Genomic DNA, 114,807 nt, shown 5'->3' with positions numbered 1-114,807 from the left:
GCCGACGCCGACATTGACAGCGAGCGCCAGCAGCAGCGCCATCAGCGCCAGCGACAGGCCGGAGAGTTGCAGCCGGCTGTCGGCCCAGAACCATGCGACGAGCGGCCGTCGCGTGCTGCGTTCACCGCCAGCAAGGACGATGCCGAGGATAACCGGCAATGCGAGCGCTGCGCCGAGCAGCAATGCGGCAAGCACGAAGAAGCCGGCAATCAGGGAGTCGCCAAGCCAGAGCGCGAGTCCGGCAGCGATGAATACGAGCAATGCGCCCGTGCCTTGCAGCCGCAGCCAGCGATGCTGTGCCTGTTGCCAGGCATAGGGCTGTGCGGTGGCGAGCAAGGGGAGATGGACAGCTTTCAGCAGGCTCGATGTCGCTGCCAGCAGCGCGCCGACGATGGAAATCGCGAGACCAGCGAACCACCATTCGGGCTTCAGTGTCAGTTGCCCCGGGATTTGCGCGCCATAGAGCCCGCGCAGGCTGGCCGCAACATCGGGCAGCAGCGATGCGGCGATGAAATAGCCGCAGACGAGACCGATGGCGCCGGCGATCAGTGCGATGCTGACGAGTTCGAGGATCAGCACACTGTTGAGCTGCCGCGCCGAGACGCCGCAGGCACGCAAGGTGCGCAGCATCGGCAGGCGCTGTTCGAAGCCGAGGCCGATGGCCGAATTGACGATGAACAGCCCGACGAAGAAGGATAGCAGGCCGAAGGCGGTGAGGTTGAGATGGAAGCTGTCGGTGAGACGTTCGAGGTCGGTCTCCGCATCGGGCTGCACCAATCGCAACTGATCGCCGGCGACGCTTCCGAGCGAAGTGCGGGGACCCTTGGCGCTGCTGATCAGCAGGCGCGAGATCTGGTCCGGCATCTTCAGGAGTTTCTGCGCGATGCCGATATCGACCACCAGCACACCGGGCGCGAGCTGCGGCTGCAGTTTCAGCGGCGGGAGTTTTGTGGCGTCATTGAGCGCAGGCGTCGCCCCCTCAGTAAGGCCGAGGCTGGCCAGCGTTTCCGGCGCGATCAGCGCCTGACCGGGCGGCGTGAGAAACGCCTGCACGCCGTTCCTGCCGATCTCCGTCGCAGCGCTGGCTTCAATCGGCATGGTCACCGGCTCAATGCCGAGCAGGCGCACCGAGCGGCCGCCGACTTGCACGCGGCCTTCGACGACCGGCGAGACCGGCCAGCCCGCGCGGCGCAGATCGACAAAGAGCTGTTGCGAAAACGCGCCGCCATTGGTTGCGACCAGCATTGATGTACGTGTCCCGCCGAAGGCGGCGGCCGCACGGTCATAGCTGGTGCGCGCCTGCTGGTTGAGCGCCTGCACGCCGCTCCACAATGCGGTCGCGGCGATCAGGCCGATCAGGAGCGTGGCGAACTGCATCGGATGCCGGCGCCAGTGGCTGAGCAGTACCGCAAGGATCCAGAGCGCGCGTCTCACGCGATCAATCCTGCATGGAGATGGACGTGACGATCCAGCGTGGCGGCGAGACGCTCGCTATGGGTCACCATCAGGAAACCGCAGCCGGTGCGGGCGACGAGATCGCGCGCCAGCCTCAAGACTTCGTCGGCGGTATCCTCGTCGAGATTGCCGGTGGGTTCATCCGCGAGCAGCAGCAGCGGCTTCGAGGCCAGCGCGCGGCCGATGGCGACGCGCTGTTGCTGGCCGCCGGAGAGTTGTTCGGGATAGCGCCTGAGCAGCGCGCTGAGGCCGAGCCGTTCGGTGAGTTCGCTTTGCCAGGCTGCGTCGTGCTTGCCGGAGATGCGCGACTGAAACGCCAGATTGTCGGCGACCGACAGCGACGGGATCAGGTTGAACTGCTGGAACACGAGGCCGAGCCGGTCGCGGCGTAAGGCGGCGCGGGCGGAATCATGGAGGCCGGTGACGATGATGTCGCCGAGTCGGATCTCGCCGCCGTCGGCTTCATCGAGGCCGGCGATCAGATGTAACAGCGTGCTCTTGCCGCTGCCGGATTCGCCGGTCAGCGCCACGCTCTCGCCTGCGGCAACGCTGAGATCGACGCCGCGCAGAACGGCGATCTGTTCCTGGGCTGAGCGATAGGATTTGGTGAGATGGCGAACCGTGAGCATGCGGCGGAGACTATAACAGAACCGCTCCCCGCCGTCCCCACGCAGGCGGGGACGACAACCCGTTACCGCCTGCGTTCCGACACCAGCGCCAGCAGCACTGTCGCCGCCATGAAGCAGGCGGATGCGCCGAATACCCAGTGCGGCAATGCGTGGTCCATGAACCAGCCGAACAGGATTGGGCTGATGATGCCGCCGAAATTGAAGCCGGTGGAGACGATGCCGAAGGCGCGGCCGGCAGCGCCGGGAGGGGCGGCCTCGCGCACCAGCATGTCGCGCGACGGCGTGAGTACGCCGCCGAGGAAGCCCGCGGTGGTCATGGCGGCGACGATCACCGGCATCGGCAGCGTGAACACTGCGATGGCACAGATGATGGCGGCATTGATCGTGAAACACACGGCGGCGACGCGGCTGTGGTGTCTGGTCCGATCGGCCAGCCAGCCGCCGGCGAGCACGCCGACGGCGCTGGCCGCGAGGAAAGCGGTGAGGGCGATATTCGCCGATGACAGCGATGTGCCGTAGCCATTCATCAGCGCGACGATGCCGAAGCTGTTGATGCCATTCTGCGACAGCGACAGCAGTGTGAAGAACAGCGTCAGCATCAGGATCGCCGGGGTCATCATGCTGACCTTGGGCGACTCGGCGCCCTTGGCGTCATCGCCATCAGCCATCGCGCCGGCATCGGGAATGCCGACCACGATCAGCATCAGTGCGATGGCCACGCCGATGGCGCCCGCGACGATCAGCGCGCCCTGGCCACCGATACCGACCAGCAGTGCCGCCATCAGGGGAGGCGCGACTGCGCCGCCGACGAATCCTGCGAATGTGTGGATCGAGAATGCGCGGCCCATCTTCGACTCGTCCATATGTGCGGCGAGGATGGCGTAGTCGGCCGGATGATAGACGCTGTTGGCGAGGCCGAGCAGCGCGGCGCAGACGATCAGGGCGGGATAGCTCAGCAACAGGCCGAGCGCGATCAGCGCGCAGCCGCCGAGCGTGACGCCTAGGATCAGGATTTTGCGCGCGCCGATGCGGTCGACGAGATAGCCGATCGGCGCCTGGGTGAGGCCGGAGACGACAGCGAAAGTGGTGAGGGCGAAGCCGAGTTCGATATAGCCGACGCCGAGCCGGTCCTTCAGGAACGGGAACAGCATTGGCAGTACGAAGATGTGGAAGTGGCTGACCCAATGCGCGGTGGAAATCGCCGTCAGCGTCCGCGTAGCCGAAGGGACGTGGTCACGCGCGGCAAGATGCGAGGTCGAGGCCGGAATATCGACCATATGCGTTTCCACCCAAGGCGGCTGATGGCCGCTTTTTGCAGCCTCGAAAAGGTGCGCTATGCCTACGTTCTCAGCAGGTTAATGTCTATCAGCACTGCGACATGCAGGTGTTGCGGCCCGTGCAGGGCAGCAGCGGGAAACGCGACCACGGCCCGGGAATGCGACATGATTGAGCATGATGACGAGCAGCCCGATTTTAAGCCGCTGCGGATACTGCTGTCGGAAGGCACCAGCACCTCCGCGCGGGAGGCTGTCACCGTGCTCGGCCTCGCCGGCCATGTGGTGGATGTCTGCGATCCCGCCGCTGCCGGGCTGGCGCGGTTCTCGCGATTTGTCCGCATATATCACCGCTGCCCGGGAATGAGGGACGATCCCTCGGACTTCCTGCGGTTCATCGAAGGCCTGCTGGCGACAGGCGACTATGGCGTGCTGCTGCCGATCCACGAACAGGGCTTCCTGTTCGCGAAAGTGCAGGAGCGGCTGAGGCCGCTGGCCGGCCTGGCCTTGCCGTCCTTCGCGAGCTACCGGGCGGCGCATAGCAAGGCCGGTTTCAGCCGTATGCTGAGCGAGCTCGGATTGCCGCAACCCGAGACCCAGATCGTCGCCGGCGCTGACGTGCTCCGCAACGCTGTCCGCTTCCCCTGCGTTATCAAGACCGCCATCGGCACCGCCAGCCGCGGCGTCTGGATGGTGCGTGACGATGCCGACCTCGCGCTGGCAATGAGAGAGCTTGAGGCCGGCAACAGCTTTGCCGGCGAGCTGCTGGTGCAGGCCCACGTCACGGGCGCGACCGAGAAGGCGCAGGGCGTGTTCTGCCGCGGCGAGCTGGTCGGCTTTCACGCCACTCGTCAGATCATGGAGGGCGCCGGCGGCGGCGATGCCATCAAGCGCAGCGCGCGGCGCGACCGTGTGCGCGACGATCTCGCGGCTATCGGCAGGCATCTCGCCTGGCACGGCGCGCTGTCGATCGACTTCATCATGCCGGACGATGACGGCGGGCCATTCTATATCGACTGCAATCCGCGGCTGGTGGAGCCGATGGCGGCTTATCTGGCCGGCGTTGATCTGGTCGATCTGCTGCTGCGGATCTCGCTTGGCGAGATGCCGGAGGTCGCACCGGTGACGCGCGAGGGCGTCGTCACGCATCAGGCCATGCAGGTGCTGCTCGGCAGGGCGCAGCGCGGCGGCGACAGGCGCGATCTGCTATGCATTTGCCACGATATCCTGCGTCGCCGCGGCGACTATGCCGGCAGCACCGAAGAGCTCACGCCGGTGCGCATCGACTGGCTCAGCGTAGTGCCGCTGATGATGACTGTGCTGTTGCTGCTGGTGTCGCCGAAGCTGTCGCATGCGCTGGCGAAACGCGGTTGGGGTGCGCATCTGCTCGATGCCGGGACGGTTGCGGCCATCGAAAGCGAGATGTTTTAGTTTCATCCGGCCGCGTTAGGGTTGAATAGTTGCGGCAGACGCGGCCGGCTCCCTCTCCCCGCTCTGTGCGGGAGAGGGGTGGGGTGAGGGGCGTGGCACCTCAGCCACTGCCATCTCCGCTTCTTCGATTCGATAGGTCTTGTTAGGCGGCAACTGCAGTGCGCCGCCCCTCACCCGGATCACGCGCGATGCGCGCGACCCGACCTCCCCCGTGCAAGATGCGCGGAGAGGTAAGAGGCGATTGATGTGTATCAATGTGTGCCGCGCGGATCCGGTTATCCAAAAGTGCCCCGCACTTCCGCGAGGCCAACGAAACCCGGGAAGCGCATGACAAAGCTGATGGCTGCATCGTCGTTCGCTGCGCCTTGTGCGAATGCTGCTGCGCAGCCGGGCGGCTTCCTGTCTCATCTGGGCGCCGCCGATCTGCGTCAGTTGATGGCCTTGGGCGAGCGGGTGCCCTACACTTCGCAGGATGTCCTGTTCACGCAGGGAGCGCCGGCCGGCAAGTGCTTCAGCGTGGTCGAGGGTGTGGTCGGCATCTACAGGACTGAATGCGATAGTCGTCGCCAGATCACAAGTTTTGCGCTGCCGGGCGACATCCTAGAGATCGCAACGCAGGGGCATCATGAAGTGTCCGCCGCTGCAATCGGTCCTGCAGTGGTCTGGGAAATCCCGCGTGAGAAATTCGCGCAATTCGCCAGTCACCGGCCCTATGTGTTGAACGAGATCGTCGCGCTGATGGCGGCCGAGATCGCCGATGCACATGACAAGATGTTCTCGCTGGGCCGCCGCGTGGCTGAAGAGAAACTGATTGTGTTTCTGACATGCTGGCGTGACCGGCTGGTACGGCTCGGCCGCGATGTCGATCCGCTCCCGGTGCCGATGAGCCGGCGCGATATCGCCGATCATCTCGGCCTCACCGTCGAGACCGTGTGCCGGACGCTGGCCAAGCTCGAACGCCGCGGAACGATCGAGATTCTGCCGGGCCGCATCCGGCTGCTGGACACCGAAACCGCGGCTCCCGCTCTCGCCTGACGCCTCGCGCAGCCAGCAAGCTTCCCCCGACTTTGATTTCAATCAATTCACTGAGCGCGCCGCCGTGATTGATGGGTGTGTGCTCGGGAAAGAATCATCATGACGAACCAGACTGACAGCGTGAAGTGGATGACGATCGGTGAGGCCGGTCTGACCGTGATCCTCGCGGCCACCGTATTTCTCTCCATCATCGCAGCGGCCAACGCGGAAGATGCAGCCTATGCCTTTCACGTGACGCTGGCCGGCTTCGCCAGCCTGGCCTCCGTGTTCGTCATCCTCAATCGCTATTTCGAGCGCGGCGCATTGCCGCCGCAGGAGATCGACGGGCGGCCGAATTACAATTTCGGGCCGATCAAATTCGCCACTGTGGCCTCGGTGTTCTGGGGCATCGCCGGCTTCACGGTGGGGCTGCTGATCGCCTTGCAGCTCGCATGGCCCGATCTGAATTTCAATCTGCCCTGGACCTCGTTCGGCCGGCTGCGGCCACTGCATACGTCGGCGGTGGTGTTTGCCTTCGGCGGCAACGTGCTGATCGCGACCTCGTTCTTCGTGGTGCAGAAGACCTGCCGTACCCGTCTCGCTGGCGATCTTGCGCCGTGGTTCGTCGTGCTCGGCTATAATTTCTTCATCGTCATTGCCGGCACCGGCTATTTGCTCGGCGTCACGCAATCCAAGGAGTATGCCGAACCGGAATGGTACGCCGATCTCTGGCTGACCATCGTCTGGGTAACTTATCTGCTGGTGTTCCTGATGACGCTCGTGAAGCGCAAGGAACCGCATATCTTCGTCGCCAACTGGTTCTATCTCGCCTTCATCATCACCATCGCGGTGCTGCATCTCGGCAATAACCCGGCGCTGCCCGTCTCGGTCTTCGGCTCCAAGTCCTATGTCGCCTGGGCCGGCGTGCAGGATGCCATGTTCCAGTGGTGGTATGGCCACAACGCGGTAGGCTTCTTCCTCACCGCCGGCTTCCTCGCCATCATGTATTACTTCATTCCGAAGCGCGCCGAGCGGCCGGTCTATTCCTATCGGCTGTCGATCGTGCACTTCTGGGCGATCATCTTCCTCTATATCTGGGCCGGTCCGCATCACCTGCACTATTCGGCACTGCCCGACTGGACGCAGACGCTCGGCATGACCTTCTCGATCATGCTCTGGATGCCCTCCTGGGGGGGCATGATCAACGGCCTCATGACACTGTCCGGCGCATGGGACAAGCTGCGCACCGATCCAGTGCTGCGTATGCTGGTGGTGTCGGTGGCGTTCTACGGCATGGCGACCTTCGAGGGTCCGCTGATGTCCATCAAGGTGGTCAATTCGCTCAGCCACTATACCGACTGGACCATCGGTCACGTGCATTCCGGCGCGCTCGGCTGGGTCGGCTTCGTCTCCTTTGGCGCGCTGTACTGCCTGGTGCCGTGGCTGTGGAATCGCAAGCAGCTCTACAGCCTGAAGCTGGTCGAGTGGCACTTCTGGATCGCGACGCTCGGCATCGTTCTCTACATCTCGGCGATGTGGGTGTCGGGCATCCTGCAGGGGCTGATGTGGCGCGCTTACACGTCGCTGGGCTTCCTCGAATATTCCTTCATCGAAAGCGTCGAAGCGATGCACCCGTTCTACATCATCCGTGCAGCGGGCGGCGGGCTGTTCCTGATCGGTGCGCTGATCATGGCCTGGAATTTGTGGATGACCGTGCGCGTCGGCGAGGCGGAAGAGGGCGCGCTGTCGAGCCCTGGCGCCACGTTGCAGCCGGCTGAGTGAGGATCAATCATGTCGTTCTGGAGCCGGCACCAAATCTTCGAGAAGAACTCGATCGTCCTGATCGCGGGTATCATTCTCGTCATCGCCATCGGTGGCATCGTCGAGATTGCACCTTTGTTTTATCTCAAGAGCACCATCGAAGCCGTCGAGGGCATGCGGCCGTACACGCCGCTCGAACTGGCGGGACGCAACGTCTATGTCCGCGAGGGCTGCTATCTCTGTCATTCGCAGATGGTGCGGCCGCTGCGTGACGAGGTCGAACGCTACGGGCATTACTCGCTGGCGGCAGAGAGCATGTATGACCATCCGTTTCAGTGGGGCTCGAAGCGCACCGGTCCGGATCTCGCGCGTGTCGGCGCGAAATATTCCGATGAATGGCACGTCACGCATCTGAGCAATCCGCGCGCCATCGTGCCGCAATCGGTGATGCCGTCCTACAAGTTCCTGGCCGAGACGCCTGTCAGCACCGAGAACGTCGCCGATCATCTGCGCACCAACCGCGCGGTGGGTGTGCCCTATACGGACGATCAGATCACCAATGCGGTGGCGGACCTGAAGACCCAGGCCGATCCCGACAATGGCGATACCGACGCGCTGCTCAAGCGCTATCCGAAATCGGTGGCACGTAACTTCGATGGCAAGCCGGGTCTGCCCACCGAGATGGATGCACTGGTCGCCTATCTGCAGATGCTGGGCACGCTGGTCGATTTCAAACTTTATAACGAAAAAGCAAACCTCCGCTGAGGAGATGGAAGCATGCGCGCAATCCTGACCGTCGAGAACTTCGCGTCGAACCTCGTCCTCACATTCTGGACGCCGGTCTTTGTCGGAATCTTCATTGCAATTCTGACCTACGCATTGTGGCCCCGCAACAAGGCGATGTTTGACGCAGCCGCGCGTCAGCCGTTGCGAGAGGATTGATCAGATCATGAGCGATCACGAAGGCGAATTCGACAAGGCCACTGGCAAGACCACCACGGGTCACTCCTGGGACGGCATCAAAGAACTCAACACGCCGCTGCCGCGCTGGTGGGTGATGACTTTCTATCTCACCATCGTTTGGGCGATCGGCTATTGGGTCGTGTATCCGTCCTGGCCGCTGGTGCAGAGCTATGCGACGGGAGTCATGGGCTATTCGTCGCGTGCGGATGTCGCCGTCGATCTCGCCAATCTCGAGAAGATCCGCGGAGGCAAGATGGCGACGCTCGGCGCTGCGCCGCTCGCGGAAATTGAGAAGGATCCGGCGCTGCTGGCACTGGGGCGCGCCAGAGGCCGTGTGGTGTTCGGTGACAATTGCGCGCCGTGTCACGGCACTGGTGCGACCGGTGCCAAGGGCTTCCCCAATCTGAACGATGACGACTGGCTGTGGGGCGGCACACTGGAGCAGATCGAGAAGACCATCCAGTTCGGCGCGCGTTCCGCCCATGCGGAATCGCATGAAGGATCGATGCTGGCCTTTGGCCGCGACGGCATGTTGAAGAAGCCGGAGATCGAGACGGTTGCGAACTACGTGCGCTCACTGTCCGGATTGCCGACGGCCAAGGGTTACGACGCGAATGCCGGCCAGAAACTGTTCGCTGACAATTGCGCTTCGTGTCACGGCGACGCCGGCAAGGGCAATCCCGACATGGGGGCGCCGAACCTGACCGACAACATCTGGCTCTACGGTTCGGACGAGGCGACCATCGTCGAGACCATCACCAATGGCCGCAACGGCGTGATGCCAGCCTGGATTGGCCGTCTCGATCCGGCGACCATCAAGGCACTGACGATCTATGTCCATTCGCTGGGGGGTGGACAATGAGTCATAGCGCGCGCGGCCAATCCCGCGCGTGCCTTTGACGTACATCAATTGCATCGCACCGGCGAAGTCTAGGGTCATTCCAAGGACGAGAGTGACCTTCATGAACAAGCCTGTTACGCCCCAGGAATTCGACTACGGCCCGCTCTATGCGGCGCAGAAAAAAGTCTATCCGCAGAAGGTCTCCGGCAGGTATCGCAACGTCAAATGGGCGCTGATGGCGGTCTGCCTTGGCATCTATTATCTGCTGCCCTTCGTGCGTTGGAACCGCGGTCCCGGTGCCCCCGATCAGGCGGTGCTGGTCGATCTGCCGAACAGTCGCTTCTATTTCTTTTTCATCGAGCTGTGGCCGCAGGAAGTTTATTTCTTCACCGGCCTGCTGATCCTTGCCGCCCTCACGCTGTTTCTGATGAATGCCATCGGTGGTCGCGTCTGGTGCGGTTATCTCTGTCCGCAGACAGTCTGGACCGACTTGTTTTTCGCCGTCGAACGCCTGATCGAAGGCGACCGCCGCGAGCGGATGAAGAAGGAGGCCGAAGGGCTCACGCTGCAGCGTGTCGTCGAACTGACGATGAAGCATTCGATCTGGCTCCTGATCGCATGGTGGACCGGCGGCGCCTGGGTGCTCTATTTCAACGATGCGCCGACGCTGGTGAAGGAACTCGTCACCTTCCAGGCGCCGGCGCTGGCTTATATCTGGATCGCAATCCTGACGGCAACGACCTACACACTGGCCGGCTGGATGCGCGAGCAGGTCTGTCTCTATATGTGCCCGTGGCCGCGCATCCAGGCGGCCCTCACCGACGAATGGGCGCTCAACGTCACCTACAAGATCGATCGCGGCGAGCAACGGACCTCGCTAAAGAAGGCTGCGGAGTTGCGTGCGCTCGGCCAGCCTGCCGGCGACTGCATCGATTGCCATCAGTGCGTGAATGTCTGCCCGGTGGGCATCGATATCCGCAACGGACTACAGATGGATTGTATCCAGTGCGGGTTGTGCATCGACGCCTGCGACGGCGTGATGGCCAAGATCGGCCGGCCGACCCGGCTGATCGGCTATGACACCGACATCAACATTGCCAGGCGTAAGGCGGGCAAGTCCGAAATCTATCGCATCATCCGGCCGCGTACGGTGGCCTATGTCGGCATGATTGTCGCTGTCGGTGCGGTGATGCTCTACGCGCTGCTGAACCGTTCGCTGCTCGACATCAACGTGTTGCATGATCGCAATCCGGTTGCCGTGCGCCTCAGCGACGGTTCGATCCGCAATGCCTATACGGTGCGCCTCTTGAACAAGCGTGGCGCCGGCCGCGTGGTCACGCTCGATGTCAACGGGCCGGTTAACGCCACGGTGCATGTGGTGGGCATGGATGCGGTGTCATCGGGCCGGCCGGAGATCGTGCTTGGCCGCGACCAGACTACCGAGCTGCGCGTACTGGTGACGGCGCCCGCGGCAATCAATTCCGAAAAGTCGCTCCCGCTCGTGATGCGTGTCACCGATGCCGTCCATGGCGACATGGCGTCGGCGACCGATCATTTCGTTGCACCGTGAAGGAGAACAGTATGAGCGCCGCCGTTGCCGCACCTCGTCCGATCACTGGCCGGTTCGTCCTGATCTGCCTGATTTTGTTTTTCGGCATGATCATCGGTGTCAATGTCGTCATGATGAAATTCGCGCTGGAGACGCTGCCGGGTGTCGAGGTGGATAGTCCCTATACAGCGAGCCTCGCTTACGGCAACGAGATCGAGGCCGCGCGCGGCCAGAGCAGTCGCGGCTGGAAGGTCAGCGCGCATGTCGAGCGCGATGCTGCAGGTGATGCTGCCGTCCGCGTCGAAGCGCGCGATCGCAACGGCAACCCGATCGCGGGATTGACCTTCACCGGTCGGCTGGAGCGGCCGGCGGATCGTCGCGCGGACCGGCCGGTTGAGCTCGTCGGGGCTGGCGGAGTGCTGTATCGCGGCAAGGTCGCCGAACTTGCGCCGGGACTGTGGGATCTGGTGCTTGAAGGCGAGGCCGGCGGACAGCGCATGTTCCTGTCTAGGAACCGCCTCGTGCTGAAATAGGTCCAACCATGCAGTCCCTCGTCGTCCTCGTGCCGCTGGCGCTCGCGCTTGGGTTGCTCGGCCTGTGGGCCTTCATGTGGTCGCTGAAAAGCGGACAGTATGAGGATCTGGAAGGTGCGGGATGGCGCGCGATTCTCGATGAGGATCCGCCGGCGAAGAAGCCTGGCGATCCCCTCTGAGGCGGCTCTTTCCGTTCAATCCATCACCGCTACAACTTGTGGCCATATTTTTCCAACCGCCATGCCTTTGCCGCGCGTTGCCTCTGCAGCGCGCGTGCTGGCGTCTGCTGTGCACCGGGCGCATAATGGCGGGAACGGATTTTGCACGCGTTCGGCCGGACAAGATCGGCGTAGGGCGCCGCAGCAGAAAGAAATGAAGCACTATGTATGATGTGATCGTCGTCGGCGGTGGATCTGCCGGCGCTGCCGTGGCTGCCAGGCTCTCCGAAAATCCCGCCACGCGCGTGCTGCTGCTGGAAGCCGGGCTCGACTGGCGTGCGGCGGATGCGCCGTGGGAAGTCACCACGGCGAACCCGATCCCGATCATTCACCAGCGCGAATTCCAGGAAAAGTGGCAGTGGCCGCAGCTGCATTCGCGTCGCGTCGCCGGACAGGATCAGCGCTTCTACTGGCGCGGCAAGGGCCTCGGAGGCTCGTCGATGATGAACGGCCAGATCGCGATCCGCGGTGTCGCCAATGCATTCGACGAATGGGCATCGCTGGGGTGCACCGGCTGGTCAGCCAAGGAGATCATGCCGCTATTCTCGGTGATCGAGGACGATCTGGACTTCGGCGACAGGCCCGGCCATGGCCGTGGTGGTCCGCTGCCGGTCTATCGCGCGCCGCCCGAGACATGGGGGCCGATCGACAAGGGTCTGCGCGATGCAGCACTGGCCTCGGGTTATGCGTGGTGCGACGACGTCAACGGGCCGGATGGCGAGGGCGCTGCCTGCTACCCGATCAACAGCCGCGATCTGCGGCGTATCTCCACCAATGAAGGCTATCTGGAGCCGGCGCGCGGCCGCGCCAATCTCGAAATCCGCGGTCATGCGCTGGTCGATCGCGTTGTGATCAAGGACGGTCAGGCGACCGGTGTGATCGTGCACTTCGAGGGGCAGGGCACGCAGGAAGTCAGCGCGCGCGAGATCGTGCTGTGTGGCGGCTCGATCCACAGCCCGGCGATCCTGCTGCGCTCGGGCGTCGGACCGGCAGACGAGCTGAAGGACATGGGCATCGCCGTGGAATGCGATCTGCCCGTCGGCCGCAATTTCTTCGATCATCCGCTGTTTCGCACCACCATCAAGCTGCAGGACGATATAGCGCCCAAGGATAAGGACACCCGCCATACCAATTGCTGCGTCACCTATTCGTCGGGTTTGGCTGACGGCGGCAAGCGCGACATGATCCTGATCGCGTTCAATCACCGTGGCATCGGCAATCCCGGTGCCATCGGCGCCGGCCTGTTCAATGCGTTCTCACGCGGCACGCTGAAGCTCGCATCGACCGATGCGTCGATCGACCCGATCGTCGAGGAGAACATGCTGGCAGACCCCCGCGACATGCTGCGGATGGTCGATGCCGTGAAGCGGCTTGCCGTGATCACCACGCAGCCGGCGCTGGCCGGCATCGCGGACTGGATCCGCCTCACCGATACCGACATGACGCTGCCGCAGGCGGCGGCGCTGCCGACGCGCGAGCTCGAAGCCGTGCTGCGCCGTGACACCGGTGATATCCAGCACGCCGCCGGCACCTGTCGCATGACCGGCTTCAAGGACGCGGGTGGCGTGGTCAATCCGGATGGCACCGTGAAAGGCCTCAAAGGTCTGCGCGTTGCCGATGCGTCGATCATGCCGTCGGATTGCCGTGCCAACACGCACTTCACAACCGTGGTGATCGGCGAAGCCGTCGCGCGCATGATGATGCGCAAGTCGAATGTAGCGCTGCCCGCCGTGGCGATGGCGAAGTAAGAACGCGCAACGCAAGCGCTCAAGAGTGACCGAAGGACAATTCATGTCAAACACTACCGAAACCCGGATTATCGAATGGCTTGCCTCGCAAAAGCAGCCGATGATCGACCTGTTGCGCGACGTCGTGAACATCGATTCCGGCTCCTTCGACAAGGAAGGTGTCGATGCCGTCGGCGCGCGCTTCGAGCAGCATTTTGCCGACTACGGCATCGAGACCTGGCGCGAGCCCCATGATGTCTATGGCGATGCCGTGCATGGGCTGATCACCAAGCCCGGCAGCAACGAGAAGCCAATCCTGCTGATGGGCCATCGCGATACGGTGTTTCCCAAGGGCGAAGTTGCCAAGCGTCCCTTCACCATTAAAGGCAACCTGGCCCATGGCCCGGGCGTTGCGGACATGAAGGCCGGCGTCGTCATCAACGTGTTCGTGGCCGCAGCGCTGAAGAAATTCGATGCCGCTCCGTGCCCGATCAAGCTGCTGATCACCGGCGATGAAGAGATCGCGTCGCGCTCGTCGCGGCCAATCATCGAGCGCGAGGGTCGTGCGGCCCGTGCTGTCTATAATTCGGAACCGGGGCGTCCGACCGGCAATATCACCACCGGCCGCAAGGGCGGCGTGTTCATGCGCTTCGAGGTATTCGGCAAGGCCGCGCATTCCGGCAATAACTTCTCTGTCGGCATCAGCGCCATTGGCGAGCTCGCGCACAAGATCGTGCAGATTCATGCACTGACCGATATGGACAAGGGCATCACGCTGAATGTCGGCCTGGCGTCGGGCGGCCAATCGGTCAACACCACGGCGCCGCATGCCGAAGGCGAGATCGACTTCCGTTACATCGACCCCGCCGATCGCGCGACCATCATGGACGCGATTGAAAAGATCATCGCAACATCGACCGTGCCGGGCACGACGGCAAAGCTGCACATCAACGGCGAATTCCTGCCGCTGGTGCAGGACGCCGCCGCCAAGGCGATGTTCGAAGCCTATCAGGCGGCCGCAGTGGATTCCGGCCTGACCACGCTGACCGGCGAATTTGCCGGCGGCTGCGCAGATTCCGGTTTCACCGCCAGCGTCGGCACGCCGACATTGTGCGGGCTTGGCCCGGTCGGCGGCAATGTCCATACCGATCTGGAGTGGCTGGATATCGAGAGCATCGTTCCGCGTGCACAGACACTGGCGCGGGCGATCCTGCGCACTGAGATCTGACGACGGGAGATGCCGCATGGCATGGTTCTGGCACGGCGATGGTTGCTGACAACGCCTTTGTTTGAAGAGACACTCGCCTGACCATGACATCACCTTCTCCCAATACTTCGGTTCCCATCCATCTCGAAGCCGATGTTCTCGTGATCGGCGCCGGTGGTGCCGGCATGTATGCGGCGCTGGAAGCGGCGAAGGGTGGCGCGTCCGTCATTCTTGCCGATCGCAGCTTGATCGGGCGTGGCGGCGCCACGGTCATGGCGCAGATGACGGTCGCAGCCGCTTTGGGCGAGCAGACACCGGATCACTGGGAACATCATTTCGCCGACACGCTCGCCGCCGGCCGCGGGCTGTGCGACGAACGTCTTGCGGCGTTGCTCTGCGAAGATGGCCCGCAGCGGCTGCGCGAAATGGATGCCTGGAAGGTCGGCTGGGCGCGCGAGGACGGCCATATCAAACAGGCGCAGGCGCCGGGACATGATCGACCGCGCTGCGCCTATGTGGATTTTCTCTCCACTGGTCCTGCGGTGTCGAAGACGCTGCGTACGCAACTCAACAGCGCCAGCGGCATTCGCCGCATCGGCGATCTCACCATCGTCGATATCGCGCTGCGTGATGGCGAAGCCTGCGGCGCTACGGCGCTGCATCTGCCGACCGGGCAGGCGGTGACGCTGGCCGCGAAAGCGGTGGTGATTGCGACCGGTGGATTGACCGGGCTCTATCGGCGCAACAGCGCGTCGTCGAATATGGGCGGCGACGGTTATGCGCTTGCACTCCGCGCCGGCGCCGAACTCATCGATATGGAATTCGTGCAGTTCTTCCCGATCGGCCATCTCGCGCCGCGCCTCGTCGGCATGGATCCGATCATGTGGGACCCGTTCCGCTACAAGCTCGGCGGCAAGTTGCTCAATTCCGAGATGCGCGAATTCGAAGAGGACTATGCGACGCGCGACAAGCGCAGCGACGGCACCTATAAACTGACGCGCGATCTCGCGACCTATGCGATCACCAAGGAAGTCGAAGCCGGCCGCGGCAGCCCCGCGGGCGGCGCCTATCTGAGCTTCCAGCATGTGCCTGAAGCCGAGATACGCAAGGCGTTCGGGCCGGTGGTGGATCGGCTCGCCGAAAACGGCATCGATCTCGCGCAGCGCCCGGTCGAGGTGGCGCCGATCGCGCATTATCATATGGGCGGCATTCGTGTGGACGAGATGATGGCGACCGGCGTGCCTGGCCTCTATGCCTGCGGCGAAGCGGTCGGCGGTGCCAATGGTGCCAACCGGCTGTCGGGCAATGCGATCACCGAAGCCTTCGTGTTCGGCGCGCGTGCAGGCCGCAGTGCTGCAGAGCGCGTGAAGCAGAATGCGTCGATGTGGTCAGCCGATGCTGCCAAGCCGACAATCGATCTGCTGCGCAGCGCCAGCAAGCGCGAAGCGCCAAATCCCGCAGCGGTCATCGTGAAGCTGCAGGCCGTGATGGCCGACGATGTCGGTCCGTTCCGCACCGATGCGAAATTGCGTGCGGCGATATCAGCCATCGCGCAATTGAAGGCCGATATCGGCGATGCGCCATTTGCATCTGCAGACGCGTTTGATCCTGTACTGGCCGACTGGCTCGATCTGCGCAACATGCTCGCTGTCGCGCAATCTGTTGCCGCGCCGGCACTCGCGCGTACGGAAAGCCGCGGCGCCCATCAGCGCGACGATCATCTCGGTCTGGATGATGCGTGGAGCGTCAACCAGATCGTGTCGATGTCGGATGGCGACATGACCCTGCGCAAAGTGATGCCCACCACCGGAAAGGCTGCCGCATGAAGGCGACGCTCAGCATTCAGCGCGGCGCACTCGGCGAAGCGTTGCATCAGGACACGTTCGACATTCCCTTTGAACACGGCCAGTCCATTCTCGATGGCTTGCGCGCCATCAGGCGCAGCATGGATCCCTCGCTGGCGTTTCGCTTCTCCTGCATCAATGCGAATGCGTGCAAGGAATGCATGATGCTGATCAATGGCAAGGTCGATTACGCCTGCACGGTTCGGCTCAAAGAGGGAATGACGACGCTCGCGCCGCTGCCGAAAAAGGCGCTGATCCGCGATCTCGTCACCGAAATCGCACCGCCGGATGAACGGCTGATGCTGCGGTCCTGAATAATTGTCTGCCTGCGCCGCGATCAGGCTGATTAATTTATAGTCGTTCTAATCTGGGAAGAACCGCGTCGGCGACCTTCAATCCGATAGATCAGCGGCTCCGTCGCGGCTGCTGTTCGCTGCGACAATGCGCTGCATCATGGCAATAAACGCGGTCTGTTCCGTCTTGGTGAGGTTGCCGAGCGTGGCGCGGTGCGCCTCGCGTGCGGCGTTTTCGATCTTGTCGAGCAGGGCTGCACCGGTGGGTGTGAGCCGGCAGACGCGGGCGCGGCGGTCATCCTCGCTGACCGGACGCTCGACCAGCCTGCGTGCTTCGAGTCGCTTCAGCGCGCCGGTCGTGGTCGTGCGATCCAGAGCAATATCAGCAGCTAAGCTGGTCTGATCGGCAGTTCCGCGCGCCGCCAATGCAGACAGCAGGCTGTATTGGAGTGGCGTCATCTCGAAGGCACTGCAGGCTTCCTGGAACAGCGCGACATGGATCTGGTGTAGCCGTCTGATCAAAAATCCCGGTCGCTGGGCCAGCGGCCAGGGCTTGTGGACGGGCTTGTCACGGCGCGGCTTGGCCTGGGGCAACGCAGTCTCTCCTTGTGTCGGCTACGGCTCGTATGGTGCGAGCGCGTCGAAAAACTACCGCATCGCAATGTTTATGGCACGGACTTTGCTTTTGTAAAATACGAAGTATGCTTCGTATTTTGGTGAACCTCTAAAGAGGGTCCGCCAAAGCGTAAGGAGATCGCCATGTCTGTTACTGCCTCATTCGACCTGCTGCTGCGCGGTGGTCGCGTTATCGATCCCGCAGCCGGCATCGACGGCCTCAAGGATGTCGCCATTCGCAACGGCAAGATCGCAGCCGTGCAGTCGGACATTCTGCCGACCAGCGCGAAGGAAGTCGTCGATGTCACCGGCAAGCTGGTGCTGCCGGGCATGATCGATACCCATGCGCATGTCTATCAGTATGTCAGTGGTCGTTTCGGCATGCAGCCCGACATGGTCGGCGTGCAGTCCGGTGTCACCACGCTGATCGATCAGGGCGGTCCGTCCTGCATGACGCTGCCCGGCTTTCGTCACTTCATCGCCGAGCCCGCGAAATCGCGCGTCTACGCGTTTCTGTCGGCCTATCTTGTCGGCGGTCTCGAAGGACATTTCTATCCCAACCTCTACAGCCCCGATGGCGTCGATATCGACGCGACCGTGAAATCGGCGGTGGCCAATCGCGATCTCGTTCGCGGCATCAAAGCCCATGCGGAAATCGGCGGCTTCGCGCGCTGGGGGATTCGCGTGATGGAAATGGCGGCCGAAATCGGCAAGCGCGCGGAATTGCCGGTTTACGTGCATTTCGGCCAGCTCTGGGGTCTGCCGGAGTCAGGCAATAATGGCGAGGACGTCGATACGATTCTGGAGCGCGTGATTCCGCTGCTGAAGGAAGGTGACGTGCTCGCGCACCCGTTCACGCGGCATCCCGGCGGCTTCGTCAATCGCGAGGGCGAGGTGCATCCGGTGATCCAGGCGGCGATTGATCGTGGCCTCAAGATCGATGTCGGCCATGGCAGCCACTTCTCCTATCGTTTGGCCAAGAAGGCGATTGCTGCCGGCATCGTGCCGAATACGCTCGGCGCCGACATCCATGGTTACAACACCGAGGTGCCCGCTCCCGCCGGTACGCCGGACGAGCACGAGGATGACGAGAACCATCCGTTCAAGGGGCAAGCCAAGTTCAGCTTGGTGCAGGCGATGAGCTCGATGATTTCGCTCGGCCTCACGCTAGAACAAGTGGTGCCGATGGTAACGTCGAACCCAGCCAAGATGATCGGCCTGTCCGACAAGATCGGCTCGCTCAAGGTCGGCATGGATGCCGATGTCTCGGTGCTCGTAGAAAAGCCCGGTCGTTACATCCTGCGCGACAACGAGAACACCGACGTGATTGCGAACGGCCTGCTGCAGCCGGCCTTCTGCCTGCGCGCGGGCACCCGCTTCGATCCGATCGCTCCGATCCTTCCTCAGGCCGTTGCGGCCTGAGCTTTGCAAGCCAGTTCGCTAGTCAATCCGGAAGACGCCGGGAGTTCGTCGATGCGCAATGAGCGAGATATCTTGCCCGCCGCCCCTGCTTCAAAGCAGGGCGTCGGCGCGCGCGTACCGCGCAAGGAGGACGATCGCCTCATGCGCGGGCGCGGGCAATTCGTCGGCGATATCAGGCTGGCGGGATTGCAGGACGTCGCTTTCGTCCGCAGTCCGCTAGCGCATGCGCGAATCCGGGCGATCCATATTCCGGAACGCTATCGCGACGTGGTGTTCACGTCTGCCGATCTTGTCGGTATCAAGCCGATCCGCGCGATCACGGGATTGGCCGGCTTCAAGCCGTCCGACCAACCCATTCTGGCCACCGATAAAATTCGTCAGGTCGGCGAGCTCGTTGCCATGTGCGTCGCGCCGACGCGTGCCGAGGCTGAAGATATCGCGGCCTCCGTCACGCTCGATCTCGAAGAGCTGCCCGCCGTCTATGACATGCTCAAGGCTCGCGAGCCCGGCTCGCCGCTGGTGCATGAACACTGGGGCGACAACGTCTTTCTCGAAAGCTTCTTCGAACTCGATATTTCCAGCGCTCTCGACGCACCGATCAAGGTGACACGCGAAATCTCGACCGCGCGGCAATGCATGTCGCCGCTCGAAGGTCGGGGTGTCATCGCCACGTTCGATCATCGTCTCGATCAGCTCACGCTCTATACGGGTAGTCAGATGCCGCACATTGTGCGCAACGGGTTGTCCGATTGCCTTGAGATGGATCAAGGACAGATCAGAATCGTCTCGCCGGATGTCGGCGGCGGTTTTGGCCACAAGGGCATCTTGCTGCCGGAGGAAGTCTGCCTGTCATGGCTCACCATGAAGCGCGGCTTCCCGGTGCGCTGGATCGAGGATCGTCGCGAGCATCTCGTCGCGAGTTCGAACTGCCGCGAGCATCACTACAAGATCACCGTCTATGCCGATCGCGACGGCACGCTGCGCGGCATCGACTGCGAAGCCACGGTCGATTCCGGCGCCTATTCTTCTTACCCGTTCTCGGCCTGCCTCGAAGCCGCGCAGGTGGTCAGCATCTTGCCCGGCCCCTACCAGATGCCGGCCTATCGCTGCCGCACCTATTCGGTGGCCACCAACAAGTGTCCGATCCTGCCCTATCGCGGCGTCGCCCGCACCGGTGTGTGTTTCGCGCTGGAACTGATGCTCGATCTTGTCGCGGCGGAAGCAGGGCTTGAGCCCGGCGACGTCCGGCTGCGCAATCTGGTGCGGCCGGAGCAGATGCCGTTCGACAATATCACCAAGAAACATTTCGACAGTGGCGACTATCCCGAGGCGCTGCGCCGTGCCGTCGCGCAGATCGATATCGATGGCATCCGTGTGCGCCAGCGCAAGGGTGAGGATGACGGCCGGCTGATCGGCGTCGGTCTCTCGATCTATTGCGAGCAGGCTGCGCATGGCACCTCGGTCTATTCCGGCTGGGGCATTCCCATGGTGCCCGGCCATGAACAGGCCACCGCGCGACTGACGCCGGATGGCGGACTCGAACTGAAGGTTGGCGTGCATTCGCACGGTCAGGGTCTGGAGACGACGTTGTCGCAGGTCGCGTTCGAAATGCTCGGCGTCGATGTCGCTAAAATCCGCGTCGTGCATGGCGACACGGCGATGACGCCCTATTCGACCGGTACCTGGGGCTCGCGCTGCATGGTGATGGCCGGCGGCGCGGTGGCGACGGCGTGCCACGAACTCGGCGAGCGCGCCAAGAAGATCGGCGCCAAGCTGCTGCAGGTCGACGAAGCCAATGTCGTCCTGGTCGATGGCGAAATTCGCGGGCCGAACGGCAGCGTGACGCTGAAGGAAATCGCACACACCTGGTATCGCCGCCCTCAGGATCTGCCGGGCGATGTCGATCCCGGCGGGTTGGAAGCGACCTCCGGCTACAAGCCGCAGCGTGACAGTGGCACGTTCAGCTATGCCGCCCATGCGGTCACCGTCGCCGTCGATCCTGATTTGGGCGATGTGGAAATTCTCGATTACGTCATCGTCGAAGACGGCGGCGTGCTGGTCAATCCGATGATTGTCGACGGCCAGATCTATGGCGGTCTCGCGCAGGGCATCGGCACGGCGCTCTATGAGGAGATGCCGTTTGATCGCGCCGGTCAGCCGCTGAATACGACGCTGGCCGATTATCTGCTGCCCGGCCCGACCGAAGTGCCGGCGCCATGGCTGGATCACATGGAAACGCCGTCGCCTTACACCAAGTTCGGCGTCAAGGGCATCGGCGAAGGCGGGGCCATCGCGCCGCCGGCGGCGATCGGCAATGCGGTGAACGATGCGTTGCGCGGTCTCGGCGTCGAGATGCTGCAGTCGCCGATCACGCCGCGCCGCGTGCTGGAAGGCATTCTGGCCGCCCGCGATGCGAAGAGGACCGCCGCATGAAGCCGGCACCTTTCGCCTATGAACGCCCGCGCGACGTCGCCTCGGCCTTAGCCGCAATGGCTGGCGACGGCGTGGTCAAGGTCATGGCCGGAGGCCAGTCGCTCGGACCGATGCTGAACCTGCGTCTGGTGGCTCCTGATACCATCGTCGATATCACCGGCCTCGCCGAGCTGAAGCATGTGGAAGTCGCCGGGGAAGAGCTGGTGATCGGCGCCTGCGTCACCCATGCCGATATCGAGGATGGCCGCATTCCCGACGTGACGCGCGGTGCGATGCAGCGCGTGGCCAGCGCGATCGCCTATCGCGCGGTGCGTAATCGCGGCACGATCGGCGGTTCGCTCAGCCATGCCGATCCATCGGCCGATTGGGTCTCCACCTTCGCGGCGCTCGGCGCAACGCTCTCGCTGCGCAGCGCCAAAGGCGCGCGCCTGGTAGCGATGAAGGATTTCATGCTGGGTGCACTGGAAAGTGTGCTGCAGCCCGGCGAAATGCTGGAAGCCGTACGTGTGCCGGTCATGTCCCCTTCGGCGCGCTGGGGTTATGTGAAGAGCTGCCGCAAGACCGGCGAGTTTGCTCATGCCATCGGTGCGGTGCTGATCGACCCCGAGGCGGGCCGCGCGCGTGTCGTCATTGGCGCAGTCGAGGCCGCGCCTATCATTGTCGACAATGCCGAAGAACTGTTCGGCGGGCGTATCACCAACGATTTCAAATCGCGCTTCGACGCGCGCGTCGCCGACACCCTGCTGTCGAAGGCCGGCATGAGCGATGCCGCCGACCGGCATATTCACGTCACCATTCTGCGCCGCGCTGTTGCGGAGGCCGCGGCATGAACTCGGTCGAACTCACCGTCAACACTCGCGCCGTGAAGAGGGACGTCGAGCCGCGCACGAGTCTCGCCGACCTGATGCGCGATACGCTGGATCTCACGGGGACGCATCTCGGCTGCGAGCATGGCGTCTGCGGCGCCTGCACCATCCTGGTCGATGGCGTACCGACGCGCTCCTGCATCACCTATGCGGTGGCCTGCGACGGCGCTGACGTCACCACCATCGAAGGGCTCGATGACGACGAGATCGCCACGGAGTTGCGTGCGGCCTTCACGCGCGAACATGCCTTGCAATGCGGTTACTGCACCCCGGGTATGCTGGTCTCCGCTCGCGATCTGGTGAAGCGTCTGCCGGATGCTGACGAGAAGCAGATCCGCATCGGCATGTCAGGCAATCTCTGCCGCTGCACCGGCTATGTCGGCATCGTCCGCGCCGTGCAGTCGGTCATCACAGAGCGCCGCGCGCGCGATATCGCGCCGGAGCCGGATGGCGGGCGCAAGGTGCTGGGACCGGCAGGGTCAGGGCACAAAGCCTGTGTCAGCTCCCAGAAGCTGATGCCCGCGCAGCCTGCTGTATCCGAACCGGCTGCCGCCGTCGCACCGCTGGACATTCCAGACTTCACGCCATCGACCACGCTCGAGCAGAAATTCACTGTCGCGCATGCACCTGCAAAAGTCTTTGCACTGTTCGATGACATCGCGGCCGTCGCCTCGTGCCTGCCGGGCGCCACGCTGGTGGGCACGCCCAGACCCGAGCGGGTCGAAGGCGCGATCCGCGTCAAGATCGGGCCGATCTCCGCCAATTTTAACGGCGCCGCCCGCGTCGAGCGCGACGAGGCCAATCTCTCCGGCCGCATTCTCGGCATAGGCAGCGACCAGCGCAGCCGCTCCACCACGCAAGGCGAAATCCGTTACCGGCTGGTGCCGCAGGATGACGACGGCGCGGCGACGCGTGTGGAGCTTTCCATCGGCTACAGCCTCACCGGCATGCTGGCACAGGTCGGTCGCAGCGGGTTGGTGCGTGATCTCGCGGGCCGGCTGGTTGCGGAATTTGCCGGCAATCTCGATCGCCGCCTGTCGGGCGATGTGACATCGGCGCCGTCAGCGGCAGCCGATCTGAATGGTGTTTCGCTGATCCTTGGTCTCCTGCGTGAGCGCGCGACGAATGTCGTTCGCCGCCTCACCAGGCGCGGAGGATCGGCGTGAGAGATCGACGTTCGCGCGGACATGCGAGCGGCGGGGTTTGGACTGCGCAAGTTTCATCAGCGTAACACTGGAGGACCACATGATACGGACCGTCAAAGCCGCCTCGGCGACCGCCCTGGCCATTGCTTTCCTGAGCAGCGCCGCCACTGCGCAAACCATCAAGATCGGCGTCAACGAGCCTCTGACCGGCGCCTTCGCCGCGTCGGGTACCTATGTCGTCAACGGCGCCAAGATCGCCGCCGACGAAATCAACGCCAAGGGCGGCCTGCTCGGCAAGAAGATCGAACTCGTCATCGAGGACAACAAGAGCAACCCGACCGAAGCCGCTGCCGTCGCCGAAAAGCTGATCACCCGCGACAAGACGCCGGTGATGCTCGGCGCCTGGGGCTCGAGCCTCACGCTGGCGGTAATGCCGAAGCTGGTCGAGTACGAAACCGCGATGGTGGTCGAGACCTCGTCGGCGAGCAAGATCACCACCTCGGGCAATCCTTACGTATTCCGTATCTCGCCGCCGTCTTTCGTGGAAGCGGCCGCCTTCAAGAACATCGTCGACAAGCTGGCGCTGAAGAAAGTCGACTTCCTTGTGATCAACAATGACTGGGGCCGCGGCACTGCCGAGGACTTCAGCAAGATGATGAAGGAAAAAGGCATCACCATCGGTCTGGTCGAGACCATGGACCAATCGGCGCAGGACATGAGCGCCCAGTTAGCCAAGATCAAGGCGACCGACTCCGAGACGGTGATCATCACGGCTGCGGTTGACCAGTTGACGCTGATCTTCAAGCAGGCTGCAGCGCTCGGCCTGAAGAAGCGGATCATCACCACCGGCGGTTCGCAGAATCCCGATCAGATCATCGCACAGGCAGGTGCCGCCGCGAACGACACCATGCATCTGACGACGTTCTTGCCGTGGATGCCGGAAAAGACGCCCAACCCGGAAGCCACCACCTATTTCATCAACGAGTGGAAGAAGCGCGGCTTCGATTTCGCCGGCTGCACCGAGAGCTTCCGCGGCTATGATGGCATCCGCACCATCGCGGCAGCCATCGAGAAGGCCGGCAAGGCCGAGCCGGCCGCGATCAAGGATGCGCTCTGGAAGATCGACGTCAAAGGTTTGAATGGCGACATCATCTTCAAGAAGTCGGGCCCGGCCGGTTCGGAGAGCGGTCAGAGCTTCCCGAATGTCTATCTAGTCGAAATCTCCGGCGGCAAGATCGTGATGAAGGATCTGTGATCCTCTGCTCCCTCTCCCTGCTTGCGGGGAGAGGGTCGGGGTGAGGGGGACTCTCCGCAAGCTCGGAGCAAATGGATAGCCCCCTCACCCGAAGGCTCCGCTTCGCTCACCTTCGACCTCTCCCCGCAAGCGGGGCGAGGTTAGCCCTCCACCGAGATTAGGAACATTCGTGGACCAGCTCCTGCAACACCTCGTCAATATGCTTGTGCTCGGCGGCACCTATGCGCTGCTCGGCATCGGGTTGACGCTGATCTTCGGCATCATGAACGTGGTGAACTTCACCCACGGCATCCTCTACACATTCGGCGCCTATATGATGTTCATTGTCGTGCATCAGCTCGGGCTTAATTTCTTTGTCGCGCTGCCGGTAGCGATCGTCGCGGGCTGGCTGCTGGGCGCGGTCATCGAGATCACGCTGCTGCGGCCGCTACGCGGCGCCGATATCGATACCACCATGCTGGTGATGATCGGCGCCTGGATCGCGATGCAGTCCGGTGCACTGTGGATCTGGGGCGGCGTCGCCAAGTCCATCGACAATCCGTTTCCCGACGCGCCGCTGGTGATCGGACCTGTGTCCGTGTCCTGGCTTCGCCTGTTCGTGCTGTTCGCCGCCGCGCTGCTGATCGTGCTGGCTTACTCGCTGATCAATCTCACCAAACTCGGCAAGGCAATGCGCGCGACCTTCCAGGATTCCGACACCGCCGCGCTGATGGGGGTCAATGTCAGCCTGATCTACACCTCGACCTTTGCCATTGGCTCGAGCCTTGCGGCCGCTGCCGGCGCCTTGCTCGGTCCGGTCTATGTCGTGTTCCCGCAGATGGGCGATCTCGCCGCGGTGAAAGCCTTTGCCATCGTCATTCTCGGCGGTCTCGGCAACATTACCGGCGCGGTCATCGGCGGTTTCATTCTCGCTTTGGCGGAAGAGCTTGGCGCCGGCTACGTGTCGTCGGGCTATCGCGATGCCATGGGCTTCCTGATCATCATCATGGTGCTGATCTTCAAGCCGACAGGATTGTTTGCACGGGCGGAGCGCGTCGGATGAAGCAGATCGTCACGCTCCTCTGTCTCGCTTTCTTCTCCTCCGTACCGATGTGGCTGACGGATCCGTATCTGCTCAACGCGCTGATTACGACCGGCATCTTCATCATCGGCGCCATGAGCCTCAATCTGCTGCTCGGCTTCACTGGACAGCTCAGCCTCGGCCATATCGCCTTCTTCGGCATCGGCGCCTATGTCAGCGCGCTGACATCGCTGGGATTCGATGTGCCGATCTACGGTGATTTCCATATCGTCCACGTGCCGTGGCCGCCGATTGCGGGCTTCTTTCTGGCGATCCTCATTTCGGGCTTCTGCGGCTATCTGGTGGGACGCCTGTCCTTCAGCGTGCGCGGCGCTTACTTCGTCATCGTCACGATCTCGTTCGCCGAAGTTGTCAGGCTGGTGGCGCTGAACTGGGTCGAGCTGACGCAGGGCCCGCTGGCGCTGACCAATATTCCGTCGATCACCATAGGTCTGCCGGGGCTTGGCTATCTCGTGCTGAAGACGAAATTTCACAACTACTATCTGGTATTGGCCGTTGCTGCGATCTCCTACTTTCTGATCTCACGCCTCGTTCATTCGCATTACGGCCGCGCCATGCGCGGGCTGATGGAGAACGAGACGCTGGCTGTCGCCGTCGGCATCGACGTCACCAAGACGCTGACACTGGCCGCCGTGATCTCTGCCGGTATCGCCGGCGCTGCCGGCAGTCTCTACGCGCATTACATCCGCATCATCGATCCCGACGTCTTCGCCTTCATCTCGACGGTGACCATGGTGATCATGGTGGTGTCGGGCGGCAAGGGCTCGCTGGCCGGGCCCGTCGTCGGTGGCGTGATCTTCGGTCTGCTGCCTGTGTTCCTGCGGCCGATCATGCCGCCGGAGGCACAGTGGATCACCTATGGCGTGGTGCTGATCGTCATCCTGTTCGTCATGCCGCGCGGCATCGTGCCGTCGCTTGCCGCGAAACTCGGTTTGGCCCGGGCCGGCGGAACCAGACGGGCGTCCATCGCCGTCTCCGAACGGACTGCCGAGGAGCACGCGTGATGGCCGAGACAGTACTCAGCATTGAACATGTCGCGGTCCATTTCGGTGGCCTCGTCGCGATCTCGGACATGAATTTCCATGTCAACAAAGGTGAAATCGTCAGCCTGATCGGGCCGAACGGCGCCGGCAAGACCACGGCCTTCAACGTCATGACCGGCTTCCTCACGCCGACCAAGGGCGCGGTGAACTATTGCGGCGCGGACCTCAAGGGCAAGAAGCCGCATGAAATCGCGGATCTCGGGCTGATCCGCACCTTTCAGCGCACCAGCGTGTTTCCCAATGACACCGTCTACGACAACGTGCTGATGGGTCTACACCGTCAGGGCAAAGTTGGTCTCGCTGAAGCCATTCTTGGCCTGCCGCGTGCCCGCGCATCGGAGAAGGCGCAGCGTGCACGTGCCGCCGAGTTGGTGCGCTGGATCGGACTCGAGGCGCGCGCCAACGACCTCGCCGGTTCACTCTCCTACGGCGAACAGCGCCTCGTCGGTGTCGCACTGGCGCTCGCCGCGCAGCCGAAGATGCTGCTGCTGGACGAGCCTGTGTCCGGCATGAACGCGTCGGAGACGCATACTTTCGTGCAGCTGATCCGCAATATCCGGGATCGTGGCGTCACGATCCTCTTGGTCGAGCACGACATGCCGATGGTGATGAGCGTGTCGGATCGCATCGTCGTGCTGAATTACGGCCGCATCATCGCCGAAGGACCGCCCGACGAAATCCGCAAGAATCCTACAGTGATCGAAGCCTATCTCGGTCAGAGCGCGAAGGATGTGGTCAAGGAGGTTGCAGTCCATGCTTGAGATCCGTGACATGGTTTGCGCCTATGGCCAGATCTCGGCCCTCAAGGGCATTTCGCTCTCGGTCAAGGCCGGGCAACTTGTGGCGCTGATCGGTGCCAACGGCGCCGGCAAGAGCACAACGTTGCGGGCGATCTCGGGCCTCGTGCCGTCGCGCTCCGGCAGTCTTCATTTCGACGGTGAAGACATCACCGGTATCGGCGCGCAGCGGGTGCTCACCAAGGGTATCGCGCATTGCCCGGAAGGGCGTCGCGTGTTTCCGCATATGACGGTGGCCGAAAATCTCGACATGGGCGCCTATCTGCGCTCGGACACGAGCGAGGTCGCTATGGACCGCGACCGCATCTATGGCGAATTCCCACGCCTCGCCGAACGCCGCAAGCAGGCGGCAGGGACGTTGTCCGGCGGTGAGCAGCAGATGCTGGCGATTGGCCGTGCGCTGATGTCCCGGCCGCGCCTGGTGATGTTCGATGAACCGTCGCTTGGTCTCGCGCCCAACATCGTCGAGCGTACCTTTGCGATCATTCGCGCGATCCGCGACGCCGGCACGACTGTTTTATTAGTTGAGCAGAATGCCTTCGCCGCGCTCGAGATGTGCGATCATGCCTATCTGCTGGAGTCCGGCCGTGTCGTGCTGTCCGGTGCGGGAGCGGAGCTGATCGAGAACGAGCATGTCCGACGGGCCTATCTTGGCGGATGACGACAGTCCCGCCCGATGGGTCGCGGTCTGTTCGCGCGAGCGCCTGACCGAGCAGACAATCGTCTGCGTCAACGTGGCTGGCCTCGGTGTTCTCATCGTTCAGGATGGCGAGACAATCTACGCCTGCGAGCGCGCCTGTCCGCATGAGCAGGCCGATCTCAGCCTTGGCCGCGTCGCCGATCGCCGGCTGCACTGTCCGCGTCATCTGGCCTGGTTCGATCTGGCAGACGGCAGCATGTCGCCGGGTTGGCCGAGCAGGGGTTTGCGACGCTATCCGGTGCGTGAAAGCGATGCGCAAATCTGGGTCGATGCACAGGCCGTCGTCCCGAAGTAACAAGCCGTCGCGCGAGTTACGCGGCATCGGGCCTGGATGCAGAATTCGTTGGCGCTGCAGCATTCAATTGGTGCAGTTGCGGTATAATAATCATGCTTGCCCCCTCGTAAAGCGCGGATAATACTGCTGAAAAGTCGGACTCCAGAGTGTGTCTGGCAGTACACAAATGGGCGCAAGACCCATGCTTCTCGTCGATCTTTCAAGCGATCTCCGTCAAGGGCCAGGGATGTGACCATTATCGATTTCGGCAGGGCCATCCCATCGTCGCAGGGGCGCGGCTGGCAGCAATGGCCTGGCCATGAAGACTTTTCGCTGCAGTTCCTGCGCGTGCTGCGCGCGGCGCAGGAAGGCGGAAGTACCGTTTCGGAATGTTTCCTGGCGGCGGAGCGTATCAATCCGCGCGATGACGAGAGCTGGTATCGCGAATGGTATGGCGCGGCTGATATCAACCGTGAGCGCGCCGCGGAGGCGCTGGCCAGCGGCCACATCCCGACGGCGCTGAGCAACTGGCTGCGCGCGGCCAACTACTATCGCACCGCTCAGGTCATGCTCGCTTGCAGCGATCCGCGGCAGGGCGCCGCCATCGCCCTGATGCAGGATTGTGCCCGACTTTACGTGCAGCATGCAACGCCTGCCGGCGAGGTCGTCGAGATCCCGTGGCGGGACGGTGTGTTGCAGGGATACTTCGTTCCTGCGCCGCGCGCGACGCGGCCGCTGCCGGTCGTTCTCTGCGTCGTCGGGCAGGGCCACTACAAGGAAGAGCATCTGCACAGGGTGCCCAGCTACGCGCTGGAACGCGGTCTCTCACTGTTGCTCGTCGATTTACCCGGTCAATCCTATAGCCAGGAGATGATCGGGTCGCCTTGTCGGTATGAGGTCGAAACGGCGATCAGCGGCTGGGTCGATTTCCTGGCCGACCGCAGCGATATCGATCAGGAGCGAATTGCGATCTTCGGAGACGGCCTGGGAGCTGCCTTTGCGACGCGCGGCGCCAATCTCGACGACCGCTTTGCAGCAGCTGTTTGCGATGCCGGAATCTGGGAGCTTCACGAGCGCGCGTTTATTGCCAGCCGCATTTCAGGCCGCGCAGGTCTGGGCTGTCCGAGTGAAATCGAGGGCTTCAACAGCAGCAGCGTTGCCGCCAATATCAAATGCCCGGTCCTAGTTGCGATGGGCGAGCGCGACTGGCTCGATGTCGATCACGTCACGGAATGTTGCCGCGTCATGAAACAAAACGGCCTCGACATCGAACTGAAGATCTTCCGCGCGTCGGAAACGGTGGCCCCGCCCGCCCAGATCGATATTCCGACAGTGGGCAACGAGTTCATTTTCGACTGGATTGTCGATCGTCTGGACTCACGAACGAAGTAGGGCACGGCGCGGTCGATTGATCCGCCACTCACCCGGCGATGGTCAGCTCTCGACTTCCAGCATCAGTGTCGCTTTTTCGAGGCGACTCTTGAGCCGGGACATGTGCTGTCCGATCTCCTTCAAGGCCTGCTCGTCGAAATCGCTGAGAATGAAATCCCCGAGCGACTCTCTACGAGCTGATAGCGCGGAGATCTTCTTGCTGGCCTTTTCGGACAGCGACATCAGTACGACGCGGGCATCCTCGCGGGACGCAACGCGCCGCATGAAGCCATTCTTCTCGAGCATTTTGGATTGGGTGGTGACGAAGGAGGGGTCGACGTGGAGCATGGCGGAGACGTCCTTGACAGGCACGCCGTTGCCGCGATCGAGGTCGCTGACGGCCATCAGGATCATCCATTGCGGTCCGCTGATGCCGAGCTCCTTGGCCCAGAACTGGCGGATTCCCTCAAGATGGACATTGATCGAGGCGATGTCCCAGATGAACTGTCGGATGATCTCCTGATTCTGGCCGGTCACCCAAATCGAAAGCTCATTTTCGTTCCAGCCCGCAGATCCCCCACGCATAGTCACCACTGCCCCGCCGGCCATTCCATCGTCCCACACTTCTCAGAATTCTATAATTGTATCAGTGAATTGTGACGTGCAAACCACGATTTCGTGTGTTGCCGGGAAACCACACTGCATCGCGATAAAGTTACCTGAGTTCATAAAGTATTTTGCTTCTAAGAATTGCGCAGGCATTCTCAGTTCCGGCGATGGGGAAACCCTCAGTCGTCCCGTTGAAGTAGTTCGCTTGAGTGCCTCGCGTTATGCGGGTGTTTCCGAAAGCGCGAAGTATTTGAGCGGTTAGTTTGGGGACTTGGGGGACTAAATCTTCGGGCGCACGCGCCTGGCAGATCCGGAACCTTCCCTTTTGGACAACTTGGAGGTTTAACATGACGATGATTAAGAGCCTTATCCTCGGCTCGGCGGCGGGTCTGATCGCCATCGGCGGAGCTCAGGCAGCCGATCTTCCGGTGAAGGCCAAGGCAGTGGAATACGTGAAGATCTGCTCGCTCTACGGCGCAGGCTTCTACTACATCCCGGGCACCGACACCTGCATCAAGATCGGCGGCGCGATCCGTTTGGACGTTGCGTTCAACGGCAGCACCTACGACGTTCCGTTCTGGCAGGGTGGTGCCGGCGGCAACAATCTCTGGACCAAGAACTATTTCTCGACCCGTGAACGCGTCAACTTGACGACGGACACCCGCACCGCGACCGAATACGGCGTGGTTCGTACCTACGCGAACATCCAGTTCGACTTCCTCCAGGATCGTGAATCGATCGCTGGTGGTTATACCGAAGTCGACTACGCCTTCATCCAGTTCGCCGGCTTCACCTTCGGTAAGGCCGTCTCGCAGTTCGATCCGCAGTGGGCGCTCGCCAAGCCGTACATCTCGTCGGGCTTCAACGCTGGTTCGAACAACGCGACCGGTATCCCGCAGCTGGCCTACACCGCTTCGTTCGGTAACGGCGTGTCGGGCACGATCTCGATCGAAAACGCATCGGCCTACCGCAACGCAGGCCTCTGGAATACCAACGGCTTCATCGTCGGTCCGGGCGCTCCCTCGTTCACCGGTGCGTTCTACGGCACGACGTCGAACACCTTCCTGGGCAACGCCTACGGCGGCAACCACATTCCTGACATCGTCGGCAACATCCGCCTCGATCAGGCTTGGGGCACCCTGCACTTCGCTGCTGCAATGCACGCTGCGACTCCGGGCTTCTACGGCACGACCGAAGCTACCGGTCACGCCGATGACAAGTACGGCTTCGCTGTGAGCGGTGCGGTCGAATTCAAGAACCTGCCCACCGGCGCAGGCGACAGCTTGAAGATCGAAGCATCGTACGGCAAGGGCGCAGCCAAGTACGTCTTCGGTGGCACGACCGATACCTCGGGTGGCGGCCGCTACGCGAAGGTTGATGGTAACAGCCTCGGCTTCGGCTATGTTCTGGACGGCGTTTACGCCACCAACGGCCAGATCATCCAGAGCTCCGCTTGGGAAGTTAGCGCTTTCTACGAGCACTACTGGAACCCGGCTTGGCGCACGTCGCTGTTCGGCAACTACAGCCACATCTCGTATGGCTCCGGCAACGACCTGATGATGGCCGCCTTCACTGGTGTCAGCACCGGTGGCCCGGGCTTCAACTCGTCGTCGGCTGCTGCCGCTCGTGCGGGTGTGTTCGCCGGCACGGGTAACTTCGACCTGGGTCTCGCCCAGATCGGCACTCGTACCGCTTGGACCCCGGTTCAGAACCTGACCCTGTCGGCTCAGTTCACCTACAGCCGCCTCGATCAGAACCTGAACGGCACCTACACGACCCTCAGCACCGGCATGTCAGGCAAGCCGGCCGGTACCGTTCTCAACACGGCCGACCAGAACCTCTACAACGGTTCGGTGCAGATCCTGCGCTCCTTCTAATTCTGATCGTCTCACAACGACCAGTCTTTGAAACAAAGACCCCCGGCAGGAAACTGTCGGGGGTTTTTGGTTTTATGGAGCAGCGCCGGACTTCATCGGCTCGAGCGGGCGTTCTCGACGCCGCAGAGGTGGGCGTCTATACCGGGTGACGTGGCCCTCGGCCATGCAAGCCGTAAAGCCCGAAGTTCGAAGAGCCATGGCGTCCCCAGCTGAACTGTTTCAAAGCGCATTCGCCGCCTTCCAGCAGGGCCGCCTCCAGGAGGCCGAGCGCGGGTTCAGCAAGTTCTTGCGCAAGGATCCGAAGCATTTCCCGGCGCTGAATATTCTCGCCATCGTGCTGGTCGCGCTGAAGCGCCATGCGGAAGCCGAACCGCATCTGAAAGCGGCCCTGCGCATCAATGCGACATCGGATGCTACGTTCTACAATTACGGTCTGGTGCTGAAGGCGCTGAACCGGCCGGATGAGGCGCTACTTCGTTTTACCGAAGCGCTGGCGCTCAATCCCGGCAATGCCGAAACGCTGAATAACCGTGGCACGGTTCTGAACGATCTGCGCGACTACCCCGCCGCACTGGCTGATTTCGATCGCGCGTTGGTGCTCCACCCGCGCTATGCCGCAGCATTCTTCAACAAGAGCAAGTCGCTGGCCGAGTTGAAGCGCTACGACGAGGCCCTCGCGGCTTGCGAGTCGGCTCTCGCCTTGCAGCCCGATCTGGCAGAAGCGTGGTTTGGCCGCGGTTACATCTTTGGCCAGATGCGGATGCCGGCTGAAGCGGTGGAGGCCTATGGCCGGGCGCGCCAACTCAATCCGGACCTGCCACTGCTCAAGGGCAATCTGCTGCATCAGAAGATGCTGGCCTGCGACTGGCAGGGGACCGACGCGCTGATTGCCGAGATCGAGGCCGATCTTGCCGCGGGCAAACTGGCCGCCGAGCCGTTTGGCTGGCAAGGCGTGGCCACATCGGAACGCAGCCTGCAGCGCTGCGCCGAACTGACCAACGCCTCGCGTTTTCCCATGCAAGCTCCACCGCTGCGCGCTTCCCCGACCGGGCCGAATGCAAAAATTCGCGTCGGCTATCTGTCCGGTGAATTTCGACAGCAGGCGACGTCGCTGCTGCTGGTCGGTGTGCTGGAGCAGCACGACAAAAGCGCATTCGAGATTTTCGCCATCGACAACGGGTATGACGACGGCAGCGACATCAGGCGACGCATCGCTGGCGCCGTGGATGGGATCGTCGATATCTCCACACTGAGCGATCCGCAGGCGGTGGACGCCCTTCGTGCGCATCGCATCGACATCCTCGTCAATCTCAACGGCTATTTCGGCGAGCAGCGTACCGGCGTATTCGCGCGCAGGGCCGCGCCGGTACAGGTCAATTATCTCGGCTTTCCCGGCACGCTCGGCGCGGGTTTCATGGATTACATCCTCGCCGATCAACATGTCCTGCCGCCCGAGCACCGGCAATTCTACAATGAGAAAGTCGCCTGGCTGCCGAATTGCTATCAGGCCAATGACGATCGCCGGGAGATATCGACGCGTGCATTCGCGCGCGCGGAGGTCGGCTTGCCTGCGCAGGGCTTCGTGTTCTGTTGCTTCAACAACGCCTACAAGATTACGCCCGATGTCTTCGACAGCTGGATGCGGATTCTGTCAGCCGTTGACGGCAGCGTTCTCTGGCTGTTGGAGGACAGCGCTGCGGCTGTGGCGAATCTGCGCCGCGAAGCGGAATTGCGGGGCATCGACCCCGCGCGTCTGGTGTTTGCCGCGCGCATGCTGCCGGCCGAGCACTTGGCGCGGCATCGTTGTGCGGATCTATTTCTCGATACGTTGCCGTACAACGCGCATACCACAGCGAGCGACGCATTATGGGCTGGATTGCCGTTGCTGACCTGTCGTGGAGAAACCTTTGCAGGGCGCGTCGCCGCGAGTCTTCTGCAGAATCTGGGTGTGCCGGAGCTGATTACGGCGAAGCGAGACGACTATGAGTGCATGGCGATCGAGCTGGCGGAAAATCCCGAGCGGTTGTCGTCGATCCGGGAGAAATTATCGGCCAATCGTCTGAACATGCCGGCCTTCGACACCCGGCGTCTGGCGCGTGATATCGAAACCGCATTTCGCAAAATGGCCGAACGGGCCCGGGCAGGGCTGGCGCCAGCCCACATCATGTTTCCCGCTAACGATAGCGGCCAATAATATATTTGATTGAGCAAATCAGGTATTGCGCTCAACATTCTGGCTCATGTAATATTTTCGTGCGCAGCCGGCAAATTTTTGACGGCCCTAAGTCTTCGAGGAGACTCGCGCACTCTGCTGTAAATCTCCGAAACCACCGGCAATGCCCTGCCGGTGGTTTTTCGGCTTTTTTGGGGCCAGTTTCGAGTGGCCCGCTGGTATTCCAGGATTATTGCTAACGCGGAAAGGGCGCGGGAACTGTGTCATGCCGGCACGCCCTTGAATCAGTCCAACCCCCTCTGAAAACGGCAGAATTGCTGCTGACCAGATCAGCAGCATGAGATGGAATCTGTCGCATAGGCATCCAAATTATGACCTGTTGTCCATCGTTGCATATCAGGACTGACGAGCTATCTGACCGAAATTGCTAGAGATTTCTTGCTTTTTGAGCAAGTTGTGGCTAAAAGCCGCTCATCGTGGAGAGTATGAATAATGGCGCATAACTACGCAATTAATGAGGACGTTCACCACCAGCTGCAGGGGCCGCAGGGCCGTTCCACCATCAAGGAACGCAGCATCTACACCATCACCTCTCGCCTTCCGATCGAAGCCGATGGTCGCCCGCGTTACCGGATCAAAAGCAAGTCCGAGAACATCGAGCGTGTCGTGACCGAAGAGCAGATCAGCCGCCTGGGTTGATCTCGGATCAGCCTTCTTGCTGATCGTACTTGCCGTTTGCTGTCGTCGCCGGGGCCTTGGACCCCGCGACGAAGCAGACCGCCCCAAACACCCCAACCAGATTCTATCTTGAAGCGGGAAGCTTGGCCGGGGCTGATCTCTGCTCGTCCTGCTGCGATGGTTGCGGCAAAGCGGCTTCGCACCATATGCTTTGCCCCGAGGGCGGGCACCGAAGGCCACACACGCGATCGTCGCGCCGCACCTCGGCAAAAATGATGTGGTCGGAGCGGGGCGTCCCTTGATAGAAAAACTTGAACTGCTGTTGTCGCTGGCGAAGGAACGGCATTTCGGCCGCGCCGCGGAAGCTTGCGGCGTGACGCAGCCCACCATGTCCACCAGCCTCAAGCAGCTCGAGGACATGCTCGGCGTGATGCTGGTGCAGCGCGGCTCGCGCTTCCAGGGGTTTACGCCGGAAGGCGAACGCGCACTCGATTGGGCACGCCGCATCGTCGGCGATGCTCGCGCGATGAAGCAGGAAATCAACGGCCTCAAGGACAGTCTATCCGGCGAGATCCGCATCGCCGCAATTCCTACGGTGCTCGGCATGGTCGCCTCACTGACGACGCCGTTTCGTGCGCGGCATCCCGATGTGCGGTTTCGCATCGTGTCCTGCACCTCCACGGCCGTGCTCGGTCTGCTTGAAAATCTCGAAGTCGATGCGGGCCTGACCTACATCGAGAACGAACCGCTCGGCAAAGTGCGTTCGATCCCGCTTTATAAAGAAAGCTACCGGCTGTTGACCTCGCCGGACAGCATGTTCGGCGATCGCAAGAGTGTCACCTGGTCCGAAGTCGGCCAGGTGCCGCTATGCCTGCTGACCCCCGACATGCAGAACCGGCGCATCATCGATCGTGCCCTGAAGTCGGTCGGCGCCGAGGCGATGCCGATGCTGACGTCGAATTCGATTATCGTGCTCTATACCCATGTGAAGACCGGCCGCTGGGCCAGCGTGATGCCGGCCAAGTTGGCGGAGACGCTGGGTCTGACCGCCAATGACTCGGTCCGTATGATCCCGATCGTCGATCCCGTGGTGAATTATGGCGTCGGTCTCGTGGTGCCCCAGCGCGATCCCATGACCCCGCTGGTGGCGACTCTGGTGCAGATCGCCCGGGAGGTTGCGCCGTCGCTGGAAGCGTAAGACCCCCGTTTCGGGTGCTGCAATTGCTGCGCTGCAACCAAGCTAACCATTTCAAATTCATCGATTTCGCCGGGTGTCGATACCGTTTCCGTATCGCAGCATGAGACAGCTTTATTGATCTTTGGATCGATTCCAATTTTGATTGGTTCTCCAGTCATAAGACCAATTGAGTACCGGGATGAACGCAGCCTACGAGCCGAATGCTTATGAGCCTTGGAGTGCCGACCGAGGCACCGAGATCATCGAGAGCCTGTCCCATGTGGAAGGCGGCGTGATCGTGATTCTGCATGCGATGCAGGAAGCCTTCGGCTATGTGCCGGAGCCGGCAATCCCGATGATCGCGCTGGCGCGTAACCTGTCGCGCGCCGAGGTCCATGGCGTGTTCACCTTCTACCATGACTTCCGCCACGAGCCGGCCGGCAAGCATGTGCTGAAGATCTGCCGCGCTGAGGCTTGCCAAGCGGCTGGCGGCGATGCACTTGCGGCGCGCGCGGAAGCGAAATTGGGTGTAAAGTTTGGAAACACGACGGCGGATCAGCGTGTTACGTTGGAGCCGATCTATTGCCTCGGGCTCTGCGCCACGGCGCCATCGGCGATGCTCGATGGCCGTCTGGTTGGCCGCCTCGATGAGAAGCGCATCGATGCGCTGGTCGCGGAGGCACAGCGATGACATCGTCTGATAAAACTCTGAATATCTACATTCCGCGCGATGCGGCCGCCGTTTCCGTCGGCGCCGATGAACTCGTCAGTGCCTTCGAAGCGGAGGCTCAAAAGCGCAAGCTTGCAATCGAGATCATTCGCCCCGGTTCGCGCGGATTGCTGTGGCTGGAGCCGATGATCGAAGTCGCGACGCCGGAAGGCCGTGTCGCCTTCGGGCCGGTCGAAGAGAAAGACGTTGCGTCGGTGCTCGATGCGATGGTCACAAACGGTTCTCACGCGCTGCGTCTTGGTGTCGCGGAGGAGATTCCGTGGCTCAAGAAGCAGACGCGTCTGACCTTTGTGCGCTGCGGCGTCGTCGATCCCCGGTCGGTCGAGGATTACATCGCGCATGATGGCTACAGGGGCCTCACGCGCGCGCTGACGCTGGATAGCGCCGGCATCATTGCCGACGTCACCACATCCGGCCTGCGTGGCCGCGGTGGCGCTGGCTTCCCGACCGGTATCAAGTGGAAGACTGTTGCCGATACCAAAGCCGATCGTAAATTCATCGTCTGCAATGCGGACGAGGGCGACAGCGGCACCTTCGCCGACCGCATGATCATGGAAGGCGATCCCTTCGTGGTGATCGAAGGCATGACCATTGCCGGCATCGCGGTGGGCGCCACCAAGGGCTACATCTATATCCGTTCGGAATATCCGCATGCCGTCGAGGCGATGAATGAGGGTATCGCTGCCGCGAAGCGCGCCGGTTATCTCGGCGACAAGATTCGCGGCTCGGCGCACGCGTTCGATCTCGAAGTCCGCGTCGGCGCCGGCGCCTATGTCTGCGGCGAGGAGACCTCACTGCTGGAGAGTCTCGAAGGCCGTCGCGGCATCGTCCGCGCCAAGCCGCCGCTGCCGGCGCATAAAGGCCTGTTCGGCAAGCCGACGGTCATCAACAACGTCCTCTCGTTTGCGGCGATACCGTTCATCCTCGACAACGGCGCCAAGGCCTATGCGGATTACGGCATGGGCCGCTCGCGTGGCACGATGCCGATCCAGCTCGCGGGTAACATCAAGTTCGGCGGCCTCTTCGAAGTCGCTTTCGGCATCACGCTGGGTGAGCTGATTGATGATATCGGCGGCGGCACCTTCACCGGTAAGCCGGTCCGCGCGGTGCAGGTCGGCGGTCCGCTCGGTGCCTACTTCCCGCGCGAATTGTTCGACACGCCGTTCGACTACGAGGCTTTCGCCAAGCGTGACGGCCTGATCGGCCACGGCGGCATCGTGGTGTTCGACGACACCGTCGATATGTCGAAGCAGGCGCGCTTTGCGATGGAATTCTGCGCCATCGAATCCTGCGGCAAGTGCACGCCATGCCGCATCGGCTCCACCCGCGGCGTCGAGACCATCGACAAGATCCGCCGTGGTGAACGCGTCGCCGAGAACATCGCCGTGCTGCAGGACCTCAGCAACACCATGAAGTTCGGTTCGCTCTGTGCGCTGGGCGGCTTCACGCCGTATCCGGTGATGAGTGCGCTGAAACATTTCCCCGGAGATTTCGGCCCGGCGCCATCACGCCTTCAGGCCGCAGAGTAAAGGAGCAACACATGTCGCTCGTTCACGAAATCGATTTTGGTACGCCGCGTTCGAAGTCCGAAAAGATGGTCACGCTGACCATCGACGGGCAGAGCGTCTCGGTGCCCGAGGGCACCTCCATCATGCGCGCCGCCATGGAGATGGGCACGCAGATTCCGAAACTCTGCGCCACCGACATGGTGGATGCCTTCGGCTCCTGTCGTCTCTGTCTCGTCGAGATCGAAGGCCGCGCGGGCACGCCTGCCTCCTGCACCACGCCGGCCATGGAAGGCCTCGTGGTTCATACCCAGAATGCGCGGCTCGCGGCGCTGCGCAAGGGCGTGATGGAGCTCTATATCTCCGACCATCCGCTCGACTGTCTCACCTGCGCCGCCAATGGTGATTGCGAATTGCAGGACATGGCTGGTGCCGTCGGCCTTCGCGACGTGCGCTACGGCTATGACGGCGAGAACCATGTGTTCGCCAAGTCTGGCCCGAAGCACGATCACAATTCGCCGGAAGCCTGCGAAAACGATCACTGGATGGCGAAGGACGAGTCGAATCCGTACTTCACATACGATCCCTCCAAGTGCATCGTCTGCTCGCGCTGCGTTCGCGCCTGTGAAGAAGTTCAGGGCACTTTCGCGCTGACGATCTCCGGCCGCGGTTTCGAGAGCCGGGTCTCGCCGGGCATGAGCGAGAGCTTCCTGGGTTCGGAATGCGTGTCCTGCGGCGCCTGCGTACAGGCCTGCCCGACCGCGACGCTGACCGAGAAGGCCGTGATCGAGATCGGTCAGCCTGAGCACTCGGCTGTGACCACCTGCGCCTATTGTGGCGTCGGCTGTACCTTCAAGGCGGAAATGCGCGGCGAGGAACTGGTGCGCATGGTGCCGTACAAGGACGGCAAGGCCAATCGCGGCCATTCCTGCGTCAAGGGCCGTTTCGCCTGGGGTTATGCGAACCACAAGGAGCGCATCCTCAATCCGATGATTCGCGAGAAGATCACCGATCCATGGCAGGAAGTGTCATGGGATGAGGCCTTCAATTTCGCGGCCAAGAAGTTCAAGGGCATCCAGGCCAAACACGGCAAAGACTCCATCGGCGGCATCACCTCGTCGCGCTGCACCAATGAAGAAGTATTCGTGGTGCAGAAGCTGATCCGCGCCGGCTTCGGCAACAACAACGTTGATACCTGCGCGCGCGTCTGCCATTCGCCGACCGGCTACGGCCTGTCCTCGACCTTCGGCACCTCGGCCGGCACGCAGGATTTCGACTCGGTGGAAGACACCGATGTCGTGATGATCATTGGTGCGAACCCGACCGATGGCCATCCGGTGTTTGCATCGCGCCTGAAGAAGCGTTTGCGCGCCGGCGCCAAGCTGATCGTGGTCGATCCGCGCCAAACCGATATCGTGCGCTCGGCCCATATCGAGGCACAGCACCATCTGCCCCTGATGCCCGGCACCAATGTCGCCGTGCTCACCGCGCTGGCTCATGTCATCGTCACCGAAGGCCTCGCCGACGAGACATTCATCCGCGAGCGCTGTGACTGGAGCGAGTTCGAAGACTGGGCGGCCTTTGTCGCGCAGCCGAACCACAGCCCCGAAGCCACCGCCATCATGACCGGCGTCGATCCGAAGGAGCTGCGCGCCGCCGCCCGTTTGTTCGCCACCGGTGGCAACGGTGCGATCTATTACGGTCTCGGTGTCACCGAGCACAGCCAGGGTTCGACCACCGTAATCGCGATCGCGAACCTCGCGATGGCGACCGGCAATATCGGCCGTCCCGGCGTCGGCGTGAATCCGCTGCGCGGCCAGAACAACGTGCAGGGCTCCTGCGACATGGGCTCGTTCCCGCACGAGCTGCCGGGCTATCGCCACATCTCTGGCGATGCGGTGCGCGAGCAGTTCGAAGCGATGTGGAACGTCAAGCTCAACAGTGAGCCGGGCCTGCGCATCCCCAACATGTTCGATGCCGCCACCGAAGGCACTTTCATGGGCCTCTACGTGCAGGGCGAAGACATCCTGCAGTCCGATCCCAACACCAAGCATGTGGTCGCGGCGCTGTCGGCGATGGAATGCGTCATCGTCCACGACCTGTTCCTGAACGAGACCGCCAACTACGCCCATGTGTTCTTCCCGGGCTCCACCTTCCTGGAGAAGAACGGCACTTTCACCAATGCCGAACGTCGCATTCAGCGCGTCCGCAAGGTGATGTCGCCGAAGAATGGTCTTGAGGATTGGGAAGTGACCTTGGGATTCGCCAAGGCACTCGGCTATGAGATGTCCTACAATCACCCCTCGGAGATCATGGACGAAATCGCGGCGCTGACGCCGACTTTCGCCGGCGTCTCCTATGCGAAGCTGGAGGAGGTTGGTTCGGTGCAGTGGCCGTGTAACGAGAAGCAGCCTCTGGGCACGCCGATTATGCATATGGACGGCTTCGTGCGCGGCAAGGGCAAGTTCATGCTCACCGAATACATCGCCACCGACGAGCGTACCGGGCCGCGCTTCCCGCTGCTGCTCACCACCGGCCGTATTCTCAGCCAGTACAATGTCGGCGCGCAGACACGGCGCACCGAGAATGTGGTCTGGCATGAAGAGGATCGTCTGGAGCTGCATCCGCATGACGCCGAACTGCGTGGCATCCGCGACGGCGACTGGGTGAAGCTGCAGAGCCGCGCCGGCGAGACGACGTTGCGTGCGCTGCTAACCGAGCGTATGGCGCCGGGCGTGGTCTATACGACCTTCCATCACCCGACCACGCAGGCCAACGTCATCACCACCGAGTTCTCGGACTGGGCCACCAACTGCCCGGAATACAAGGTGACCGCGGTGCAGATCTCGCCCTCGAACGGTCCGTCCGAGTGGCAGAAGGAATATGACGAGCAGGCCCGCCAGTCGCGCCGGATCGCCATGCCCGTCGTGGAAGCCGCGGAGTAGGTCTGGAGACCAGAGATGCACGAGCCGGTTCGCTCAGTCCCCCGCAAGATCTGGCGCCAGTCCGGCGTTAGCGAGGGGTTGCGCGCGGTGCCGGAAGAGACCGCGCTGGCGATCACCTATAATGGTGGCACCTATGCCGTCATGATGGGGACGCCGCAGGACTATCGCGACTTCGCCTATGGCTTCAGCCTGAGCGAAGGCGTGGTCACCTCGATCAACGAGATCGAGAGTTTCGAGGCCGTTGAATTCGACGATGGCGTTGAGCTGCGCATGTGGCTCGCAGGCGAGAAGGCCGAGAGCATCAGCGCGCGGCGCCGGCAGATTGCAGGGCCGACGGGCTGCGGTCTGTGCGGCATCGACTCGATCTCGGAAGCCGTTAAGCCGGCGGCCATCGTCGCGCCCGGCGGCGTGTTCTCCTTCGACCAGATCATGGCGGCGATGGAGACGCTGTCGCCGCTGCAGAAGGTCAACATCCAGACCCGCGCCGTGCACGCCGCGGCGTTCTGGACGCCGGCCGACGGCATCGTCGCGTTGCGTGAGGATGTCGGCCGTCACAATGCGCTCGACAAGCTGGCCGGCGCGCTGGCGCAGGCCAAGGTCGATGCAGGGCAGGGCATGGTGCTGCTCACCAGCCGCGTCTCCGTCGAGATGGTGCAAAAGACGGCTGCTATCGGCGCGCCGCTCATGGTGTCGGTCTCGGCGCCCACCGCACTGGCCATCCGCATGGCGGAAGCCGCAGGCATTACGTTGGCGGCGATCGCGCGCAGCGACGGGTTCGAAGTTTTCACACATCAGCACCGCGTGCGTCAGCACGGCGCCACCGCGGATGCATCAGGGCAAGAGCATGGACACCCACACATCGACGTCGCCTGACCGGCTGATCTACATGGCCAACCAGATCGGCGACTTCTTCAACAGCCAGGGTCACGATCATGCCGTGGCCGGCATTGCCGAGCACATCAAGAAGTTCTGGGATCCGCGCATGCGGAAGAAGATCTTCGAACATCTGGATGCGGGCGGCGCCGGGCTGAAGCCGAACGTCCTCGAGGCGATCGCGTCGCTGAAGAAGTAGGACCAGCCCACACTCGTCATTCCGGGGCGGGGGCGCGTCTTCGTGCGCGCGAACCCGGAAGCTGGACATGGCTTGGCGCTGTTGGAGACTCCCATGCTGAGATTCCGGGTTCGCGATCGCCGAGTGGCGCTCGCGCCCCGGAATGACGGTGTAGGGTGCCGCGACGAAACCTAGCCCGCTTCCTTCGGCGTCTGCGGTTTCAGCGCCAGCGCATGTACCGTTCCCGCGAGTTCCGCCGCCAGCAGTTCGTTGATCATGCGATGGCGGTCGATCCGGCTCTTCCCTTCGAAGGCCTCCGACACAATATTGACCCTGAAGTGGGTTTCACCCTCCGGGCGGTGGCCCATGTGACCGGCATGCAGATGTGATTCATCTGAAACGTCGAGGCTGAGGGGCGCGAAAGCCTCTGTCAGCTTCTTTGTGATGTTATCTTTCATGGTCATGATGGCCGGCTTAGCGGTTCGCCCCACTCATGGTCAATCACGATGTGGCGACCATATTGGTGCGGCGCAGGGCGCCGAATGAGGTAATCGGAATGTCAAGACTTGAAGCTTTTTGCATTGCGTTGTCATAGTCAGCCATGCCCATCGACTCATCCAAATTCTTCGACAGCATCCGTATCAAGCCGAACAAGCTGAGCGCGAAGCAGCAGGCCGCTGCGCGCGAAGAAGCTATTATGTGCGAGTGGCCCGAGTGCAAGAACAAGGGTCCGCACCGCGCGCCCAAGGGCCGTGCGCAGGACAAGGAATACTGGCACTTCTGCCTGAACCATGTCCGCGAATACAATCAGGGCTACAACTTCTTCCAGGGTATGGCCCCAGACGCGGTCGCCAAGTACCAGAAGGATGCGCTGACCGGCCATCGTCCGACCTGGAAGATGGGCGCCAACGGCTCTGCGGACAAAACCAAGGCCGGGCAGCCCGACCTCGACGGCGCGATCGATCCGTTTGCCATGTTCAACGAGATGAACGGCATGGGTATGGGGCGCGGCCGGGCCCGCAAGCCGCAGCAGCCGATCAAGGAAGAAACCCGCAAGATCTTCAATGCCGAGCGCAAGGCGCTGCAAGTCATGGGTCTCGGCCCCAGCGCGACGCTGGACGACGTCAAGGCGCAGTACAAAGCGCTGGTGAAGCAGCACCACCCCGACGCCAATGGCGGCGACCGCTCCACCGAGGACCGGTTGATCGAAATCATCAAGGCTTACAACTACTTGAAGACTGTGGTCCGGGGCTCCTGAGGCGCTCCGAGATTGGCCACGCACGCGATTGCTAATGTTCGTCGTGCCCGGCCAGCGCGAAGCGAGCTTCGCTGGATGTGCCGGGCATCCACATCTTTGGCGGCGAGCGAACAAAGACGTAGGTGGCCGGGACAAGCCCGGCCATGACGGCCGATAGCGCTGCCAAACTATTAAGCATAACCCATCGCCGCCTGCTTAATTCGCCTTCCCGCCAGATACCGCCGCAATTCCGCCCGGCCTGAGATCTTCAATCTCTGTTGACCATCGCCGGAACGGAACCTGCTGCTCACGGCCAGTTGCCTTGCGAGCAAGAGGCCTTAAGGCTAATATTTGCGTACGAATAAGGGCTCATTTGTCTTTATTCCTTGGGGTGTCGACGTCCCGTCGGCTGCGGAGCTTGGCTTTGAAACATCGCTCGCTTGTTCGCGCGCTGCTGACGTCGGTCGTACTTGCGACAGGCGTGGTGCTGGCCGGCTGCAACGGCGAAGACATGTCGCTCGCCAGCAACGCGAAGGCCAACCAGCCCGTTCCTCCCAAGCTCGTCGCCGAGATGACTGAAAAGGACATGGACCTGCAGTCGCCGATGCTGGTTCGTGTGTTCAAGCAGGAAGCCGAACTCGAAGTCTGGAAGCAGAACCGCTCCGGCCAGTTTGCACTGCTGAAGACCTATCCGATCTGCCGCTGGTCCGGCGACCTCGGTCCGAAGGTCAAAGAAGGCGATCGTCAGGCACCGGAAGGTTTCTATGCGATCACGCCGGCGCAGATGAATCCGCGCTCGTCCTATTATCTCTCCTTCAATACAGGTTTCCCCAACGCCTTCGACAAGTCGCTGGGACGCACCGGTTCGCAACTGATGGTGCACGGCGATTGTTCGTCGCGCGGCTGCTTCGCCATGACCGACGAACAGATCGCCGAGATCTATTCGCTGGGTCGTGAGTCTTTCTTCGGCGGGCAGCGCTCGTTCCAGTTCGCGGCGTTTCCGTTCAAGATGACGCCGGTCAACATGGCCAAGCATCGCAACAACCCGAACATGCCGTTCTGGAAGATGATCAAGCAGGGCTATGATCATTTCGAAGTGACGCGGCAGGAGCCGAAGGTCGAGTTCTGCGAGAACAAGTATGTGTTCGATCCGGCCGCGCCTGCGGGATCGACCAAGCCGCTGGTGTTCAATGCCTCGGCCAAGTGCCCAGTCTACCAGATTCCGTCCGAGATCGCCGATGCCGTCAGCGCCAAGCAGGCGCAGGATGATGCGAAGATTGCCGAACTGGTTGCCAAGGGCACGCCGGTAGCGCAGCGCCGTCCCGATATCGACGGCGGCATGAACCGCGTCTTCGCCTCCAAGTTGCCCGATGGCGCCACCGGCCTGTCGGATCCGGAGCCGCCGGGCGTGCAGACCGCCGCCTATTCGCGCGCACCGGGCACGATCCCGCCGCACGTCAATCCGCCGAAGGCCAATGCTGCGGCCTCGACGTCCTATTCGGCCTCGCTGTTCGCAGCGTCGGAAGAACCCGTCGTCGCCGCGCCCTCCACGCGTGTCGCGTCGGCCTCGTCGGATGGTGGCTTCTTCAGCAATCTCGCCAAGAAGGTCGGTATCGGCGGCTCGGAAACGACCGCGACCGCAACTACGACGCCAGCCGCTCCCGTGCCGACGCCGGCCGCAAAGCCGAAGGCCGTCGCCAGCAAGGCCGGTCCGTCGGCTGCTCCTGCGACGCCTCCTTCTGTAGCTGCAGCGAAGCCGGCTGCCGCACCCGCACCGCTCGTGGCCACCGCGCGCCCGCCGCTCAAGCCGACGCTGTCGGCCGAACCATCCACGCCAGCCTCCGGCGGCGGCGCCGGCACAGCCGCGCTGTCAGGTGCAGCCCCGGTCGTGTCCGCGAATTCGTTCACGGACCGCTTCTCGGCGATGCGCTAGGCGCGTCGCTCTTCCTGCAGACATATCGCTCACGTGTGATTGGCGCCGTGGTCGCTGACGCGTTTGACAATACTCACCTGACGCACGCCGTCGAGCTCCTGCAGCTTCGAAGGATAGCTCGCGATATCCTGTGACGACACCTTGCTGAGCAGGATCGAGAGCTGGTCGGTGCCTTGGGGATCGCGGCTTTCCACGAGGAAGCGCTTCACCTGGCCGGCGCGCAGCGACAATGTCTCGCGCAGCAATTCCGGCGTCAGGCCGTTGTTCTCGACTTCCACCTTCAGCATGCAGGTCTGGTTGCGCGAGCGATAGGCTTCCTCGAGCGGCTTGATACCGACGAGGATGATCAGGATGATCACCGTCGATGCGCCGGCCGCGAGATACAATCCTCCGCCGACCGCAAGCCCGATCGCTGCCACCGTCCAGATACTTGCTGCTGTCGTGAGCCCTTTCACGATCTCGCCGCGCGCCAGGATTGATCCCGCGCCGAGAAAGCCGATGCCGGACACCACCTGCGCTGCGATGCGCGATGGATCGAGCACGACATTGGATTGCGTGAGCAGGATGTTGGAGAAGCCGTATTGCGAGACCAGCATGATCAGGCAGGAGCCGACACAGACCAGCATATGCGTGCGGATGCCCGCAGCCCATAACAGCCGCTCGCGCTCGAAGCCGATCAGGCTGCCGAGCGCTGCGGCGGAGATCAGGCGGATCAGCATTTCGGAATTGGACATCATCGGCACGCCCCCTCATTCCTGCGGCCGCTCGTGTCGGCACGATGAAACAGGCTAGTCCTCTGCGACGCGTTGTCCAATCGTCGTCAGCGTCGTCCAGCGCAGTGCTTGGCTGCGTGAATGCGTGGAACCAACAGCCCAAAGAAAATCCCTCCCGAACGGGGAGGGATTTCAGATGGCTTCGCGATCTATCTGGTGGTCGGCTTACGCATACCGCCCGTGGCAGTGCTTGAACTTCTTGCCGGAGCCGCACGGACAGTCCTCGTTGCGGCCGACCTTGCCCCAGGTATCCTGGTTGTTCGGATCGCGGGCGACGGCGGGCTGCTGCTGGCCCATCGGTGCGAGCGCCGCATTGGCGAAAGCCATTTCGTCTTCGCCGGTGTTGTAGTCGAGCTTGTGGGCTTCCATGACAGGCAGTTCGGGCTGCACGTCCGGCGGCACGATTTCGACGCGCATCAATTGTGCGGTGACGGCTTCGCGCAGATTGGCAATCATCGCCTCGAACAGGTTGAAGGCTTCCGCCTTGTATTCCTGCAGCGGATCGCGCTGGCCGTAGCCGCGCAGGCCGATGACCTGACGCAGGTGATCCAGCATCACCAGATGTTCGCGCCACAGATGATCCAGCGTCTGCAGCAGGATCGTCTTCTCGACGTAACGCATCACGTCGGGGCCCCACTGGGCGACCTTCGCGGCCATGTGCTCGTCGGCCTTCTGCTCGATACGGTTGAGCAGCTCCTCGTCAGCGATGCCTTCTTCCTTGGCCCATTCGTCGACCGGAAGATCGAGATCGAGCACGCGCTTGAGCTCTTCCTTCAGGCCGACCACGTCCCACTGCTCGGCATACTGGTTTTCCGGCACGTGTTTGGTGACGAGATCCTCGACGAAGGCGCGGCGCATGTCGTTGACGGTCTCGGCGACGCTATCGTTCTGCATCAGGTCGACGCGCTGCTCGAAGATCACCTTGCGCTGGTCGTTCTGTACGTCGTCATATTTCAGCAGGTTCTTGCGGATGTCGAAGTTGCGCGCTTCGACCTTCTGCTGGGCCTTTTCGAGCGCCTTGTTGATCCACGGATGGATGATCGCTTCGCCTTCCTTCAGGCCGAGGCGCGTCAGCATCGTATCGAGACGATCCGAACCGAAGATGCGCATCAGGTCGTCTTCCAGCGACAGGAAGAACTTGGACCGGCCAGGGTCGCCCTGACGGCCGGAGCGGCCGCGGAGCTGGTTGTCGATGCGGCGTGACTCGTGGCGCTCGGAGCCCATGATGTAGAGGCCGCCGGGCTTCTCGACGGTCTTGGCCGGCTTGCTGCCCTTGGCGGGCTCGATCTCGACCACTTCCTTGGCGTTCAGCACGATCTCGCGGAAACGCTCGATCTCGGCCTTGATCTCGGCGATCTTGGCGGCCTTCTCGGCCTCGTCGGCGATCTCGGCCGTTTCGATCTGCGCGCGCATCTCGACCGAGCCGCCGAGTTTGATGTCGGTGCCGCGGCCGGCCATGTTGGTGGCGATGGTGATGGCGCCGGGGACGCCGGCTTCGGCGACGATATAGGCTTCCTGCTCATGGAAGCGCGCATTCAGGACCGCGAACAGTTTCGCCGGCTTGCCGGAACGCGCGGCCGCATAGAGCTTGTCCATCGCCTTCGGCTTGGTGAAGTCGATCAGCTTGTAGCCGTTCTTGAGCAGATACTCGCCAAGCACTTCCGATTTTTCGATCGACGCGGTGCCGACCAGTACCGGCTGCATCCGCGCATTGGCGCGCTCGATTTCGGCGAGGATGGCGGCGTGCTTCTCGTCTTGGGTGCGATAGACCTCGTCGTCCTCGTCCATGCGGCCGATGCCAACATTGGTGGGCACTTCGACGACTTCGAGCTTGTAGATGTCGAACAGCTCATCCGCTTCGGTCAGAGCCGTACCGGTCATGCCGGCCAGTTTCTTGTACATGCGGAAGTAGTTCTGGAACGTGATCGAGGCCAGCGTCTGGTTTTCCGGCTGGACCGTCACATGTTCCTTGGCTTCCAGCGCCTGGTGCAGGCCTTCCGAATAACGGCGACCTTGCATCATGCGGCCGGTGAACTCGTCGATGATGATCACTTCGTCGTCGCGGACGATGTAGTCCTTGTCGCGGTTGAACAGCGAGTGGGCGCGCAGCGCCTGATTGATGTGATGCACGACGGAGACGTTCTCGACGTCATACAGCGTCTCGCCCTTGAGCTGGCCGGCATCGCGCAGCAAGGTTTCGATCTTCTCCATGCCGGCTTCGGTCAGCGTCACGGTGCGCTGCTTCTCGTCGACTTCGAAGTCGATGACCTTTTCGAGCTTGGGCAGGAAGGTGTCGATGGTGTTGTAGAATTCCGAGCGGTCGTCGAGCGGGCCGGAGATGATCAGCGGCGTACGCGCTTCGTCGATCAGGATCGAGTCGACTTCGTCGACGATGGCATAGAAGTGCTTGCGCTGGACCATATCCTCCAGCCGGTACTTCATGTTGTCACGCAGATAGTCGAAGCCGTATTCGTTGTTGGTGCCGTAGGTGATGTCGCAGGCATAGGCCGCCTGGCGCTCGGCATCGTCGAGGCCGTGAACGATCACGCCGGTGGTGAGGCCCAGGAAGCTGTAGATCTGGCCCATCCAGCCGCTATCGCGCTTGGCGAGGTAGTCGTTGACGGTCACGACATGCACGCCCTGACCGGCGAGCGCGTTCAGATAGACGGCGAGCGTGGCGACCAGCGTCTTGCCTTCGCCGGTCTTCATCTCGGCGATGTCGCCCTCATGCAGCACCATGCCGCCGATCAGCTGCACGTCGAAGTGGCGCTGGCCGAGGGTGCGCTTGGCGGCTTCGCGGACGGTGGCGAAAGCGGGAACGAGGAGATCGTCGAGAGTCTTGCCGGCCCCTAACTGCGCCTTGAACTCGGCGGTGCGCGCTTTGAGCGCATCGTCCGATAGCGCTGCGACCTCAGGTTCCAGCGCGTTGATCGCGGCAACACGCGATTGATATCCCTTGACGCGGCGGTCGTTGGCAGAGCCGAAGAACTTGCGGGCGAGCGCGCCGATCATCACGAAATCCTGTCTTTAGCAATGCGGCCCGAAGGCCGTGGAATGGTGCAGCGGTCGCCCAGCCTCGTCATATCCAAAGTCTGTGGCGGATTGCTGTCTGGACCCCGGTGCGGGAGTGCCAAAAAAGCAAGACCCCGGGAGATGAGTGGGAGCAGGGCAATCAGGGGTTCAATGACCACGGCGCGGCCGAAATCGCGCCTTCGCCACCGGCCCGGTCGGGGAGAGATATGGCCCGTGTGGGGGGTTGTCAACGGCGCGAACCTCTCAAGGATTTCATCATTTTGACAGAGTTTTCGCGTTGCCAAGACGGTACGTTTGGGAGAGTGTCCGCCGTCCCCAACAGGCTCTTATCCGAGATAAGGATTTTCCATGACCTTCGTATCGCTCGCCCTGACGCCGGGCCTGCGCCCGGGCCGCACCCTGGCTGCCCTGACCGGCGCCGTTGCGGTGGCCTTTCTCACCAGTTTCCCGGTTTACGCGCAGGATGCCAATCCGGTCCTCGCCAAGGTCAACGGCCAGGAAATCCGCCAGAGCGACGTCACCATTGCCGAGGAAGAGCTCGGCCCGAGCCTCGCCCAGATGGATCCCGCGACCCGGAAGGACAATGTGCTGTCGTTCCTGATCGACATGAAGATCGTCGCCAAGGCTGCCGAGGACAAGAAGATCGCCGATCGTGAGGATTTCAAGTCCAAGCTGGCCTTCGCCCGTAATCGTCTGCTGATGGACAACCTCCTGGCCGTCGAGGGCAAGGAAGCCCTGACCGACGACAACATGAAGAAGGTCTATGAGGACGCGGCCAAGCAGATCACCGGCGAAGCCGAAGTCCATGCCCGCCACATCCTGGTGGAGAGCGAGGCCGAGGCCAAGACGGTCGCCGACGAGCTGAAGAAGGGCGCCGATTTCGCCGAACTCGCCAAGAAGAAGTCGAAGGATCCGGGCGCGGCCGATGGCGGCGATCTGGGTTTCTTCACCAAGGACCAGATGGTGCCGGAATTCTCCGCCGTTGCCTTCGCGCTGGAGCCGGGCAAGATCTCGGACCCCGTGAAGTCGCAGTTCGGCTGGCACATCATCAAGGTCGAGGAAAAGCGCAACCGCAAGGCGCCGGAATTCGACCAGGTGAAGCCGCAGATCGAACAGTATGTCGTGCGCAAGGCGCAGGCCGACTACGTCACCAAGCTGCGTGAAGGTGCGAAGGTTGAGCGTATCGATCAGGCCGCCGCAACGCCTGCTCCGGCGGCACCCGCCGCGCCTGCTGCCAAGGACGCGCCGAAGCCGGCCGACAGCAAGATGGCTCCGGCGAAGAAGTAATTCTGGACTCGAAAAGCCCGCCCTCTGTCGAGAGGGCGGGCTTTTTGCTGCCTGTAACACATACGCTGTCATGGCCGGGACAAGCCCGGGCATGACGGAGTTTTAGTTGCCGGGCTCGGCAGATAATCCCCGGCCGAGCCGACAACGTCTATGCCGGCACGGTCACCCGATAGCGCGGCGCTGGCGTCGCATGACCGAATTTGGTCGAGAGGGCGCGGCGATCTGCTTCGAAGCGGGTCCAGTTCGCGCCGTCCTGCAGGCCCGGAATGGTGACGCGTTCACCCTGGTCGAGGCCAGCCAATGCAGCATCGACCATGTCGTCGGCGCGCATCACGATGGCCTGATCCATATTCTGGTGCGGGAAGCCCGCGATGTCCCAGAACTCCGTGGCCGTTGCACCCGGCAACACTGCCTGCACGCGGATGCCCTTGTCGGCCAGTTCATGCACCAGCGAATGGCTGAAACTGAGCACATAGGCCTTGCTGGCTCCGTAGACGCCATTGAGCATCTCCGCGGCAATGCCGACGATCGACGAGATGTTGATGATCGTGCCTTTGTTGCGCGCGACGAAGCCGGGCACGGCGGCATAGGTCAGCCGTGTCAGCGCGGTGATGTTCAGCGTGATCATGTCTTCCATTTTGTCGACATCGGCATTGAGCAACGGTGCCACCGCGCCGACTCCGGCATTGTTGACCAGCATCGTAATGCTCGCATCGTCGCGCAGCGCGGCTTCGACCTTTGCCAGATCGGCCTTGTTGCCGAGATCGGCGGCCAGCGTGCGGACCGATCGTCCGGTCTCGCTGGTCAGTCGCTTGGCGAGGGCCGCTAGGCGGTCCTGGTTCCGCGCCACCAGAATGAGATCGTAGCCGCGCTTGGCCAGTCGGTCCGCATAAACGGCGCCAATGCCCGTCGAGGCGCCCGTAATCAGTGCCGTGCCCTGATGTGAATTCGTCATTGTCGTTCTCCTGAATGCTCTCGGCCGTAGCGGCCGTGTCAGGAAACCTAGTCTTGCGTGGAAGTGTCTTAAATGTCATATAAACGGCGTTTTAGGACGTCTTGTCCTGGGGGGAGCGAACACATGCAGCGCATCGGCCTTGTTGTTTCCCCGGGGTGCTCGCCCATCAGCCTTGCGGCGATGTCGGTCTTTGAACTGGCCAATATGCTGACCGATCCGCCCACCTACGATCTGCATGTGTTGTCGGAGTGGGGCGGTCAGGTCGGCACCTCGCTGGGCATGAGTTTGACCACCGAACCGTTCAATGCGGCTGATGCCTATGACACGCTGATCATTGCCGGCGGTCTGACGGTCGAATCCGCGACGCCCGGCCTGATCGATTTCGTGCGACAGGCGCCCAAACATGCGCGGCGTGTTGCGTCTATCTGTATCGGCGCCTTCGTGCTCGCCGAAGCCGGCATTCTCGATCAACGGCGCGCGACCACGCACTGGTTCTATGCGCGCGACATGCAGAAGCAATTTCCGAAAGTGAGGGTCGATGAAGACCGCATCTTCGTGAATGACGGTCCGGTCTGGACCTCGGCGGGCATGACCGCGGGCATCGATCTCGCACTGGCGATGGTCGAGGCTGATCTCGGCGAGGACGTTGCACGCAACATCGCGAAAAAGATGGTCGTGTATCACCGCCGTGCCGGCGGTCAGTCGCAGTTTTCCGCGCTGCTGGAATTGGCGCCGAAGTCGGACCGTATCCAGAAGGCGCTCGCTTTTGCGCGAGACAATCTGCAAAAGCCACTGACGGTGAATGATCTCGCCGATGCTGCGAGCCTGAGCCCGCGGCAGTTCAGCCGCGCCTTTCACGCCGAGACAGGCCAATCGCCCGCCAAGGCCGTCGAGCATCTGCGGCTAGAGGCCGCGCGGTTGATGATGGAGCAGAGCCGGCATCCCATCGACACCGTCGCGCAGCAGACGGGGTTTGCCGATCGTGACCGCATGCGCCGCGCATTTCTGCGCGCCTATGGCCAGCCGCCGCAGGTGATCCGCCGAAATGCGCGGTCTCAGATGGACGCGTGAGAGAACGTCAGCTCAGCCGATCTTGCGGCCGATATCCAGAAACTTCTGCCGGCGCTGCTGACGAATAGTCGCCGCGTCCATGCCGCGCATGTCGTTGAAGGCCTGGGCGATGGCGTCGCCGGTGATGGCAATCATGGCGGCGGGGTCGCGGTGGGCGCCGCCCGGCGGCTCTTTCAGGATGGAATCGATCACACCGAAGCGCAGCAAATCCTGCGCCGTGATCTTCATATTGGTCGCGGCTTCCTGCGCCTTGGATGAGTCGCGCCACAGGATCGACGATGCCGCTTCCGGCGAGATCACGCTGTAGATGGCGTGTTCCAGCATCAGCACCTTGTTGGCGGTGGCGATGGCGATGGCGCCGCCCGAGCCGCCTTCGCCGATGATCACAGCGACATTGGCAACGCCAAGGCCGAGGCAGGCATCGGTGGAGCGTGCGATGGCTTCAGCCTGGCCGCGCTCTTCCGCGCCGATGCCGGGATAGGCGCCGGCGGTATCGACCAGCGACAGCACGGGAATGTTGAAACGGTCGGCCATCTCCATCAGGCGAACCGCCTTGCGGTAGCCTTCGGGGCGGGCCATGCCGAAATTATGCTTGAGGCGGCTCTCGGTGGTGTTGCCCTTTTCCTGGCCGAGCACGCAGACGCTCTCGCCGCGGAAACGGCCGAAGCCAGCCACCAGCGCTTCATCCTCGCCGAACTTGCGGTCGCCGGCGAGCGGCGTGAATTCGGTGATCAGCGCTTCCACGTAATTCATGCAATGCGGGCGCTGCGGATGCCGCGCGACCTGGGTCTTCTGCCACGGCGTCAGGTTCGCATAGAGCTCGTGCAGCGCGGCGACGGCCTTGTCCTCGATGCGCACGATCTCCTCACCGATGTCGCTGCCGCTGGCGGCCAGCGTGCGCAATTCATCGATCTTGGAATCCAGCTCGGCAACGGGCTTTTCAAAGTCGAGATAGCTGCGCATGGGTTCGGACATTCACTGGATATGGGAAGGACGGACGGCGGGCGAAACTGCCGGTGCAGGCTTTTCAAGTCAATCGGGGCTGCAAGTCAAGCCGAGGAGGCGTCATTTACTCTGAAAAATCAAAGAGATATTTCAACGTTGAAACGCCTTTTTATGACGTTTCCATTGCTGTGTTGCGCTTGCGGCGATGCCACCACCAGACGGCGGCACTGGCCAGCACGGCCGCCACGATCACGGCCTGAATCCAGTAATGCTTGGCTTGGCCTTCGAGGCCGGCAATGCCGCCATAGCGGTCCAGCACCGACACTGCGAGCACGCCGGGCAACACATGCGCCGGCGCCCAGAGCAATGCTGCGGGGATGTTCACGGCATAGAATTTCGCCGGTGCGGTCCCCAATGCTCCGGCCGTGACCGGCACGAAAGCGCGGATGGGCGGAACGAAGCGGCCGAGGAACACGGCCAGCGTGCCGAAGCGATGGAAGAAGGCCTCGCTCTGCGCCACCACGCCCGGATAATTCGAAAGCGGCCACGCGTCGAGCAGTTGTCGTTGCCGGACATGCCCGATCCAGAATGCGCTCCCGTCGCCGAGCACGGCGCCCGCCACGGCGGCCGCCAGCACCGCCACGAGATCGAGGTCGCCTGCCGGAATCAGGGCGCTCAGCGCCAGAATGACCGTGGTGCCTGGGATGAATGTTCCGAGCACCGGCACGGCTTCCAGCAAGGCAGCGAGGAAAATAGTGAGGTAGCCCAGCCAGGCATGCGCGGCGACAAAATGGGTCAGGGAATCGATGAAGGACGTCACGAAATTCCGATCCAGCGCGGGGTGCCTCAGCCAACTGACAGCATATATGATTGAAATGGCCGGCCGCGCCGTTCGATCCCCAAATACCGCTGCAAATTGATCGACCCGGAGCATCGGCTGATTCGCAGGGCAGACTTCCAAAAATTGCCGTTAGAACCTATCTCGATGATAACATTCGGGAACTTTGATGAAGAGCTGGGCTTTGTCCAGCCGCGGCTCTCTGATACGTTCCACAAAGCACCCCATCCGCAGCCATTACTAGACTGGTTTCGGGATATCCGGGACCACGGAGGATTGATGACCGCCGCCTCGACCAAACTGCAAGAAAAGACCGACGCGTTGATTGGCATTCCCGACAAGATGGTGTCGGTGCGCAAGTTGTTCGGCATCGATTCCGACCTCGAAGTGCCTGCCTTCTCCGAATCCGATCCGCATGTGCCGGACACCGATCCCGATTACCGGTTCGATCGCGCCACCACGCTCGCCATTCTCGCCGGTTTCTCGCGCAACCGCCGCGTGATGGTCACGGGCTTCCACGGCACCGGCAAATCGACCCATATCGAGCAGGTCGCTGCCCGCCTTAACTGGCCCTGCGTGCGCGTCAATCTCGACAGCCACATCAGCCGTATCGACCTCGTCGGCAAGGACTCCATCGTGGTCCGGGACGGCAAGCAGGTCACCGAATTCCGTGACGGCATTCTGCCCTGGGCGTTGCAGCACAATGTCGCGCTGGTGTTCGACGAATACGACGCCGGCCGTCCGGACGTGATGTTCGTCATCCAGCGCGTGCTGGAAGTGTCCGGCCGCCTGACCCTGCTCGACCAGAACAAGGTCATCAAGCCGCATCCGGCGTTCCGCCTGTTCGCGACCGCGAACACGATCGGTCTCGGTGACACGTCGGGCCTCTATCACGGCACCCAGCAGATCAACCAGGGCCAGATGGACCGCTGGTCGATCGTCACAACGCTGAATTATCTGGCGCATGACGAGGAAGTCGAGATCGTGCTGGCGAAGGCCAAGCACTATCAGAACCCCGAGGGCCGCGACATCGTCAACAAGATGGTGCGCCTCGCGGATCTCACGCGTAACGCCTTCGCCAATGGCGATCTGTCGACGGTGATGAGCCCGCGTACGGTGATCACCTGGGCCGAGAATGCCGACATCTTCAACGATATCGGCTTCGCGTTCCGCGTGACCTTCCTGAACAAGTGCGACGAACTCGAGCGTCCGCTGGTCGCCGAATTCTATCAGCGCTGCTTCAATGCAGAGCTGGCGGAAAGCTCGGTGAATGTGGCGCTGAGCTAAGACGTCTTCTTCCCCTCTCTTCCAAGAGAGGGGAATGCACCTCCGCATTCAATCGGTTGCTCCCGCATGCGCGGTGACGACCCGCGCAAAGGCTGCGATGAGCACGACGACGACCAACAAATTCCGCCCCGGCTCCAAGGAAGCGCCGACCGAGCCGTTCAAGCGCGCGGTGACGTCGTGTTTGCGCGCCATCGCCAAAGCGCCGGAGCTCGAAGTGACCTTCGCGGCCGAGCGGCCGGGTCTCTCACCGGGCAAAGCCCGTCTTCCTGAACCCGCGCGAAAAATGAGCAAGCGCGACGCCGCCATCGTGCGCGGCCACGCGGATTCGATCGCGCTCAAACTCGCCTGTCACGATCCCAAGGTTCACCGCAAGCTGATGCCGGGCAATCCACAGGCGCGCGGCGTGTTCGAAGCCGTCGAGCAGGCCCGCGTGGAAGCGCTCGGGTCGCGCCGCATGGCCGGCGTGGCCAAGAACCTCACGGCGATGCTCGACGATCATTTCCATCGCGGCAAGTTCGACGAAATCACCGACCGCGCCGACGCGCCGCTGGCCGATGCGCTGGCGATGCTGGTGCGCGAGCGCCTGACCGGCATGGCGCCGCCGGCCGCCGCGAAGAAGATGGTCGACCTCTGGCGGCCGGTCCTCGAAGACAGGATCAGCGATCGCCTCGACCAGCTCGATCGGTTTGCGGAGAACCAGGCCAAGTTCGGCGATGCCGTCCATGACCTGCTGTCGGCGCTGGAGCTCGGCGACGATCGCAATGCCGAGCCGGATGACGAGGAGAGCGAGGACGACGAGCGCCAGGGCGAGAACGATCAGGCCGGTGCCGAAGGCTCGCCGGAGAGTGACGCGTCGCAGGAAATGAGCGCCGATCAGGCGCAGCAGTCTTCCGACGAAATGTCGGACAGTTCGATGGAGAGCGCGCAGGCCTCCGCATCGGACACATTCGACGAAGACGGCGAGATGGGCGACGACGAAACGCCCGGCGAAGCCACGCGTCCGAATTCGCGCGGCGCGAACGAGCCGCGCGGTCCCGAATATCACGCCTTCGCGCCGAAATTCGACGAGGTCATCGCAGCCGAAGACCTCTGCGATCACGACGAGCTCGAGCGGCTGCGCTCCTATCTCGACAAGCAGCTCGCGCACCTGCAGGGCGTCGTCGCGCGTCTGGCCAATCGGCTTCAACGTAAGCTCATGGCGCAGCAGAACCGCGCCTGGGACTTCGACCTTGAAGAAGGCATCCTCGACCCCGCGCGCCTGTCGCGCGTGGTGACGGACCCGCATCATCCGCTGTCCTTCATGCATGAGAAGGAAGCGACCTTCCGCGATACGGTGGTGACGCTGCTGCTGGACAATTCCGGTTCGATGCGCGGGCGCCCAATCACCGTGGCTGCGACCTGCGCCGATATTCTCGCGCGGACGCTGGAGCGCTGCGGCGTCAAGGTCGAGATTCTCGGCTTCACGACGCGTGCCTGGAAGGGCGGGCAGTCGCGTGAGGCGTGGCTCGGCGCCGGCAAGCCGGCCAATCCCGGCCGCCTCAACGATCTCCGCCACATCATCTACAAGTCGGCGGATGCGCCGTGGCGCCGGGCGCGCAAAAACTTGGGTCTGATGATGCGCGAAGGTCTGCTCAAGGAGAACATCGACGGCGAGGCGCTCGACTGGGCGCACAAGCGCCTGCTCGGTCGTCCCGAGCAGCGCAAGATACTGATGATGATCTCCGACGGCGCGCCGGTGGACGACAGTACATTGTCGGTCAATCCCGGCAACTATCTGGAGCGCCATCTGCGCCACATCATCGAGGAGATCGAGACCCGCTCGCCGGTTGAACTGATCGCCATCGGCATCGGCCATGACGTGACGCGCTACTATCGCCGGGCCGTGACCATCGTCGACGCAGAAGAACTCGGCGGCGCCATCACCGAGAAGCTGGCGGAATTGTTCAGCGAAACGGCGGGGCCGGCACCGACCCATGGTCGGCGACGCAGAACGCATTAGGCTTACAGGATGGGTTTTGCTTTGCTCTACCCATCCTCCAGGGCCATCGCTTGACCACTGATCTCACCCGTCGTCATTTTCTTGCAGTCGCGGCCTCAGCAGCCGCGCTGCCGTCGCTTGCCCGTGCGCAGCCCGTGCCGGTGCCGGCAACGCCATCGGCGCGTGCGCCGGTGTCGATCGAGATCGAAGCGCGGCCGATCCCGGCTTTCGATACGCGCGACCGCGCGCATACAAGGTTCGGGTCGCTGCAATATCGCAGCGGGCTGGTCCTGACGTCGCGCTACAAGGACTTCGGCGGCATCTCCGGTCTTCGCCTGGATGACAAGGGTGAGGGTTTCATCGCCATCAGCGACAAGGGCAACTGGTTCACCGGCAAGATCGCCTATAGCGGCGATACCATGGTCGGCATTGTCGATGTCGAGGCGGCGCCGATGCTGGGCGCCGACGGCAGGCCGATCACGGCGCGCGGCTGGTACGATACCGAGTCCATCGCGGTGGACGGGCCGACGGTCTATATCGGCCTCGAACGCGTGCATCAGATCCTGAAATTCGACTTCGGCCGCGATGGCGTGCGCGCCCGGGGCGAACCGATCCCGCAGCCGCCGGGCATGCGCAAGCTGCCCAGCAACGGCAGTCTCGAAGCGCTGGTGATGGTGCGCAAGGACAGGTTCAAGTCTTCGCCGCTGGCCGGCATGCTGCTGGCGATTTCGGAGCGCGGGCTAGACAGCGCCGGCAATATTGCAGCCTGGATCATTGGCGGCAAGGCGCCTGCAACATTCTCGGTCCGCCGCACCAAAAATTATGACATCAGCGATGCGGCGCTGCTGCCATCCGGCGATCTGTTGCTGCTGGAACGCAAGTTCTCGCTGTTCGGCGACACCGGCGTCCGCATCCGCCGCATCCCCCTCGCATCGATCGTGCCGGACGCCGTCATCGACGGTCCCACCATCTTCGATGCGGATCTCGGCTACGAGATCGACAATTTCGAAGGGCTCGATGTCCATGTCACGCCGGAGGGCGACACCGTGCTGACGCTGATCTCGGACGACAATTTCTCGATGCTGCAGCGAACCCTGCTGATGCAGTTCACGCTGCTGGAATAGAGTCTTGGTTCTGACGCGTTTTCTTAATGCGAACCGGCATCCACTTCGCTCGAAAACGCTATGGGAGGTCAGGCCGCAGCCTCGGACTGCTTGGCCTGATGCGCGATCAACAGATCCCGCAATTCTGCTGCGGGCTTGGCGGGGCTGAACAGATAGCCCTGCATCTCGGTGCAGCCGAGCGCGCGCAGCAGCTCCTTCTGCCGGGGCGTTTCGACGCCTTCGGCCGTCGTCGTCATGTTGCGCGAACTCGCGATGTTCACCACGGCCTGCACGATGGAGGATGACCCCTGTGCATCGGCGATATCGGTCACGAAGCAACGATCGATCTTGATCTTGTCGAACGGGAAACGCTGCAGATAGCTCAGGCTGGAATAGCCGGTGCCGAAATCGTCCAGCGCAATGCGCACGCCGATCTCGCGCAGCCCGTGCAGGATTTCCAGTGCGGTCTCGTCGTCGCGGATCAGCACGGCCTCGGTGATTTCGAGCTCCAGTCGCCGCGCCGGCAGTCCGGACGCGGCGAGGGCGGAGGTCACCTTCAGGGCGAGCGACGCGCAGCGGAACTGGACCGGCGAGACATTGACCGCCACCCGGATGTCGCAGGGCCAGCTGGCGGCCTCGGCGCAGGCGGTGTTCATCACCCATTCGCCGAGCTCATTGATGATGCCGATATCTTCGGCGACCGGAATGAATTCGGCCGGCGAGATCATGCCGCGTTCGGGATGACGCCAGCGCAACAAAGCCTCGCAGCCCACGATGGTGTCGTCGCGCAGCGTCAGCAGCGGTTGATAATAGACTTCGAAGCCGCCTTTGGCGAAGCCGCCATCACCGGCCGCGTGACGCAGTTCAAGCTCCAGCGAGCGACGGGCCTGCACCCGCGCATCCATTTCGGGCTCGAAGAAGCGGAACGTGCGGCGGCCGTCGGCCTTGGCGCCATACATCGCAAGGTCGGCGTTCTTCAGCAGCGTATCGAGGTCTGCGCCGTCGCGCGGCGCCAGCGCGATGCCGATCGACGCGTCGGTAAGCAGGCTGTGGCCGAGACAATCGAATGGCTGGCGGATCGCATCATAGATGCGGCCGACGAGATCGGTGATGTCGGAATGGCTCTCGACGCCGGTCTGCACGATAGCGAATTCGTCGCCGCCGAGCCGGGCCACCACGTCGGAGCCGCGCACGCAGGCGCGCAGCCGCAGCGCAATGCCCTTGAGCAGTTCGTCGCCCACGGGATGGCCGAGCGAGTCGTTGATACCCTTGAATTCGTCGATGTCGATATAGAGCACCGCGCATTGCGCGCCGCGCGCGACGCGCTTCAGTTCGTGTTCGAGCTCGTTGCGGAACAGCGTGCGGTTCGGCAGGTCGGTCAGCGCATCGTAATGCGCCAGATGCGCGATCTTCTCCTCGGCATTGCGCCGCTCGGTGATGTCTTCATGGGTCGCGACCCAGCCGCCATCGGCCACCGGTCGCGACGAAATCTGGATCGCCCGACCGTCCGCGGTGTGCATGACATTGATGCTCGAACGTCCCACGTCGCGCATCACCTCCGCGACATAGGCGTCAACGTCTCCCTCAAACGAGCCGGTCTCCTTGCGATGCGCGATCACGTCATGGAACGGACGGCCGGGTGTGATGACCTCGCGCGATAGCCCGTACATGTCGAGATAACGCTGGTTGCACACCACCACGCGCGCCTGCGCATCGAACAGCAACAGGCCTTGCGTCATGTTGTTGATGGCGGTGTCGAGGCGGTTCTTCTCCAGGGTCATCTGCAACTGCGCTGCACGGCTCTGCCGCTGGATGTGACGGATCATCAGATAAAGCAGGCCCGCCAGGATCAAGGCCGACAGCGTCGCGAGGGTCACGAGAAATTTGGTCTGGTCGCGCCAGTCGGCCAGCGCGCCGTCCACGGATGTGGTGGCGATCAGCGCGACCGGGAAGTTTTGCAGCAGGCGTATGGAGCCGAGCCGATCGACATTGTCGATGGGGCTGACGGTGCGGATGGTCGCGGGCGCATCGCTGAAGCGCAGGTGCTGCAACAGCGGGCCGCTATTGATGACCTTGCCGATCGATGCGTTCATCTGCGGATAGCGCGCCAACAAGGTGCCATCGCGGTGGAACATCGCAATGGTCGCGTTCTCGCCGAGCGAGACGGAGGCAAAGAATTTTTCGAATTGCTGCGGTTCGACGCTGCGCGTCACGATGCCGAAGAATTCACCCTTGGGCCCTGTAATGCGACGTGCGAACAGTGTCTTCCACCGGCCGGTGATGCGGCTCAGGACCGGCTGCACGATCTCGTCGTCCTGGCTGAAGCCCTGCGATTTGAGTTTCTTGAAATATTCGCGGTCGGCCAGCACCAGATCCGGCCCGGGCCATGCTCCTGTCCAGTTGACCAGACGGCCTTCGGCATCGAGCACGGTGATGTCGTTGGCGAATTCGTCATCCACCTTCGACTTCAGCATCATGTGGGACTCGTAGCTCGACATGCTGCTGGCAAAGCTGTGGACCGACATCACGCCGTTGGCGAGAAGATGAGCCGTGAGGCTCTTCTGGATGCGCTGCAGATCCTGGAACTGCTGATCGAAATGCCGGCTGAGCAGCAGCACGGTGTTTTCAAGTTCGCGGTTGGAATTGTCGATCGTGCGCTGACGGAAATTGTTCACGGTCATCGCCGTGCCTGCGGCAATGGTGACGATCAGCACGGCGCCAACGAGCACGAGCCAGCGCACCGGCGCGCGGCGTGTCGTCGAGCGCCCGTCGCCATGTTCGGCGGAGCCCGGCGCTGAAACGCGCACGTCGTTCGTCATTCGCCTCCCCAGCAGCCGCATGAATTCCTACCCCTCGTGCATAGGAATACCCGGGCAAGGGTGGAAGACGCGTTAGGAAGTCAGGTGAACCGCGGGTTAATTACAACCGTACAAATGGTATCTGCTTACGCCGCAAGGCTTTTCTGCTGCGGTGCGACCGGCCATGTCTGGTTGCGACCGTGCGCTTTTGCGGCATAGAGCGCACTGTCGGCATTGCTGATCAGGTCGTTCGACGTGGTCAGCGGTGACGGCACGAGACACGCTGCACCGACGCTGATCGTCGTCGTGGTCATGCCGTCGCGCTCGAGATGGCCGACTTCGACGCGGATCCGTTCGCCGAGTTCGATGGCGTCGGCGAGGGAGAGGCCCGGCAGGATCAGCGCGAATTCCTCGCCGCCATAGCGCGCGGCGCAATCGCTGGCGCGTTTGGCATGCCGGGCGATGCTCCAGGCGATCCCGCACAGAACGAGGTCGCCGGCCTGATGGCCGAAATTGTCGTTGAACACCTTGAAGTGGTCGGCGTCGATCATCAGCAGCGAGATTGGTGCGCGGGCGCGCTGGGCGCGCTGCCATTCCTTATCCATGACCACGTCGAAATGACGTCGGTTGGCGAGACCGGTGAGGCCGTCGGTCATGGCGAGGCGCGCCATCCTGTCTTCCATCTCGCCGCGCTTGCCCATCTCGCGCGCCAGGATCAGCATCAGCGCGCAGGCGATCAGGCCGAGCGCGGCCATGGCGCCGCCGATCTGCAGCGCTTCCTTGCGCCATTGGCCGAAGATCACGTCGGTGGACCGCCCCACCATCACGATCAGCGGGTGCGCGCCTTCACGCCAGACGAACAGCCGCTCGATATCGTCATTGGACGCGCGCCCCACATAAGAGCCGGAGAAATAGGCCAGGGCCTTCTGCACGCCGCGCATTTTGCTGACGTCGCGGCCGATCACGTCCATGTCGAACGGCGCACGCATGACGATAACGCCATCCTGCCGCAGAACAGTGATGACGTCGGCGGGTTCGAGCTGCAGGCGATCGACCATCTCGTGGAAATACGTGTAGCGGATGAAGCCGGCGACGATGCCCAGAAAAGTTCCGTCGCGCGCCGCGATGCGGCGGCTCAGCACGATGCCGTAACTGCCCTGATGCAGCATCGGCTTGGAGATATAGAGGCCGAACAGCGGATCGCGCTTGTGGACCTTGAAGAATTCCTCATCGGCGAAATTCTGCGGCTTCGGATCCAGCGTCGACGAATCCAGCGTCACGTTGCCGGCGACGTCCGTGACCTGGATGGCGCCGAAGTGGCGCGCGGTGGCGGCATGGTCGAACAGGATCAACTGCCGCATCGGCCGCGAGATCTCGACCAGTTCCGGCTCGGTCATGTTGCCGACCACATTGCGCAGCGAGAGGTCGTAGAGTTCCACATTGCGGGCGACATCGGCATCGATGCTGGAGGCGAGGTTGCCGAGCGTCTGGTGCGCCAGCTTCTCGTCGCCGCGCCGCATGCTCATCAGCACGCTGCCGCAGATGACTGTGAATCCGACAACGACGATCGCCGCAGCGGCCAGCAGCCAGCGCGGGGAGATCCGGCGGGTCGTCTCGGATGTATTACGGGCCAGCATTGGCTTTCGTCGATCAAAAAGGACTGCGTTACAATCACCGACGCATAGCATCAGAACCGGTAATTCTTTGACAGCTACGCGGTGATCAACAGTTTCGTTTCGCCGTTTTGTGACGGGCGGTTAATAGGATGTGAAAGAAATCGAGACGCTTTGGTCGGCGAGTGCGCAAAAAGAAATATGGGCGTGCCGCGCAGGCACGCCCATAACGTCGGTAGAAACCTGGAAAGCGGGTTCCCGCGTCACCGCATGGCGCCGGCCACCATGATGTCGCGGCCGGAACGATACGCGTTGTCGTCGCAGGTCAGCGCCACCGCGATGTCGGCGATGCCTTCGGTTGTATGGTTGCGCGCAGCGGGCAAGGCGATGAACTGCCGGTTCCGCACGCTGCCGTCGAGAACGTCGATGGCGGCGGGTTCCTCCGGGCCGAGCATCCCGGGCGCGATGGTGCTGACGCGGACATTGCGCGTGCCATAGGCGCGGGACAATCCGCGCGTCATGGCATCGATGGCGGCGTCGGCGCCGGGGTCCGGCAGTGATGCGGGCGCTGTCGGAATCCCATCGAGCGCGGTGAGATTGACGATACTTCCGCCGGCGACGCCGAACATCCGCACCGCCTCCTGGCATAGCAGCATGGCGCCGAACACTTTCAGCTCGCGCTGCCGGTGCAACTCGTCCTCGGACACCACGTCCTCTATTTCGCTGCGCGCGAAGGCGCCGTTGTTGACGAGAATATCGAGCCGGCCGAAGGTCGCCGCGATTTCCTCATAGAGCCGCCGCACGTCCGGCCAGCGCGCGATGTCGCCCTGGACGGCGATGGCCCGGCCGCCGCGCCACACGATTTCGGCGACGACGCGCGCCGCGCCGCGGGGATCGTCCGCGTGATGCACGATCACTGCCGCGCCTTCTGCGCCGAAGCGCCGTGCAATGCCCGCGCCGATGCCGTCCGCGGCGCCGGTCACGAGCGCAACTTTTCCTGCCAGTCTTGTCATGGCATGTCCTTGGATCTGGATGATGTCTGTCTTGATCGTCAGTCGTGTGCGTAGATTTTGAGGCGGAATCGATCCGGGCGTGATCGCGCCCCGACAACAGTCTGGACGCGCAAGGCGGGGAGTTCGACCCGATACCCGTATGGCCTGGCAGATCCGAGGCCCGCGGGCGGCTCGCCGATCTGCTCTGTGGCTGATCCTGTTATCGCAAATGCAGCCGCGTCGGTGTTAGCGCGATCCTGCATCTGTTTTGCACGATCCTGCAAAAGTGATCCCGCAGCCATTTCCCCGCCACGGCACTGCACCTAGATACACCTCGGCATAAAAGGCCTGCCGCTTGAGGGGTTTGCGTGTGACCGAGACGATTCGTGAGATTGCCGATATCATTGCCCGTTACGCCGCCAATGGCAGCGACCATCCGACCGGCCTCGCCAGCCTCTATCTGAAGCGGCAGACCGAGCCGACGCAGCTCGTGCATACCGCGCAGTGGCCGTGTTTCGGCCTCGTGGCGCAGGGCGCCAAGCGGCTGCAACTGGGCACCGAGACCTACACCTATGCCGCCGGCGATTATGTGCTGGTGTCGCTCGATCTGCCTATGTCGTCCTGCATCGTCGAGGCCTCGGAAGCGCAGCCGCATCTGGGCATGGGCTTTGCGATCGATCCGCAATTGTTGAAGGAGGTGCTCGGCCGGTTCGGCAACGGCCATGCCGATGCGCCCGCGCATCCGCAGCTCCCCGAGCGCGGCGTCGTCGTCGCCAAGGCCTCCGCCGATCTGCTCGACGCCACGCTGCGGCTGCTCCGCCTGCTCGACCGGCCGCAGGACATTCCGGTGATGGCGCCGCTGCTCGAACAGGAGGTGCTGTATCGCCTGCTGGTCGGCCCTTATGGCGCGCGTCTGCGGCAGATCGCGCTGGCGGAAAGCCCGAGCAACAAGGTCGCCAAGGCCATCTCCTGGCTGCGCAGCAACTATGCCAGCCCGCTCCGCATCGAGGATCTCGCCGACCGCGTCGGCATGAGCGAGTCTTCGCTGCATCACAATTTCAAGACCGTCACCGCGATGACGCCGATGCAGTATCAGAAGCAACTTCGTTTGCACGAGGCGCGCCGCCTGATGCTGGTGGAGCGGCTCGATGTCGGCAGCGCCGGCTATGCGGTGGGCTATCAGAGCCCGTCGCAATTCTCGCGCGAATATGCCCGGCTCTACGGCCAGCCCCCGATCCGCGATGTCGGCAGTGCGCGCGGCCCGGTACTTGGAGGCGAGGCCCGCGTCGCGGGGTGAGTGACGTTGTCACGCTGACTTTTTACCGGCCCCGGCAATCTTGCTTCACCGTCGTCCATCTGGACTCTCAGCGACGCACCGACCCCTCCACGTCATTGCCGGGCTTGACCCGGCAATCCATCTTTGCCCCGGCGTGTGAAGCCAAAGATGGATACGCGGGTCAAGCCCGCGTATGACGTCGGAGTGTGAGGCGGCGTGGTCGATTCATAAAAGCGGCCGGGTAACAAAAGGGAAACACATGATCTCTGCGGTGATCTTTGATTTCGGCGGGGTGATCACCTCCTCGCCCTTCGAGGCCTTTGCGCATTACGAGCAGAGCCATGGCCTGCCGAAGGACATCATCCGCCGCACCAATGCGGACAACCATTTCGAGAATGCCTGGGCCAAATTCGAGCGCGCCGAAATCGATCTCGCGACCTTCGACGCGCTGTTCGCCGCCGAGTCCAAGGCCCTCGGCGCCGAAGTGCCGGGCCGCGATGTGGTCAAGCTCCTGAAGGGCGAGATCCGCCCGGAAATGGTCGAGGCGCTGCGCCGCGTCAAGGCGGCGTTCAAGACCGGCTGCATCACCAACAACCTGCCGGCCAATGCCATGGGCTCCACCGACGGCCGCGCGCTCTATGTGGCCGAGGTGATGGTGCTGTTCGATCACGTCATCGAATCCGCCAAGATCGGCCTGCGCAAGCCCGATCCGCGCATCTACACGATGATGACCGACAAACTGGGCGTCGATCCGAAACACTGCGTCTATCTCGACGACCTCGGCGTCAACCTCAAGCCCGCGCGCGAACTCGGCATGACCACGATCAAGGTGACATCCGCCGTGCAGGCGCTGGCCGAACTGGAAGCCGCGACGGGATTGAAATTGAGGTAGGCGCTGACGCTACTCCAGTGTCACGACGCACCGTCGGTCATGCCCCCTCTCCCCTTGCGGGAGAGGGTCGGGGAGAGGGGTAGCCACAAACTCCGTCGCCCGCGGCCCCCTCTCCCGGCGCTACGCGCCACCCTCTCCCGCAAGGGGAGAGGGGAACCATTCGCGTCGGCGTCTCAAAAGCACACACAAAAAACAAACGGCGCGCTCATCGCGCGCCGCTTGCTCACTTCCCACCCGATCAGATAATCGACCGATCCACATGGCGCACTTCGCCGGTGCGCGCATCGATGTCGACCTGAATCCATTTGCCGTATTGATCGCGGCCCTCGATCTCCCATTCGTTGTCGTCGAAATGGGTGTTCTGCACCGTCACCACGCCGATCCCCGACGCGATCGCCAGCGCATCCTGCAGCGTCAGCGGGCCGGATGGCAGCGGCACCATGGCCGCGCGCGGCGCGGGCTGGCGCATATAGACATCGGCGGCGAAGGCCGGCGCCGCGACGCCAATCGCGCCCGCCAGTGCCAGCGGAAGCAAGGCCTTCGAAAATACGGCCTTCTTCAAAATCTGTTGCATCGAAATCTCCTCATCTGTCCCACACGCCGCATGCGGCGCAACCGGGTTAAGAACGGTGCACGCTGCACTGCGTTCCCGGAGGAAATGAGGCGATTTGGTGCGGGAAAAGCGGTGATGCGCTATACTGGCAGCAGCACATCAGCACTCTCACGAATGAGATTTTTGGTCGAGGTCAGTGATGACAAAGAAAGCTGGCAAAGCGTTGGTGAAAAACCGCAACGTCCGCGGGTGAGGGGCCTTGCGCTTACTCTGCTGCACTCACAGCTGGCAGCGCGAACGTCTCGATTCGCGTGAGGTCGAGCTTGCCGGATGCCTGATCGATAGCGAAGCCCACCACATCGCCGTTGGCATCGAGATCGACCACCAGCCCTGCGACGATTTCCCGGCTCCCGGCTCCCGGCGCATCCTTCAGCGCGATATAGAGACTGTCAGGATTTTTATTCCGCTGAGATGTCGGAGCCTGGCGGGCCCGTTCGTCATGGATGTATCGGGCGGCGGAAGCTGCCCGCCGGACGACAACCGAAGTAACCGAGCCACAGGAAGAAGCCCATGCCCAGCACGATCCGTCTGCATCGCGTTATTGCCACCAAGCCCGAGAAGCTTTACCGCGCGTTCCTCGAACCTGACGCGATTGCGAGCTGGCTTCCGCCCTTCGGGTTCACATGCACCGTCCATGAGCTGGATGCGAAGGTCGGTGGCCATCACAGGATGTCATTCCGGAACTTCACCACGGGCGGCAGTCACGCCTTTGGCGGGACCTATCTGGAGCTCGTTCCCGGTGAGCGTCTCGTCTACACCGACCGCTTCGATGATCCCAACCTGCCGGGCGAGATGAAGGTCACGGTGACGTTGAAGGCCGTGTCTGTCGGCACGGAGGTGAACATCGAGCAGCAGGGCGTGCCCGACGTGATCCCGGCCGAGGCCTGCTATCTCGGCTGGCAGGAGTCCCTGCGCAAGCTCACGAAACTCGTCGAGCCCGAGATCAATCAGTAGCGCCGTCGCTTCCGGAACGGCTTGGGGAAATTCAATCAACAGCAGGAAGGAGCGCCAGCCATGGCACTCGCCCGTGTCCAACATGTCTCCGTCTCGCTCGACGGTTTCGCCACCGGCGAAGGCCAGAGCCTCGACGCGCCGTTCGGCCATGCCGGCGAGCGGCTGCATGAATGGATGTTCGCGACCCGGTGGGGCCGCCAGATGCTCGGCCAGCCCGGCGGCACGGCGGGCATCGACGACGCGTTCCTGCGGCTGTTCGCGCCCGGGATCGGCGCCGAGATCATGGGCGCCAGGAAGTTCGGTCCTCCCACATGGCATGAGGATCCGGACTGGAAAGGCTGGTGGGGTCCCAACCCGCCGTTCCATACGCCGGTCTTCGTCCTCACCCATCATCCGCGCGCATCGATTGAAATGGAGGGCGGCACGGTGTTCCACTTCATCGACGCTTCGCCTGCCGAGGCCCTTGAGACGGCCCGCGAGGCTGCGGGCGGCAAGGACGTGCGCATCGGCGGCGGTCCCACCACGATCCGCGACTTCCTTGCCGCCGGGCTCGTCGATCACATGCACATCGTGGTGGTTCCGATCCTGCTCGGCCGCGGCGTACGCCTGTGGGATGGCGTGGAGGGTCTCGAGAAGGACTACGAGATCGAGACGACATCCTCTCCCGGCGGGGTCGCACACATGACATTCGCGCGAAAGCACCAACCGCGATGAGAAACTGCGCCAGAAACCGATCCCAAAATGCCATGTCGTCGAACTGCCGAAGGCGTTCGGTAACGGCGCGATCCACGACATGAGGAACCGATGGTCCGTTTGGCGTAGGGGGAGTGCCGAGACCACCAGATCGATGATGACCGTTTTGTTGCAGTCTGTGATCGGAATATTCGGAAAGCACCTCAGGTCGCGCCGGGGCAGGTCCGGGAGGCCGGGGCTGGCTGGCGCGATGTGCGGAAACTGCAATGTTGCAATGCGGTATTGAACTGTGCAGTGCAGCAAAAGAAGTCTAGGCTCCCTCGTTCAATCCTACGAGGAGATTAACAGTGAAGATGACCTTATCGATCGCCGTCGCGGCCGTGATCTCGATTGCGGGTGGCTGCGCCGGCTTCGCTGCGGAGTTGCCGACCTATGGATCGGCGGGTTTGCCGATATCGGCGGTGCAGGTTCGCGTGCTGGGAGCTGCGAACGTCCAGGAACAGTCGGCGGCGCCAACCTCCACGGCGTCTCTGCATCAGCTGAGAGTCCTGGCACCGCGGACGGAAATGACGACCGCGACGGCACCAACCCGGACCGAAACCGCTCGCTCACTTCGTTGACCGGCACCTCGTACCGATATCGCCGTGTCTTTCATTTTCGAAAGGGCGTCGCGTGCACATCAAGGCGGTGCCGCACCTCTCCCCGCCGGGGAGAGGTCGCCGCGTCTTCGCGGCGGTGAGGGGGCTCAGGGCAGACGGGCGATCCATCTGCTCAATGTTACCAATCCCGTGATCTCTCTATCAGACGAGAGGTTCGCGATGACCTCGACAGCTAAAAAACCCGACTAACAAAGGGCGCGAAAAAGCGGGCGACGACGGCCGGCAAAAGGCCGGGACAGCACGCGTGACAAAGGGCAACACCCGCCTGACCCTGGCTGCTGGAAACGGCGCGTCACATGCACGCCGGCGGTGTTGAGGCGATTCTTTGATTGCGATAAGAGCCGTGAGTTGCCAGCCCGCGTGCGGCGCCCCGGGTTAAGAACGACGTACGCTGCGCTGCGTTCCCGGGGAAAATGAGGTGATGTTGTGGGGAAGAGGTGCGACTTGCGGGCTAGTTGCTCTCCCGGGACTACGCAGGTCAAAGAGGAGGTAGTGAAAAACCGTCCATAGACGTTATCGTTTCTTCTTTGAGTTCTGCGAGCCTTCCGAGGGTAGATCGGTCAGCAAATCACGCGGTGATTCTTCGGCAGCGATCTTACGCTTCAGCTCGATTTCATTTGATACATACTTCTCAAGGCTATCTATTCGTTTAGTTAATTCGTCCATAGATCTGGCCAAATACCCGATTTGAGTTGGAGCGGCAGTTGCTGCGATTGTTCTAGTCCTCTGATTTTCCGTCGTCAGACTTGATTGATCATCACGTTTATATGTAGCGCTGCTATCAACTCGTGAAGCTTCAGTGCGACCTATAGCAAAGGGGCATGTTACCCCAAGGGTTATTTCTATGCTGAGCGACCGCGCAGCCATTCCGCGCAGAGGGAGTTTCGATAAAGTTACTCCGTTTAGCCAACGTATTATTTCGTCGTAGGAGATGTCGCATTGTGGTTTTTCCTCAAGGTCGCTTTCGGAAAGTAGTGCCTTGGCAATCAGCCTACCCAAGCCCGAATAGTCGCTCAGAACACGAGCGGGCGACCAGCAACCTGCAAAGGCACCCAGCCACAACGGTGCCATAGGAAATCGACTTGCATACTTTCGGAAAAGGTTTGGAAGGACGGCGAGGCCGGGGTCAACCAAACTTGCAGCAAAGCCCAGTAACGCGTCACCAGACGCGCTTCTTGGCTCTCGCGAGAGACCTTGAGCAAGTTGATCGAGCGCCTTCACCCTATCTAGTTGCGGGCCACGCGCGCAATCCGCAATCGCGTCGATTCTGAAATGCTCAAGCGCAATCGATACTATTTCATTGATGCTTTCAGCACTCGTGCTATTTGCCACCAAAATTCGATCGAATAGAACGATAAACGGTGATAGCGCGCAACGAAGCGTCGCTGCTCTTCCTGATCTGTACCATTCCCTTCGGTGTGAGCGATCTGCCGTAGCACGCCCAAGTCCAAAAGCTTCAGATGCTGGTAAGCAGGGTCGACAACAATGTTAGCTGGCTTGATGTCGCGGTGGACGAGCCCTCTTGTATGAAGGAATTGAACGCCCTCAACTAACTGTCGCAGCAAATCCTCAACATTGGAATCGGGGATGTCTGGTGCGCATTTTTCAAGGTTTGGCCAAGGGCACATTTCCATTATTAGAAACCATGTGCCGTGCTCGGGGATTTTTCCAACCTCAAAAATATCGATCAGGTAGGGATTTCCATGCCCGCGAAGTTCCTCTTGAAGTCGCACTCGCTTCTCTTCAATGAGCGCGTTGTCTCCTTGAAAGAAAGCAGGATCATATATTTTAAGTGCAACTACGCCGTGCTCTGGGTGCAGTAAGTGAAAAACAGCACCAGAATTTCCGGCGTCAATGAACCTTACATCACGCCAACCCGGCATAGTGCTTTGCAAGTGAGCCGCAATTTGCTTGGTCAGGGCTAAGTCCATGCATCATCTTTAGACGGCAACCCTTGGTAGTGCTAGTCCGCTCCGTCAATAACCCATGCCAAATTTCAACGGTGAAGCGGTCTTGTGGAAATCGCCCAGATTTTGCGATGCGCCTAGCCGAGAGGGCCCGGCCGGTCCGTATTTGGCAAACGCAAAAACGGCCGGATCTTGCGATCCGGCCGTTTTCAAATTTCAGTCCGCTCAGTGTGAGCGGCGGGTCAGGCTCAGGCCGCGACTGCTGCGGTCTCGGCCTTCTTCTTTTCGATGGCGCGCTTGAGCAGCACGGCCTTCTGGGACAGCTCGCTCTCGCGGGCCTTGATCAGATAGGCATCGAAGCCACCGCGGTGGTCGACCGACTTCACGGCATTGGCCGACACGCGCAGGCGCACGCCGCGGCCGAGCACGTCGGACAGGAAGGTCACATTGACCAGGTTCGGCAGAAACCGGCGCTTGGTCTTGATGTTCGAGTGGCTCACCTTGTGGCCCACCTGGGGGCCCTTCAGTGTCAGTTCACAGCGCCGAGACATGGCGAAAATCCTCTGTCATCCCCGCAGCTAAAAGGCGAAGAGCCCAAAGCCGGGCAGGGGGTCAAAAATCACGTCCATTTCAGGAGTGGCGGACGTATAGGGGGCTTGGCCGCGATCGTCAAGATATCCGGCCCGCGAAAGTCGCGGCAAAACCGGCAAAACTCCCCGCATTCGGGTTCTGTATAGCCCGGCCTACGAGCGGAAACCACATGGAATCTGGCGCGGTTCCCATCATATAAACGACGTATTCGGGCCGGAAACAGGTCGCTCCAGCCCAATTGAGCGATGCGGCCCTGCGCCTTTGGCCGGGGATCGCCGACCAGGTGATATCAGCAAGTGAGCCTTCGCACGCCCCGCTTTGTGACCCGACCGGTGACCACCCCGCGGACCGCCGCGCCCGCAAGAGTGCGGTTTGCGGGCCTTGGCGCGCGTTTCGCCGTCGCCGCGGGCCTGATGCTGCCGGTTTTGCCGGTGGACGCCTCGGCGCAGGTGCAAGGCCAGATCCAAAGCCAGACGCAAGGCCAAACTCAAGGCCAGGCCCCGGCCGCCGTGCCGGTTCAGGCCCCTGCGCAGGCGGTGTTGGCGGGCGGCAAGCTTGAGGCCAAATATGAAGCCAGCCTCGCCGGCATTGCGGTGGGCAAGGGCCAGTGGGCCATCGACATCAATGAAGACCAGTATTCCGCGACGGCCAGTGGCGGCACCGCCGGTCTGCTGAAAGCCTTTGCCGGCGGCTCGGGCTCCGGCCAGTCCACCGGCCGCGTGGTCGCGGGCGCGCTGGTGCCGTCGAATTATCAGGCCGTCACCACCTCCGCGAAGAAGTCCGAGACGATCAAGATGCTGATCACGCCGGGCTATGTGAAGGAGTTCTCCATCGATCCGGAGCCGCCGCTCGATCCCGAGAAGATTCCGATCACCGATGCGCATCGCCGCAACGTGATCGATCCGATGACCGGCTCGCTGATGCGCGTTGGCGGCACCGGCGAGTTGCTGACGCCGGATTCGTGCCGCACCGGCGCGTCGATCTTCGACGGCCGCATGCGCTACGATCTCAAGCTCGACTACAAGCGCATGGAAAGCGTGAAGGCCGAGAAGGGCTATCGCGGGCCTGCCATCGTCTGCGCCGTCTATTTCACGCCGATCGCCGGCTATGTGCCCGACCGCGCCGCCATCAAATATCTTGCCGCCCAGCGCAATATCGAAGTGACCCTGGTGCCGATCGCCGGAACCCGCGTGCTGGTGCCGTATCGCATGGTGGTGCCGACCCCGCTCGGCGTCGCCATGCTGGAAGCCACCGAATTCGTCACCACCCCCGCGCCGGCCAAGGCCGTGGCCAAGACGAACTGAGTCGACCCCGCCAGCTCATGGTTCGAGACGCGCGAAGCCGCGCTCCTCACCATGAGGGACCGAGACGGGACGCTGCCGCAATGATGCCGCAAGACAAAGTGCGCCATCGCAGCATCGTCGCAAACGCGCCGCAGGATTTGCGCAGGATCCCGGCTTGACTCAAAGCCGGTTCGGAGTCCGTGCGCTGTTCATAACTTCGGGGATTTGTCGGCCCTTGTTGCGCTGTCACAAACTTGATCTAGTCAGTCTCGGAGAATGTCAGCGCGAGATGTTGGGGTGATGCGGCCATGGAGGTGCCGAGTCACCGATTCGGGCCGCTTTCGTTCCGGACTCGTTCCAAACCATCAAAAAGCGCGGCTCTGAAGCGTCGTAACCTGTCTCGGTCTTGACAGTCGGCGACGCGGAAATATCTGAAAAACATGGCCTTTTTGTCTTCTCCGCCCACGCTGTCCAACGGCAGGGCCCCCGGCGCCGGCGTCACCGCAGTGCTCGGCCCCACCAATACCGGCAAGACCCATCTCGCCATCGAGCGCATGCTCGCGCATTCGTCGGGCATCATCGGCCTGCCGCTGCGCCTCCTGGCGCGCGAGGTCTATAATAAAATTTTGGACCGCGTCGGCCCCGAAGCCGTGGCGCTGATCACCGGCGAGGAGAAGATCAAGCCGGCCAAGCCGCGCTACTGGGTGTCCACCGTCGAGGCCATGCCGCGGGATCTCGACGTGTCGTTTCTGGCCGTCGATGAAATCCAGATCGCGGCAGATCTGGAGCGCGGTCACGTCTTCACCGATCGCATCCTGCATCGCCGCGGCCGCGACGAAACGCTGCTTTTGGGCGCCGCCACCATGCGCCCGATCATCGAGCGTTTGCTGCCCGGCGCCAGCATCGTGACGCGGCCGCGGCTGTCGCATCTGGAATTTGCCGGCGATCGCAAGATCACGCGGCAGCCGCGCAGGACAGCGATTGTCGCGTTTTCCGCCGATGAAGTTTACGCCATCGCCGAACTGATCAAGCGCCAGCACGGCGGCGCTGCGGTGGTGCTGGGCTCGCTGTCGCCGCGCACCCGCAACGCGCAGGTGGCGATGTTCCAGAACGGTGACGTTGACTACTTAGTGGCAACCGACGCGGTCGGAATGGGCCTCAATCTCGACGTCGACCACGTCGCCTTTGCCAGCGATCGCAAATATGACGGCTATCAATTCCGCCGCCTTACGCCGTCGGAATTCGCGCAGATCGCCGGCCGGGCGGGCCGCGCCACACGCAACGGTACCTTTGGCACCACAGGTCGCTGCGAGCCGTTCGAGCCCGAACTCGTCAATCAGTTGCAGAACCACATCTTCGAGCCGGTGAAGGTGCTGCAGTGGCGCAATTCGAAGCTGGATTTCTCATCGATCGCGTCGCTGCAGGTGTCGCTGGCGGAGGTGCCGCGCCACGAGGCGCTGACCCGTGCGCCGATCGCCGAGGACCTGCGCGTGCTCGATCATGCCGTCCGTGACGTCGACGTGCGCGAAATGGCGCAGGGCAAGGCCGCCGTCGAGAAACTGTGGGACGCCTGCCAGATTCCAGATTACCGCCGCATCGCGCCCGCTGCACACGCAGAGCTGGTAGTCACAATCTTCAATTTCCTGATGCAGCGTGGGCGCATCCCGGATGCCTGGTTTGGCGCTCAAATCGCGCAAGCTGACCGAACCGATGGCGATATCGACACATTATCGGGCCGAATCGCGCAAATCCGGACCTGGACATTCGTGGCAAATCGCCCCGATTGGCTCTCAGATCCTGATCATTGGCAGGGAATTTCGCGCGAATTGGAAAATAAACTGTCAGATGCCCTTCATGAGAGGCTCACTGAGCGTTTCGTTGATCGTCGTACCAGTGTATTGATGCGCCGCTTGCGGGAAAACACGATGCTGAATACTGAAATTGGTAAGACGGGCGAAGTGATCGTAGAGGGCCATGTAATTGGCCGTCTCGACGGATTTACATTTTTGCCCGATGCGGCCGAGGCTGGCTCGGATGCGAAGGCCTTGCAGGCCACGGCGCTGAAGGCGCTGGCCGGCGAGATCGACGCGCGCGCTGAGAAACTCGGCAACGCGCCGGACGATCAGTTCGTGCTCGCCTCCGACGGCACCATGCGCTGGACCGGCGATGCTGTAGCCCGTCTGGTCGCAGCCGACGATGTGCTGCATCCCCGTCTCCGCATCATCGCTGATGAGCGCCTCTCCGGCGCGCCGCGCGATGCGGTGCAGGCCCGCCTCGATCTCTGGCTGAAGACGCATATCGAGAAGCTGCTCGGGCCGCTGTTCGACCTGACCAAGGCCGAAGACATCACCGGTATCGCGCGCGGCATCGCCTTCCAGCTCACCGAAGCGCTGGGCGTGCTGGAGCGGCAGAAGATCGCGACCGAGATGAAGGATCTCGATCAGCCGTCGCGCGCGACCTTGCGCAAATACGGCGTCCGGTTCGGCGCCTATCACATTTATATCCCCGGCCTGCTGAAGCCTGCGGGGCGTTCGCTCGCGGCGCTGCTCTGGGCGCTGAAGCAGGACAATGTCGATATGTCGGCGCTGTCGAGCGCACAGCATCTCGCAGGCTCGGGCCGTACATCCTTCCCTGTCGACAAGCTGCTCGATCGCGATGCCTATCGCGTGCTGGGCTATCGCCAGTGCGGCGAGCGCGCGGTGCGCGTCGATATTCTGGAACGTCTGGCCGATCTGATCCGTCCTGCATTGGCCTGGCGCGAAGCGTCGCCGGGCGAGAAGCCCGCCGGCGCCTTCGATGGCCGCCACTTCGTGGTGACGCAGGCGATGACCTCGCTCACCGGCTCGGCCGGCGAAGATTTCGCCTCGATCCTGCGTGCCCTGGGCTATCGCATGGAGAAGAAGGCGCCGCTGCCGCCGGCACCGCCGAAGCCGGTTGCTGCGACGACGCCGATTGAGGTCAAGGCTGACGACAACACGGGCGATCAGCCCGACGCCCTGGTGGGACTTGCCGAGTCTGACAAGCCCGGTGAGGACAATGTCATTGCGGTCGAGGCTGCCGCTGAGGCGGCCGAGACGGCTGACATCGCGGCTACGGATGTCGCACCTGCCGAGGTTGCGACTGAAGCAGCCCCGGCCGAGGAAGCTGCAGCCGCCCCGTCGGCATCGCTGTTGCCTGAAGTCGCGCTGGTGCCCAGCACCGCGCCTGAGGCTGCGCCCGTTGAAGAGACGGCTTCCGTCGAAGCGCAGCCAGAGCCCGCTGCGGCCGTTGCCGAAACCGGGACTGTTGCCGAGACCGCAGCGGCTGATGCTGCTGCGCCTGCCGAGAGCGACCCCGCTGCGGTTCCTGCCGTCGCTGCCGAGCCCGAACTGGTCGAAGTCTGGCGCCCGGGTGGCCGTTCGGAAGAACGCCGTCCGCCGCGTCACGATCGCAATCGTCATCACCGCCCCAACAACGCCGCGCAGGGCGCTGCGCAGTCGGCTCCCGCCGAAGGCGCCGTGGCCGATGGCGCGCAGCGCGAGCGGCATGACCGCGGAGGTCAGGGTCGCCGCGATCGCAACAATAACAACGAGTTCCGCCGTCCGCGCAGTGATGCACCGGCCGCCGTGGTCTCCGCCGAAGGTGCGCCGAACCGCGACAACCGTGGCAATCGCGGTAACCGCGACAGCAAGCCGGGCGAGGGTGGCCGTCCGCCGCGTGAGCGCGAACGCTTCCAGGGCAAGGGCAAAGGCCCCTTCAAGGGCGGCGACAAGGGCCGTGAGGGCCGTGGCAACGACCGCGGCGGGGCGACCCGTCCATTCGCCACATCGGCCGCACCGCGCGAACGGGACCGTCCGATCGATCCGAACTCCCCCTTCGCGAAACTCGCCGCGCTCAAGGAACAGCTCAGCGGCCGCAAGGATTGATGCAGGTCATGTAAGGCGGCACCGAGCCGCCATTTGGTGGTGTGCTGATTGGAGCGCCAGCGTCTCGATAAATGGCTGTGGCACGCGCGGGTGGTAAAGGCCCGCACCAGTGCCGCTGCGCTGGTGGAAGGCGGCAAGGTTCGCATCAATGGCGAGCGCGAGAAATCGCCGGGCCATGGTGTGAAGATCGGCGACGTGCTCACGGTGGCGCTGGATCGCACCGTGCGGGTGATGAAGGTCGAGGGCTTCTCGGAACGGCGTGGCGATGCCACTGCGGCGCGCGTGCTCTATACCGATTTGCAACACCTTCCGGAGTAACTATCTAGGCTAGATGCCGCGTCCAACGATGGTTTCGTGGCAGGCTTTTTCCTTGGTCGAAATGCCCTGACCTATGCCGGCTGCATCCCTTGCGGCAGCGGGGTTGGTGCGCTACGCAAACACTGAATATCGATCGTTTCCGGAGTTCTGGATGACTTACGTCGTCACCGACAATTGCATCAAATGTAAATACACCGACTGCGTCGAAGTGTGTCCCGTGGACTGCTTCTACGAGGGTGAAAACATGCTGGTCATCCATCCGGACGAATGCATCGATTGCGGTGTCTGCGAGCCCGAATGCCCGGCGGACGCGATCAAGCCTGATACCGAAGGCAATATCGAGAAGTGGCTGCAGATCAATCTGGAACACGCCAAGACGTGGCCGAACATCACCCAGAAAATCGACGAACTGCCCGAAGCCAAGGAATTCGATGGTCAGGAAGGCAAGTACGAGAAGTATTTCTCGGCGGCGCCTGGCAAGGGCGACTGAGTTCTCCGGTCACACGATCAAGCAATTGATTGGGTGACCCCGATACCCCCAGCCACACGAAATTTACCCTAGCCCCGATTATGCCCCGGAAGCGGCCGCCGAGCGACCGCGACAGGGCATAAATCATTGATTTTTGCGGGAAATGTGCTATAATAGGCACAATTCAAGAAGCTGGACCATGTGGTGCCGCTCGATTTGGCCCTGCCGGGTTCCCGTTTAAACATCAAACAGGGGCGTGGCGGTTTCCACGCGCAGGCTGTGTCACAGAAAACGCGTAAAAAGAGTGTTTCCAAGGCTGCTGTTTCGAAGAAGGCTACTGCTTCGAAGGTTTTGGATCCGAAGGCTTCGAAGAAAACAACTGCGGCGAGCCGCGTTGTGAAGGGTCCTGCTGCGAAGAATTCTGTCACCAAAGGCCGTGCCCGGGCTCCTGTCAAGGACACCCGGACCGCCGCGAAGGCTGCGGCTGAAAAGTCCTCCAAAAATAAAAGAAGTGCAATGCCCAACAAGACTGCCAAACCTGCCCCGAAGGCTGCTGCTTCGAAGACCACTGCCGCCAAGCCTGCTGCGCCGAAGACGGCTGCGAAGGCTCCTGTGGCCAAGGCTCCGGTTGCTGCGCCCGCTGTGAAGGCTGCTGCGCCGAAGGAAGCTGCCAAGGTTGCTGCAAAGCCCGTGGCCGCCAAGCCGGCGCCCGCTGCGGCTCCGCGCGTCGAAGAGCCGAAGAAGCCACTGACCCAGCGTCAGGGCTTCAAGACCAACGAATTCGTTGTCTATCCGGCGCATGGTGTTGGCCAGATCCTCGCCATCGAAGAGCAGGAAATTGCAGGCGCCAGGCTTGAACTCTTCGTGATCAATTTCATGAAGGACAAGATGACCCTGCGCGTTCCGACCGCGAAGGTCGCGAATGTCGGCATGCGCAAGCTGTCCGAGCCGGCGCTGGTCAAGCGCGCGCTGGAGACACTGAAGGGCCGTGCCCGCATCAAGCGCACCATGTGGTCGCGCCGCGCACAGGAATACGAAGCGAAGATCAACTCGGGCGATATCGTTGCCATCGCCGAAGTGGTCCGCGATCTGTTCCGCTCCGACTCGCAGCCCGAGCAGTCCTACAGCGAACGTCAGCTGTATGAAGCAGCTCTCGATCGTCTGTCGCGCGAAATCGCTGTGGTTCAGCACGTCACCGAGACCGAAGCGGTCAAGGAGATCGAAGGCCAGCTCGCCAAGAGCCCGCGCCGTGGCGCCAAGGCCGAGGCAGGCGCCGAAGCCGGTGCTGACGAGGCCGACAGCGATGGTGACGATGATGTCGCCGCCGCGGACGAGGCTGCATAAGCAGCGTCTCGCAAGTTGAATACGAAAAGCCCGGCCGAGAGGCCGGGCTTTTTTGTTGTCTATGAGAAAGTACTTGGGTGGATCTCAATCCACCACGACCTTGACGCGGTCGCGGGCTTTCACGCTGGCATTGTTCTCGAGCCCGTTCAATACGCGGAAGCGCTCCAGTGGACGATCGACGCCGCTCATGCGATGCGACAGTGACTCCACGGTGTCTCCGGGCTGCACGGTGATCACCTTGATGCGCAGCGGACGGGCGGCCTGAATCTCGGCCAGGGTCAGGCGGCGGAACGAGTTAACGGTGTCGCGGGCGTTGCGTTCGCTCTCGGTGCTCTTCTGCTTGGCAGCGAAGATGAAGCGGTAGACGTCGCTGCCGAAGCGCAACGCGTAAACGCGGAATTGCCACTGGTCACCGCGCGCGATGGCGGACGCTGCCGGGAAGCCGTTGATGGTCAGCTCTTCCGTGGTGGCTTTGTCGACATTCTCCATCCATCCGGAATTGAGATAGTCGCTCAGCGTCTGTTCGGATGGTACGCGGACCACATCGAAGCGCATGGCCTGATTGCCGCCTTCGCGCACGCCGATCACCGCCTGCGCCGTATTGTCGAGGGTGAACGCCTCTGGCGCCTGGAAGGTGAAGCCGAGCTTGGGATGCAGGAAGCGGCGGCCGCGCACGAAGCCCTCGCTCGGGTCCTCGCCATAGACGATGCCGTCGATGGCCGTGAGATAGGTCTCGCGATCGCGCTCGCCACCGTCCGGCGAAGAATATTGCCGCGCATTGGCCTGCGCATTCTGCACGCGCTCGGGCGTCGCCGGGTGCGACGAGAGGAAGTCCTGCGCGCGGGGATCGAGCGGCGTGCGGCTGGCCTTCAGTGCCGCGTTACGCTCCATCGCCGCGAGGAAGCGCGACGCGCCATAGGGATCGAACTTTGCGCGGGCCGAGATGCCTACGCCGATGCCGTCGGCTTCGAATTCCTGCGCGCGCGAGAAGCTCGCCATTGTCAGTTTGGATTTGGCGAGCGCGAGCGCAGTGAGATCGGGATCGCTGCCCATATCGGTGACGACGCGCGTGACGATCGATGCCTGCCGTGCCTGCTCCTCGCGGATAGACGCATGTTTGGCCAGCACATGCGCCATCTCGTGCGACAGCACCGATGAAATCTCGGATGTATCGCTGGCCAGCGCGATCAGGCCGCGCGTGACATAGAGTTGTCCGGTCGGCAGGGCGAAGGCGTTGACGGCGCCGGAATTGAGGATCGTGACCTTGTAGGCGAGGTCCGGTCGCTCAGAGGCAGCGACCAGCCGATCGACGGTTTTGGTGATCAGTGATTCCAGCCGCGGGTCGTCATAGGCGCCGCCATAGGATGCGAGGATGCGCTCGTGTTCTTTCTCGGCGGCCGGGGTCTGCACCACGGCAGGCTTCGGCGGCTTGGCCGGCACCGTCGGCTTGACCGACGAGGCGGCCTCGAACCGGCTGGCATCGCCGCAGGCCGATAGAGCGAGCGCGGCGCACAGCAGGGCAGGCGCAGCCCAAAGGCGGCGGCTCAAGCTGGTTTGCCGTCCCACACCCGTCACGTCGTCCACTCTCTGCCCAAACAGCCCATTCGCCCAAATCATCTTCGCTCAAGCGATCTTGCTGCCCAAGTGGCCTATTTGTCCCCGACCACTTCGATCTGCCACACCCCGAGCGCCTCGATCCGCGGCCCGCCGCGCCTCTCGATCCATCCCCGAACGCGAATATGTCGTCTTTCCAGGGACTTAAGTATAATTCCTGCCGTCTCGAAGGCGGCTATCATGCGCCTTGAAACGGTCACCGCAAAGTCCTCAGTCCAGCGACGCCCGAAATTGACGTAGGTCACCGTCCCGGCCTGGCGAACCGACAGAACCCGCCCCTCGACCACCCCGAAACGCCCCACAGCCGCAGGCCGATAGAGCGAGCGCGGCGCACAGCAGGGCAGGCGCAGCCCAAAGGCGGCGGCTCAAGCTGGTTTGCCGTCCCACACCCGTCACGTCGTCCACTCTCTGCCCAAACAGCCCATTCGCCCAAATCATCTTCGCTCAAGCGATCTTGCTGCCCAAGTGGCCTATTTGTCCCCGACCACTTCGATCTGCCACACCCCGAGCGCCTCGATCCGCGGCCCGCCGCGCCTCTCGATCCATCCCCGAACGCGAATATGTCGTCTTTCCAGGGACTTAAGTATAATTCCTGCCGTCTCGAAGGCGGCTATCATGCGCCTTGAAACGGTCACCGCAAAGTCCTCAGTCCAGCGACGCCCGAAATTGACGTAGGTCACCGTCCCGGCCTGGCGAACCGACAGAACCCGCCCCTCGACCACCCCGAAACGCCCCACATCGGCCAAGATATCGCCGGGACTTTCCGCGTTTTTTATGACGTTGGTTTGAGCCCAGATTCCGCGCTTCAGCCGGCGGGCCAAGCCTTCTGCAGCGGCGAGTTCCGCCGCACAGGCCTTGTCGGAAATCGAGCCAGAGGCGAGGGCGGCGCCCTGTGCCAGAAGCTGCGCCTGGAGCGACGGCGCAGCGGGATCGACGAAGACAAAAGCCGGTTGCCGGCCGTAGCGATCCGGCATGTCGCTTTCGCCGTACAAGGTGACATCACGGCCGGAGGCCAGTGCGAAGAGATCATTCGTCGGCCCTGATGAGTTTGCGATCGGCTCGATCCCCGCCAGACGGATCACGTTGCCGTCGCTCAAGCGCAATGTTCTGACATCGATCACGTCGGCGACACGACCTTCGCCCTGGGCGGCAAACATGCAGGCCGCCGACGCAGATTGCGCAGATGTTGAAATGGCGATCACTGCCAGCAACAGCGTTGCGGCATGCGACACGTCACACTTTGCTGATGCGGCACGCATCACGCCACCTTGCGAGCTCCGGTCAACCTCTCGTCTAGCATAGCCCGCAATCCATTCCGCTTTGCGGAAAACCTCGATGTCTTTGCAGCTATTCTTGGCAGCGCCGCCGCTTGCCGCTGTTGTTCCATTGCGGCATGATCGCGATAACAACAACACCGCGCACGAACAACAACGGCGCGTCTGAGGGAGGGACTTTTGAAGAAGATCATTTCAGGTCTGCTGGCGTCAGCAATGGCATTCGCGGCCACAAGTGCCATGGCGCAGACCAAGCCGCTGAAGCTCGGTGCAATTCTCGATATGTCGGGCCTGTATGCCGATATCACCGGCGTTGGCAGCGAGACCGCTGCGAAGATGGCTGCGGAAGATTTCGGCGGTGAAGTGCTGGGCCGCAAGATCGAGATCATTGCTGCGGACCATCTCAACAAGGCTGATCTGTCCGCCAACATCGCACGCGACATGCTCGACAATCAGGGTGTCGAAGCCATCATCGACGTTGCGGCATCGGCGACCGCGCTGGCTGCGAGTGAGATCGCACGGGCGCGCAACAAGATCATCATCTTCAACGGCCCGGGTTCAATCCGCCTCAGCAACGAGGCCTGCGGCCCCTATACGGTGCATTACGTGTTCGACACCTATGCGCAGGCCAATGTGACCGGCCTCGCCACCGTGAAGAACGGCCTCGACACCTGGTTCTTCCTGTCGGCGGACTATGCATTCGGTCAGGATCTCGAAAAGGACACCACGGCTGTCGTCACCAAGGCCGGCGGCAAGGTGCTGGGCTCGGTCAAGCATCCGCTGAATACGTCCGACTTCTCGTCCTTCCTGCTGCAGGCGCAGAGCTCCAAGGCCAAGGTTGTCGGCCTCGCCAATGCTGGCGGTGATACGATCACCGCGATCAAGCAGGCGGCCGAGTTCGGCCTGACGCGGAGCGGTGGCCAGAAGCTATCGCCGCTGCTGGCCTTCATCTCCGACATCGACAGCGTCGGTCTCGATACCGCCCAGGGCTTGATCCTGGCAGAAGCGTTCTACTGGGATCTCAATGACGAGACGCGCGCTTTCACCAAACGCTTCCAGGAGCGCACCAAGCGCGTGCCGACATCGGCCCAGGCCGGCGTGTATTCATCGGTGCTGCATTATCTCAAGGCCGTGAAGGCCGCCAGCACCACGGACTCGGCTCCGGTCATGAAGCTCATGAAGGAGACGCCGATTAACGACATGTTCGCCAAGAATGGCCGGATTCGCGAGGATGGCCGCATGGTGCATGACATGTACCTGTTCGAGGTGAAGAAGCCGTCGGAATCCAAGGGCCGCTGGGACGACTACAAGCTGCTCGCGACCGTTCCCGCAGAGCAGGCATTTCAGCCGCTGGAAGCCTCGCGCTGTCCGCTGGTGAAAAAGTAATCGTCGGGGCTTGAAGCTTGCCGGACGATCAAGAACAACAACAAGGAGCGCAATCATGAGCGACATCGTCCTGCAGGACCTCGACAACGGTCTTCTGACCATCACCATGAATCGTCCGGATCGGCGCAATGCGCTCAATCCGGAGATGACACAGGGGCTGGTCGCGGCAGCACGCCGTGCGCAGGAAGATCACGACGTCCGCGCCGTGCTCATCAAGGGCGCCGGCGGCACGTTCTGTGTCGGTGGCGACGTCAAGTCGATGGCGGCCGGCCGCGCGCCGCTGCCGTTCGAGGCCAAGCGCGCCAATCTGCGCCGCGGCATGGAAGTGTCGCGCATTCTGCACCAGATGCCGAAGCCGGTGGTGGCGCAGCTCGACGGTGCGGCCGCAGGCGCCGGTCTTTCGATCGCGCTGTCCTGCGATCTTCGTGTCGCCAGCAAATCGGTGAAGATCACCACGGCTTTCGCCAAGGTCGGCTTCTCCGGTGATTATGGCGGCACCTATTTCCTGACCAAGATGCTCGGCAGCGCCAAGGCACGCGAGCTCTATCTGATGTCGCCGGTGCTCTCCGCACAGGAAGCGCTGGCGCTCGGTATAGTGACCAAGGTTGTCGATGACGCCGAGGTGGAGACAGCGGCGCGCGACCTAGCGATGTCACTCGCCCAGGGCCCGAGCATCACCTACGGCTATATCAAGACCAACATCAACAATGCCGAGACGATGACGCTCGAAGCCTGTTTCGACGGCGAGGCGATCCATCACACCCGCTGCAGCGATACCGACGATCACAAGGAGGCCGCCAAGGCCTTCGTCGAGAAGCGCAAGCCGGTCTTCAAGGGGCAATGACCATGAGCCAGATGCGGTTGCGGCAAGTTTGTCTGGTCGCTCCGCATCTGGAGCCAGTGGTGAGCGATATCGCGGCCATTCTCGGCCTCAATGTCTGCTACCGCGACCCCCATGTCGGCAAATACGGCCTCGAAAATGCACTGATGCCGGTTGAGGCGACGTTGCTCGAAGTGGTCGCGCCGACGCAGCCGGGCACGGCGGCCGGGCGGTTTATGGAGAAATCCGGCGGACGCGGTGGCTATATGGTGATCCTGTCCTGCGAGGATCCTGACGAGCGCGGGCGCTTCGCCGCCAGCATCGGCGTGCGCACCGCCAATGTGATCGATCATCCGCCCTATCACGGCGTGCAATTGCATCCACGCGATTGCCGGGCCGCCTTCATCGAGTTCAATCATACCAAAGACAGCGACGACGATTTCGGGCCGTATCCGCCGGCCGGTCCGGACTGGCAGGAGGCGATCCGCCACGACATCACGCGCGCGCTGACCGAGGTCGAGCTGCAGAGTCCGGACCATTACGATCTGGCGCAGCACTGGAGCAATATCATCGGTGTGCCGCTGACCTCGGCCCGCAACGACGATCCGCAGATCGCGTTCACGAACGGCTGTTTGCGCTTCGCCAAGGGTAAGAGCGAAGCGATGACCGGGATCACTTTTCGCGTCAACGACGTCGCACAGGTGCTCGGCAGCGCACGGGCACGCGGATGTCCCTGCGCCGGGGATGCATTTCTGCTGGCCGGGGTCACGTTTCGCGTCGTTGCGTGATCGCGGCAATCGCCACACGATCCCTTCTTTTCTGACGCGTTTTCTTCATGCGAACCGGTATCCACTTCGCTCGGAAACGCTACGGCAACAACAATAAACGGGAAACGCCATGACTGTGACATGTCCGCATCCGCTGGACTCGTTCTTCAATCCATCCAGCATCGCCATCATTGGCGCTTCCCGCGATGTCACGAAGATCCCAGGCCTGCTCCTCTCCTTTTTGCGCAAGAATCAGTTCTCCGGCGCGATCTATCCAGTCAATCCGAACTATCCGGATATCGATGGGCTGACGTGCCATCCGACCATCGCAGCCATCGGGCAGCCGATCGATCTCGCCATCGTGATCATTCCTGCGCGCGTCGTGCTTGGCGCGCTTGAGGAGTGCGCGACGCTCGGCGTCAAGCACGCGATCATCATCTCCTCCGGCTTTGCCGAGGAAGGCGGCGATTCCATCGCCATGCAGGATGCTATTGCGACGCTGGCGAAGCGCACGGGGATGCGGATCTCCGGACCGAACGCCGAGGGGTACTACAACCAGATCGCCGGCATTGCCGCGACCTTCAGCCCAACCGTTGATGTAATGCCGGATCAGCTACCGCTGGCCGCTACCACGAAGCGGATCGGCATCGTCGCACAATCCGGCGGCATCGGCTTTGCGATCTATAACCGCGCCAAGTCGCTCGGCATTGCTCTGAGCACCGTGATCTCGACCGGCAACGAGTCCGATCTCGGTGCCGGCGAATTCTTTGGCTACATGGTGCAGGACACGGCAACCGACGTGATCCTGCTGTTCATCGAGGGCATTCGCGACGTCGACAAATTTCTCGCCGCGGCTCGCAAGGCGGCGGAGCTCGGCAAGCCGGTCATCGTCGTAAAGGTCGGCCGCTCCGGTGCTGGCGAGCGCGCAGCAGCCTCGCATACCGCCAGCATGGCGGGCTGGACGGCCGCCTATGATGCGGTGTTCGCGCGCTATGGATTCATCGTCTCCAACGATCTCGACGAAGCGGTGACCATCGCCGCCGTGCTGACCACGTCGCCGCTGCCGAAGGGCGACCGCGTCGCTGTCGTCACCGTCTCGGGCGGCGCAGGTATCTGGGGCGCTGATGCCGTGTCGGCGCAGGGGCTGCAGGTGCCCGAATTGTCGGACGGCGTTCAGGCGACGATTCGCGGGCTGATCCCGTCCTACGGGTCGCCATGCAATCCGATCGATATCACGGCCCAAGCGGTGCATAGTGGCGGGCTACAAAAGACCATTGAATTGCTCGACAGGTCTGACGAGGTCGATGCAATCTTGGTGGTCATCTCGCTATCGAGCGAGACGCGGATGCCGTTCAAGACGCCGGAGCTGAAGCCCGTCATTGCTGCGCAGAGCAAATCGATCGTGTTCTGGTCCTATACGCTGCCGTCCAATTTTGCGCGCACCGGTCTCGCCGAATCCGGTGTGGTCGTGTTATCCGGCCTCACGCATGTCAGCGTCGCATTGAGGCGACTTGTCGATCACGCCAGTTTCAATCTGGCTGAACCGGTCGCCACGGTCGCGGCTGCGCCGAACGATCTGGTTGAGCATCTGACCGCGCCGACGCTCTCCGAGTATGACAGCAAGACGCTGCTGCAGATTGCCGGTGTCGCGCTGCCAGGCGAGGTTCTTGTCACCGACAGATCGGCGCTGGATGCAGCGATTGCCAAGATAGGCTTCCCGCTGGTGATGAAAATCCAGTCGCGCGACATTCCGCACAAGAGCGAGGTTGGCGGCGTCAGGGTCAACATCACCACGAAGAATGAAGCCTCAGCTGCCTATGATGCGCTGACCGCCAGCGCCCGGCAGCACCGACCGCAGGCCGCGCTGCAGGGCGTGCTCGTTTCGCCGATGGCTAGCAAGGGTGTCGAGATCATCGTGGGCACACTACTGGATGAGACCTTTGGGCCGATGGTGATGGTCGGCCTTGGAGGAGTGACGGCGGAATTGTTCAAGGACGTGGTCTATCGTCCGGCGCCCGTGAGTGCCGCTGAGGCTGCTTCCATGCTAGGCGCACTCAAGGCCGCGCCGTTGCTGAACGGCTTTCGCGGCGCGCTGAAGGCCGACGTGTCGGCGGCGGCGGAGCTGATTGCGCAGCTCTCGCAGCTCGCAGCTCAATTCAAGGGCGAGATTGCCGAGATCGAACTCAATCCGGTACTAGTGCATCCGGCGGGCGAGGGCACCACCATCGTCGATGCGTTGGTGGTGCGGAAAGACTAGAGTGCCCATGACATAAAAATGGCCGGGGCGTCTAGCGAAGCTCGCTTCGCGCTGCCCGGCCATTCACAGTGAGGTTTGAAAAACAAACCCGACGGGGACTTAGCGCCCCTTGAAGTTTGGCACCCGGCGTTCAGCAGTCGCCGCAACGCCTTCCTTGAAATCTTCTGTCTTACGCAGGCGCGTCTGTTCGGCGAGTTCGTGCTCCGTCGCCTTGGCGACGCGGTCGGCGAGGCCGTTGCGCATGGTGGCGCGGGTCGAAAGCAGGCCGAGCGGCGAGCATTCGGCGATCTCCTCAGCGAGCTTGATGGCGGCGTCGCGGACCTCGGCCTGCGGCACCAGCACATTGGCGAGGCCCATCTTCAGGGCTTCCTCTCCGCCGACACGGCGGCTGGTGTAGAACATCAATTCCGCATTGTTCTTGCCGACCACTTCGGTGAGCGCGACCGTCAGGCCGAAGCCGGGATGGAAGCCGAGCTTGGTGAAGTTGGCGGCGAAGCGGGTTTCCGGGCAGGCGACGCGGAAATCGGCCGACACCGCGAGGCCGAGGCCACCGCCGATGGCTGCGCCCTGGACGGCCGCAACGATTGGCTTCTTGGCGCGGAAGATACGCACGGCTTCCATATAGAGATGGCCGATGGAACCGAGATTGTCAGCGGGGTCGCCGCTTTTGGCGGCCGCTTCGGTTTCCTTGCGGTTGGGATCGCTGAAATCGGCGCCGGCGCAGAACGCCTTGCCTTGCGCGCACAGAACCGTCGCCCGGATTTCGGGATTGGCATCGATCTCGTCCAGCGCGTTGGCGATCTGCTGGATCAGCAGGATGTCGAAGAAATTCAGCGGCGGCTTGCGAATCTCGATGATCGCAATGTGGCCGCGGGTCTCGACGGCGATGTCTTTGTAGGTGGTCATGATGGCTCTCTGTTGAATGGATGGATCAGCGCAGACCAAGTCCGCGCGCGATGATGCCGCGCAGGACTTCGGTGGTGCCGCCCTGAATGGTCAGTTTTGGCGCCGTCTTGATGGCGAAGCCCAGCATCTCGTCCAGCGTGGCGTGATTGGAGGCACTGTCGTCGACGAAAGCCGCGAGTTCGCGCACGCGATGGGGCAACTGCTGCTCCCAGATCGTGCCGATATCCTTGACGATGGACGCTTCCACCACCGGCTCCTTGCCGGCCTGCAGCATGCCGGCCACCGACACCGACATGCGGCGCATCGTGTGCAGCTGTGCGACGAGGCGGCCGATGCCTTCGGCGCTGCGGGTGTCCGGCTTCGGCCCGACGGCGCGAACCAGTTCGGTCAGCACGTAATAGGTTTCAAGGAAACGTTCGGGGCCGGATCGCTCATAAGCGAGTTCGCTGGTGGCCTGCTTCCAGGCGCTGTCGATCTCGCCGAGCATGTGGTCGTCGGGCACGAAGTGATCGGTGAACACGACTTCGTTGAATTCATACTGGCCGGTGATCTGCGCGATCGGGTTCACCGTAATGCCCGGTTTCTTCATATTGACCAGAAACTGCGTCAATCCGTGGCGGCGATTTTCCTTGGTCGGGGCCGATGTGCGGAAGATCGCGATCATGTAGTCGGCCATATGCGCCGAGGTCGTCCAGATCTTGCTGCCATTGATGAGCCAGCCGCCATCGGTCTTGGTGGCCTTTGTCTTGGCAGCGAACAGGTCGGAGCCCGAATTCGGCTCGCTCATGCCGATGGAGAAGCAGACCTCGCCGCGGCAGATGCGCGGCAGGATATCCATCTTGATATGTTCGGGCGCATATTTCAGCAGCACCGGGCCGCTCTGGCGGTCGGCGACGAAAAAGCGGCGCACCGGCGCGTTGGCTACGCGCATCTCCTCGGTAACGACGTAGCGTTCAAGGAACGAGCGCTCGTGGCCGCCATACTTCTTGGGCCAGGTCATGCCGAGCCAGCCGCGCTCGCCGACGCGCTTGCTGAATTCAGGATTGTCCGAGTCCTCGCGCTGGGGCTTGTGCGGATCGAAAGTGCCGGCGGCGATTTCCTCGGCGAGGAAAGCGCGGACTTCCTTGCGCAACTGCTCGCATTCGGGCGGCAGGCGGATCGGATCGAAACGAAGGGCTGCAGTCATGTGAAAGATCTCGTTTCTTGTGTTCGATCAGCGCGAAGCGACCAGAGGCCACAGCTCGTCGGCACCGCGCGCAGCGACCAGTTTGCCGAGTTCGACTGCCCAGTAGCTTTCGCTGCCGAAATCATCGCGCCATGCCAATGCGCGCAGCGTGTAGCGGTGCAGGATGTGTTCCTGCGTGAAGCCGATGGCACCAAGAACCTGATGCGCAATGGCGGCGCCCTTTTCGGCGGCCTCGGAGCAACGGATCTTTGCAGCGGCGGCCTCGAGGAAGAGCGCGTCATCGAGCGGTGCGCCGCTGGAGAAGGCGTCAGCCGCGGAGCTGGCAGCAGCGAGGGCTGCCGAGGTCTCGCCCGCTAGCTTCGCCAGATTGTGCTGCACTGCCTGGAATTTCGAGATCTTCTTCTCGAACGCCACGCGCTCGCCGGAATAGTTCACGCCGATGCCAAGCATGGTTTCCAGTGCACCGGCAATCTGCTGGCTGCGCACGAGTGCACCCATCAGCAACAGCGCGTTCTGATCGAAACCCGATGGTGCAGATTGAATAGTGACCGGCTTCACAGTGCCGAAATGCACCGTGTCGGACGGATCATCGGCCAGACCGAGCCCACCCTCAATCCGGCAGGCGCTGGCGTCCACCAGGGCAATAGAGGCGCCGCCAATGCCGGAGGCGACGACGGCGATGTGTTTCGCATCCGTCGCAAACGGCACGCCACGTGCGCGGCCTGTGATTGTACCATCCGCGTTGAGCGTGAGGCGATCGCGCGGGCTTGCCGGCGCGACGGTCATCATGCCTTCGGGCGATTTGATCTGGGCCTGGGTGAGCAGCCAGCCCGCCAGCATGGTCTCGGCGAGCGGTACAGCAACGCCAGCGCGGCCGGCGACGCTGAGGACGCTGAAACCTTCGGCCATGCTGGTGCCGGAGCCGTCGCACTCTTCAGGCACCCATGAGAGCGGCAGTCCGGCATCGGTCAGTGCCTGCCAGAGCGGCGCTTTCCAGCTGCCGTTCTTGTCGTGATTGATGGTCTGTGCGTCAGCGAGATCGGCGAAAATACGTTCCGCGGTTTCCGCAACGATATTGTCTGCGTCCGTCAAGGCGTTCCTCGTGTGCTAGCGCATCTCATTCGGCGGGGAATGCCGGGCATGGACGCTGCCACTTTTCTTGCATTCATGATGCGGAAAAGGCGGAAGGAAGACAAGCGGGCTGGCCGCAGAGGGGCCTGCGGTGGCGGCATGATGTGTTGGTGCAGCGCAATTTAATTCCGCAAAGCGAACTTGTGCCGCGTTGTATACCAGTGCGACCGCACTATGGTAGATCGCATCAGCGTCAGAACAAGCAGAGGAAATGCAGATGGCAAGTGACGGTTTGTGCGTCGTGATTACAGGGTCGGCATCGGGGCTTGGTGCTGCGACCGCCGCCATTCTCGCCAAGGACGGCGCCCGTATTGTCGTCAACTATTCGTCGAGTCAGAAGGAAGCCGAAGCCACTGCCGAGCTGTGCCGCGATGCTGGTGCAACCGAAGTCATCGTGGTTCAAGGCGATGTATCGAAGGACGACGATTGCAAGAACATCGTCGCGGCTGCCCAGCACTGGGGGCGGATCGATGCGCTGATCAACAATGCCGGCATGACCAAGCATGTGCCGCATCACGATCTCGATGGCCTGTCCGCGGAAGATTTCCAGCGCATCTATGCGGTCAACACGATCGGGCCCTATCAGATGGTGCGTGCGGCGCGTGCCTTGCTCGAAGCCGGCGCCAAGGCGTCGGGTCGTGCTTCGGCCGTCGTCAATGTCTCGTCGATGGCCGGTATCACAGGCGGCGGTTCGTCAGTCGCCTATGCCGCCAGCAAGGGCGCGCTGAATTCGATGACGCTGTCGCTCGGCCGAGCACTAGCTCCGCTGATCCGCGTCAATACGGTCTGCCCTGGCTATATTGATACGCCATGGTTCACCAAGGGACGCGGTGCGGACGGCGCTGCCAAAGTTCGCGATGCCGTAATCGCGCGAGTTCCGCTGAAGGTGGCCTCGACCGCGGAGGACGTCGCCGCCCTGATCTGCTTCCTCGCCACGTCGCCATCGAGCAATATGACGGGCGAATTGGTGCGGATGGATGCCGGCATGCATCTGCTGGCCTGATCGGAAACCTGCGTCAAACAGCAAAAAGCCTCGGGTAATGCCCGAGGCTTTTTCATTCTCGATTGCTGGCAGATCAGCGATTGCCCGGATCGGAAATCATCCGGCGGGCAACCAGCCTGTTCCAGATGAACAGCACCACCAGCGCGCCGATCGTGGCGGTGATGAAGCCGGCACCCTGGTTCGGGCCGTAATGGCCGATCTGCTGGCCGATGAACGTCGCCAGGAATGCGCCGGCAATACCCAGGATAGTGGTCAGAATGAAGCCGCTGGGGTTGTTTGGCCCCGGTGACAGAAGGCGGGCGATAATGCCTGCGACAAAGCCCACAACGAGAATCCAGATCATAGCAATATCCCCTCTTCTAAGTGCGCGTTAAACCCAGCTGGACTTAACTTCGTCTTCCGTGGGTAGCCGGCCATGCGGTGTGAACTGATTAACGGCATCGGGCAGTTCGTTGCTCAGCTCCGCGAGAAGCTGCTCGCGGGACATGCCGGTGCGCGATGTCAGTTGCGCGATCTGATCCGCGCCAAGCGCTGCGCCGAGATCGTTAGGCGAAATCTGCTTGTTCGGGCCGGAACTGACCCAGGAATCCGCGGCGTCGCCATGGCCGTTCTGCTGGAACTGCTTGAGCAGGTCGCCGAGGCCACCGCTAAGCACGCTGCCGGCAGCTCCACCCGCTAACAGACCGCCGAGCGGGCCCTTCAGAAGGTCGCCGAGGCCGCCACCGCCTGCTGCAGTGCCAGAATTTCCGCCGAGGAGGCCGCCAAGCATACCACCGAGGCCGCCATCCTGCACGCTGGCCTGCGTTGTATTCGGCGGCGGGATTTCTTGCGAGCGCCCCTGTGCCGCCGGTTGGCTACCAGTGAAGTGCTTGTAGCCTTTGTAGGCGAGCAGCGCGAGGATCGCCATCGTCATCGGCGACATGCCGCCGCTCTTGTCGTCGGGATCGCTGGGGCCACGCGGCCCGTTGGCCATGCCATTCAGAATGTCGAGCAAACCCATGATCATCTCCTGTTCTGCCAGCCCGGCGAAAGCATAGCTGCGCGGTATGACGCCTACAAGGCGCGTCGGTTCCGCCGATATGCAGCGCTGCGGCATTTTGCTAGTAACGGATGCTGGATGAACGGGAGATGACGTGATCAAAACGCGGCCCATTTGTATCGCCGGTGCCGGCAGTATCGGCTGTTTCGTGGGTGGCATCCTGGCGGCAGCCGGCCGCGACGTCGCCATACTGGCGCGGCGGCGCATCGTGGACAGCATCGAGGGGCACGGTCTGAGGCTGACGAGCTTCGAGGGACTTGATCAACGTCTCGCCCCCGGCCAGCTGCGGCTGTCGGATGACCCCGCCATCATGAGCGAGGCGAAGATCATTCTGGTCGCGGTCAAGAGCGGCGATACGGCGAAGATGGCGGGGCTGATCGCGGATCATGCAGCGCAAGACGCGATCGTCGTCAGCCTGCAGAACGGCGTCGGCAATGTTGCGGTCCTCCGCGCAGCTCTGCCCGGGCGCCGCATCCTCGGCGGAATGGTGCCATTTAATGTCATCGCAAAGGACGATGGTCATGTTCACCGCGCAACGTCCGGAAACATCGTCGTCGAACGCGATGGGGCCGATACCGCTTCGAAGCTATCCGTGCCGCATCTTGCCGTCCTTGCGAGCGACGATATCGTCGGTGTCCAGTGGGGTAAGCTGCTGGTCAATTTGAACAACGCGCTCAATGCGCTGTCGGATATACCGCTGCGGTCGCAGCTTGCACAGCGCGCGTGGCGCTCGTTATTCGCCGATCAAATGGCGGAAGGCTTGGCCGTTCTGAAAGTCGCCGGTATCAAGCCCATCTCGGCGACGCCGATCCCTGCGCGACTAACGCCGCATTTGCTGCGGCTACCTGACGGCCTGTTCAATATGCTGCTCGGGCGGACGATGAAGATCGACGCAAATGCGCGCTCGTCCATGTGGGAGGATCTGCAGCGCGATCGACGCACCGAGATTGACTATTTGCAGGGTGTCGTCGTTGAGCTGGCGGCGAAATATCAGATCACGGCTCCGCTATCGCTGCGCGTGATGACACTGATCAAGCACGCAGAGACGTCAGGCAGGGGATCGCCCGCACTCACGCCAGATCAGATTCGCAGTTAGCGTGAAATTGATTGAGCTGAAGGGAGTGTTGGATCGGCTTCGGCGCTATCATTACGAGAATGTTACTAATCATTTCGGCTACTATCGGCGGACTCAACTATCCGAATGCTCCAATTGCGTCTGCCGGTCAATGCGATGGTACCATTATCCGTTGCATTCGCATCAAGCCGATGATTATCCGTTAAATATCAATTGCGGATACGCGTCGGTGAATTCTCAGTAAATGAGATGTAAAGCGTCTTTTAGCCCGTTATTCGCAGACGAGTAGCAGTTCGCGTCGTGAAGAAGGCTCGCAGGAGTACGGCTGGTTCAATACTAGACATCATGATGTGACATCAGGGGCTATGTCATTCGCGACATCTTTAGTATAGAAGGCCGCGTGATTTGACGGTGGTTCGCGCTTCGCGCGCCGGGCTGGGCGTTTGATCCTTTCATATCATCGGCAAAGCGTGTGCCGGTCGAATTATTCAACTAACAATCGGAGCTACAATGGCCAAGAAAGCGAAAAAGAAACTCGTCCGTCGCGAGTACACCAAGGAAGACGTGAAGATCCTGAAGGCGCATTCGAAGGCCCAGACCCCGCTCGAGAAGATTTCCAAGGAGATGAAGCGCACCGGTGGTTCGCTGCGTCAGAAAGCCATCAAGCTTGGCATTCCGCTCGGTCATCGTCGCCGCAAGGCGAAGAAGGTTGCCACGAAGGCTACCAAGGTGACTAAGACTGCAAAGGCCAAGAAGGCCAAGAAGTAAGCTTTCGTACTGAACGAAGCCGGCCTGAAGTTCGTTAGCGCTTCAGGCCGTTTTCTTGGGTGGAGCGATCGATGCGAACCCTGTTTTTGAAGGTCTTGAAGCGGAAATCCTGCGCCGCTATCGCTGTGGTTGCGGCGATACTAAGCATTGGTGCCATCGCACCTGCATTTGTGGTTCCTCCGACGGTCACCCCGTCGCCGGGTTATGATGCCCGGCTTGCCGAGCAACGACGCGCGACTGAAGTGCAGGCGCCTGCGCATGCTCGCAAGCCCGCTGCCGCGATCGTCTGCGCAACGTCGTCGGTATAGTCATTGGATCTGATCCGTGAAGCGATTGTCATGACCTACCGCCCCCTGAGGTTGTTTGTGCTCTGTGGTGCGTTGATCGTGGCAACCATTGTCGAAAGCAGAGCGGCTGATTATGCGAGCCAGATCAGTGCCTTTCGCCGAGCGCACAAGCTCTCCTCTGTCACGCTGGACAGTAAATTGAACGCGGTCGCGCTTGCTCAGGCGCAGGCGATGTCATCCAGTGGCAAGGTCAGCCACGAGGTCGGCGGTGTTTTCTCCGCGCGTGTGGGGAAGCTCCGCAAATCCAAAGCAGCAGAGAATATCGCGGCGGGCTTCCTGACATTTCCCGAAACGTTGAGGCAATGGGAAGAGAGCCCAGGTCATCGCGAGAACCTGCTCATGTCCGGCGCACGCAAGGTCGGCGTCGCTTACGTCGCCAATCCCAAGTCGCCCTACCGGATGTTCTGGGCGATGGTCATCACGGATTGATACCTGACAGGTTGCTATGGCTCAAGTGCGCTTGGTCTTGGCCGGCGCGGGCGTGCCGAACAGCGCGTCCTTGATGTCTTTCAGCCCCGATGACAATTTGGACCACCCACAGGTAAGGGGCTCGATCGCGCAATCCGGCTCCTTGGCGCGCACTTTGGGCCGAGGCCTAGGTAGCACGACAGGCTTCGCATCGCTTGGGGTTTCCGCGGTCTGCCGAAAGTCCGTTTCGAGCGCAGCCTGGGTTTGCGCTTCGCGCTGCTTTTCAGCGAAGGCCGCGACGATGACGCTGCGACGCTGATTGTCCAGATAGATCTTGTACTGCTCGTCGATCGCCTTCTGTTCAGCCGTGGTTGGGTTCGGGCCAGCGATATCAAAGCTGCGGTTCTGCATGAAGTCGTGATACGTATAGCCGCCACCGCGCTTGCGCCGTCCCGCGAATTTGCTTTCGCAATCCGACAGCGCCACAGCCTTGGCGTCTTTCGAAGCCGTCGATTTTTCGATGCGCTCGGCGCAATCTTCATAATCCGCAGGCGCGGCAGTCCACCATTGCGCACGAGCAGGCGAAGACATCAACGCGAGACCGGAGAGTGATGCGGTCGTCAGTAGCGCAAGTATGAGTGACTTGTATGCGGACAAATGAGCCACGTGGGTTCCGATGTAGATAACAAACCCAATTCTCGCCATTTGTGGGCCATTTTTCAACCTCGGATGTGTTACTTCTCCCCGCTTTTGGAGCAAGTGCAGCATGACTGCATCAGTGCGGTCATGTGGTAAGCAAACCGGCGTTATTTCGCGATACAACGCTGATGTGGAAGTGTTTTCAGGCAGAGATCTGTGGCTGCTCTCATATCACTGAAATTGATGACTTCAGAGTTTGAGTCATTCTTGACAGTAGTTTTCGGATCGCGCTGCTACTCGACGCGCAATCACCTACACGGGACCACACGTAGTTTGCGAAGCGACGGGCTCACGTCCGATGGAGCGGTGTTGTCGTTTCGTTTCTTGCGCCTGGAACTCTATCGGATAACAGACACGAAAAAGGGCGGTCCTTGGGGCCGCCCTTTTTCTCAGATATCAGTTGTATTACTGGCAGATGTGTCGTCGGCCGTCCTCGCCGCGGAACCAAGTTCCCGGCTGACACACGAAGCCCATGCGCTGTGCGTAGGAATCGCGCGGGACGCCATTGTAGCCATCATAGGAATTGTAGCTGTTCCGGAACGGCGCAGTTGCGATGGCCCCGGCGGTGCCCACAGCCGCCCCCGCTACACCGACCGCGCCGCCAACCACGCCTGCCGCAACGTCACCCGGCCAGAAGCCCGAATCACGATAGCCGCTATCGACTGTACTGGCGCGATAGTCCTGCGTGGCCTGCGCCCGGCGATTCATCGGGTCCTTTGCCATCACTGGCGTAGCGATCAAGCCAGAGACCACGGCAGCAGCAGCAAGAAGTTTCATCTTTGTCATGCGGGATTCTCCATCGTTATTATGACAACCAGCCAACGATGGGCGGTCCGAGACGTTCCGCGATAGATGTCCCGATCTTTTAAGGGCATGTGACGCCGGTTCCGGCCCCGTCCTATTTGAACTGCCAACGGGTAGCGATGATCGAACGGCTCTGGTATGGAACTGTCCATGCCCGGTGTTCCTGACCGGGATCGCGGTCCCGTAGCTCAGCCGGATAGAGCGACGGTTTCCTAAACCGTAGGTCGCATGTTCGAGTCATGCCGGGATCGCCAGCTTTCCTTCTGTTTAATCCAAAACAGGCCATTTTCGCGACGAGTTCGGACCTCCTGGTGTCAGGCGACAGCGATCTCGCGCTTCTGGAGCATGGCGCGAATCTCTCGTGACGGCTTGGCGGCACTGAAAAGAAAACCTTGCATCTGGGTACAACCGAGCATACGCAGTGCGTCGAGTTGATCGGCTGTCTCAACGCCCTCCGCCGTGGTGATCATGTTGCGGGCGGCCGCGATGGTTACAACCGCCTGTACGATCGATGACGATCCGCCGGGCGCTACGATGTCCCGGATGAAACTGCGGTCGATCTTGACCTTGTCGAACGGGAATCGCTGCAGATAGCTGAGCGACGAATAGCCGGTCCCGAAATCGTCCAGCGCAATCCCGACACCGATGCCGCGGAGCTGATGGAGGATCGCGAGCGCCATCTCATCATCGCGGATCAGCACTGTTTCGGTGACCTCAAGTTCGAGCCGGTGAGCTGGCAAGTTGGCTGCCACGAGGGCTCGAGTGACATTCAAGGCCAGGGTTTGCGTCGTGAATTGAATCGGCGATACATTGACAGCGAGCTTGATCGGCGCCGGCCAGGAGGCCGCCTCAGCGCATGCCGTTCGCAATACCCAATTGCCGAGTTCGGTAATCAGGCCGGTTTCTTCGGCGATCGGAATGAACTCTGCCGGTGAAACCATGCCGCGAACCGGATGCCGCCAGCGGAGCAACGCTTCGCAACCAGTAATCTCGTTGCTGGCGATATCGACGACGGGTTGATAGTGAACCTCAAGTCCGTCTTCCGCGAGCGCCTTCCGCAGATCCTGCTCCAGCGCGCGCCGCGCCCTTGCGCCTTCATCCATGGCAGGCTCGAAGAAGCGAAAGGTGCGCCGTCCAGCGGCCTTGGCGCTATACATTGCGAGGTCGGCATGTCTCAGCAATTCGTCGAGATCGGAGCCGTCATCGGGGGCTACAGCGATTCCGATGCTGGCATCGGTCGTGATCTGGTGACCAAGGCATTCATAGGGCTGCCGGATGGCGTCATAGAGCGGCACCACCAGATGGGTGACATCGCTGCGGCGGGCAATTCCCGTATGCACGATGGCGAATTCGTCGCCGCCAAGTCGCGCGACAAAGCCCGCATTACCGACACAGCTGCGCAGCCGCGTGGCCACGATTTTCAGCAGCTCGTCGCCGATCGCATGACCGAGCGTGTCATTGACGCTCTTGAACTCATCGATATCGATATAGAGAATCGCAAATCGCGCGCCGTCATGCAGCGTTGCGATTTCCGCTTCGAGGCGCTCACGGAACATCACCCGATTGGGGAGATCTGTCAGAGCATCGTAATGCGCAAGATGGGCGATGCGCTCTTCCGAACGTTTGCGATCGGTGATGTCCTCGAGCGTCGAGGCCCAGCCGCCGTCCCCCGATCTCTGAACGAGGATCTGGATCGAACGACCATCCGGCGTGGTCAGTAGCGTATCGTGGACAGGGCCTTCAGCAACGCTTCGCAAGAACGACGTGCAGTATTCGTCGACATCGCCGATGAAGGTTCCGTTGTCCTTGCGATGCTGGATGAGGTCGCGGAAATAGCAGCCTGGCTTCACGATCTTGTCGGATAGTCCGAACATGTCGATGAAGCGCTGATTGCAGACGACCAGCCGGCCATAGGCATCGAACAACAGCAGTCCCTGCGTCATATTGTTGATTGCAGTATCGAGATGTGTCGATTTTTGCGCCAGCATCCGTTCGGCCGAGCGGTGCTGGCGGTTCAGCTGCCGGACGATCAGGAACAGCGTCGCCAGGATCACCAATGCGGCAAGTGTCGCGCCGATGATTTGATATTTGGTCTGCTCGCGCCAGTCATGCAGGGCCGCGGGCATGCTGGTGGTCGCGACGATCATCACGGGAGCCGCCGCGAGGCGCCTTGCGGAGCCCAATTCGTCTTCCCCGTCGATGGGGCTGATATAGTGCCCCGTCGAGGTTCCGCCCGTCGACCAGAGGTCCTTGAAGACTGAGCTGTTGCTGAGGTTCTGGCCGATAACGGTCTCGTTCTGCGGATAGCGAGCAAGCACGGTGCCGTTGCGGTGGATCATCAAGATCTTGGCGTCTTTTTCGAGCGCGAGGGATGCGAAGAAGCTCTCGAAGTGAACCGGCTCGACGCCGCGGCTGATGATGCCCATGAATTCGCCGTGGCGTCCGATCAGCTTGCGCGAAAACACGGCGGTCCATGCACCAGTCACCCTGCTGATGACGGGTTCGGCCAATACGACCGCGGGCCCGTTGTCGGCCTGCAGCGTCTGGAAATGCTGACGGTCGGCAATGTCGATGGCAGGCACCGGCCAGGTTTCCGACGAGTTGAGCAGCTTGCCTTCGGAATCGAACAGGTTGATGCCGCCGACATAGGGCAGGCTGCTGAGCTTGGTGCGTAGCATGCGGTGGACGTCGATCCCCGACATCAGATGCTGATAGGCGGCGCTGTTCTGGATGTTGGCCGACTTCATATAGGTGATGACGTCGTTCTGGATGCCCTGCAGGTCTCCGAACTGCTGGTCGAAGTGTCGTGCGACCAGCAGAACCGTGTTGTCCAGTTCGCGCTTCTTGCTCTCGATGGCGCGGTCTCTGAAATGGACGGTGATGTAGGCCGTGCCGATGGCGATGGCGGTAATCAGCAGGCAGCCGCACAGGATGAGGCCTTGGATCGGCCCGCCTTGAAATCGGAAACGGCGCAGCGCGGCGAAGCCAGCAAGGCCGCCAGCGCCATCAGACCGTTCCCCGGACTTTGCGTCGTTTTGCCCCATGCGTAGTTTTGTACCGGGGGGACCGCCAACGCGCCGTTACGAACTTCGGTGAATGATAGGTTAAGACGCTGCGCCATCGCGACGATGTCGATACGCCGCCGGTGGCCTATCCCGCCGCCGAACCATTGACGATATCGGCCTGCTCGCCGCGCTCGATCAGCGATTTGACCAGCGAGGATTTCACGCCGGAGACGTGTTCGCGCATCAGTACCTCCGCGCGCCAGGGCTCGCGGGCCAAAATGGCGTCGTAGATCCGGTGATGATCATCATGACGCCGGCGTACGTCGCGATGCTCGAAGGCGACGATATTGCGGCTCGATGACATCGGCACGTGGTGGCAGATCCGGATCATCTCCGCCAGCATGCGGTTACGGGCGGCGCCCAGCAGGGTGTCGTGGAAGTCGCCATTGATACCGCGATAGATGGTGAGATCGCCTTCCGCGAACTCACCGCGCGCCAGCAGCTTGTCGCCGGCGACAAGGCTTTCCTCGATGATGGCGCGCTCCTCGGCGCTCAGTCCACGTTCGGCGGCGAAGCGTGCGGCCACGCCTTCCAGCGATGCGCGAATTTCATAAGCATCGACGATGGCCGAGAGCGGGAATTCACGGACGGTGAAGCCGCGATTGGGGGCGTAGTCGAGCAGCCCTTCGCCGGCCAGTGCCTGCAAGGCGGCCCGGACGGGGGTCCGCGAGACCTCCAGCGTCTTGCTGAAGCGGACCTCGTTGATCCGTTCGCCTGCGCTGACCGTGCCATCCAGAATGGCGTCGCGGATCTGATCCGTCACCGATAGCGACCGGTTAGCGGCGCGGCCGGGGCCGCCAGCTTCAGGCGGCGGCAAGGGGGATGAGTCGGGCATCGGTGGTGCTCCGCAGAAAAGTGAATACAATTAAATCCGAGTGTGATCCGTCTTTGCTACTCAGCATACAGGAAAGCGCTATTTTGCTGCATAAATATCGCGCACAAAGGGGAGGCAATTCGCGGAAATGATGAGCATAGGGAAAAGTGTATGTAATTCTGATTGACTCATGACCCGAACCCGCAATGATGCGGTCACGTTCACAAGAAGCAGGCGGTACGCGTCTCATGGCGGCAGGGAAGTCGATCGGCGAAAACGCCATCGAGGAGATCACGGCGGATCGCACCCCGCACTATGAGCCGTTTGGCTGGCATCACTGGCCGGAGCATCCCTGGCTTGCCTATCAATTCCGCCGCGGTCTCGGTGAGACCCAGGAAGGCGGGGGCAGTGTGTCCGAGGTGATGCTGGCCGGTTCGCGGATGATCCCGGGCGATCTCGAAAGCTGGCATAAAGAGTGGATGGTGATCGCGGATGCCAATTGGCAGCGCGGCTTGGCCCAAGAGAGGCTCGGCCACATCCGCACGGCGATGAACTGTTTCCTGCGGGCTGCCGATTATTACCGCCAAGCCGAATTTCATCTCGAGCCGACCGATCCGCGACGGCTGCCGACCTTCGAGAAGATGGAAGCCTGCTCGCATAAGTTCATTTCCTATCTCAATCCGCCCGGCGAAGTGGTCGAAATCCCTTATGAGCCGGGCAAGCCGATCTGCGGCTACTTCATCCGTGCGCCATTTCCGGGGGACAAGCTGCCGGTGCTGATCTGCATGGGCGGTCTCGACTCCATCAAGGACGAGATGTGGTTCATGCAGGCCCATGGTTGCCTGCAGCGCGGCATCTCGGTGCTGATGGTCGATCTGCCCGGGCAGGGCGGTACCTTGCGCCGCCACGGTCTTGCGACCCGCGCCGATACGGAAGTGCCGGTCGGCAAATGTATCGACTGGCTCGAAAAGCGCGCCGATGTCGATAGCTCGCGCATCGCGGTCTGCGGCTCCAGCATGGGCGGTTACTACGCCGCGCGCGCCGGCTGTTACGAGCATCGCCTCGCGGCGGTGATCTCGCACGGGGCTGTCTGGTCGGTGCATGACATGTGGGGCCAGAAGGGCGACGACTTCGGTCTGGCGATGCATATCCGCTGGGTATTCGGCGCGAAGACCATGAAGGATGCCCATGAATTGATGAAGCCCTTCACGCTGAAGGGCCATCTCGAACATATGAAATGCCCCTATCTGGTGCTGCATGGCGGCCACGACGTGCTCACGGTGACCGCGGCGCGCTCGACCTATGACCACGCGATTGCCAATGGTGTTGATGCGACATTGCGCGTGCTTGAGCCGGACGAGACCGGCGCCGAACATTGCCAGCACGACAATCCCACCATTGGCCAGGAAGTGCTGGCCGACTGGCTCGCCGACAAATTCAAGATCGATCAGCGCACTCTGCTGAAAACTTCGTTCAACCCGCTGGTGTGATCATGAATTTTGGTGTCGATCAGATCAAGGCTGCCGTTGTCGCGATCGACCTGCATCGCGGCCATCTGGACATGTCGGTGGCGACCATGCCGACCACGCCGGATGTCGCGAAGACGGTGATCGCTGCCAATAAGCGGCTGTTCGACTGGAGCCGTAGTGTCGGCATTCCCGTGATCCACCAGGTCACGTCCTATCGCGACGAAGAAGAAATCCGCGCCAACCCGTTCTGGCGGACCCGCGCCGAGGATCCAAAAGCAACGCGCAAGAATGTGATGCGGCACAATATCATGGGCGGCCCCGGCTGCACCGTGATGCCGGAGCTGCTGGACCCCAGCGACTTCATCGTCAACACCAAGAAGCGCTATGATTGCTTCTTGGGCACCGATCTCGATTTCGTGTTGCGTTCGCACGGCATCAATACGCTGCTGATCACCGGCGTGAATACCAACTCCTGCGTGCTGGCGACGACGACGGCTGCCAATGTGCGGGACTATTCGGTAATCGTCGTCGAGGACTGTGTCGACAGCATGGACGGGCCAGAGTTGCATTCCGCCGGCCTTGCCTGCATCCGCACCGCCTTCGGTTTCGTGATGGATACCGAAGCGGTGATGCGGCTCGATGGCCTCAAGGGCGCAGGACGCGTCGCATGATCCCCTACAATCTCTCATTTTCGAAGGGCATCCAGCCATGACCGGTCCCATGCAGCCGCGCGAGCGCTGCGACTACTCCGCCATCGTCGATCGTCCTAAGCTGAAGCTGCCGGGCAACGCCCGCATGATCGTCTGGACCATCGTCAATCTCGAGGTCTGGGATATTGCCAAGCCGATGGCGCGTCAGGTGCTGCCGGCGCCGACCGGCGTTCCGCTGCTGCCCGATGTCGCCAATTGGGGCTGGCACGAATACGGCATGCGCGTCGGTGTCTGGCGTTTCTTCGATCTCTACCAGAAGCTCGGCATCAAGCCGACGCTGTCGATCAATGCGCGCGTCTGCGAGGATTATCCACGCGTGGCCCAGCAGGCGAAGGACGCCGGCTGGGAGTTCATGGGCCATGCCTATGAGCAGGGGCCCATCCACAAGGAGGCCGACCAGAAAGCGATGATCAACCGCTCGATGGATGTGATCGAGAACTTCACCGGCAAGCGCCCGGTGGGCTGGCTCGGGCCGGGTCTTACGCAGACGCTGGAGACCCCGGAATTCCTCGCCGAAGCCGGCGTGAAATATATCGGTGACTGGGTCTATGACGACGAACCAACCGTGATCCGTACCGAGAAGGGGCCGCTCACAACGCTGCCTTACACGGTGGAGATGAACGACATCCCGATGATGATGGTGCAACATCACGAGAGCACGCAGCTCCTGAACCGTGCCAAGGATCAGTTTGATCGCCTCTATGCTGAAAGCGCCGAGCGGCCGAAGATTATGTCGATCGCGATCCATCCGTATATTTCGGGTCAGCCGTTCCGCATCAAATATCTCGAAGCGATCTATGACTACGTGAACCAGTTCGAAGGCGTGGTGCATTGGAATGGCGCCCAGATCCTCGATTGGCACAATACCCAGGTGGCGAAGTGAGTGTGACGTCCCAGCAGATGCTGCCAGCAATTCCCGTCACCGGCGTGCCGGTCGTGGGGGGCGGTTTTTTCCCTGTACGCCGCGTCTATTGCGTGGGGCGCAACTATCTCGACCACATCCGCGAGATGAAGGAAGCCGACGAGCGCGATCCGCCGTTCTTCTTCCAGAAGCCGCGCGACAGCGTGGTGCCGGACGGCGCGCGCGTGCCTTATCCGGCTTTCACCGAGGACTTCCAGTTCGAGGTTGAGCTGGTGCTGGCGATCGGACGCGGCGGCCGCGATATCGCGGTGGAGGATGCGCTCGATCACATCTGGGGTTATGCCGTTGGCATCGACCTCACCCGTCGCGACCGCCAGCGCGATGCCCGCGATATGCGACTGCCTTGGGAAATGGGCAAAAGCTTCGACGCGTCCGCGCCTTGTGGCGAAATTGCGCCGGCACGCGATGCCCGGCATTTCAACAATTGCGCGATCACGCTGTCGGTGAACGGCGTCGAGAAGCAGCGCGGCGATATCGGCCAGATGATCTGGAGCGTGCCGGAGATCGTGGCGCAGCTGTCGAAGCAGATGAAGCTCGAGCCGGGCGATCTCATCTATACGGGCACGCCTGCCGGCGTGGGTCCCGTCGTTCCGGGCGACGTTATCGACGCGCGGATCGAAGGCCTGCCGTCGCTCGGCATTACCATCGTTGAGCCGGAGACCTGATCATGTTGCCGACCGAACGCATTTCCTACTCGCCGATTGACGCTCGTCCACCGCTGAAGCTGCCGAATGGCAAGCGCATGGCCGTGTGGATCATCGTCAATGTCGAGGAATGGGACGCCAAGCAGCCGATGCCGCGTACGGTGCTGACACCGCCGGCCGGCGGCTCGCCGTCGCCGGACGTCCCGAACTGGGCCTGGCACGAATACGGCAATCGCGTCGGCTTCTGGCGCATGCTGAAAGTGTTCGACGACTACAAGCTCCCCGCCGCGCTGGCGATCAATGGTTCGGCGATCGCTGCTTACCCGCCCATCGTCGAGGCAGCCAAGGCGCGCAACTGGGAATTCATGGGTCACGGTTTCACCCAGCGCAATATGCAGAAGGTTGAGAACGAACGCGAGGATATCCGCAAGACTGCCGACGTGATCGAGAAGGCCACCGGCAAGCGGCCGCGCGGCTGGCTCGGGCCCGGTCTGACCGAGACCTGGGAAACGCCGGATCTGCTGAAACAGGAAGGCTATGACTACGTCGCCGACTGGGTGCTCGACGATCAGCCGGTGTGGCTCAGGACCACGACGACGCCGATCGTCAACGTGCCCTATACGCAGGAATGCAATGACGTCGCGATGATGCTGATCCAGCATCACAAGGCGTCGGAATATTACGACCGGGCCATCGACCAGTTCGAGCAGATTTACGCGGATTCCGAGAATTCGGCCCGTGTCATGGCATTGGTTGTGCATCCCTACATCATGGGCGCGCCGCATCGCCTGAAGCACTTCCGCCGGATCTTCGAGACCATCCAGAAGAAATCCGACGTGGCTTTCATGACCGGCGAACAGATTCTCGATTGGTATCTTTCGGTCGGACCGAAAGCGCCAGAAGCATAGATCAGGCAAGCAGCAGGGCATGAGTCTCTTTCAACTCCTCAACGGCCTGACTTTCGCCGCGTTGCTGTTCGTCGTGGCAAGCGGCTTCACGCTGATCTTCGGCCTGCTGCGCATCGTCAATCTCGCGCATGGCGCGCTGTATCTGTTCGGCGGCTATATCGGCTATAGCGTTGTGGTGAAGACCGGCAGCTTTGTGCTCGGCGGTATAGGCGCCATGGCTGCGATTGCGGCCATCGGCTTCGTGCTCGATCAGGGATTGCTGCGCTTTGTACGTGGCAATGAGCTGCGGCAGGTGCTGCTGACCCTCGGCGTCGCCTTTTTCCTCAACGATCTCGCGCTGGTGATCTGGGGCGGCGACAGCTTCACTGTGCCGATCCCGGAGATGTTGCGCGGCGGCACGCGGGTGTTCGGCACCTTCTATCCGATCTACCGGTTGTTTGTGCTGGGCATGGGCATCTTCGTCTTCATCGGCCTGTGGGTGCTGCTCAATCATACAAGGCTCGGCGCGCTGATCCGTGCCGGCGTCGACGATGCCGAGATGGTGGAAGCCTCCGGCGTGAATATCCGCCGTGTCTTCCTCTTCACCTTCCTGTTCGGTTCGGCGCTGGCCGGCCTTGGTGGCCTGATGGGAGGCGCGTTCCTGTCGCTCTATCCGTCGGCGGACGCGGAAATCCTCACCTTTAGTCTCGCCGTCGTCATCATCGGTGGGCGTGGCAGCCTCGTCGGCGTCGGTGTCGGTAGCCTGCTGGTCGGGCTCCTGAATACGCTCGGCCAGGTGATGTTCCCCGAACTCGCTTATTTCGTGATCTTCGGCCCGATGGCGGTGTTGCTCGCATTCCGTCCGCTCGGCCTGTTCGGACGTGCCACATGACGCAGCCCGTATCCAAAACGTCAGTTCTCGCCGGCATGACTAGCCGTGCGCTCGTCATCGCCGCGCTGGTGGTGATCGTCGCGGCCTGCCTGCCGATGGTGCTGTCGAGCTATCAGGTCGGCCTCGCCACCGAAGTGTTGATCTTCGGAGTCCTTGCCATGTCGATCGACATTCTCGCCGGCTTTGCCGGCCGGACTTCCCTCGGGCATGGTGCCATCTTCGGTGTCTCGACCTATGTCGTCGTTTATGCGACCGGCCAGGCCGGTCTGTCGCCCTGGGCGGGCTTCGCGCTCGGTGTGCTGGCGGCCACCGCGGTGGCCTCGGTATTTGCGCTGCTCGCAGTCCGCACCTCCGGCGTCTACTTCCTGCTGCTGACGCTGGCGCTCGGCATGATCGTGTGGGGCGTCTGCTTGCGCTGGACGCAGGTCACCGGGGGCGAGAACGGCATGCGCGCCGATGTGCGGCCGGCAGCCCTGATGAGCCACAGCGCGTTCTATTGGGCGGTGCTGGCCGGCGCCGTCATTGTATCTTTTGCCATGTGGCGGTTCGTGCGATCTCCGTTCGGCCTGACGCTGCGCGGCATCCGAGACAGTGAAAGCCGCATGCGCAGCCTCGGCTACAATGTGCCACTGCATCTGTTCATCGGTTTCACGGTGTCCGGCATCTTCGCCGGTATCGCCGGGGGCCTCTACGCGATGTTCAACAATTTCGTCAGCCCTTCGACCGTCGCGCTCGCGCAATCGGTGGAAGGCGTGTTGATGATGATCGCCGGCGGTGTCGGCACGTTGTTCGGCGCCTTTGTCGGGGCAGCGGCGATCATCGTGCTGGAAAACATCGTCAGCTCTTACACCGAACGCTGGCTGATGGTTCTCGGCATCACATTCGTTCTCATCATGATCTTCGCTCCCGAGGGCATCATAGGCAAGCTGCGCGCGATCACCTCGCGCAAGGTGCGATAAGTCGGTTTCACGTTTCAATCGGGTTGCTCACGAAAGGACTTCGAGATGGATCGCAGGCAATTTCTCAAGAACACTACGGCGGCCGTCGCTGCCGCGGGCGTCGGCGTCGCTCCGTGGCGCTCCGCACAGGCCCAGGCCGGCCCGATCAAGATCGGTCTGTTGGCGCCGCTGACCGGCGTTGTCGCGTCCGGCGGCAAGGAAATGGTCGAGGGCGTGCAGTTCTATCTCGATCAGGTAAAGAACGAGATGGGCGGCCGCAAGGTCGAGCTGGTGATCGAGGACGATGCGTCGAATCCCGACACTGCTCTGCAGAAAGCGCGCCGCCTGGTCGAGCAGGGCAATTGCCATATGCTGATCGGCAACCTGCTCGCCAATACCGGCCTTGCTGTCGCCAACTACGTCAAGGGCACCGGAACGCCCTACTTCATTCCGATTATCGCGGCTGACGATCTCACCCAGCGCGCCCGCATCAAGAACGTAATCCGCGTCGCCGGCTATTCAGCCAGCGCCTTCACCCATCCGTTCGGCGATTGGGCCCTGAAGCAGGGTTACAAGAAGATCGCCACCATCAGCCAGGATTACACCTTCGGCCACGAACAGTGCGGCGGTCTCGCCCAGGTCTTCACTGAAGGTGGCGGGCAGATCGTGCAGCAGTTCTGGCATCCGCTGAACACCGCCGACTTCAGCCCCTATCTCGGCCAGCTCGCCGATCTCAAGGTCGACGCGATCTTCGCGATGGAGACCGGCGCGGACTCGACTCGTCTGATCCAGCAATACGCGTCCTTCGGCCTGAAGGAAAAGACGCCGCTGTTGATGGCGATGAACGGCACCGACCAGTCGGTGATCCGCACCATGGGCCCCGAATGCGAAGGCATCATCGCAGCGGCACATTTCGCCGAAGGTTCGGACGTCCCGACCACGGCAAAGTTCGAGAAGGATTATGAGGCGAAGTACGGCAAGATCCCGTCGCTCTACGGTTTCTCGATGTATTCCGGCATGATGTGGATCGATGCCGCGCTGAAGAAGATGGGCGGCAAGGTCGAGGACCGCGAAACCTTTATCGATACGGTACTGAAGACCGAGCTCGACAATTCGCCGCTCGGCAAGACCGTGAAGTTCGACGACTACGGCAACCCGATCTACGACGTCTACATTCGCAAGGTCGTCAAGCGCGCCGATGGCAAATACTGGAACGTGCCGATCGAGACCTATCCGAATGTCTCGCAATTCTGGAAGTACGATCCGGCGACCTATCTGAAGCAGCCGCCTTACTCGCGGACCTTCCAGGGCATCAAGAAGACCTGATTCAATATTGCTGACATCGAGGCGCGGCCGTATCGCCGCGTCTCGTTCACTGGGAATTATTCGTGTCCGAACCGATCCTGACGCTGACAGATGTGGTCGTGGCCTTCGATGCCTTGCGGGCGGTCGATGGCGTCAGCCTGATTGTGCCGCGGGGCCAGCGCCGCGCCATCATCGGCCCCAATGGCGCCGGCAAGACCACATTGTTCAATGCCATCGCCGGCGCGCATCCGCCGACCTCCGGCAAGATCAAATTCAACGGGCATGATGTGTCCAGACTGCCGCCACACCGGCGTGCGCAGCTCGGCATCTCGCGCACCTTCCAGATCACCAATCTGTTCCCCACGCTGAGCGTGCAAGACAACATGATGCTGGCGCTGCGCGGATTGAAGCCGAAGAAGTTTTCGCTGTTCGGTTCGCCCGATCCGGACGATAGCGAGGCTACACGTATCGCGGCCGCGCTGAATGCCGCACGGATCGCCGAACGCGCGGACATCATCGTCAAGGAAATGTCCTATGGCGAGCAGCGTCAGCTCGAAATCGCGATTGCGCTGGTGACGACGCCGACCATGTTGCTGCTGGATGAGCCCGCGGCCGGCCTGTCGCCGTCGGAGCGCTCGATGATTGCCGACGTGATCCGCTCGCTCGACCCGGCAATCACCGTGATCCTGATCGAACACGACATGGATCTGGCGCTCGGTCTGGTCGACTACGTCACCTGCATGTTCGAAGGCCGCGTGCTGGTGGAGGAGCCGCCGGAAGGCATCCGACGCAACAAGCAGGTTCAGGAAGTCTATCTCGGGAAGCCGCGTCATGCTTGAGGTCAAGGATCTGCACAGCGGTTACGGCGACGCGGTTGTGGTGCGCGGTGCGTCGCTTGAAGTGCGCCCTGGCGAGATCGTGGCGCTGCTCGGCCGCAATGGCATGGGCAAGACCACCTTCATTCGCTCGATCATGGGCCTGACGCCGCCGCAGGTGCGCTCGGGCACGATCACCTGGCGCAGCGATAGCCTTATTGGTCTGCGTCCTCATGATATAGCCAATCGCAAGATTGCGATCGTGCCGCAGGGCCGCCGGCTGTTTCCGTCGCTGACGGTCACCGAACATCTGACCATGCTGAAGAGCGCGCGCGCCAAGGATGGCTGGACGCTCGATCGCGTATTCGGCATTTTTCCGCGGCTTGCTGAGCGCCGCTATCACCGCGGCGGCCAGTTGTCTGGCGGTGAGCGCGGCATGCTGGCTGTGGGCCGTGCGCTGATGATCGATCCCGAATTGATCCTGATGGACGAGCCGTCCGAAGGTCTCGCGCCGGTGATGGTGCAGCACCTCGAAAGCATCATTCTCGACCTTAAAAAGGAAGGGTTGTCGATCTTGCTGGTCGAGCAGAATCTCTACAGCGCGCTGGCCGTCGCCGATCGCGTCTACATTATGGAAACCGGGCAGATCGTGCATCACGGCACGTCGCAAGAAATGAACCAGCAGACTGATGTGCTGTTCCAGCGCCTCGGCGTGCATTGAGGTGATCATGAGCGAAAATTTGCTGCGCCAAGTAGCCGCCGAATTGAACAAGGCGCCCGGCGCCGCTGAACGCACACCGCGCATGACGGGGCTGGTCGTGGAAAACAACACGCGCGTCGCAACTGCGGCTGTACAAGACATGGCGTTCGATTCGACGCCCTACGCCTATCAGGCGTGGCTCGCTGGCATGGACAAGCGCTGATGCAGAGCGCAATCGCAGCCCTTGATCTCTGCGCTCTCGCGGATGCTGTTGCTAAAGGCGAAGTCACGTCCGTGAAGGCGACAACGGTGGCGCTGGAACGGCTCGATCTGATCGGCCGCAAATTGAATGCGGTGGTGCGGCTTGACGACGAACGGGCGCTGGATGCGGCCGAAGCCGCCGACAAGTTGCGCGTATCGGGGGCGGCATTACCAGTACTGCATGGCGTGCCCCTTGCACATAAAGACCTCTTCTATCGCGCCGGTGATCTGTCCGGTGGCGGCTCAAAAATCCGGGCGGACTTTCGCGCCGACGTGACAGCCACGGTGATCGCTCGGCTCGATGCCGCCGGCGCGCTCGATCTCGGCCGGCTGCAGCTGGCTGAATTCGCCATGAGTCCGACGGGCTATAACGAATCGCTGGGACATGCACGCAACCCATGGAATCCGGGGCATGTGCCGGGCGGCTCGTCCTCCGGTTCCGGCGTCGCCGTCGCCGCGCGCCTCGTGACCGGCTCGCTCGGGACGGATACCGGCGGTTCACTACGTCATCCCGGCGCGATGTGCGGCCTGATCGGGCTGAAGCCGACCTGGGGACTGGTTCCGACCGATGGTGTGATGCCGCTATCTGCCTCACTGGATTGCACGGGACCTCTGGCTCGTACCGCACGGGATGTCGCGCGACTGCTGTCGGTGATCGCGGATCGCGACTATGAAGCGACGCTCGACAGGGGTGTGATCGGGATGCACATCGCAATTCCCGGTGGGTACTACCGCGAGCTCCTGCATCCGGATGTGGCGACTGCGCTCGACGAAGCCGTGAAGACGTTGCGGTTGCTCGGCGTCACCGTCGTCGAGACCTCACCGCCGGATATGGCCTTGATCAACGCGCTGATGCAGATCGTCATGAGCGTCGAGGCCGCGACGATCCATCGCCGCTGGCTAATCGACCGCCCGCAGGATTATGCCGATCAGGTGCGCTCGCGCATCGAGCCTGGCCTGCTCTATCCGGCGACCCGTTATGTGGAAGCGCTGTCGCTGCGTACGCAGATCACCCAGCAATGGATCGCGTCCTGCATCGGATCCGCCGATCTCGCGCTGCTGCCGGCGATCTCGATTCCGGTACCGACCATCGCGGCGACCACCGAAGGCAATCCCGCCGACGTCGCTGCTGTGATCGGCCAGCTCACACATTGCACCCGCGGCATCAATTATCTCGGTCTCCCCGGAGCGTCAGTGCCGTGCGGCTTCGATGCGGCAGGTCTGCCGATCGCGTTCCAGCTGGTTGGCCGCCCCTATGCCGAGGCCGATATCCTGCGCGCCGCTCACGCCTATCAGGGCGCGACCGACTGGCATCAGCGTGTCCCCGCCAGTGCCGAACTGAACTAAGAAGAAGAGATTTCGAATGCCCATCATTGACATGCACACCCATGCACTCAGCAAGCGCGTCGAACCGTTGGTGGCCGGACATTACGACCCGATGGACAATCCCTATCGGCGCGACATGTCGCCGGCGAGCCGCGAAACTGATGCAGAGCAGGGCAAGCTGCTGCCGGGCCTGATGCTCGACATCGCCAAGCGCCGCGAAATGATGGCGAAGATGGGCGTCGACTTTCAGGTGATCGCGCCGGCACCGGCGCAACAGAATTACTGGGCCGACGAGGATTTGCAATGTGCGCTGTCGCGCGTGCAGAACGAAGACATTGCCGCGCTCGTGGCGCAGGATCCTGCACATTTCGCCGGGATGGGTACGCTGCCGATGCGGTTTCCCGGGCGTGCGGTGGAGGAGGCGGTTCATGCAGTCGAGCAGCTCGGCCTGCGCGGCTTCCAGATCGATACCCGCGTCGAAAACCTCGAACTGTCCCATGCCGCCTTCGATCCACTCTATGCGCGGCTTGCCAAACTGCGCATACCGTTGTTCGTGCATCCCCTGGGTTTCTCCCATGGCCAGCGGCTCGGCGATTTCTTCATGGTCAACAGCGTCGGCCAGCCCATCGAGGAGACCATTGCGATCGCCCACTTCATCATGGGCGGCATTTTAGACCGGCACCCGGATCTCGACGTGGTTATCGCCCACGGCGGTGGTTTCTACCCATTCTACGCAGCCCGACTGGATCACGCCTGGAAGGTGCGTCCGGAAGTACGCCGGCTCACGGCAGATGCGCCGTCGACCTATCTCAAGCGGCTCTGGTTTGACACCTGCGTGTTCTCTGCGGAGCTGATCGACAATCTCGTCAAGACGGTGGGCGTGGATCACGTCATGATGGGCTCGGACTACCCGTTCGACATGGGGGACCCCGATCCGGTAGGGCTGGTCAACAAGGCCAAGCTATCGGACACTGATCGTCAGAAAGTCCTGTTCGGTAATGCGAGCCGGCTGTTCAAGATCGGATAAGCTCCTGCCTCGTTGCGGCAAGGTGCGGCACAAGAGGCAAAACCTGCGATGACGATCCACTTTGATTTCGCCAAGCTTAGCGCGCCGGAGCGCTACAAGTTGCTTTGTGGTCTTGTTGTCCCGCGACCGATTGCGTTGATCACAACCATTTCCGAGGCTGGCGTGGTCAATGCAGCGCCGTTCTCTTTCTTCAATGTGTTCTCCGAAAAGCCGCCGCTGGTGGTGGTCGGCCTGCAGGCCAGGCCCGATCTGTCGGTCAAGGACACGACCCGCAATGTGCGCGCCAATGGGTTGTTTGTTATCAATATGGTGGATGAGGCCCTTGCCAACGATATGGTCGATTGTTCGATCAGCTTTCCATCTGACATCGGTGAACTGGATGCCCTGCAGCTCCCAATGACGGCTGGCATCAATGTGCCGGTCCCGCATTTGGCGAAGGCGCCTGCGGCACTGGAATGCCGAAAAGTGACAATGATGAACTTTGGCGCAGAACGCGACCTACTGGTCGGAGAGGTCCTGGGCATTCAGGTTCGCGATGGTGTTGTCGACCCCGTCACCTTGCGTACGGACTATGATCACTATCTTCCGGTCGCACGCATCGCGGGAACCATGTATGCACGGATGCAAGATCGGTTCGAGATCAAACCTGACAGTTTAGACACCTGGCAACTCCGCAACCCCCGCTGAGGGAGGTTTTGTCCGCGGAGTGCGTCGGAATGCCGGTGGTAGTTCTCTGCGCGTTCGATTAACCGTCAGAGGTGAGAAATTGCCGCTCCTGCGGTTGCATGGGATATGACTGCTGGATGTATCGGAAAACCGTCATTGTTGTCGCGTGGACTACACTTGCATTGATTGCTTTTGCGACTCTGTCACCGATCGGGCTGCGGCCGCATTTTGGCGGCGTCAGCCTTGAGCGCTTCGGCGCATTCGCAGTCGTGGGCCTTTTGTTCGGTCTCGCCTATCCCCGCCATCTCTGGCTTGTTCTGACGCTCGTTGGGGGGGCGGCAGTCGGGCTGGAGGTGCTGCAACATCTGACGCCGGACCGCCACGGCGAGGTGCGGGATGCGCTGGTCAAACTTGCAGGTGGCGTCACCGGCATCGGGATATCGCTCGCGCTCCATCAGACCTTAAAGCGATTTATCACCTTAGGTTGAGAATCAGCTGAACTACCTCACTGAGGTACGTCAGTTTTTTCCGCGAATCGCGTTTGGTGAGTTCCAGCCTGTGAAGCGCTATCCCGATGCTTTACATCTCGCCGCTTTAAAAAAAAATACGTGTAATCACGGTAGCGCTCTACCCGCGCCCCCTCTTTGAGACTGCTAATGGCAGAAATCACACATGTCTCCACATGAAAGTACTTGGCATGTGTAAAAAGACACCGATACAACTTGAAGGAAGGTGTATGCCGTGGCGTCTACAATTTCGACGAGCCTAAGAAACGTTTCGGCCAGATTGATGTAGATGGCCGATGACTTTGGTGTGACGTCTCGAAGCGGACAATTCCGTTGCGTGGAGAAGACGTCGATCTCAAAGGACAACGTATTATGCATCGGCGGTACCAGCATTCGAGCATCCCGACCGAAATCATGCGATCGGTTGTCGGTATCTCCGAAGCCGGCAGCATCACCAAGGCCGCGAAGCTGCTCGGCTTGAGCCAGCCGGCCATCAGCTCGCAGATCAAGCGCATTGAGCACGCGGTCGGCGGCAGTATCTTCCAGAAGTCTGCCAACGGCTCATCGACGACAGAACTCGGAAAGCTCGTTCTGATCCAGGCCAGGAAGATTTTGGAGGCGAACGACCAGTTGCTCTTGCTGCGTGGCGCTTCGCCCGAAGATCAGACCATCCGGCTTGGTCTGACCAATTTCTATTCGCAACGCGCAATGGAAGGGATGAGCAAGGCGGCGATGAGCAATGTCTGCATCTATTCAGATAATTCGGCCGAGATCGCGAAAAGCATGCTCGACGGCTACGTCGATGTCGGCGTGTTCCTCAGTATCTCCGAAATACCCGGGGATGCGGCCATCGATGTCATCGCGCAGCGCGACGATGAATTGACTTGGGTTCGATCTAGGGATTTTACGTTAAGCCCTGGCGCGCCCATTCCGTTGCTGACCTGGCCGGGGCAGATCGTGCATAACGTCATGATTCATGCGCTTGAGCGCAAGGGAATGATCTATCGTATCGCATTTTCCAGCCCGGACTATCATGCACGGATCGAGGCTGCGAAGGCGGGCATCGGTTTGACCCTGCTGCCAACGGCTCTGATCCCGGCGTCGCTCTTGGCGGCCAATGAGTATTATCTTCCAAAGCTGACG

Annotated in this window: 104 protein-coding genes, 1 tRNA gene and 1 pseudogene (2 of these 106 running past the window's edge); 75 read left to right on the top strand and 31 right to left on the bottom strand. The window is 62.0% G+C overall.

Annotated elements, in window-relative coordinates; translation table 11 throughout:
• The 3 genes from AB8A50_RS19140 to AB8A50_RS19130 form a co-directional block, all read right to left on the bottom strand.
• On the bottom strand, positions 1 to 1,434 hold the 5' portion of the coding sequence (locus AB8A50_RS19140; protein ID WP_439078605.1) for an FtsX-like permease family protein. 1,029 nt of this gene lie to the left of the window's left edge; 1,434 of the gene's 2,463 nt are visible here — the first part of the coding sequence; the start codon lies at positions 1,432 to 1,434; the stop codon falls past the left edge of the window.
• Positions 1,431 to 2,084: an ABC transporter ATP-binding protein gene (locus AB8A50_RS19135; RefSeq protein WP_439078604.1), complete on the bottom strand. Its 654-nt coding sequence runs from the start codon at positions 2,082 to 2,084 to the stop codon at positions 1,431 to 1,433. Before AB8A50_RS19135 ends, AB8A50_RS19140 begins: the two co-directional genes overlap by 4 nt.
• A 62-nt stretch (positions 2,085 to 2,146) precedes the next feature.
• Entirely contained in the window at positions 2,147 to 3,361 is a 1,215-nt protein-coding gene (locus AB8A50_RS19130; protein ID WP_439078603.1) for an MFS transporter, read from the bottom strand.
• Positions 3,362 to 3,526: 165 nt separating this feature from the next.
• Here AB8A50_RS19130 and AB8A50_RS19125 point away from each other — a divergent pair, with 165 nt between their 5' ends.
• The 13 genes from AB8A50_RS19125 (at position 3,527) to AB8A50_RS19065 (ending at position 16,760) form a co-directional block, all read left to right on the top strand.
• Positions 3,527 to 4,789, top strand: coding sequence for a hypothetical protein (locus tag AB8A50_RS19125; protein WP_439078602.1), 1,263 nt, complete (start codon positions 3,527 to 3,529; stop codon positions 4,787 to 4,789).
• A 327-nt stretch (positions 4,790 to 5,116) separates the two neighbouring features.
• On the top strand, positions 5,117 to 5,824 hold the full coding sequence (locus AB8A50_RS19120; RefSeq protein WP_439078601.1) for a Crp/Fnr family transcriptional regulator: 708 nt from the start codon (positions 5,117 to 5,119) through the stop codon (positions 5,822 to 5,824).
• Between the two features lie 129 nt (positions 5,825 to 5,953).
• Positions 5,954 to 7,585, top strand: a complete 1,632-nt coding sequence (gene ccoN / locus AB8A50_RS19115) for a cytochrome-c oxidase, cbb3-type subunit I (RefSeq protein WP_439079997.1) — start codon at positions 5,954 to 5,956, stop codon at positions 7,583 to 7,585.
• Positions 7,586 to 7,594: 9 nt separating this feature from the next.
• Positions 7,595 to 8,329 carry a cytochrome-c oxidase, cbb3-type subunit II gene (gene ccoO / locus AB8A50_RS19110; protein ID WP_439078600.1) on the top strand — a complete coding sequence of 245 codons (735 nt, stop codon included), beginning with the start codon at positions 7,595 to 7,597 and terminating at the stop codon, positions 8,327 to 8,329.
• Positions 8,330 to 8,341: 12 nt separating this feature from the next.
• The gene (locus tag AB8A50_RS19105; protein WP_068729582.1) at positions 8,342 to 8,506 is read left to right on the top strand and encodes a cbb3-type cytochrome oxidase subunit 3; all 165 of its coding nucleotides are present in this window, start codon (positions 8,342 to 8,344) and stop codon (positions 8,504 to 8,506) included.
• 7 nt (positions 8,507 to 8,513) lie between these two features.
• The gene (gene ccoP / locus AB8A50_RS19100; protein WP_231078862.1) at positions 8,514 to 9,389 is read left to right on the top strand and encodes a cytochrome-c oxidase, cbb3-type subunit III; all 876 of its coding nucleotides are present in this window, start codon (positions 8,514 to 8,516) and stop codon (positions 9,387 to 9,389) included.
• 100 nt (positions 9,390 to 9,489) lie between these two features.
• Complete coding sequence (gene ccoG, locus AB8A50_RS19095) at positions 9,490 to 10,938, top strand: cytochrome c oxidase accessory protein CcoG (protein ID WP_439078599.1); 1,449 nt, start codon at positions 9,490 to 9,492, stop codon at positions 10,936 to 10,938.
• 11 nt (positions 10,939 to 10,949) lie between these two features.
• Positions 10,950 to 11,450: a FixH family protein gene (locus tag AB8A50_RS19090; RefSeq protein WP_439078598.1), complete on the top strand. Its 501-nt coding sequence runs from the start codon at positions 10,950 to 10,952 to the stop codon at positions 11,448 to 11,450.
• A gap of 8 nt (positions 11,451 to 11,458) precedes the next feature.
• Entirely contained in the window at positions 11,459 to 11,629 is a 171-nt protein-coding gene (ccoS, locus tag AB8A50_RS19085; protein WP_089267801.1) for a cbb3-type cytochrome oxidase assembly protein CcoS, read from the top strand.
• A 203-nt stretch (positions 11,630 to 11,832) separates the two neighbouring features.
• On the top strand, positions 11,833 to 13,416 hold the full coding sequence (locus AB8A50_RS19080; RefSeq protein WP_439078597.1) for a GMC family oxidoreductase: 1,584 nt from the start codon (positions 11,833 to 11,835) through the stop codon (positions 13,414 to 13,416).
• 43 nt (positions 13,417 to 13,459) lie between these two features.
• Positions 13,460 to 14,623: a M20 family metallopeptidase gene (locus AB8A50_RS19075; RefSeq protein WP_439078596.1), complete on the top strand. Its 1,164-nt coding sequence runs from the start codon at positions 13,460 to 13,462 to the stop codon at positions 14,621 to 14,623.
• An 83-nt stretch (positions 14,624 to 14,706) separates the two neighbouring features.
• The gene (locus AB8A50_RS19070) at positions 14,707 to 16,428 is read left to right on the top strand and encodes an FAD-binding protein (protein ID WP_439078595.1); all 1,722 of its coding nucleotides are present in this window, start codon (positions 14,707 to 14,709) and stop codon (positions 16,426 to 16,428) included.
• The gene (locus tag AB8A50_RS19065) at positions 16,425 to 16,760 is read left to right on the top strand and encodes a 2Fe-2S iron-sulfur cluster-binding protein (RefSeq protein ID WP_439078594.1); all 336 of its coding nucleotides are present in this window, start codon (positions 16,425 to 16,427) and stop codon (positions 16,758 to 16,760) included. The genes AB8A50_RS19070 and AB8A50_RS19065 overlap by 4 nt, the downstream gene beginning before the upstream one ends.
• Positions 16,761 to 16,838: 78 nt before the next feature.
• Here AB8A50_RS19065 and AB8A50_RS19060 read toward each other — a convergent pair whose 3' ends face one another.
• Positions 16,839 to 17,333 (bottom strand): MarR family winged helix-turn-helix transcriptional regulator, encoded by a 495-nt coding sequence (locus AB8A50_RS19060; protein WP_439078593.1) that lies wholly within the window; start codon positions 17,331 to 17,333, stop codon positions 16,839 to 16,841.
• 165 nt (positions 17,334 to 17,498) lie between these two features.
• On the opposite strand from AB8A50_RS19060, the gene AB8A50_RS19055 reads away from it, so the two are divergent.
• The 11 genes from AB8A50_RS19055 to AB8A50_RS19005 all read left to right on the top strand — a co-directional run bounded on the left by AB8A50_RS19055 (position 17,499) and on the right by AB8A50_RS19005 (position 29,762).
• Positions 17,499 to 18,776, top strand: coding sequence for an amidohydrolase/deacetylase family metallohydrolase (locus AB8A50_RS19055; protein WP_439078592.1), 1,278 nt, complete (start codon positions 17,499 to 17,501; stop codon positions 18,774 to 18,776).
• 51 nt (positions 18,777 to 18,827) lie between these two features.
• Positions 18,828 to 21,209, top strand: a complete 2,382-nt coding sequence (locus AB8A50_RS19050; RefSeq protein WP_439078591.1) for a xanthine dehydrogenase family protein molybdopterin-binding subunit — start codon at positions 18,828 to 18,830, stop codon at positions 21,207 to 21,209.
• Positions 21,206 to 22,039 (top strand): FAD binding domain-containing protein, encoded by an 834-nt coding sequence (locus AB8A50_RS19045; RefSeq protein ID WP_439078590.1) that lies wholly within the window; start codon positions 21,206 to 21,208, stop codon positions 22,037 to 22,039. The genes AB8A50_RS19050 and AB8A50_RS19045 overlap by 4 nt, the downstream gene beginning before the upstream one ends.
• The gene (locus tag AB8A50_RS19040) at positions 22,036 to 23,241 is read left to right on the top strand and encodes a xanthine dehydrogenase family Fe-S subunit (protein WP_439078589.1); all 1,206 of its coding nucleotides are present in this window, start codon (positions 22,036 to 22,038) and stop codon (positions 23,239 to 23,241) included. Before AB8A50_RS19045 ends, AB8A50_RS19040 begins: the two co-directional genes overlap by 4 nt.
• A 79-nt stretch (positions 23,242 to 23,320) precedes the next feature.
• On the top strand, positions 23,321 to 24,475 hold the full coding sequence (locus AB8A50_RS19035) for an ABC transporter substrate-binding protein (RefSeq protein WP_439078588.1): 1,155 nt from the start codon (positions 23,321 to 23,323) through the stop codon (positions 24,473 to 24,475).
• Positions 24,476 to 24,644: 169 nt separating this feature from the next.
• A complete protein-coding gene (locus AB8A50_RS19030; RefSeq protein WP_170849610.1) occupies positions 24,645 to 25,517 on the top strand; it encodes a branched-chain amino acid ABC transporter permease in 873 nt (290 codons plus the stop codon).
• Positions 25,514 to 26,560 (top strand): branched-chain amino acid ABC transporter permease, encoded by a 1,047-nt coding sequence (locus AB8A50_RS19025; protein ID WP_093757540.1) that lies wholly within the window; start codon positions 25,514 to 25,516, stop codon positions 26,558 to 26,560. Before AB8A50_RS19030 ends, AB8A50_RS19025 begins: the two co-directional genes overlap by 4 nt.
• A complete protein-coding gene (locus AB8A50_RS19020; RefSeq protein ID WP_439078587.1) occupies positions 26,560 to 27,360 on the top strand; it encodes an ABC transporter ATP-binding protein in 801 nt (266 codons plus the stop codon). Before AB8A50_RS19025 ends, AB8A50_RS19020 begins: the two co-directional genes overlap by 1 nt.
• Positions 27,353 to 28,057 carry an ABC transporter ATP-binding protein gene (locus AB8A50_RS19015; RefSeq protein ID WP_439078586.1) on the top strand — a complete coding sequence of 235 codons (705 nt, stop codon included), beginning with the start codon at positions 27,353 to 27,355 and terminating at the stop codon, positions 28,055 to 28,057. Before AB8A50_RS19020 ends, AB8A50_RS19015 begins: the two co-directional genes overlap by 8 nt.
• Complete coding sequence (locus AB8A50_RS19010; protein WP_439078585.1) at positions 28,029 to 28,391, top strand: Rieske (2Fe-2S) protein; 363 nt, start codon at positions 28,029 to 28,031, stop codon at positions 28,389 to 28,391. The genes AB8A50_RS19015 and AB8A50_RS19010 overlap by 29 nt, the downstream gene beginning before the upstream one ends.
• Positions 28,392 to 28,619: 228 nt before the next feature.
• On the top strand, positions 28,620 to 29,762 hold the full coding sequence (locus AB8A50_RS19005) for an alpha/beta hydrolase family protein (RefSeq protein WP_439078584.1): 1,143 nt from the start codon (positions 28,620 to 28,622) through the stop codon (positions 29,760 to 29,762).
• 42 nt (positions 29,763 to 29,804) lie between these two features.
• Here AB8A50_RS19005 and AB8A50_RS19000 read toward each other — a convergent pair whose 3' ends face one another.
• Positions 29,805 to 30,278, bottom strand: coding sequence for a MarR family winged helix-turn-helix transcriptional regulator (locus AB8A50_RS19000; RefSeq protein WP_244558562.1), 474 nt, complete (start codon positions 30,276 to 30,278; stop codon positions 29,805 to 29,807).
• 419 nt (positions 30,279 to 30,697) lie between these two features.
• Here AB8A50_RS19000 and AB8A50_RS18995 point away from each other — a divergent pair, with 419 nt between their 5' ends.
• The 9 genes from AB8A50_RS18995 (at position 30,698) to AB8A50_RS18955 (ending at position 42,507) form a co-directional block, all read left to right on the top strand.
• Positions 30,698 to 32,227: a porin gene (locus AB8A50_RS18995; protein WP_439078583.1), complete on the top strand. Its 1,530-nt coding sequence runs from the start codon at positions 30,698 to 30,700 to the stop codon at positions 32,225 to 32,227.
• Positions 32,228 to 32,423: 196 nt separating this feature from the next.
• Positions 32,424 to 34,421, top strand: coding sequence for an O-linked N-acetylglucosamine transferase family protein (locus AB8A50_RS18990; protein ID WP_439078582.1), 1,998 nt, complete (start codon positions 32,424 to 32,426; stop codon positions 34,419 to 34,421).
• Between the two features lie 471 nt (positions 34,422 to 34,892).
• Positions 34,893 to 35,099, top strand: a complete 207-nt coding sequence (locus tag AB8A50_RS18985) for a hypothetical protein (RefSeq protein ID WP_068729538.1) — start codon at positions 34,893 to 34,895, stop codon at positions 35,097 to 35,099.
• Between the two features lie 277 nt (positions 35,100 to 35,376).
• Entirely contained in the window at positions 35,377 to 36,276 is a 900-nt protein-coding gene (locus AB8A50_RS18980; protein ID WP_068729536.1) for a LysR family transcriptional regulator, read from the top strand.
• A 178-nt stretch (positions 36,277 to 36,454) separates the two neighbouring features.
• On the top strand, positions 36,455 to 36,946 hold the full coding sequence (locus AB8A50_RS18975; RefSeq protein WP_184512234.1) for a formate dehydrogenase subunit gamma: 492 nt from the start codon (positions 36,455 to 36,457) through the stop codon (positions 36,944 to 36,946).
• Positions 36,943 to 38,514, top strand: a complete 1,572-nt coding sequence (locus AB8A50_RS18970; protein ID WP_439078581.1) for a formate dehydrogenase beta subunit — start codon at positions 36,943 to 36,945, stop codon at positions 38,512 to 38,514. Before AB8A50_RS18975 ends, AB8A50_RS18970 begins: the two co-directional genes overlap by 4 nt.
• Before the next feature lie 11 nt (positions 38,515 to 38,525).
• Positions 38,526 to 41,435, top strand: a complete 2,910-nt coding sequence (fdhF, locus tag AB8A50_RS18965; RefSeq protein WP_439078580.1) for a formate dehydrogenase subunit alpha — start codon at positions 38,526 to 38,528, stop codon at positions 41,433 to 41,435.
• A 15-nt stretch (positions 41,436 to 41,450) separates the two neighbouring features.
• Positions 41,451 to 42,308 carry a formate dehydrogenase accessory sulfurtransferase FdhD gene (gene fdhD, locus AB8A50_RS18960; protein ID WP_439074430.1) on the top strand — a complete coding sequence of 286 codons (858 nt, stop codon included), beginning with the start codon at positions 41,451 to 41,453 and terminating at the stop codon, positions 42,306 to 42,308.
• A complete protein-coding gene (locus tag AB8A50_RS18955) occupies positions 42,280 to 42,507 on the top strand; it encodes a formate dehydrogenase subunit delta (RefSeq protein WP_068729526.1) in 228 nt (75 codons plus the stop codon). Before fdhD ends, AB8A50_RS18955 begins: the two co-directional genes overlap by 29 nt.
• Before the next feature lie 170 nt (positions 42,508 to 42,677).
• Here AB8A50_RS18955 and AB8A50_RS18950 read toward each other — a convergent pair whose 3' ends face one another.
• Entirely contained in the window at positions 42,678 to 42,950 is a 273-nt protein-coding gene (locus tag AB8A50_RS18950) for a BolA family protein (protein WP_089267781.1), read from the bottom strand.
• 137 nt (positions 42,951 to 43,087) lie between these two features.
• Between AB8A50_RS18950 and AB8A50_RS18945 the strand changes: the two genes are divergently transcribed.
• Positions 43,088 to 43,744: a J domain-containing protein gene (locus AB8A50_RS18945; RefSeq protein ID WP_089267780.1), complete on the top strand. Its 657-nt coding sequence runs from the start codon at positions 43,088 to 43,090 to the stop codon at positions 43,742 to 43,744.
• Positions 43,745 to 44,147: 403 nt separating this feature from the next.
• Positions 44,148 to 45,656, top strand: a complete 1,509-nt coding sequence (locus AB8A50_RS18940) for a L,D-transpeptidase family protein (RefSeq protein ID WP_439078579.1) — start codon at positions 44,148 to 44,150, stop codon at positions 45,654 to 45,656.
• A 29-nt stretch (positions 45,657 to 45,685) separates the two neighbouring features.
• On the opposite strand, the gene AB8A50_RS18935 is transcribed toward AB8A50_RS18940, so the two are convergent.
• Together AB8A50_RS18935 and secA are read right to left on the bottom strand one after the other, a co-directional pair.
• Entirely contained in the window at positions 45,686 to 46,393 is a 708-nt protein-coding gene (locus AB8A50_RS18935; RefSeq protein ID WP_309942303.1) for an MgtC/SapB family protein, read from the bottom strand.
• 201 nt (positions 46,394 to 46,594) lie between these two features.
• Positions 46,595 to 49,441 carry a preprotein translocase subunit SecA gene (gene secA, locus AB8A50_RS18930; RefSeq protein ID WP_439078578.1) on the bottom strand — a complete coding sequence of 949 codons (2,847 nt, stop codon included), beginning with the start codon at positions 49,439 to 49,441 and terminating at the stop codon, positions 46,595 to 46,597.
• Positions 49,442 to 49,810: 369 nt separating this feature from the next.
• On the opposite strand from secA, the gene AB8A50_RS18925 reads away from it, so the two are divergent.
• Positions 49,811 to 50,749, top strand: a complete 939-nt coding sequence (locus AB8A50_RS18925; protein ID WP_089267776.1) for a peptidylprolyl isomerase — start codon at positions 49,811 to 49,813, stop codon at positions 50,747 to 50,749.
• A gap of 148 nt (positions 50,750 to 50,897) precedes the next feature.
• Here AB8A50_RS18925 and AB8A50_RS18920 read toward each other — a convergent pair whose 3' ends face one another.
• Entirely contained in the window at positions 50,898 to 51,704 is an 807-nt protein-coding gene (locus AB8A50_RS18920) for an SDR family NAD(P)-dependent oxidoreductase (protein WP_309942307.1), read from the bottom strand.
• A 123-nt stretch (positions 51,705 to 51,827) separates the two neighbouring features.
• Here AB8A50_RS18920 and AB8A50_RS18915 point away from each other — a divergent pair, with 123 nt between their 5' ends.
• Positions 51,828 to 52,775, top strand: coding sequence for a GlxA family transcriptional regulator (locus AB8A50_RS18915; RefSeq protein ID WP_439078577.1), 948 nt, complete (start codon positions 51,828 to 51,830; stop codon positions 52,773 to 52,775).
• 12 nt (positions 52,776 to 52,787) lie between these two features.
• On the opposite strand, the gene AB8A50_RS18910 is transcribed toward AB8A50_RS18915, so the two are convergent.
• Positions 52,788 to 53,750, bottom strand: coding sequence for an acetyl-CoA carboxylase carboxyltransferase subunit alpha (locus AB8A50_RS18910; protein ID WP_093757526.1), 963 nt, complete (start codon positions 53,748 to 53,750; stop codon positions 52,788 to 52,790).
• Positions 53,751 to 53,889: 139 nt separating this feature from the next.
• A complete protein-coding gene (locus tag AB8A50_RS18905) occupies positions 53,890 to 54,540 on the bottom strand; it encodes a DedA family protein (protein WP_439078576.1) in 651 nt (216 codons plus the stop codon).
• 297 nt (positions 54,541 to 54,837) lie between these two features.
• On the opposite strand from AB8A50_RS18905, the gene cobS reads away from it, so the two are divergent.
• The 3 genes from cobS to AB8A50_RS18890 all read left to right on the top strand — a co-directional run bounded on the left by cobS (position 54,838) and on the right by AB8A50_RS18890 (position 58,947).
• On the top strand, positions 54,838 to 55,845 hold the full coding sequence (gene cobS, locus AB8A50_RS18900; RefSeq protein WP_068729504.1) for a cobaltochelatase subunit CobS: 1,008 nt from the start codon (positions 54,838 to 54,840) through the stop codon (positions 55,843 to 55,845).
• Between the two features lie 97 nt (positions 55,846 to 55,942).
• The gene (gene cobT, locus AB8A50_RS18895; RefSeq protein ID WP_439078575.1) at positions 55,943 to 57,844 is read left to right on the top strand and encodes a cobaltochelatase subunit CobT; all 1,902 of its coding nucleotides are present in this window, start codon (positions 55,943 to 55,945) and stop codon (positions 57,842 to 57,844) included.
• Positions 57,845 to 57,894: 50 nt separating this feature from the next.
• A complete protein-coding gene (locus AB8A50_RS18890; protein ID WP_439078574.1) occupies positions 57,895 to 58,947 on the top strand; it encodes an esterase-like activity of phytase family protein in 1,053 nt (350 codons plus the stop codon).
• Between the two features lie 68 nt (positions 58,948 to 59,015).
• Here the strand turns inward: AB8A50_RS18890 and AB8A50_RS18885 are convergent, their stop codons facing one another.
• From AB8A50_RS18885 to AB8A50_RS18875, 3 genes are all read right to left on the bottom strand, one after another.
• Positions 59,016 to 61,745: a bifunctional diguanylate cyclase/phosphodiesterase gene (locus AB8A50_RS18885; protein WP_439078573.1), complete on the bottom strand. Its 2,730-nt coding sequence runs from the start codon at positions 61,743 to 61,745 to the stop codon at positions 59,016 to 59,018.
• 125 nt (positions 61,746 to 61,870) lie between these two features.
• Positions 61,871 to 63,361, bottom strand: coding sequence for a diguanylate cyclase (locus AB8A50_RS18880; protein WP_439078572.1), 1,491 nt, complete (start codon positions 63,359 to 63,361; stop codon positions 61,871 to 61,873).
• A gap of 239 nt (positions 63,362 to 63,600) precedes the next feature.
• Entirely contained in the window at positions 63,601 to 64,350 is a 750-nt protein-coding gene (locus AB8A50_RS18875) for an SDR family NAD(P)-dependent oxidoreductase (protein WP_439078571.1), read from the bottom strand.
• Between the two features lie 349 nt (positions 64,351 to 64,699).
• On the opposite strand from AB8A50_RS18875, the gene AB8A50_RS18870 reads away from it, so the two are divergent.
• Together AB8A50_RS18870 and AB8A50_RS18865 are read left to right on the top strand one after the other, a co-directional pair.
• Positions 64,700 to 65,626 (top strand): AraC family transcriptional regulator, encoded by a 927-nt coding sequence (locus tag AB8A50_RS18870; protein ID WP_231078897.1) that lies wholly within the window; start codon positions 64,700 to 64,702, stop codon positions 65,624 to 65,626.
• 238 nt (positions 65,627 to 65,864) lie between these two features.
• Positions 65,865 to 66,497, top strand: coding sequence for an HAD-IA family hydrolase (locus tag AB8A50_RS18865; protein ID WP_439078570.1), 633 nt, complete (start codon positions 65,865 to 65,867; stop codon positions 66,495 to 66,497).
• 238 nt (positions 66,498 to 66,735) lie between these two features.
• Here the strand turns inward: AB8A50_RS18865 and AB8A50_RS18860 are convergent, their stop codons facing one another.
• Both AB8A50_RS18860 and AB8A50_RS18855 read right to left on the bottom strand, forming a co-directional pair.
• Positions 66,736 to 67,071, bottom strand: coding sequence for a PepSY domain-containing protein (locus AB8A50_RS18860; protein WP_439078569.1), 336 nt, complete (start codon positions 67,069 to 67,071; stop codon positions 66,736 to 66,738).
• Between the two features lie 244 nt (positions 67,072 to 67,315).
• Positions 67,316 to 67,489: a DUF2283 domain-containing protein gene (locus AB8A50_RS18855; RefSeq protein ID WP_439079996.1), complete on the bottom strand. Its 174-nt coding sequence runs from the start codon at positions 67,487 to 67,489 to the stop codon at positions 67,316 to 67,318.
• A 131-nt stretch (positions 67,490 to 67,620) separates the two neighbouring features.
• On the opposite strand from AB8A50_RS18855, the gene AB8A50_RS18850 reads away from it, so the two are divergent.
• The 3 genes from AB8A50_RS18850 (at position 67,621) to AB8A50_RS18840 (ending at position 69,377) form a co-directional block, all read left to right on the top strand.
• Positions 67,621 to 68,064, top strand: a complete 444-nt coding sequence (locus AB8A50_RS18850) for an SRPBCC family protein (RefSeq protein ID WP_439078568.1) — start codon at positions 67,621 to 67,623, stop codon at positions 68,062 to 68,064.
• Between the two features lie 60 nt (positions 68,065 to 68,124).
• On the top strand, positions 68,125 to 68,778 hold the full coding sequence (locus AB8A50_RS18845; protein WP_439078567.1) for a dihydrofolate reductase family protein: 654 nt from the start codon (positions 68,125 to 68,127) through the stop codon (positions 68,776 to 68,778).
• A 332-nt stretch (positions 68,779 to 69,110) separates the two neighbouring features.
• Positions 69,111 to 69,377 carry a hypothetical protein gene (locus tag AB8A50_RS18840; RefSeq protein ID WP_231081272.1) on the top strand — a complete coding sequence of 89 codons (267 nt, stop codon included), beginning with the start codon at positions 69,111 to 69,113 and terminating at the stop codon, positions 69,375 to 69,377.
• Positions 69,378 to 69,929: 552 nt separating this feature from the next.
• On the opposite strand, the gene AB8A50_RS18835 is transcribed toward AB8A50_RS18840, so the two are convergent.
• The 3 genes from AB8A50_RS18835 to rpmB form a co-directional block, all read right to left on the bottom strand.
• Positions 69,930 to 70,748: a hypothetical protein gene (locus AB8A50_RS18835; protein ID WP_439078566.1), complete on the bottom strand. Its 819-nt coding sequence runs from the start codon at positions 70,746 to 70,748 to the stop codon at positions 69,930 to 69,932.
• Positions 70,709 to 71,347 (bottom strand): protein kinase domain-containing protein, encoded by a 639-nt coding sequence (locus tag AB8A50_RS18830; protein ID WP_439078565.1) that lies wholly within the window; start codon positions 71,345 to 71,347, stop codon positions 70,709 to 70,711. Before AB8A50_RS18830 ends, AB8A50_RS18835 begins: the two co-directional genes overlap by 40 nt.
• 224 nt (positions 71,348 to 71,571) lie before the next feature.
• A complete protein-coding gene (gene rpmB / locus AB8A50_RS18825; RefSeq protein WP_089267758.1) occupies positions 71,572 to 71,874 on the bottom strand; it encodes a 50S ribosomal protein L28 in 303 nt (100 codons plus the stop codon).
• 372 nt (positions 71,875 to 72,246) lie between these two features.
• On the opposite strand from rpmB, the gene AB8A50_RS18820 reads away from it, so the two are divergent.
• The 5 genes from AB8A50_RS18820 (at position 72,247) to AB8A50_RS18800 (ending at position 79,233) form a co-directional block, all read left to right on the top strand.
• Positions 72,247 to 73,218, top strand: coding sequence for a DUF3108 domain-containing protein (locus tag AB8A50_RS18820; RefSeq protein ID WP_439078564.1), 972 nt, complete (start codon positions 72,247 to 72,249; stop codon positions 73,216 to 73,218).
• 419 nt (positions 73,219 to 73,637) lie between these two features.
• Complete coding sequence (locus AB8A50_RS18815; protein ID WP_439078563.1) at positions 73,638 to 77,102, top strand: helicase-related protein; 3,465 nt, start codon at positions 73,638 to 73,640, stop codon at positions 77,100 to 77,102.
• A 48-nt stretch (positions 77,103 to 77,150) separates the two neighbouring features.
• Positions 77,151 to 77,420, top strand: a complete 270-nt coding sequence (locus tag AB8A50_RS18810; RefSeq protein ID WP_089267756.1) for an RNA-binding S4 domain-containing protein — start codon at positions 77,151 to 77,153, stop codon at positions 77,418 to 77,420.
• Between the two features lie 151 nt (positions 77,421 to 77,571).
• A complete protein-coding gene (gene fdxA, locus AB8A50_RS18805) occupies positions 77,572 to 77,910 on the top strand; it encodes a ferredoxin FdxA (RefSeq protein ID WP_068730400.1) in 339 nt (112 codons plus the stop codon).
• A 258-nt stretch (positions 77,911 to 78,168) separates the two neighbouring features.
• Positions 78,169 to 79,233: a CarD family transcriptional regulator gene (locus AB8A50_RS18800; RefSeq protein ID WP_414717033.1), complete on the top strand. Its 1,065-nt coding sequence runs from the start codon at positions 78,169 to 78,171 to the stop codon at positions 79,231 to 79,233.
• 84 nt (positions 79,234 to 79,317) lie between these two features.
• On the opposite strand, the gene AB8A50_RS18795 is transcribed toward AB8A50_RS18800, so the two are convergent.
• The 3 genes and pseudogenes from AB8A50_RS18795 to AB8A50_RS18785 form a co-directional block, all read right to left on the bottom strand.
• Positions 79,318 to 80,781: a M48 family metalloprotease gene (locus AB8A50_RS18795; protein ID WP_374725594.1), complete on the bottom strand. Its 1,464-nt coding sequence runs from the start codon at positions 80,779 to 80,781 to the stop codon at positions 79,318 to 79,320.
• A 101-nt stretch (positions 80,782 to 80,882) separates the two neighbouring features.
• A pseudogene (locus AB8A50_RS18790) lies at positions 80,883 to 81,155 on the bottom strand (thermonuclease family protein); the annotation flags it as partial.
• Positions 81,156 to 81,317: 162 nt separating this feature from the next.
• A complete protein-coding gene (locus tag AB8A50_RS18785) occupies positions 81,318 to 82,106 on the bottom strand; it encodes a thermonuclease family protein (protein WP_439078562.1) in 789 nt (262 codons plus the stop codon).
• 195 nt (positions 82,107 to 82,301) lie between these two features.
• On the opposite strand from AB8A50_RS18785, the gene AB8A50_RS18780 reads away from it, so the two are divergent.
• From AB8A50_RS18780 to AB8A50_RS18765, 4 genes are all read left to right on the top strand, one after another.
• A complete protein-coding gene (locus AB8A50_RS18780; RefSeq protein WP_439078561.1) occupies positions 82,302 to 83,507 on the top strand; it encodes an ABC transporter substrate-binding protein in 1,206 nt (401 codons plus the stop codon).
• Between the two features lie 55 nt (positions 83,508 to 83,562).
• Positions 83,563 to 84,351, top strand: a complete 789-nt coding sequence (locus AB8A50_RS18775) for an enoyl-CoA hydratase (RefSeq protein WP_439078560.1) — start codon at positions 83,563 to 83,565, stop codon at positions 84,349 to 84,351.
• Between the two features lie 2 nt (positions 84,352 to 84,353).
• Complete coding sequence (locus tag AB8A50_RS18770) at positions 84,354 to 85,115, top strand: hypothetical protein (RefSeq protein ID WP_439078559.1); 762 nt, start codon at positions 84,354 to 84,356, stop codon at positions 85,113 to 85,115.
• A gap of 109 nt (positions 85,116 to 85,224) precedes the next feature.
• Positions 85,225 to 87,351, top strand: a complete 2,127-nt coding sequence (locus tag AB8A50_RS18765) for an acetate--CoA ligase family protein (RefSeq protein WP_439078558.1) — start codon at positions 85,225 to 85,227, stop codon at positions 87,349 to 87,351.
• Positions 87,352 to 87,450: 99 nt separating this feature from the next.
• Here AB8A50_RS18765 and AB8A50_RS18760 read toward each other — a convergent pair whose 3' ends face one another.
• Genes AB8A50_RS18760 through AB8A50_RS18750 form a run of 3 tightly spaced genes read right to left on the bottom strand, consistent with a single transcriptional unit; the run spans position 87,451 to position 90,535 of the window.
• Positions 87,451 to 88,257: an enoyl-CoA hydratase/isomerase family protein gene (locus AB8A50_RS18760; RefSeq protein WP_439078557.1), complete on the bottom strand. Its 807-nt coding sequence runs from the start codon at positions 88,255 to 88,257 to the stop codon at positions 87,451 to 87,453.
• 25 nt (positions 88,258 to 88,282) lie between these two features.
• Entirely contained in the window at positions 88,283 to 89,443 is a 1,161-nt protein-coding gene (locus AB8A50_RS18755) for an acyl-CoA dehydrogenase family protein (protein ID WP_439078556.1), read from the bottom strand.
• A gap of 27 nt (positions 89,444 to 89,470) precedes the next feature.
• Positions 89,471 to 90,535, bottom strand: a complete 1,065-nt coding sequence (locus AB8A50_RS18750; RefSeq protein WP_439078555.1) for an acyl-CoA dehydrogenase family protein — start codon at positions 90,533 to 90,535, stop codon at positions 89,471 to 89,473.
• Positions 90,536 to 90,791: 256 nt separating this feature from the next.
• Here AB8A50_RS18750 and AB8A50_RS18745 point away from each other — a divergent pair, with 256 nt between their 5' ends.
• Positions 90,792 to 91,577 (top strand): SDR family NAD(P)-dependent oxidoreductase, encoded by a 786-nt coding sequence (locus AB8A50_RS18745; protein WP_439078554.1) that lies wholly within the window; start codon positions 90,792 to 90,794, stop codon positions 91,575 to 91,577.
• A gap of 73 nt (positions 91,578 to 91,650) precedes the next feature.
• On the opposite strand, the gene AB8A50_RS18740 is transcribed toward AB8A50_RS18745, so the two are convergent.
• Together AB8A50_RS18740 and AB8A50_RS18735 are read right to left on the bottom strand one after the other, a co-directional pair.
• Positions 91,651 to 91,920: a GlsB/YeaQ/YmgE family stress response membrane protein gene (locus AB8A50_RS18740; protein WP_089267746.1), complete on the bottom strand. Its 270-nt coding sequence runs from the start codon at positions 91,918 to 91,920 to the stop codon at positions 91,651 to 91,653.
• Between the two features lie 27 nt (positions 91,921 to 91,947).
• Positions 91,948 to 92,577, bottom strand: a complete 630-nt coding sequence (locus AB8A50_RS18735; RefSeq protein WP_439078553.1) for a YidB family protein — start codon at positions 92,575 to 92,577, stop codon at positions 91,948 to 91,950.
• Positions 92,578 to 92,710: 133 nt separating this feature from the next.
• Here AB8A50_RS18735 and AB8A50_RS18730 point away from each other — a divergent pair, with 133 nt between their 5' ends.
• The 3 genes from AB8A50_RS18730 to AB8A50_RS18720 all read left to right on the top strand — a co-directional run bounded on the left by AB8A50_RS18730 (position 92,711) and on the right by AB8A50_RS18720 (position 95,235).
• Positions 92,711 to 93,712, top strand: coding sequence for a 2-dehydropantoate 2-reductase (locus AB8A50_RS18730; protein WP_439078552.1), 1,002 nt, complete (start codon positions 92,711 to 92,713; stop codon positions 93,710 to 93,712).
• A 489-nt stretch (positions 93,713 to 94,201) separates the two neighbouring features.
• Positions 94,202 to 94,459, top strand: a complete 258-nt coding sequence (locus AB8A50_RS18725; RefSeq protein WP_231078919.1) for a hypothetical protein — start codon at positions 94,202 to 94,204, stop codon at positions 94,457 to 94,459.
• A gap of 311 nt (positions 94,460 to 94,770) precedes the next feature.
• Positions 94,771 to 95,235 (top strand): CAP domain-containing protein, encoded by a 465-nt coding sequence (locus AB8A50_RS18720; protein ID WP_244528036.1) that lies wholly within the window; start codon positions 94,771 to 94,773, stop codon positions 95,233 to 95,235.
• Positions 95,236 to 95,256: 21 nt separating this feature from the next.
• Here AB8A50_RS18720 and AB8A50_RS18715 read toward each other — a convergent pair whose 3' ends face one another.
• Positions 95,257 to 95,982, bottom strand: coding sequence for a hypothetical protein (locus AB8A50_RS18715; RefSeq protein WP_439078551.1), 726 nt, complete (start codon positions 95,980 to 95,982; stop codon positions 95,257 to 95,259).
• 336 nt (positions 95,983 to 96,318) lie between these two features.
• Positions 96,319 to 96,699, bottom strand: a complete 381-nt coding sequence (locus tag AB8A50_RS18710; RefSeq protein ID WP_089267744.1) for a hypothetical protein — start codon at positions 96,697 to 96,699, stop codon at positions 96,319 to 96,321.
• Between the two features lie 195 nt (positions 96,700 to 96,894).
• Here AB8A50_RS18710 and AB8A50_RS18705 point away from each other — a divergent pair.
• Positions 96,895 to 96,971 (top strand) — tRNA-Arg (locus tag AB8A50_RS18705).
• A 60-nt stretch (positions 96,972 to 97,031) separates the two neighbouring features.
• On the opposite strand, the gene AB8A50_RS18700 is transcribed toward AB8A50_RS18705, so the two are convergent.
• Positions 97,032 to 99,761: a bifunctional diguanylate cyclase/phosphodiesterase gene (locus tag AB8A50_RS18700; protein ID WP_439078550.1), complete on the bottom strand. Its 2,730-nt coding sequence runs from the start codon at positions 99,759 to 99,761 to the stop codon at positions 97,032 to 97,034.
• A 106-nt stretch (positions 99,762 to 99,867) separates the two neighbouring features.
• Positions 99,868 to 100,617, bottom strand: coding sequence for a GntR family transcriptional regulator (locus AB8A50_RS18695; RefSeq protein WP_439065193.1), 750 nt, complete (start codon positions 100,615 to 100,617; stop codon positions 99,868 to 99,870).
• A 227-nt stretch (positions 100,618 to 100,844) separates the two neighbouring features.
• Here AB8A50_RS18695 and AB8A50_RS18690 point away from each other — a divergent pair, with 227 nt between their 5' ends.
• The 16 genes from AB8A50_RS18690 to AB8A50_RS18615 all read left to right on the top strand — a co-directional run.
• Positions 100,845 to 102,086: an alpha/beta hydrolase family protein gene (locus AB8A50_RS18690; RefSeq protein ID WP_439078549.1), complete on the top strand. Its 1,242-nt coding sequence runs from the start codon at positions 100,845 to 100,847 to the stop codon at positions 102,084 to 102,086.
• 2 nt (positions 102,087 to 102,088) lie between these two features.
• Positions 102,089 to 102,736, top strand: a complete 648-nt coding sequence (locus AB8A50_RS18685; protein WP_439078548.1) for a cysteine hydrolase — start codon at positions 102,089 to 102,091, stop codon at positions 102,734 to 102,736.
• A 37-nt stretch (positions 102,737 to 102,773) separates the two neighbouring features.
• Positions 102,774 to 103,658 carry a polysaccharide deacetylase family protein gene (locus tag AB8A50_RS18680; RefSeq protein WP_439078547.1) on the top strand — a complete coding sequence of 295 codons (885 nt, stop codon included), beginning with the start codon at positions 102,774 to 102,776 and terminating at the stop codon, positions 103,656 to 103,658.
• A complete protein-coding gene (locus tag AB8A50_RS18675; protein WP_309942401.1) occupies positions 103,655 to 104,362 on the top strand; it encodes a fumarylacetoacetate hydrolase family protein in 708 nt (235 codons plus the stop codon). The genes AB8A50_RS18680 and AB8A50_RS18675 overlap by 4 nt, the downstream gene beginning before the upstream one ends.
• Positions 104,363 to 104,364: 2 nt before the next feature.
• Positions 104,365 to 105,249 (top strand): polysaccharide deacetylase family protein, encoded by an 885-nt coding sequence (locus AB8A50_RS18670; protein ID WP_439078546.1) that lies wholly within the window; start codon positions 104,365 to 104,367, stop codon positions 105,247 to 105,249.
• A gap of 19 nt (positions 105,250 to 105,268) precedes the next feature.
• Complete coding sequence (locus AB8A50_RS18665) at positions 105,269 to 106,120, top strand: branched-chain amino acid ABC transporter permease (RefSeq protein ID WP_439078545.1); 852 nt, start codon at positions 105,269 to 105,271, stop codon at positions 106,118 to 106,120.
• On the top strand, positions 106,117 to 107,079 hold the full coding sequence (locus AB8A50_RS18660) for a branched-chain amino acid ABC transporter permease (RefSeq protein ID WP_089267738.1): 963 nt from the start codon (positions 106,117 to 106,119) through the stop codon (positions 107,077 to 107,079). Before AB8A50_RS18665 ends, AB8A50_RS18660 begins: the two co-directional genes overlap by 4 nt.
• Positions 107,080 to 107,124: 45 nt before the next feature.
• Complete coding sequence (locus AB8A50_RS18655) at positions 107,125 to 108,384, top strand: ABC transporter substrate-binding protein (protein WP_089267737.1); 1,260 nt, start codon at positions 107,125 to 107,127, stop codon at positions 108,382 to 108,384.
• Positions 108,385 to 108,446: 62 nt separating this feature from the next.
• Positions 108,447 to 109,202, top strand: a complete 756-nt coding sequence (locus AB8A50_RS18650; RefSeq protein ID WP_184512193.1) for an ABC transporter ATP-binding protein — start codon at positions 108,447 to 108,449, stop codon at positions 109,200 to 109,202.
• Entirely contained in the window at positions 109,195 to 109,899 is a 705-nt protein-coding gene (locus tag AB8A50_RS18645) for an ABC transporter ATP-binding protein (protein ID WP_175368077.1), read from the top strand. Before AB8A50_RS18650 ends, AB8A50_RS18645 begins: the two co-directional genes overlap by 8 nt.
• A gap of 7 nt (positions 109,900 to 109,906) precedes the next feature.
• Entirely contained in the window at positions 109,907 to 110,101 is a 195-nt protein-coding gene (locus AB8A50_RS18640; protein WP_175368076.1) for a hypothetical protein, read from the top strand.
• Positions 110,101 to 111,486 (top strand): amidase, encoded by a 1,386-nt coding sequence (locus AB8A50_RS18635; protein ID WP_439078544.1) that lies wholly within the window; start codon positions 110,101 to 110,103, stop codon positions 111,484 to 111,486. Before AB8A50_RS18640 ends, AB8A50_RS18635 begins: the two co-directional genes overlap by 1 nt.
• Positions 111,487 to 111,502: 16 nt before the next feature.
• On the top strand, positions 111,503 to 112,492 hold the full coding sequence (locus AB8A50_RS18630; RefSeq protein WP_439078543.1) for an amidohydrolase family protein: 990 nt from the start codon (positions 111,503 to 111,505) through the stop codon (positions 112,490 to 112,492).
• Positions 112,493 to 112,540: 48 nt separating this feature from the next.
• Positions 112,541 to 113,179: a flavin reductase family protein gene (locus tag AB8A50_RS18625; protein WP_120287366.1), complete on the top strand. Its 639-nt coding sequence runs from the start codon at positions 112,541 to 112,543 to the stop codon at positions 113,177 to 113,179.
• Between the two features lie 116 nt (positions 113,180 to 113,295).
• A complete protein-coding gene (locus tag AB8A50_RS18620) occupies positions 113,296 to 113,646 on the top strand; it encodes a VanZ family protein (protein ID WP_439078542.1) in 351 nt (116 codons plus the stop codon).
• Positions 113,647 to 113,997: 351 nt separating this feature from the next.
• Positions 113,998 to 114,807, top strand: partial view of a LysR family transcriptional regulator gene (locus tag AB8A50_RS18615; RefSeq protein ID WP_439078541.1) — the 5' portion only. It continues 93 nt past the right edge of the window; 810 of the gene's 903 nt are visible here — the first part of the coding sequence; its start codon is at positions 113,998 to 114,000; its stop codon lies off the right edge, out of view.

Origin of the sequence: Tardiphaga sp. 841_E9_N1_2, assembly GCF_051811065.1 — a bacterium.
In the GTDB taxonomy this organism is placed as follows: Bacteria; Pseudomonadota; Alphaproteobacteria; order Rhizobiales; family Xanthobacteraceae; genus Tardiphaga; species Tardiphaga robiniae.
Note: the sequence above shows the minus strand (reverse complement) of the source record. Positions and strands in the feature narration are given on the sequence as shown.

Excerpts from the sequence above, each read along its gene's own strand:
- AB8A50_RS19135 (WP_439078604.1), bottom strand. The coding sequence starts at position 2,084 with ATGCTCACGGTTCGCCATCTCACCAAATCCTATCGCTCAGCCCAGGAA.
- AB8A50_RS19130 (WP_439078603.1), bottom strand. The coding sequence starts at position 3,361 with ATGGTCGATATTCCGGCCTCGACCTCGCATCTTGCCGCGCGTGACCAC.
- AB8A50_RS19125 (WP_439078602.1), top strand. The coding sequence starts at position 3,527 with ATGATTGAGCATGATGACGAGCAGCCCGATTTTAAGCCGCTGCGGATA.
- AB8A50_RS19120 (WP_439078601.1), top strand. The coding sequence starts at position 5,117 with ATGACAAAGCTGATGGCTGCATCGTCGTTCGCTGCGCCTTGTGCGAAT.
- ccoN (WP_439079997.1), top strand. The coding sequence starts at position 5,954 with ATGACGATCGGTGAGGCCGGTCTGACCGTGATCCTCGCGGCCACCGTA.
- ccoO (WP_439078600.1), top strand. The coding sequence starts at position 7,595 with ATGTCGTTCTGGAGCCGGCACCAAATCTTCGAGAAGAACTCGATCGTC.
- AB8A50_RS19105 (WP_068729582.1), top strand. The coding sequence starts at position 8,342 with ATGCGCGCAATCCTGACCGTCGAGAACTTCGCGTCGAACCTCGTCCTC.
- ccoP (WP_231078862.1), top strand. The coding sequence starts at position 8,514 with ATGAGCGATCACGAAGGCGAATTCGACAAGGCCACTGGCAAGACCACC.
- ccoG (WP_439078599.1), top strand. The coding sequence starts at position 9,490 with ATGAACAAGCCTGTTACGCCCCAGGAATTCGACTACGGCCCGCTCTAT.
- AB8A50_RS19090 (WP_439078598.1), top strand. The coding sequence starts at position 10,950 with ATGAGCGCCGCCGTTGCCGCACCTCGTCCGATCACTGGCCGGTTCGTC.
- ccoS (WP_089267801.1), top strand. The coding sequence starts at position 11,459 with ATGCAGTCCCTCGTCGTCCTCGTGCCGCTGGCGCTCGCGCTTGGGTTG.
- AB8A50_RS19080 (WP_439078597.1), top strand. The coding sequence starts at position 11,833 with ATGTATGATGTGATCGTCGTCGGCGGTGGATCTGCCGGCGCTGCCGTG.
- AB8A50_RS19075 (WP_439078596.1), top strand. The coding sequence starts at position 13,460 with ATGTCAAACACTACCGAAACCCGGATTATCGAATGGCTTGCCTCGCAA.
- AB8A50_RS19070 (WP_439078595.1), top strand. The coding sequence starts at position 14,707 with ATGACATCACCTTCTCCCAATACTTCGGTTCCCATCCATCTCGAAGCC.
- AB8A50_RS19065 (WP_439078594.1), top strand. The coding sequence starts at position 16,425 with ATGAAGGCGACGCTCAGCATTCAGCGCGGCGCACTCGGCGAAGCGTTG.
- AB8A50_RS19055 (WP_439078592.1), top strand. The coding sequence starts at position 17,499 with ATGTCTGTTACTGCCTCATTCGACCTGCTGCTGCGCGGTGGTCGCGTT.
- AB8A50_RS19050 (WP_439078591.1), top strand. The coding sequence starts at position 18,828 with ATGCGCAATGAGCGAGATATCTTGCCCGCCGCCCCTGCTTCAAAGCAG.
- AB8A50_RS19045 (WP_439078590.1), top strand. The coding sequence starts at position 21,206 with ATGAAGCCGGCACCTTTCGCCTATGAACGCCCGCGCGACGTCGCCTCG.
- AB8A50_RS19040 (WP_439078589.1), top strand. The coding sequence starts at position 22,036 with ATGAACTCGGTCGAACTCACCGTCAACACTCGCGCCGTGAAGAGGGAC.
- AB8A50_RS19035 (WP_439078588.1), top strand. The coding sequence starts at position 23,321 with ATGATACGGACCGTCAAAGCCGCCTCGGCGACCGCCCTGGCCATTGCT.
- AB8A50_RS19025 (WP_093757540.1), top strand. The coding sequence starts at position 25,514 with ATGAAGCAGATCGTCACGCTCCTCTGTCTCGCTTTCTTCTCCTCCGTA.
- AB8A50_RS19020 (WP_439078587.1), top strand. The coding sequence starts at position 26,560 with ATGGCCGAGACAGTACTCAGCATTGAACATGTCGCGGTCCATTTCGGT.
- AB8A50_RS19015 (WP_439078586.1), top strand. The coding sequence starts at position 27,353 with ATGCTTGAGATCCGTGACATGGTTTGCGCCTATGGCCAGATCTCGGCC.
- AB8A50_RS19010 (WP_439078585.1), top strand. The coding sequence starts at position 28,029 with ATGTCCGACGGGCCTATCTTGGCGGATGACGACAGTCCCGCCCGATGG.
- AB8A50_RS18995 (WP_439078583.1), top strand. The coding sequence starts at position 30,698 with ATGACGATGATTAAGAGCCTTATCCTCGGCTCGGCGGCGGGTCTGATC.
- AB8A50_RS18990 (WP_439078582.1), top strand. The coding sequence starts at position 32,424 with ATGGCGTCCCCAGCTGAACTGTTTCAAAGCGCATTCGCCGCCTTCCAG.
- AB8A50_RS18985 (WP_068729538.1), top strand. The coding sequence starts at position 34,893 with ATGGCGCATAACTACGCAATTAATGAGGACGTTCACCACCAGCTGCAG.
- AB8A50_RS18975 (WP_184512234.1), top strand. The coding sequence starts at position 36,455 with ATGAACGCAGCCTACGAGCCGAATGCTTATGAGCCTTGGAGTGCCGAC.
- AB8A50_RS18970 (WP_439078581.1), top strand. The coding sequence starts at position 36,943 with ATGACATCGTCTGATAAAACTCTGAATATCTACATTCCGCGCGATGCG.
- fdhF (WP_439078580.1), top strand. The coding sequence starts at position 38,526 with ATGTCGCTCGTTCACGAAATCGATTTTGGTACGCCGCGTTCGAAGTCC.
- fdhD (WP_439074430.1), top strand. The coding sequence starts at position 41,451 with ATGCACGAGCCGGTTCGCTCAGTCCCCCGCAAGATCTGGCGCCAGTCC.
- AB8A50_RS18955 (WP_068729526.1), top strand. The coding sequence starts at position 42,280 with ATGGACACCCACACATCGACGTCGCCTGACCGGCTGATCTACATGGCC.
- AB8A50_RS18950 (WP_089267781.1), bottom strand. The coding sequence starts at position 42,950 with ATGACCATGAAAGATAACATCACAAAGAAGCTGACAGAGGCTTTCGCG.
- AB8A50_RS18945 (WP_089267780.1), top strand. The coding sequence starts at position 43,088 with ATGCCCATCGACTCATCCAAATTCTTCGACAGCATCCGTATCAAGCCG.
- AB8A50_RS18935 (WP_309942303.1), bottom strand. The coding sequence starts at position 46,393 with ATGATGTCCAATTCCGAAATGCTGATCCGCCTGATCTCCGCCGCAGCG.
- secA (WP_439078578.1), bottom strand. The coding sequence starts at position 49,441 with ATGATCGGCGCGCTCGCCCGCAAGTTCTTCGGCTCTGCCAACGACCGC.
- AB8A50_RS18925 (WP_089267776.1), top strand. The coding sequence starts at position 49,811 with ATGACCTTCGTATCGCTCGCCCTGACGCCGGGCCTGCGCCCGGGCCGC.
- AB8A50_RS18920 (WP_309942307.1), bottom strand. The coding sequence starts at position 51,704 with ATGACGAATTCACATCAGGGCACGGCACTGATTACGGGCGCCTCGACG.
- AB8A50_RS18915 (WP_439078577.1), top strand. The coding sequence starts at position 51,828 with ATGCAGCGCATCGGCCTTGTTGTTTCCCCGGGGTGCTCGCCCATCAGC.
- AB8A50_RS18910 (WP_093757526.1), bottom strand. The coding sequence starts at position 53,750 with ATGTCCGAACCCATGCGCAGCTATCTCGACTTTGAAAAGCCCGTTGCC.
- cobS (WP_068729504.1), top strand. The coding sequence starts at position 54,838 with ATGACCGCCGCCTCGACCAAACTGCAAGAAAAGACCGACGCGTTGATT.
- cobT (WP_439078575.1), top strand. The coding sequence starts at position 55,943 with ATGAGCACGACGACGACCAACAAATTCCGCCCCGGCTCCAAGGAAGCG.
- AB8A50_RS18885 (WP_439078573.1), bottom strand. The coding sequence starts at position 61,745 with ATGACGAACGACGTGCGCGTTTCAGCGCCGGGCTCCGCCGAACATGGC.
- AB8A50_RS18880 (WP_439078572.1), bottom strand. The coding sequence starts at position 63,361 with ATGCTGGCCCGTAATACATCCGAGACGACCCGCCGGATCTCCCCGCGC.
- AB8A50_RS18875 (WP_439078571.1), bottom strand. The coding sequence starts at position 64,350 with ATGACAAGACTGGCAGGAAAAGTTGCGCTCGTGACCGGCGCCGCGGAC.
- AB8A50_RS18865 (WP_439078570.1), top strand. The coding sequence starts at position 65,865 with ATGATCTCTGCGGTGATCTTTGATTTCGGCGGGGTGATCACCTCCTCG.
- AB8A50_RS18860 (WP_439078569.1), bottom strand. The coding sequence starts at position 67,071 with ATGCAACAGATTTTGAAGAAGGCCGTATTTTCGAAGGCCTTGCTTCCG.
- AB8A50_RS18850 (WP_439078568.1), top strand. The coding sequence starts at position 67,621 with ATGCCCAGCACGATCCGTCTGCATCGCGTTATTGCCACCAAGCCCGAG.
- AB8A50_RS18845 (WP_439078567.1), top strand. The coding sequence starts at position 68,125 with ATGGCACTCGCCCGTGTCCAACATGTCTCCGTCTCGCTCGACGGTTTC.
- AB8A50_RS18840 (WP_231081272.1), top strand. The coding sequence starts at position 69,111 with ATGACCTTATCGATCGCCGTCGCGGCCGTGATCTCGATTGCGGGTGGC.
- AB8A50_RS18830 (WP_439078565.1), bottom strand. The coding sequence starts at position 71,347 with ATGGACTTAGCCCTGACCAAGCAAATTGCGGCTCACTTGCAAAGCACT.
- rpmB (WP_089267758.1), bottom strand. The coding sequence starts at position 71,874 with ATGTCTCGGCGCTGTGAACTGACACTGAAGGGCCCCCAGGTGGGCCAC.
- AB8A50_RS18815 (WP_439078563.1), top strand. The coding sequence starts at position 73,638 with ATGGCCTTTTTGTCTTCTCCGCCCACGCTGTCCAACGGCAGGGCCCCC.
- fdxA (WP_068730400.1), top strand. The coding sequence starts at position 77,572 with ATGACTTACGTCGTCACCGACAATTGCATCAAATGTAAATACACCGAC.
- AB8A50_RS18785 (WP_439078562.1), bottom strand. The coding sequence starts at position 82,106 with ATGCGTGCCGCATCAGCAAAGTGTGACGTGTCGCATGCCGCAACGCTG.
- AB8A50_RS18775 (WP_439078560.1), top strand. The coding sequence starts at position 83,563 with ATGAGCGACATCGTCCTGCAGGACCTCGACAACGGTCTTCTGACCATC.
- AB8A50_RS18770 (WP_439078559.1), top strand. The coding sequence starts at position 84,354 with ATGAGCCAGATGCGGTTGCGGCAAGTTTGTCTGGTCGCTCCGCATCTG.
- AB8A50_RS18765 (WP_439078558.1), top strand. The coding sequence starts at position 85,225 with ATGACTGTGACATGTCCGCATCCGCTGGACTCGTTCTTCAATCCATCC.
- AB8A50_RS18760 (WP_439078557.1), bottom strand. The coding sequence starts at position 88,257 with ATGACCACCTACAAAGACATCGCCGTCGAGACCCGCGGCCACATTGCG.
- AB8A50_RS18755 (WP_439078556.1), bottom strand. The coding sequence starts at position 89,443 with ATGACTGCAGCCCTTCGTTTCGATCCGATCCGCCTGCCGCCCGAATGC.
- AB8A50_RS18745 (WP_439078554.1), top strand. The coding sequence starts at position 90,792 with ATGGCAAGTGACGGTTTGTGCGTCGTGATTACAGGGTCGGCATCGGGG.
- AB8A50_RS18740 (WP_089267746.1), bottom strand. The coding sequence starts at position 91,920 with ATGATCTGGATTCTCGTTGTGGGCTTTGTCGCAGGCATTATCGCCCGC.
- AB8A50_RS18735 (WP_439078553.1), bottom strand. The coding sequence starts at position 92,577 with ATGGGTTTGCTCGACATTCTGAATGGCATGGCCAACGGGCCGCGTGGC.
- AB8A50_RS18725 (WP_231078919.1), top strand. The coding sequence starts at position 94,202 with ATGGCCAAGAAAGCGAAAAAGAAACTCGTCCGTCGCGAGTACACCAAG.
- AB8A50_RS18715 (WP_439078551.1), bottom strand. The coding sequence starts at position 95,982 with ATGCTGCACTTGCTCCAAAAGCGGGGAGAAGTAACACATCCGAGGTTG.
- AB8A50_RS18710 (WP_089267744.1), bottom strand. The coding sequence starts at position 96,699 with ATGACAAAGATGAAACTTCTTGCTGCTGCTGCCGTGGTCTCTGGCTTG.
- AB8A50_RS18700 (WP_439078550.1), bottom strand. The coding sequence starts at position 99,761 with ATGGGGCAAAACGACGCAAAGTCCGGGGAACGGTCTGATGGCGCTGGC.
- AB8A50_RS18695 (WP_439065193.1), bottom strand. The coding sequence starts at position 100,617 with ATGCCCGACTCATCCCCCTTGCCGCCGCCTGAAGCTGGCGGCCCCGGC.
- AB8A50_RS18690 (WP_439078549.1), top strand. The coding sequence starts at position 100,845 with ATGGCGGCAGGGAAGTCGATCGGCGAAAACGCCATCGAGGAGATCACG.
- AB8A50_RS18685 (WP_439078548.1), top strand. The coding sequence starts at position 102,089 with ATGAATTTTGGTGTCGATCAGATCAAGGCTGCCGTTGTCGCGATCGAC.
- AB8A50_RS18680 (WP_439078547.1), top strand. The coding sequence starts at position 102,774 with ATGACCGGTCCCATGCAGCCGCGCGAGCGCTGCGACTACTCCGCCATC.
- AB8A50_RS18670 (WP_439078546.1), top strand. The coding sequence starts at position 104,365 with ATGTTGCCGACCGAACGCATTTCCTACTCGCCGATTGACGCTCGTCCA.
- AB8A50_RS18665 (WP_439078545.1), top strand. The coding sequence starts at position 105,269 with ATGAGTCTCTTTCAACTCCTCAACGGCCTGACTTTCGCCGCGTTGCTG.
- AB8A50_RS18660 (WP_089267738.1), top strand. The coding sequence starts at position 106,117 with ATGACGCAGCCCGTATCCAAAACGTCAGTTCTCGCCGGCATGACTAGC.
- AB8A50_RS18655 (WP_089267737.1), top strand. The coding sequence starts at position 107,125 with ATGGATCGCAGGCAATTTCTCAAGAACACTACGGCGGCCGTCGCTGCC.
- AB8A50_RS18645 (WP_175368077.1), top strand. The coding sequence starts at position 109,195 with ATGCTTGAGGTCAAGGATCTGCACAGCGGTTACGGCGACGCGGTTGTG.
- AB8A50_RS18640 (WP_175368076.1), top strand. The coding sequence starts at position 109,907 with ATGAGCGAAAATTTGCTGCGCCAAGTAGCCGCCGAATTGAACAAGGCG.
- AB8A50_RS18635 (WP_439078544.1), top strand. The coding sequence starts at position 110,101 with ATGCAGAGCGCAATCGCAGCCCTTGATCTCTGCGCTCTCGCGGATGCT.
- AB8A50_RS18630 (WP_439078543.1), top strand. The coding sequence starts at position 111,503 with ATGCCCATCATTGACATGCACACCCATGCACTCAGCAAGCGCGTCGAA.
- AB8A50_RS18625 (WP_120287366.1), top strand. The coding sequence starts at position 112,541 with ATGACGATCCACTTTGATTTCGCCAAGCTTAGCGCGCCGGAGCGCTAC.
- AB8A50_RS18620 (WP_439078542.1), top strand. The coding sequence starts at position 113,296 with ATGTATCGGAAAACCGTCATTGTTGTCGCGTGGACTACACTTGCATTG.